Origin of the sequence: Pseudomonas sp. JL3, from assembly GCF_031570575.1 — a bacterium.
Lineage (GTDB): Bacteria > Pseudomonadota > Gammaproteobacteria > Pseudomonadales > Pseudomonadaceae > Aquipseudomonas > Aquipseudomonas cucumis.
This window is the reverse complement of sequence record NZ_JAKWJK010000021.1, coordinates 1-89,179: the sequence shown is the minus strand read 5'-3', so window position 1 is coordinate 89,179 and position 89,179 is coordinate 1. Positions and strand designations below refer to the sequence as shown.

General features: G+C 59.4%; 79 protein-coding genes, 2 tRNA genes, 3 pseudogenes and 1 riboswitch. Of the genes and pseudogenes, 43 read left to right on the top strand and 41 right to left on the bottom strand.

Features of this window, described 5'->3' with window-relative positions:
• Nucleotides 1-123: 123 nt before the first annotated feature.
• From MMG91_RS25695 to MMG91_RS25685, 3 genes are read left to right on the top strand one after another with little or no spacing between them, the layout of a single operon-like run.
• Nucleotides 124-783 (top strand): paraquat-inducible protein A, encoded by a 660-nt coding sequence (locus MMG91_RS25695; protein WP_305446902.1) that lies wholly within the window; start codon nt 124-126, stop codon nt 781-783.
• Nucleotides 770-1,393, top strand: coding sequence for a paraquat-inducible protein A (locus MMG91_RS25690; RefSeq protein ID WP_305446900.1), 624 nt, complete (start codon nt 770-772; stop codon nt 1,391-1,393). Before MMG91_RS25695 ends, MMG91_RS25690 begins: the two co-directional genes overlap by 14 nt.
• Nucleotides 1,386-3,689 carry an MlaD family protein gene (locus tag MMG91_RS25685; RefSeq protein ID WP_310661093.1) on the top strand — a complete coding sequence of 768 codons (2,304 nt, stop codon included), beginning with the start codon at nt 1,386-1,388 and terminating at the stop codon, nt 3,687-3,689. Before MMG91_RS25690 ends, MMG91_RS25685 begins: the two co-directional genes overlap by 8 nt.
• A 116-nt stretch (nt 3,690-3,805) precedes the next feature.
• Here the strand turns inward: MMG91_RS25685 and mksF are convergent, their stop codons facing one another.
• The 3 genes from mksF to mksB are packed head-to-tail and all read right to left on the bottom strand — an operon-like array spanning nt 3,806 to nt 8,611.
• Nucleotides 3,806-6,646: an Mks condensin complex protein MksF gene (gene mksF, locus MMG91_RS25680; RefSeq protein ID WP_192345445.1), complete on the bottom strand. Its 2,841-nt coding sequence runs from the start codon at nt 6,644-6,646 to the stop codon at nt 3,806-3,808.
• Nucleotides 6,643-7,344, bottom strand: a complete 702-nt coding sequence (gene mksE / locus MMG91_RS25675; RefSeq protein WP_310661092.1) for an Mks condensin complex protein MksE — start codon at nt 7,342-7,344, stop codon at nt 6,643-6,645. Before mksE ends, mksF begins: the two co-directional genes overlap by 4 nt.
• Nucleotides 7,334-8,611 carry an Mks condensin complex protein MksB gene (mksB, locus tag MMG91_RS25670; RefSeq protein ID WP_305446896.1) on the bottom strand — a complete coding sequence of 426 codons (1,278 nt, stop codon included), beginning with the start codon at nt 8,609-8,611 and terminating at the stop codon, nt 7,334-7,336. Before mksB ends, mksE begins: the two co-directional genes overlap by 11 nt.
• 206 nt (nt 8,612-8,817) lie before the next feature.
• Here mksB and MMG91_RS25665 point away from each other — a divergent pair, with 206 nt between their 5' ends.
• The 3 genes and pseudogenes from MMG91_RS25665 to MMG91_RS25655 all read left to right on the top strand — a co-directional run.
• Complete coding sequence (locus tag MMG91_RS25665; RefSeq protein ID WP_310661094.1) at nt 8,818-9,558, top strand: energy transducer TonB; 741 nt, start codon at nt 8,818-8,820, stop codon at nt 9,556-9,558.
• Nucleotides 9,551-10,003 carry a ribosomal protein S18-alanine N-acetyltransferase gene (gene rimI, locus MMG91_RS25660; protein WP_305446895.1) on the top strand — a complete coding sequence of 151 codons (453 nt, stop codon included), beginning with the start codon at nt 9,551-9,553 and terminating at the stop codon, nt 10,001-10,003. Before MMG91_RS25665 ends, rimI begins: the two co-directional genes overlap by 8 nt.
• Before the next feature lie 13 nt (nt 10,004-10,016).
• Nucleotides 10,017-10,147 (top strand): annotated as a pseudogene (locus tag MMG91_RS25655) (ribosomal-protein-alanine N-acetyltransferase); the annotation flags it as partial.
• Nucleotides 10,148-10,271: 124 nt separating this feature from the next.
• On the opposite strand, the gene MMG91_RS25650 reads toward MMG91_RS25655, so the two are convergent.
• A complete protein-coding gene (locus MMG91_RS25650) occupies nt 10,272-10,676 on the bottom strand; it encodes a serine kinase/phosphatase (protein WP_310661091.1) in 405 nt (134 codons plus the stop codon).
• A 179-nt stretch (nt 10,677-10,855) separates the two neighbouring features.
• Between MMG91_RS25650 and can the strand changes: the two genes are divergently transcribed.
• Nucleotides 10,856-11,500: a carbonate dehydratase gene (gene can, locus MMG91_RS25645; protein WP_258617122.1), complete on the top strand. Its 645-nt coding sequence runs from the start codon at nt 10,856-10,858 to the stop codon at nt 11,498-11,500.
• 8 nt (nt 11,501-11,508) lie between these two features.
• On the opposite strand, the gene MMG91_RS25640 is transcribed toward can, so the two are convergent.
• Complete coding sequence (locus MMG91_RS25640; RefSeq protein WP_305446893.1) at nt 11,509-12,033, bottom strand: SET domain-containing protein-lysine N-methyltransferase; 525 nt, start codon at nt 12,031-12,033, stop codon at nt 11,509-11,511.
• Between the two features lie 180 nt (nt 12,034-12,213).
• Entirely contained in the window at nt 12,214-13,386 is a 1,173-nt protein-coding gene (locus MMG91_RS25635; protein ID WP_310661090.1) for a hypothetical protein, read from the bottom strand.
• A gap of 362 nt (nt 13,387-13,748) precedes the next feature.
• Here MMG91_RS25635 and MMG91_RS29075 point away from each other — a divergent pair.
• Nucleotides 13,749-14,573: pseudogene (locus MMG91_RS29075) on the top strand (PAS domain-containing protein); the annotation flags it as partial.
• 108 nt (nt 14,574-14,681) lie between these two features.
• The gene (locus tag MMG91_RS29070; protein WP_405046562.1) at nt 14,682-15,113 is read left to right on the top strand and encodes a methyl-accepting chemotaxis protein; all 432 of its coding nucleotides are present in this window, start codon (nt 14,682-14,684) and stop codon (nt 15,111-15,113) included.
• Nucleotides 15,114-15,242: 129 nt separating this feature from the next.
• Here MMG91_RS29070 and ggt read toward each other — a convergent pair whose 3' ends face one another.
• The 4 genes from ggt to MMG91_RS25610 form a co-directional block, all read right to left on the bottom strand.
• Entirely contained in the window at nt 15,243-17,087 is a 1,845-nt protein-coding gene (gene ggt / locus MMG91_RS25625; RefSeq protein ID WP_310661088.1) for a gamma-glutamyltransferase, read from the bottom strand.
• A 166-nt stretch (nt 17,088-17,253) separates the two neighbouring features.
• The gene (locus MMG91_RS25620) at nt 17,254-18,060 is read right to left on the bottom strand and encodes a lipopolysaccharide biosynthesis protein (protein WP_310661087.1); all 807 of its coding nucleotides are present in this window, start codon (nt 18,058-18,060) and stop codon (nt 17,254-17,256) included.
• Between the two features lie 484 nt (nt 18,061-18,544).
• Nucleotides 18,545-18,621 (bottom strand) — tRNA-Met (locus tag MMG91_RS25615).
• Nucleotides 18,622-18,737: 116 nt separating this feature from the next.
• The gene (locus MMG91_RS25610; protein ID WP_310661086.1) at nt 18,738-20,795 is read right to left on the bottom strand and encodes a methyl-accepting chemotaxis protein; all 2,058 of its coding nucleotides are present in this window, start codon (nt 20,793-20,795) and stop codon (nt 18,738-18,740) included.
• 323 nt (nt 20,796-21,118) lie between these two features.
• On the opposite strand from MMG91_RS25610, the gene MMG91_RS25605 reads away from it, so the two are divergent.
• Nucleotides 21,119-22,336, top strand: coding sequence for an MFS transporter (locus MMG91_RS25605; RefSeq protein ID WP_310661085.1), 1,218 nt, complete (start codon nt 21,119-21,121; stop codon nt 22,334-22,336).
• Between the two features lie 50 nt (nt 22,337-22,386).
• Here MMG91_RS25605 and MMG91_RS25600 read toward each other — a convergent pair whose 3' ends face one another.
• From MMG91_RS25600 to MMG91_RS25590, 3 genes are all read right to left on the bottom strand, one after another.
• Nucleotides 22,387-23,724, bottom strand: a complete 1,338-nt coding sequence (locus MMG91_RS25600) for an OprD family outer membrane porin (protein WP_305506923.1) — start codon at nt 23,722-23,724, stop codon at nt 22,387-22,389.
• A 203-nt stretch (nt 23,725-23,927) separates the two neighbouring features.
• Nucleotides 23,928-25,331 carry an amidase gene (locus tag MMG91_RS25595; protein ID WP_310661084.1) on the bottom strand — a complete coding sequence of 468 codons (1,404 nt, stop codon included), beginning with the start codon at nt 25,329-25,331 and terminating at the stop codon, nt 23,928-23,930.
• 64 nt (nt 25,332-25,395) lie between these two features.
• Nucleotides 25,396-26,709: an MFS transporter gene (locus tag MMG91_RS25590; protein WP_310661083.1), complete on the bottom strand. Its 1,314-nt coding sequence runs from the start codon at nt 26,707-26,709 to the stop codon at nt 25,396-25,398.
• Between the two features lie 213 nt (nt 26,710-26,922).
• Between MMG91_RS25590 and MMG91_RS25585 the strand changes: the two genes are divergently transcribed.
• The 9 genes from MMG91_RS25585 (at nt 26,923) to panB (ending at nt 36,786) form a co-directional block, all read left to right on the top strand.
• Complete coding sequence (locus tag MMG91_RS25585) at nt 26,923-27,852, top strand: asparagine synthetase A (RefSeq protein WP_310661082.1); 930 nt, start codon at nt 26,923-26,925, stop codon at nt 27,850-27,852.
• 66 nt (nt 27,853-27,918) lie between these two features.
• Nucleotides 27,919-28,989 carry an LLM class flavin-dependent oxidoreductase gene (locus MMG91_RS25580; RefSeq protein WP_310661081.1) on the top strand — a complete coding sequence of 357 codons (1,071 nt, stop codon included), beginning with the start codon at nt 27,919-27,921 and terminating at the stop codon, nt 28,987-28,989.
• A complete protein-coding gene (locus tag MMG91_RS25575) occupies nt 28,982-30,205 on the top strand; it encodes an MFS transporter (protein ID WP_305503268.1) in 1,224 nt (407 codons plus the stop codon). The genes MMG91_RS25580 and MMG91_RS25575 overlap by 8 nt, the downstream gene beginning before the upstream one ends.
• Nucleotides 30,202-30,657 (top strand): cobalamin B12-binding domain-containing protein, encoded by a 456-nt coding sequence (locus tag MMG91_RS25570; RefSeq protein ID WP_305425193.1) that lies wholly within the window; start codon nt 30,202-30,204, stop codon nt 30,655-30,657. The genes MMG91_RS25575 and MMG91_RS25570 overlap by 4 nt, the downstream gene beginning before the upstream one ends.
• Nucleotides 30,658-30,694: 37 nt before the next feature.
• Nucleotides 30,695-31,933 (top strand): ATP-grasp domain-containing protein, encoded by a 1,239-nt coding sequence (locus MMG91_RS25565; RefSeq protein WP_310661080.1) that lies wholly within the window; start codon nt 30,695-30,697, stop codon nt 31,931-31,933.
• Nucleotides 31,930-33,426 (top strand): hypothetical protein, encoded by a 1,497-nt coding sequence (locus tag MMG91_RS25560; protein ID WP_310661079.1) that lies wholly within the window; start codon nt 31,930-31,932, stop codon nt 33,424-33,426. Before MMG91_RS25565 ends, MMG91_RS25560 begins: the two co-directional genes overlap by 4 nt.
• A gap of 3 nt (nt 33,427-33,429) precedes the next feature.
• The gene (locus tag MMG91_RS25555; protein ID WP_305503265.1) at nt 33,430-34,686 is read left to right on the top strand and encodes a methylaspartate mutase; all 1,257 of its coding nucleotides are present in this window, start codon (nt 33,430-33,432) and stop codon (nt 34,684-34,686) included.
• Complete coding sequence (locus tag MMG91_RS25550; protein WP_310661078.1) at nt 34,667-35,920, top strand: ATP-grasp domain-containing protein; 1,254 nt, start codon at nt 34,667-34,669, stop codon at nt 35,918-35,920. The genes MMG91_RS25555 and MMG91_RS25550 overlap by 20 nt, the downstream gene beginning before the upstream one ends.
• A gap of 50 nt (nt 35,921-35,970) precedes the next feature.
• A complete protein-coding gene (gene panB, locus MMG91_RS25545) occupies nt 35,971-36,786 on the top strand; it encodes a 3-methyl-2-oxobutanoate hydroxymethyltransferase (RefSeq protein ID WP_305503262.1) in 816 nt (271 codons plus the stop codon).
• Between the two features lie 6 nt (nt 36,787-36,792).
• Here the strand turns inward: panB and MMG91_RS25540 are convergent, their stop codons facing one another.
• The 9 genes from MMG91_RS25540 to MMG91_RS25500 form a co-directional block, all read right to left on the bottom strand.
• Nucleotides 36,793-38,193, bottom strand: coding sequence for a PLP-dependent aminotransferase family protein (locus tag MMG91_RS25540; RefSeq protein WP_370694676.1), 1,401 nt, complete (start codon nt 38,191-38,193; stop codon nt 36,793-36,795).
• A 341-nt stretch (nt 38,194-38,534) separates the two neighbouring features.
• Nucleotides 38,535-39,635 (bottom strand): redox-regulated ATPase YchF, encoded by a 1,101-nt coding sequence (gene ychF / locus MMG91_RS25535; RefSeq protein ID WP_305446884.1) that lies wholly within the window; start codon nt 39,633-39,635, stop codon nt 38,535-38,537.
• Nucleotides 39,636-39,657: 22 nt separating this feature from the next.
• Nucleotides 39,658-40,242 (bottom strand): aminoacyl-tRNA hydrolase, encoded by a 585-nt coding sequence (pth, locus tag MMG91_RS25530; RefSeq protein WP_008074178.1) that lies wholly within the window; start codon nt 40,240-40,242, stop codon nt 39,658-39,660.
• Nucleotides 40,243-40,411: 169 nt separating this feature from the next.
• Nucleotides 40,412-41,011 (bottom strand): 50S ribosomal protein L25/general stress protein Ctc, encoded by a 600-nt coding sequence (locus tag MMG91_RS25525; protein WP_310661077.1) that lies wholly within the window; start codon nt 41,009-41,011, stop codon nt 40,412-40,414.
• 143 nt (nt 41,012-41,154) lie between these two features.
• Nucleotides 41,155-42,096, bottom strand: coding sequence for a ribose-phosphate pyrophosphokinase (locus MMG91_RS25520; protein WP_003171603.1), 942 nt, complete (start codon nt 42,094-42,096; stop codon nt 41,155-41,157).
• 46 nt (nt 42,097-42,142) lie between these two features.
• Nucleotides 42,143-42,217 (bottom strand) — tRNA-Gln (locus MMG91_RS25515).
• A 37-nt stretch (nt 42,218-42,254) separates the two neighbouring features.
• Nucleotides 42,255-43,106 carry a 4-(cytidine 5'-diphospho)-2-C-methyl-D-erythritol kinase gene (gene ispE / locus MMG91_RS25510; protein ID WP_007905805.1) on the bottom strand — a complete coding sequence of 284 codons (852 nt, stop codon included), beginning with the start codon at nt 43,104-43,106 and terminating at the stop codon, nt 42,255-42,257.
• Entirely contained in the window at nt 43,103-43,726 is a 624-nt protein-coding gene (gene lolB, locus MMG91_RS25505; protein WP_310661076.1) for a lipoprotein insertase outer membrane protein LolB, read from the bottom strand. The genes ispE and lolB overlap by 4 nt, the downstream gene beginning before the upstream one ends.
• Nucleotides 43,727-43,730: 4 nt before the next feature.
• The gene (locus tag MMG91_RS25500) at nt 43,731-45,455 is read right to left on the bottom strand and encodes a tetratricopeptide repeat protein (protein WP_310661075.1); all 1,725 of its coding nucleotides are present in this window, start codon (nt 45,453-45,455) and stop codon (nt 43,731-43,733) included.
• A 182-nt stretch (nt 45,456-45,637) separates the two neighbouring features.
• Between MMG91_RS25500 and hemA the strand changes: the two genes are divergently transcribed.
• The 6 genes from hemA to MMG91_RS25470 all read left to right on the top strand — a co-directional run bounded on the left by hemA (nt 45,638) and on the right by MMG91_RS25470 (nt 51,009).
• The gene (gene hemA / locus MMG91_RS25495; protein WP_305446881.1) at nt 45,638-46,927 is read left to right on the top strand and encodes a glutamyl-tRNA reductase; all 1,290 of its coding nucleotides are present in this window, start codon (nt 45,638-45,640) and stop codon (nt 46,925-46,927) included.
• Complete coding sequence (prfA, locus tag MMG91_RS25490) at nt 46,924-48,006, top strand: peptide chain release factor 1 (protein ID WP_305446880.1); 1,083 nt, start codon at nt 46,924-46,926, stop codon at nt 48,004-48,006. The genes hemA and prfA overlap by 4 nt, the downstream gene beginning before the upstream one ends.
• The gene (gene prmC / locus MMG91_RS25485) at nt 48,007-48,837 is read left to right on the top strand and encodes a peptide chain release factor N(5)-glutamine methyltransferase (RefSeq protein ID WP_310661074.1); all 831 of its coding nucleotides are present in this window, start codon (nt 48,007-48,009) and stop codon (nt 48,835-48,837) included. It begins immediately after the preceding gene.
• Nucleotides 48,831-49,586: a molybdopterin-synthase adenylyltransferase MoeB gene (locus MMG91_RS25480; RefSeq protein WP_305446878.1), complete on the top strand. Its 756-nt coding sequence runs from the start codon at nt 48,831-48,833 to the stop codon at nt 49,584-49,586. The genes prmC and MMG91_RS25480 overlap by 7 nt, the downstream gene beginning before the upstream one ends.
• Complete coding sequence (gene murI / locus MMG91_RS25475; protein ID WP_310661073.1) at nt 49,579-50,370, top strand: glutamate racemase; 792 nt, start codon at nt 49,579-49,581, stop codon at nt 50,368-50,370. The genes MMG91_RS25480 and murI overlap by 8 nt, the downstream gene beginning before the upstream one ends.
• A 120-nt stretch (nt 50,371-50,490) precedes the next feature.
• A complete protein-coding gene (locus tag MMG91_RS25470) occupies nt 50,491-51,009 on the top strand; it encodes an acyloxyacyl hydrolase (RefSeq protein WP_192345469.1) in 519 nt (172 codons plus the stop codon).
• A gap of 109 nt (nt 51,010-51,118) precedes the next feature.
• On the opposite strand, the gene MMG91_RS25465 is transcribed toward MMG91_RS25470, so the two are convergent.
• From MMG91_RS25465 to MMG91_RS25440, 6 genes are all read right to left on the bottom strand, one after another.
• Nucleotides 51,119-51,424 (bottom strand): YkgJ family cysteine cluster protein, encoded by a 306-nt coding sequence (locus tag MMG91_RS25465; RefSeq protein WP_310661072.1) that lies wholly within the window; start codon nt 51,422-51,424, stop codon nt 51,119-51,121.
• 60 nt (nt 51,425-51,484) lie between these two features.
• A complete protein-coding gene (locus MMG91_RS25460) occupies nt 51,485-52,261 on the bottom strand; it encodes an SDR family oxidoreductase (RefSeq protein ID WP_310661071.1) in 777 nt (258 codons plus the stop codon).
• Nucleotides 52,262-52,334: 73 nt separating this feature from the next.
• Nucleotides 52,335-53,777 carry a deoxyribodipyrimidine photo-lyase gene (gene phrB / locus MMG91_RS25455; RefSeq protein WP_310661070.1) on the bottom strand — a complete coding sequence of 481 codons (1,443 nt, stop codon included), beginning with the start codon at nt 53,775-53,777 and terminating at the stop codon, nt 52,335-52,337.
• A 34-nt stretch (nt 53,778-53,811) separates the two neighbouring features.
• Nucleotides 53,812-54,753: a MerR family transcriptional regulator gene (locus tag MMG91_RS25450; RefSeq protein WP_305446874.1), complete on the bottom strand. Its 942-nt coding sequence runs from the start codon at nt 54,751-54,753 to the stop codon at nt 53,812-53,814.
• Nucleotides 54,753-55,712 carry a DUF523 and DUF1722 domain-containing protein gene (locus MMG91_RS25445; protein WP_310661069.1) on the bottom strand — a complete coding sequence of 320 codons (960 nt, stop codon included), beginning with the start codon at nt 55,710-55,712 and terminating at the stop codon, nt 54,753-54,755. Before MMG91_RS25445 ends, MMG91_RS25450 begins: the two co-directional genes overlap by 1 nt.
• A 151-nt stretch (nt 55,713-55,863) precedes the next feature.
• A complete protein-coding gene (locus MMG91_RS25440) occupies nt 55,864-56,850 on the bottom strand; it encodes an NAD(P)/FAD-dependent oxidoreductase (RefSeq protein WP_310661068.1) in 987 nt (328 codons plus the stop codon).
• A 196-nt stretch (nt 56,851-57,046) separates the two neighbouring features.
• On the opposite strand from MMG91_RS25440, the gene MMG91_RS25435 reads away from it, so the two are divergent.
• Nucleotides 57,047-57,949 (top strand): TIGR01777 family oxidoreductase, encoded by a 903-nt coding sequence (locus tag MMG91_RS25435; protein WP_310661067.1) that lies wholly within the window; start codon nt 57,047-57,049, stop codon nt 57,947-57,949.
• Between the two features lie 13 nt (nt 57,950-57,962).
• The gene (gene hemH / locus MMG91_RS25430; RefSeq protein WP_310661066.1) at nt 57,963-58,988 is read left to right on the top strand and encodes a ferrochelatase; all 1,026 of its coding nucleotides are present in this window, start codon (nt 57,963-57,965) and stop codon (nt 58,986-58,988) included.
• A 111-nt stretch (nt 58,989-59,099) separates the two neighbouring features.
• Here the strand turns inward: hemH and MMG91_RS25425 are convergent, their stop codons facing one another.
• Together MMG91_RS25425 and upp are read right to left on the bottom strand one after the other, a co-directional pair.
• Nucleotides 59,100-60,374, bottom strand: a complete 1,275-nt coding sequence (locus tag MMG91_RS25425) for a uracil-xanthine permease family protein (RefSeq protein ID WP_305503242.1) — start codon at nt 60,372-60,374, stop codon at nt 59,100-59,102.
• A gap of 2 nt (nt 60,375-60,376) precedes the next feature.
• Nucleotides 60,377-61,015, bottom strand: coding sequence for a uracil phosphoribosyltransferase (gene upp, locus MMG91_RS25420; RefSeq protein WP_223488058.1), 639 nt, complete (start codon nt 61,013-61,015; stop codon nt 60,377-60,379).
• 176 nt (nt 61,016-61,191) lie between these two features.
• On the opposite strand from upp, the gene MMG91_RS25415 reads away from it, so the two are divergent.
• Nucleotides 61,192-61,749 (top strand): hypoxanthine-guanine phosphoribosyltransferase, encoded by a 558-nt coding sequence (locus MMG91_RS25415; protein WP_052965782.1) that lies wholly within the window; start codon nt 61,192-61,194, stop codon nt 61,747-61,749.
• Nucleotides 61,750-61,835: 86 nt separating this feature from the next.
• Here MMG91_RS25415 and dauA read toward each other — a convergent pair whose 3' ends face one another.
• Nucleotides 61,836-63,557: a C4-dicarboxylic acid transporter DauA gene (gene dauA, locus MMG91_RS25410; RefSeq protein ID WP_310661065.1), complete on the bottom strand. Its 1,722-nt coding sequence runs from the start codon at nt 63,555-63,557 to the stop codon at nt 61,836-61,838.
• A gap of 151 nt (nt 63,558-63,708) precedes the next feature.
• Between dauA and MMG91_RS25405 the strand changes: the two genes are divergently transcribed.
• Complete coding sequence (locus tag MMG91_RS25405) at nt 63,709-64,194, top strand: hypothetical protein (protein WP_305446867.1); 486 nt, start codon at nt 63,709-63,711, stop codon at nt 64,192-64,194.
• A gap of 63 nt (nt 64,195-64,257) precedes the next feature.
• Nucleotides 64,258-64,545 (top strand): PA4642 family protein, encoded by a 288-nt coding sequence (locus MMG91_RS25400; RefSeq protein ID WP_305503238.1) that lies wholly within the window; start codon nt 64,258-64,260, stop codon nt 64,543-64,545.
• Between the two features lie 89 nt (nt 64,546-64,634).
• Here MMG91_RS25400 and mqo read toward each other — a convergent pair whose 3' ends face one another.
• Nucleotides 64,635-66,143, bottom strand: coding sequence for a malate dehydrogenase (quinone) (mqo, locus tag MMG91_RS25395; protein WP_305446865.1), 1,509 nt, complete (start codon nt 66,141-66,143; stop codon nt 64,635-64,637).
• A 739-nt stretch (nt 66,144-66,882) separates the two neighbouring features.
• Nucleotides 66,883-67,116, bottom strand: a complete 234-nt coding sequence (locus MMG91_RS25390) for a hypothetical protein (RefSeq protein ID WP_305446864.1) — start codon at nt 67,114-67,116, stop codon at nt 66,883-66,885.
• Between the two features lie 206 nt (nt 67,117-67,322).
• On the opposite strand from MMG91_RS25390, the gene MMG91_RS25385 reads away from it, so the two are divergent.
• The gene (locus MMG91_RS25385; protein WP_007905851.1) at nt 67,323-67,907 is read left to right on the top strand and encodes a YajG family lipoprotein; all 585 of its coding nucleotides are present in this window, start codon (nt 67,323-67,325) and stop codon (nt 67,905-67,907) included.
• Between the two features lie 165 nt (nt 67,908-68,072).
• Here the strand turns inward: MMG91_RS25385 and MMG91_RS25380 are convergent, their stop codons facing one another.
• Together MMG91_RS25380 and MMG91_RS25375 are read right to left on the bottom strand one after the other, a co-directional pair.
• Nucleotides 68,073-68,450 (bottom strand): DUF6124 family protein, encoded by a 378-nt coding sequence (locus MMG91_RS25380; protein ID WP_310661064.1) that lies wholly within the window; start codon nt 68,448-68,450, stop codon nt 68,073-68,075.
• 314 nt (nt 68,451-68,764) lie between these two features.
• Entirely contained in the window at nt 68,765-68,971 is a 207-nt protein-coding gene (locus MMG91_RS25375) for a hypothetical protein (protein ID WP_305446863.1), read from the bottom strand.
• Nucleotides 68,972-69,164: 193 nt separating this feature from the next.
• Here MMG91_RS25375 and MMG91_RS25370 point away from each other — a divergent pair, with 193 nt between their 5' ends.
• Nucleotides 69,165-69,443 (top strand): hypothetical protein, encoded by a 279-nt coding sequence (locus MMG91_RS25370; RefSeq protein WP_305446862.1) that lies wholly within the window; start codon nt 69,165-69,167, stop codon nt 69,441-69,443.
• Nucleotides 69,444-69,575: 132 nt separating this feature from the next.
• Here MMG91_RS25370 and MMG91_RS25365 read toward each other — a convergent pair whose 3' ends face one another.
• Nucleotides 69,576-70,742 (bottom strand): 1-acyl-sn-glycerol-3-phosphate acyltransferase, encoded by a 1,167-nt coding sequence (locus MMG91_RS25365; RefSeq protein WP_305446861.1) that lies wholly within the window; start codon nt 70,740-70,742, stop codon nt 69,576-69,578.
• A 139-nt stretch (nt 70,743-70,881) separates the two neighbouring features.
• On the opposite strand from MMG91_RS25365, the gene MMG91_RS25360 reads away from it, so the two are divergent.
• Genes MMG91_RS25360 through MMG91_RS25350 form a run of 3 tightly spaced genes read left to right on the top strand, consistent with a single transcriptional unit; the run spans nt 70,882 to nt 71,996 of the window.
• Complete coding sequence (locus MMG91_RS25360) at nt 70,882-71,064, top strand: CPXCG motif-containing cysteine-rich protein (RefSeq protein WP_018929594.1); 183 nt, start codon at nt 70,882-70,884, stop codon at nt 71,062-71,064.
• Nucleotides 71,065-71,076: 12 nt separating this feature from the next.
• Complete coding sequence (locus MMG91_RS25355) at nt 71,077-71,337, top strand: putative signal transducing protein (RefSeq protein ID WP_310661063.1); 261 nt, start codon at nt 71,077-71,079, stop codon at nt 71,335-71,337.
• 35 nt (nt 71,338-71,372) lie between these two features.
• Nucleotides 71,373-71,996, top strand: coding sequence for an SOS response-associated peptidase (locus MMG91_RS25350; RefSeq protein ID WP_038981601.1), 624 nt, complete (start codon nt 71,373-71,375; stop codon nt 71,994-71,996).
• 121 nt (nt 71,997-72,117) lie between these two features.
• On the opposite strand, the gene MMG91_RS29065 is transcribed toward MMG91_RS25350, so the two are convergent.
• Both MMG91_RS29065 and MMG91_RS29060 read right to left on the bottom strand, forming a co-directional pair.
• Nucleotides 72,118-72,861: a methyl-accepting chemotaxis protein gene (locus MMG91_RS29065; RefSeq protein ID WP_371916308.1), complete on the bottom strand. Its 744-nt coding sequence runs from the start codon at nt 72,859-72,861 to the stop codon at nt 72,118-72,120.
• A 111-nt stretch (nt 72,862-72,972) separates the two neighbouring features.
• Nucleotides 72,973-73,170, bottom strand: a pseudogene (locus MMG91_RS29060) (HAMP domain-containing protein); the annotation flags it as partial.
• 1,364 nt (nt 73,171-74,534) lie between these two features.
• Here MMG91_RS29060 and MMG91_RS25340 point away from each other — a divergent pair.
• A complete protein-coding gene (locus MMG91_RS25340; protein ID WP_310661062.1) occupies nt 74,535-75,353 on the top strand; it encodes a M48 family metallopeptidase in 819 nt (272 codons plus the stop codon).
• 129 nt (nt 75,354-75,482) lie between these two features.
• On the opposite strand, the gene MMG91_RS25335 is transcribed toward MMG91_RS25340, so the two are convergent.
• The 3 genes from MMG91_RS25335 to MMG91_RS25325 form a co-directional block, all read right to left on the bottom strand.
• A complete protein-coding gene (locus tag MMG91_RS25335; protein ID WP_032830419.1) occupies nt 75,483-76,067 on the bottom strand; it encodes a TMEM165/GDT1 family protein in 585 nt (194 codons plus the stop codon).
• Nucleotides 76,068-76,159: 92 nt separating this feature from the next.
• A riboswitch (yybP-ykoY riboswitch) is annotated at nt 76,160-76,282 on the bottom strand.
• Nucleotides 76,283-76,322: 40 nt separating this feature from the next.
• The gene (locus tag MMG91_RS25330) at nt 76,323-77,321 is read right to left on the bottom strand and encodes a class I SAM-dependent methyltransferase (RefSeq protein ID WP_305446856.1); all 999 of its coding nucleotides are present in this window, start codon (nt 77,319-77,321) and stop codon (nt 76,323-76,325) included.
• 34 nt (nt 77,322-77,355) lie between these two features.
• Nucleotides 77,356-78,321, bottom strand: a complete 966-nt coding sequence (locus MMG91_RS25325; protein WP_310661061.1) for a 2-hydroxyacid dehydrogenase — start codon at nt 78,319-78,321, stop codon at nt 77,356-77,358.
• A gap of 91 nt (nt 78,322-78,412) precedes the next feature.
• Between MMG91_RS25325 and MMG91_RS25320 the strand changes: the two genes are divergently transcribed.
• The 7 genes from MMG91_RS25320 to MMG91_RS25290 all read left to right on the top strand — a co-directional run bounded on the left by MMG91_RS25320 (nt 78,413) and on the right by MMG91_RS25290 (nt 89,092).
• Entirely contained in the window at nt 78,413-79,042 is a 630-nt protein-coding gene (locus MMG91_RS25320) for a LysE family transporter (RefSeq protein WP_310661060.1), read from the top strand.
• A gap of 191 nt (nt 79,043-79,233) precedes the next feature.
• Entirely contained in the window at nt 79,234-80,916 is a 1,683-nt protein-coding gene (locus tag MMG91_RS25315; protein ID WP_310661059.1) for a fatty acid--CoA ligase, read from the top strand.
• A 336-nt stretch (nt 80,917-81,252) separates the two neighbouring features.
• Entirely contained in the window at nt 81,253-83,142 is a 1,890-nt protein-coding gene (locus MMG91_RS25310; RefSeq protein ID WP_305446852.1) for a DUF1302 domain-containing protein, read from the top strand.
• A gap of 28 nt (nt 83,143-83,170) precedes the next feature.
• Nucleotides 83,171-84,535 carry a DUF1329 domain-containing protein gene (locus tag MMG91_RS25305; RefSeq protein ID WP_310661058.1) on the top strand — a complete coding sequence of 455 codons (1,365 nt, stop codon included), beginning with the start codon at nt 83,171-83,173 and terminating at the stop codon, nt 84,533-84,535.
• A 244-nt stretch (nt 84,536-84,779) separates the two neighbouring features.
• Nucleotides 84,780-87,518, top strand: coding sequence for a LuxR C-terminal-related transcriptional regulator (locus MMG91_RS25300; RefSeq protein WP_310661057.1), 2,739 nt, complete (start codon nt 84,780-84,782; stop codon nt 87,516-87,518).
• Between the two features lie 84 nt (nt 87,519-87,602).
• Entirely contained in the window at nt 87,603-88,244 is a 642-nt protein-coding gene (locus tag MMG91_RS25295) for an MBL fold metallo-hydrolase (protein ID WP_007905270.1), read from the top strand.
• Between the two features lie 116 nt (nt 88,245-88,360).
• On the top strand, nt 88,361-89,092 hold the full coding sequence (locus MMG91_RS25290; RefSeq protein ID WP_305446847.1) for an OmpA family protein: 732 nt from the start codon (nt 88,361-88,363) through the stop codon (nt 89,090-89,092).
• Nucleotides 89,093-89,179 lie beyond the last annotated feature (87 nt).

The following is an 89,179-nucleotide window of genomic DNA, read 5'->3' as shown; positions in this document are numbered from 1 at the left end:
CGTATGCAGGTAGGGGTTTTGTTTTGCCCGCAGGAAAGTTCCCCGGCGGCAGTACAAAATTGCACAGTTATTTTCGAGGCAGGACACTAGAATAGGTCCAACTTTTTTGGAGCCAGAGCCTTTATGCCAGATCCGGTTGACGCCCCAGGGCTGTCAGATTTACCGCTGGACGACTTGGTAGCGTGTCATGAGTGTGACTTGCTGATGCGCAAGCCTGAGCTTGCTCATGGTGAAAAAGCCATCTGTGTACGCTGCGGTTATGAGCTGTATGCCCATCGACACAACGTCGTGCAGCGCAGTCTCGCCTTGGTCATTGCAGCACTGTTGTTGTACGTCCCTGCGAACTTTTTACCGATCATGCAGCTCCATCTACTCGGACAGTCGTCGCACGATACAGTCTGGAGTGGCGTTGTCGGTCTGTTCGATACCGGTATGCGAGGCGTAGCGGCAGTGGTATTCCTTTGTAGCATGGGGATTCCGCTACTCAAGCTGCTTTGCCAGCTGTTCGTGTTGCTGAGTATTCGCTTCGATATCGGACGCAGCTACGGCTTGCTGCTCTACCGCATTTATCACCATCTACGGGACTGGGGGATGCTCGAGGTTTACCTCATGGGCGTACTAGTTGCGATCGTCAAATTGGCCGATATGGCGGCGGTCACCGTAGGTCTTGGTCTGGCGTGCTTCATCAGTTTGTTGTTGGTTCAGGTCTGGCTGGAAGTAGTGATGTCACCACACCAGATCTGGCAGGCTCTATCAGGAGAAGATGCCCATGCGGGCGATTGATGCAGGCATTCTGATTTGTGCCGAATGCCACGAGTTGAATAAACAGGAAGCCGATACCGACGAGCAGGTTTGCACTCGCTGCGGTGCGCTGGTTCACGCCCGCCGCCCAAACAGTCTGATGCGTACCTGGGCATTGTTGATCACGGGTGCGATTCTCTACATCCCGGCCAATGTGCTACCGATCATGACCGTCAATTCCCTGGGCCAGGGTGATCCGAGCACCATTATGTCCGGTGTGATTCAACTGGTTCAGCACGGCATGATTCCAATCGCCGCCGTGGTTTTTATCGCCAGCATCCTGGTCCCCACGTTCAAGCTGGTGGGCATCGCATTGCTGCTGTTTTCGGTGCAGCGTCACCAGCCGCTCTCGGCACGCCAGCGCATTCTGATGTACCGCTTTATCGAGTTCATTGGCCGCTGGTCGATGCTGGATATCTTTGTAATCGCCATCCTGGTGGCGGTGGTGAATTTTGGACGGCTTGCCAGCATCGAAGCCAATCTTGGCGCCATCGCCTTTGCCAGTGTGGTGATTCTGACGATGCTTGCCGCAGTAACTTTCGATCCCCGACTGATTTGGGATAACACGGAGTCGGACGACGACCATGACTGATTTGCCTAAAGCGAAAACCCGACCGGCCTCGAACTGGTCAGCCATTTGGGTGTTGCCCCTGATCGCCTTGATTATCGGCGGCTGGCTCGGCTGGCGTGCCTACAGCGAGACGGGCATTGAGATTCAGGTGCGCTTCGAAAGCGGTGAAGGCATTCAGGCCAACAAGACCGAAGTCGTCTACAAAGGCATGTCGGTCGGTAAGGTGAAAGCCCTCAAACTCGATGACGAAGGCAGCTCCAAAGGAGTGATCGCTACCATCGAGATGAACAAGGACGTGGAGCAATACCTCAGGACCAGCACGCGTTTCTGGCTGGTTAAACCGAGCGTAAGCCTGGCCGGTATCACGGGCCTGGAGACGTTGGTCTCGGGTAACTATGTGGCCGTCAGCCCAGGTGAAGGCGAGCCGACCCGCAAGTTCAAGGCACTGGCCCAAGAGCCTCCGTTATCGGACGCTCAACCCGGCCTGCACTTGACCATCAAGGCTGATCGCCTTGGCTCGCTGAATCGCGGCAGCCCGGTGTTTTACAAGCAGATTCAGGTCGGTCAGATCAAAAGCTATGTGCTGTCCGCAGACCAGAGCACTGTCGAACTCAAAGTCTTCATCGAGCCGACCTACGCCAACCTGGTGCGTAAACACACGCGTTTCTGGAATGCCAGCGGCATCAGTATCGACGCCAACCTGTCCGGTGTGAAAGTGCGTAGCGAGTCCCTCGCCAGCATCGTCGCCGGCGGTATTGCATTTGCGACTCCGGAAAATCGCAAGGACAGCCCGCCCACCGATCCAAGCCTGCCATTCCGTCTCTATGAGGACTTCGATGCGGCTGCGGCGGGTATTCGGGTCAAGGTCAAACTCAGCGATTTTGAAGGCCTGCAGGCCGGTCGTACGCCGGTGATGTACAAAGGCATCCAGGTCGGCAATTTGAAAGCGCTCAAGGTTGACCCGGACTTGTCCAGTGCGACCGCCGAGTTGACTCTCGACCCACTGGCCGAGGATTACCTGGTCACTGGCACCCAGTTCTGGGTGGTCAAACCGTCGATTTCGCTCGCGGGTATTACGGGCCTGGAAGCGCTGGTTAAAGGTAACTACATCGCCGTGCGCCCTGGCGACAAGGGTGGTGCACCGCAGCGCGAGTTCGAAGCGCGGCCCAAGGCGCCGCCGCTGGATCTGCGTTCGCCAGGTCTGCACTTGGTGTTGTTCACCGACAACCTTGGTTCTCTGGAAGTCGGCAGTCCGATTCTCTACAAACAGGTCAAGGTTGGTTCGGTCCAGAGCTATCAATTCTCCCGCACCAAAAAGCAGCTGGTGATAGGGGTGCACATCGAGAAGGAATACGAAGGGCTGGTCAACGCCTCGACGCGTTTCTGGAATGCCAGCGGCATTACGCTTACCGGTGGGTTGACCGGCGGCATCCAGGTCAAAAGTGAGTCGTTGCAAAGCCTGATGGCCGGTGGCATCGCCTTCGAAACCCCGGAAGCCAAAGCGCCGTTGCAGAAGCGTATTCCACGTTTCCGTCTGCATGCCAACCATGATGAGGCAACGCAGAAAGGTACTATGGTGACGATCAAGGTCGATCGCGCCGACGGCCTGCGCATTGGCACGCCGGTTCGATTCAAAGGCCTGGACGTTGGCAAGATTGAGGACGTCGACCTCAGTGATGACCTGCAATCAGTACTGCTGACCGCGCGGATCACAGAAGTGCCGGAGCGTATTGCTCGGGTTGGTAGTCAGTTCTGGGTGGTCAAACCTGAACTCGGTCTGATTAAAACCTCGAACCTCGAAACCTTGGTCACCGGGCAATACATCGAAGTGCAACCCGCGCCGAAGAACCTCGGCCCGCAGAAGACCTTCGTGGCCTTGACCAATCCTCCGGAAACCGCCAAGGAAGAGGCTGGTTTAAGCCTGGTGTTGAGCGCTGCTCGTCGGGGTTCGCTGAAGACTGGCGTCCCCGTCACCTATCGCGAAATCACGGTAGGCAAGGTGACCGGCTATGAACTGGGCCAGACGGCTGATCGAGTGTTGGTGCACATCCTGATCGAACCGAAATATGCACCGTTGGTGCGCAGTGGTACACGGTTTTGGAACACCAGTGGTTTTGGTTTCGACTACGGCTTGTTCAAAGGCGCGACAATACGTACCGAATCGCTAGAGACGCTGGTTCAGGGCGGCATTGCTTTTGCCACACCGGATGGCGACCGCATGGGTGCCCCGGCGCGGCCTGAGCAAACCTTCCCGTTGTTCGACCAGTTCGAGGATGAGTGGCTGACCTGGGCGCCGAAGATCGCAATCGGCAAGTAGTTTGTCGGCGCCTGTGGTGCTGCCTTCGCGGGCAAGCCTCGCTCCTACAATGAAAAGATAAAAAAGGCCGCGATCCATTGGATCGCGGCCTTTTTATTGGCTTGGATTAAGTCAAATCAGACCGCATCCAGCTCCGGCTCATCGGCTTGTACAACAACGGTAGCCTTCACTTCATCGTGGCGGCGGATGTACTTCCAGTCCGCTTCGTCGATGTAGATGCCGTTCGGGCCGCTACCGCCTTCCAGGTCGATGGCGACACTGGCGCAAACTTGCGGCTTCACGCTCGCCAGAATCGGCACGAAGCCCAGTTGCAGGCTGGTTTCCAGCAGCGCTGCCTGGTTCTTCTCATCGATGTCCGCCGCCTCGTCGAGGTAGTACGGCAGGCGCACGCGACCGGCCTGGTCGCGGTCCATCAAGTGCAGCAACAAGTACATGTTGGTCAGCGCCTTGATGGTCATGGTGGTGCCGTTGGATGCCGCGCCGTCGATGTCGGTATGGATCACCGGCTGGCCGTTAACCTTGGTGATCTCGAACGCCAGCTCGAACAGATCCTTGAGACCCAACTGGTTGTGGTTCGCCGCCACCAGCCGCGCCAGATACTCCTTGGCTTCTTCGTTCTTGTTGTCCTGATCGGCGCTTTGGCTCAGGTCGAAGACGGAAAGGGTTTCGCCTTCTTCGTACTGACCGGCGCTGTGGATGATCTGGTCAATGTGCTTGAGCGCTTCCTTGTTCGGCGCGAGCACAATGCGGAAGCTTTGCAGGTTGGAAACCTGACGTTTGTTGATCTCGCGGTTGAACAGCGCCAGTTGATGTTCGAGGCTGTCATAGTCGCTGCGGATGTTACGCAGGGTCCGGGCAATGTCGGTGACCGCCGCGCGGCGGGCCTTGCCCAGGGTCAGGGCTTCATCGGTGCGGTGTGCGTATGCGTTGATCAGCAGTTGCAGACGACGCTCCATATCGTCTTCGCTGTCGAACTTGGCCACACCTTTCAGGCGAACCTGAGCGTAGAGCGCTTCGATCTGCCCGTCGCTGCGCAGCAAACCTTGCCAGCTGTCCTGATAGTCATTGAGCAACGGCAACAGGTTGTCCATGGAATCGTCGACCGGGTCCATGAACGGCGTGCCGAATGGCAGGTCCGCCGGCAACAGCTGACGGCGGCGCAGCGCGTCGTCGAGGGTGCGTTGCTTGGCTTCCATATCGCCGATCTGCCGGCCGACCAGTTGCAGCTTGGCCGACAGTTGCTGGACGCGCTCGGTGAAGGCATCGCTGGAACGCTTCAATTCGTCCTGAGCGGCTTCCATCTGCGCCAGTTGCTCAAGCTTGTCGCCTTCTTCGGCGCTCAGGGTTTGTGCGCGGCGGAAATCTTCCAGGGCTTTCTGCGCATCCAGCACTTGCTGGTACAGCGCTTCGGTCTGGGTCTTGCTGGCCGCACGGTCGGCTGCCACGGCAGCTTGAGTTTTCAGCTGCTTGAGTTCTTTTTCCAGGCGGTCTTTCTGATCGCGCAGCGCCGCGCGGTCGGCCAGGGCTTGCAGCGCTGGCGGCTCGATGTGCGAGATGTCGATCGACAGGCCCGGCACTTCGAAGCGCTCGCCTTTGAAGCCATCAAGGATCAGTTCCATGGATTTGACCCACTGACCGTCCTCGTCCAGCGTGATGCCGTGTTCGCCCAATGGCAGGCTGAACAACGCGCTGTTGAACAGGCGCATCAGGCGCTCGACGTCCTGTTGCGAGAACTCTTCGCGCAAACGGGCGTAGCTGTTGTTGTCGGCGTGATCGAGTTGTTGCTTGACCGACTTCAGGCGTTTTTCCAGATCCCGCAGACGTTCTTCCAGGTCTTCGGCACTGAACTGTCGCGACTGTGCCAGCGCACCGGCCAGTTCGTCGTGCGCGTCCTTGGCCGCGAGCAGTTGCTGTTCGAGGACTTTGACGTCATCGACCAGCGCGAAGCGATGCTTGAGCACCGACAACTCGCCGAGCCAGCGCTGGATGCCGGTAATTTCCCGTTCCAGACGCATCAGCTCCTGAGTGCCGCCGCGCTGATCGTTTTGCAGCGCATCCTGCTCGTTGCGGTAGTGCTCGGCCTGGATTGTCAGTTCTTCCTTGCGCGCACTGGCGTAATCCGACCAGGTGCCGAGCAGGGAGTCGAGCAGCGGCGACAGGCGATGCAGTTTGCCACGCAGGATATCGCGCTGTTTCACGCCGTTGGCCAAGGCTTCGACCAAGGGACCGGCCGCCACCAGCGAGTTGTAGTCCTGCTCCATGCGGCGTACGTCGCGGAAGGCTTCTTCGCACGCGGCGATGTAATCGACACTGCCGGAGCGCAGGCTGTGTTCAAACGCATCGAGGAACAGTTGCTTGAGCTTGGCCGCGGTGATTTCACGCATGTGCAGCAAGTTGATGAACAAGGCGCGGAAGGTCTTCAGGCTCTGTTCGCTGGTGGAGCGCAACGGGATCAGCGTCAGGTCGAGCGGAATCGAGGTGTGGCCGCCCACCAGCAAACGACGCAGTTCATCCGGCTTGAGTTCGTAGGCTTTCAGGCCTTCGCGCTCAAGATTGGTGAACAGCTCTTTCTGCCGCAGGCAGGTGTCGTCTTTCTGATAATGAGCCAGGTCGAGTTTACCGGCGTAGGCAAAGAACTGGTGACCGAAACCACCACCCGGACCGCGACCGACCACACCGATTACGTGCGGGCCGTGGGGCAGGGAGACTTCGACGAGGATGTAACTGGTGTCCGAGGCGAAGTAGAAACGCCGCGATTGTTCCAGGCTGTACTTGCCGAAACTCATGTCCGACATGCGCGCCAGAATCGGGAACTGCAAGGCGTTGATCGAGGCGGATTTACCGAGGTTGTTCGCGCCGTAAACCGACAGCGGCTCTTCCAGCGGGAACAGGCCGAGGCTGTAGCCGGCGGTGTTCAAAAGGGCAAAGCGGCGAATGCCGTAGCGTTCCTTGCTCATGCGTCGGTCTCCTGTTCTTCGGCAATGGCGCGGGCCAGGGCGTCTTCTTCGCTCTCTTCTTCAAACTCGGTGAGATCGAGCGGGTCGTCGGTCTGCAGCAGTTTTTCGTCGCTGTCTTCGTCAATCAGCACCGGCGCTGGTAACGGCAGCACGCTGTGCAGGCTGGCGGCCAGGTCGCGGTCCTGCTGAACCGACAGGCAGACATCGAGGAAGCGGTGCATCGGCGGCAGGAAACGGTAGATACCGTTTTCTTCGCCGGCGAAACCGAGCTGAGTCATGCGGCGCATGATTTTTTCTTCGAGCTCTTCGACGGTCTGCACTTCAGCCTGGATGAACAGGTCGCGGTACTTCTCCAGCAACGATGGCAATTCATCGCGCCCGAGACTGCCGCCGTCGAGCACGGCGACCGGGTCGCGCCCCTGGTCGGCCAGGTGCTCGACAAGGATGAAGGTGAACAGCGCCAGACGTTGTGCCGTCTTGTTTACCGCAGCAGCAGCCAGGTCCGGCACGAAGTAGTAGAAACCCCGGGTATCGCAGACCAGTTCAAAGCCCAGCGCCTTGAACAGCGTGCGGTACTGGTCCTGGAAGTTCGACAGTTGCGCGTACAGCTCCGGGTCGCGGCGGCTGACGTGGTAACCCTTGAACAGCTCGCGGAAGATCGGCGCCAGCTGGGACAGTTCGGAAAGATCAAGATGCATATGGCGTGCTCGCAGAATCCTCGGCGGCGGTGTCGCGGGCCGAGAGCAGGGCGAAGGAGCGCAGGCTGACCTGGTGCTCGTGAGTGTGGTAATCGCGGCGTTCCAGACGCTCGCGCTTGAAGCGTTTTTCCCGCGACAGGCGCGAGAACCAGTAGAGCAATTCGTCGGTGGCGCCATCCGGCTCCTGCTCCAGCAGCCAGCTCATCAGGTCCGGCATCGGCAGGGCGTCTTCGCAGCGTTCGAGCATTTCCCGAACCGTGCGTGGCGCGCGTGGGGCTTCGCCTTTCTGGGTCTTGTGAGCCTTGGGGAACCGCGCCGGTTTCGGCTCGAAACGGGCCAGGGCGTACACGTAGGCTTCGACCTGACTGGCGCTGCCAAGGAAGGTGCTTTGTGGCCGGGTGAACATCGGCATCGCGGCTTGTGGCACCGCATCGATACCTTTACGACGAATGGCCGACAAGGCCAGCGCCGCGCCACGGGTCACGGCGTTGTGCCGGCGCGCTTCTTCACGCAGCGGCAGCAGCAGTTCACGGGCATGACGCAAGGTAAGCTGGGCGCTGGTCTGCATTTCGAGGATGCGTGCGTGGGTGCGCAGCAGCATGTCGTCGTCAACCAGATGGCCGAGGCGCTGCTGTTCAGTGAGCATCTTCAACAGGACGTTTTCGACCTTGCGCACGCCTTGTTCGAAGGCGCCGTCGGCATTCACCAATTGGATCATCGGCTCGACGTATTCATCCCAGGTCGCCAGTACTTCAGCGTAGCGTTGACGCAACGGGATCTGCCGGTCGCTGGTCTTGGCCCGCTCGGCGACGGCCACCAGGGCCTGTTCGTCGTTGGCGAGTTTCTTCAGCACGTCCCGCACACGCATGTCGAGCAGGCGCAACTGGCGCGCCAGATCGTTGCCGTCGCGAATGTCGAAGGCGTCCTGGATGTAACCGGCCAGGCGTTCGAGATGGCGCAGATAGGCTTCGATTTCCAGGCACAGGCCCAGACGGTGCTCACGGCGCAGGTAAGCGAGGAAGTCGTGAATCTGCGCGTTGAGCTCGAAGCGGTTCGGGCTTTTCGCCACGGGAACCAGAATGTCGAGGCGGATCCACACGTCCAGCAGGCTGGTGATGTCCTGCGGTGTGCTGTCCAGTTGCTGGGCGGCCAACTGTGAACGCAGTTCGTTGAGGCTCAGGGTGCCTTGGTCGAAGTGCTCGCACAGTGGCTCCAGAAGTGCCCAGTGTTCAGCGAGGGCGCGCAAGACGCGCTTGGGTTCGATCATCGGAATGGCCGGCTGGTTGGCGATTAAAAGCCGCGATTGTACTGCATCGCAGCCGTGTCGATTCACTCTCGGGATGGACTGTCGGTTTTCTATCGATCAAGCGCGGGCGATCTTGAGCGAAGGGCGGTAGAATCAACGCACTTTAGTTATTCACAAGTGGCCGACCTTTGCTTATCGAGTCCCGTCGCCGCGCTTATTTGGCCGCCATGCAGGTGGTCAACTGGCTGCCGCGCACCGAATTGCCCTTTGCTGCGCCCTCGCGCCCCGAATTGTTGGAGACGCCCGAGCCATTGGTCGTCGCCCCGGTTGCGCCTGCTCCGGTGGCGCAGGCGCCCGTGGAACCGGTGGTCAAACCGGCCGAACGGGTAAAAATCGAGGTGCCACGGCCATCGCTGGCCAGCACCCGCACGAACGCCAAGGTCGAAGAAGAAGAGGCCCCGGTCGCGGTCAAGGCGCCGGTCGTTCCGCCACCGCGTTTCGCCCTGCAATTGCTGCGTGCAGGTCGTTGCCTGTTGTTGGTGGAGTTACCCACAGGCGAAAGCTTCCAGACCCGCGATCCGGCCTATCTGTTACTCAAAGACATGCTACGCGCCGCCGGCCTGCCAGACAGCCCGCAGATCATCGGCGAGCCGGTGCGCTGGCCGCTGCTGGCTCGCGGCACCATGGATCAAGGGCCGGAAGCGGCTCGGGATTTCGTACAAGGCTTTCTGTCGGCCCGTCTGGAAGACGCTCCATGCGTCTGCCTGTGGCTGATCGGCTTGCCGGCGGTGCGTTTTGCCGGTGAGGCGAGCGCCGAATCCTTCAACCGTGAACTCCAGGTCGAAGGCCTGGGTTCGGTCTGGGCCTTGCCGGGCCTGGAGTTATTAATGGAAGAGCCACAGCGTAAGGCTGATGTCTGGCAAGCCATGCGTCGGCTGATGGCGCGCTGGAAAGAATCGAATGAGTGACGCTGTATCGTTCCGCCCGATGACCGAGGCGGACCTGGACACTGTATTGAAAATTGAATACGCGGCTTACAGCCACCCCTGGACCCGCGGGATTTTTCTCGATGGACTGGGCAAGTACCAGATCTGGCTGATGTTCGAAGGGCAGCAGCAGGTCGGTCATGGCGTGGTGCAGATCATTCTTGACGAGGCGCATCTGCTGAACATCACCGTCAAACCGGAAAACCAGGGCCGCGGTCTGGGCTTGACGCTGCTGGAGCATCTGATGTCCCGGGCTTATGAAGCCAAGGCGCGGGAATGCTTTCTGGAAGTGCGCGACAGCAATCGGGCGGCGTTTCGGTTGTATGAGCGGTATGGATTCAACGAAGTCGGGCGTCGGCGGGATTACTACCCGGCGGTTGGCGGGCGGGAAGATGCGGTGGTGATGGCCTGCACGTTGGTTGATTGATCGTTGCTAAAANACAGCAATCGGGCGGCGTTTCGGTTGTATGAGCGGTATGGATTCAACGAAGTCGGGCGTCGGCGGGATTACTACCCGGCGGTTGGCGGGCGGGAAGATGCGGTGGTGATGGCCTGCACGTTGGTTGATTGATCGTTGCTAAAAGCTTCGCGGGCAAGTCGGACCGCCGCACCGCTCGCTCCTGCCACCAAACACGCAGGAGCGAGCGGTGCGGCGGTCCGACTTGCCCGCGAAGCGTCTTCACTGACGCCAACGATCAACGCTTGCCGTCCAACGGATCGTGCTTGGCCCATTCGGCCTCATCCAGCCCGTCGCCGCCGCCGATATCGTCTTCATCGACAATGCTCAGATCCCAATCCGCCTGGCCACCTTCACCCGCTTCATGGGAATCCCGTGCGCCGTCTTCACGGATCAGGGTGTCCGGGCTCAAGTCATCGTCGGTGGCGTCGTTGTCATTGGGCGAGCCCCCCGTTATGCGGGTTTTACGGACGCGTGTCTCGGGCAGCTGCTGTGCACGCTCTTGTTCGGGTGTCAGGTCGCCGATTCTGGTGCCGGGTTCTTCCTCGTCGAAATCCAGCTCATGCACCGAGCCCATGCGGTCTTCATCGTCGTCGATGGGCTCGGGTTGCTCCTTATCGAACGGACGTCGTGAATCAGTCATGGCAATTCCTCATACTGTAGGCCCTACTACAATTGACCCACTGGGCTGCCGAGAATTCCCGCGGGCATGGAGCGCCGGCTAGCCGTTATAGACAGGGCGTCAGGGGTATCTGCATCTCGCGCGTGACCCCGACAGGCGGTTGTCTGTCAAAGCAGCAAATCATTCTTGAGGCTTCATGCATGAACGAATTACAAGATCTGATTGATAACAACGAACGCTGGGCTGATGCGATCACCAAAGAAGATCCTGACTTCTTCGCCAAACTGGCCCGTCAGCAAACGCCGGAATTCCTGTGGATCGGCTGCTCCGATGCGCGCGTGCCGGCCAATGAAATCGTCGGCATGCTGCCGGGCGATCTGTTCGTGCACCGCAACGTGGCCAACGTTGTGTTGCATACTGACCTCAACTGCCTGTCGGTGATTCAGTACGCGGTCGACGTGCTCAAAGTCAAACACATCCTGGTCACTGGCCACTATGGCTGCGGTGGTGTACGCGCCTCGATGCAGGACCGTCAGTTGGGCCTGATCGACGGTTGGCTGCGCTCGATTCGCGATCTCTATTATGAAAAGCGCGACGAACTGGCCAAGTTGTCCACAGAAGAAGAGCGGGTCGACCGCCTTTGCGAGCTCAACGTGATCCAGCAGGTGGCCAACGTCGGTCATACCAGCATTGTGCAAAACGCCTGGCATCGCGGGCAGAGCCTGTCGATTCATGGCTGCATTTATGGCATCAAGGACGGTCGCTGGAAAAGCCTGAACGCCACCATCAGCGGTTTCGAACAGTTGCCACCGCAGTACCGTTTGCGTCCGGTCGAAACGTTGTAAAACCCTTTTCAGCCGGGACTTCGTCGACGCCACTGTTGAAAAAACTGTTCTCCACTGGCATTCGGCGATTCGTCATAGCCGATGATCCAGCCACGGCAGCCCGGACTACCGCAGCGGCAGGCGAACTGCCGCAGCAGCTTGTCTTCTGTCGCGGCGAAATCCATCGTCAGTCGGTCACCCTTTTTGATGTCCTTGAGCGCCCATAACCACAGCTCACTCATGTCGAGAAAGACGTTGGGGTCGCAGGAGTGGCTCAGCAAACCGCAGAAGCGCGGATCGTAGACATGGATTTCGGGTGCCAGCTGCCGGGTGTGTCGGTTGCGGTAGGGCAGCAGATGCCCGGAAACCCTGCAGATTCGGCTGATGCGGGGGAATTCGCGCAGAGCCATGACAGCTATTGCCGATCCCTCTGCGTTGTTGAGAGTTTCAAAGTCATCCCTGGAGGGGAATCCAAGGCGAAGGGGCAATTCTTCAAAGGGATAGATGCCATTGGATGGCGGTGGGGGGATTTTTTGTTGGTTGTGAGCTCTCATAACAATCCTTGTCAGCGGGGTGCTACAAACTCCGTCAACTGACCTCCGGTCAGCTTTGCAGCACGTGGGTACGCCCCAAGCCTCTCGCAAATGAAACAACTGGTCTACTGTCAGATATGACAGGCGTAAAAGTCTCTTTCCCGCGTCAGCCAAGGCTGACACGAGAAAGGCGTTCATCGTTTACAAGTGTGGCGCAGGAGCAGAGGTCGCAAGAGACGGGGTCTTCAGCTGTTTCAACTGAGATTTGACTGTCGTTGTTGCGCATTTGGCCACGGCCTGTTCGGGCGTCAGGTTGCGGATCGAGGTGTAGAACAGTTCGCAGGTTTTTTCTTTCTGGGTCACTTGCCAGGTCTGAGTGCAGCTTTTCAGCTGAACGGTAGGGTCAGTGCCCGGTTTGCTGCCCATCCCGGCCTGCCAGCACGCGGCACTCAAATCCTGCCCCATGACTTTCAGCCCCGCGGCATCGGCCTTGGCCTGGGCATCGCTGCCGCTATAGGCCTCGGGATCGGCGGCGTACCAGATGTAGCTCGGGTGGTTCGAACCCAGTACGGGTACTTTCACCCCCTCGCTCGGGCTGATGGTTGCCAGGCCCAGCACGTCCACGGTCGGCCCGTATTGTTGCTTGATCCAGTTACGCACCGGTGCGCCGAAGGCAACCATTGGCAATGCAGCGCCGCTGGCGTTCTGGCTGACTTCCTTGACCATGGTGGTCTGGTAATCCTTGAAGTAGTCATAGACGCCTTCCAGGTCCTTGCCGGCGCTGGACGGCGCGGCAATCGGTGCGATGTCGATGATGGTCTGATAGCCCGGTGTCTGGTCGTCAGGGATGCCGTTGGCGGTCAGCAGCGTGGCCCAGCGGTCGGTAGTCTTGGACTCCAGGTAGTCTTGGGCCTGGGTCAGCGAGTAATCCGGCGGGAAGTGCAGCAGTTCGACGCTTTTGCGGTTTTCCAGTGCCATGCCCAGTGGCAGGAACAGGTACCAGTTATAGGTCCATTTACCATCGGCACTCAGCTTGTTGGCGCCGTTGTAAGCCAGATCCCCAGCCTTGAGCAATGCGGTCAATGGCTTGTCATAGCCTTTGGGCACACCGGTGATATTGGCGTAGAGCTGCTCATTGTCGGTTTTGACCACTACTTTTGCGGTTTTGTAACCATCGCGTTGCACGCTTTGGGTCAGGTAGTGCTCGACTGTCTGTTCCAGCGTCCAGTTGCGATAGCAGATGACGTTGCAGTTGTTGGGGTAGGCGAACAGCCGGGTGACTCGTTCGGTACTGCCCAGATTCAGATCGACATCGGCGTGAGCGGCGGCACTCAGGGTGAGGGCTGCGAGGGTGAGTCCTGTGAGTTTTAACATGCTCAGATCCTTTTCAGCGTGGTCCCGATGATGGGGTGCATGCCATATTGGATCAGCGGCGTTACATATAAAAGCGGGTTCTCATGGTTTTTTTCACAGGACTGCCCCGGCCTATTTGGGCCTTTCGACGCGAGAGTCCGGCCCCCAAGTAAATATCCGGAGCACCGGTCGGGCATCGCGGCTATGCTCTCGGTTTCCTGCAGGCGGGGCTGACCTTCGGCTACTTGATCGGAGCCCTGAAGGCGCGCGAGTACCGCGAACTGGGCGCTGTTCGGTAGTCGGCGCGGTATAAAGGTGTTCGTGTTGCCACTATTTTTGTAGGACAAACCCGAAACACTCTTCAGAAAATATCCCCAAAGCCGATGGCTAGGCTGTATGCAGCTTTTTATCCCTGTCCATCGGTGCTTCCCATGTTCAACAAACGCTTGAAGCAGGAGCTGTCGGCTCTTCGCGAAGAACTCTCCAGCCTTCAGCAAGTCAAGGAGAGCCTGGACAGCGAGATGCTGGCCCTGATCCTTGATTCCGATGGCAGGATTCAATCGGCCAACCAGAATTTCAGGGGTGAGATGCTTTACAAGGGCAACGATCTGGTCGGCCGACACATCGAAGACATCGTCCCGGTTCATGTGAAGTCGGACGAATTCCACCGCCGCTTCAAGACTGCATTGACCCGTGGCGAGCACTTTGCCGGCACGGTTCGTTTACTGCGGGGCAACGGTGCCGAAGCCTGGTTGCGGTCAATCATGCAACCGGTGCGGTCCGCGGATGGCCGGATCAAACACTTCTCGATTTACTCCAGCGACCTGACCCGCACCATCGAGGCATCCCGTGAGCACGAGAACCTGATCGGCGCACTGGTGCGCTCGACCGCGGTCATCGAGTTCGACCTCAATGGCAACGTGCTGATGGCCAACGAGCGGTTTCTCAATGGCATGGGCTACAGTCTGGCGCAGGTCCAGGGCAAACATCACCGCACTTTCTGCGCGCCAGAGGAATACAACAGCGCCGAGTATCAGAACTTCTGGCGTCGCCTGAATGCCGGTGAGTTCGTGGCCGATCGTTTCAAGCGTATCGACAGCCACGGTCGCGTGGTCTGGCTGGAGGCCTCCTACAACCCGGTGGTCGACGCCAACAACAAACTCTACAAAGTGGTGAAATTCGCCACGGTAATTACCGATCAGGTCAATCAGGAGCAAGCGGTCGCCGAAGCGGCCAACATCGCCTACAGCACCTCGTTGCAGACCGACAGCAGTGCCCAGCGGGGTACCACTGTGGTGACTCAAGCGGTGGACGTCATGCGTGACCTGGCCAAACACATGCAAACCGCTGGCGAAGGCATCGAAGCGCTAAACGCACAATCATTGGTGATCGGCACCATCGTCAAAACCATCAGTGGCATCGCCGAACAGACCAACCTGCTGGCGCTCAACGCGGCCATCGAAGCGGCTCGCGCCGGTGAACAGGGTCGAGGTTTTGCCGTGGTGGCTGATGAAGTTCGGCAACTGGCCTCGCGCACTAGCCAGGCGACCGATGAAATTGTCGGCGTCGTACGCCAGAACCAGGACATGGCGCGCAACGCCGTGGCCCTGATGACCGATGGCAAACTCCAGGCCGAACAGGGGCTGGCGCTGGCGGCGGAGGCAGGTACGGTGATCGTCGAAATTCAGGACGGGGCGCAGAAAGTGGTGAACGCGGTTGGGCAGTTTGCCAATCAGTTATCCACTTGATGCTATCTGTACGGCATGAATAGCCCTAAAAAGGTCAGGCCTCCTTTTGCAGTTTGATCAGACTTGGATTCTTCGCTAATAAAAAAAGGCCTACCTCCCGGTAAGCCTTTTCACATCTCTGCGTACGACTCAATCCCCTAACGCTTCCCCCTCACGCCGGGGATCGGCTCCGCCGGCCAACGCCGCTTTTCCCTGCACATCCTTGACCCGAACAATCGCCTGAGTCCCGCTGGTCATGTCGATCTCGTTGACGTTGTGCCCTTTGTCCTTCAGTGCCTGAATCAGCTTTGTGCTGAACTGACCCTGTTCCAGTTCGGTCGGGCCGTTGCGGCTGCCGAAATTGGGCAGGCTGATGGCCGCTTGCGGGTCGAGGTTCCAGTCGAGCAGACCGATGGTGGATTTGGCCACGTATTCGATGATTTGCGAGCCGCCGGGGGAGCCGATGGTGGCCAGGAACTCGCCGTTCTGGCGATCGAAGATCAGCGTGGGCGCCATGGATGAGCGCGGGCGTTTACCCGGTTCGACGCGGTTGGCGACTTTTTGCCCGTTCTCTTCGGGAATGAACGAGAAGTCGGTCATCTGGTTGTTGAGTAGAAAACCCTGGACCATCAGGTGCGAGCCAAACGCTGCTTCCACGGTGGTGGTCATGGACACGGCGCCGCCTTCGTCATCGACCGCCACCACTTGCGAGGTGGAGATGCGCAGCGGCGAGCGGTCCGGCGCGTAGGCAACCTGAATCCCTGGAGGGGTGCCGGGTTTGGCCTGACCCATGCTGCGGTCGCCAATCAAGGAGGCGCGGCTGGCCAGATAAGTCGGGTCGATCAGACCTTTTACCGGTACGGGTACGAAGTCGGTGTCGGCGACATACTGCGCTCGGTCGGCGTAAGCCAGGCGCTCGGCTTCAGCGATCAGATGCACGGCTTCAGATGACGGCTCGATGCCCGCCGGCTTGCTGGTCTTGACCGGTTTGAGTGGTGCCAGGGCAAAACGCGGGTCGCGGGATTCCAGCGCCTGCAAGGTGCCGAGAATTTGCGCCACGGCGATCCCGCCCGACGACGGTGGCGGCATGCCGCAGACCTGCCAGCGTTTGTAGTCGGTGCATAGCGGCCCGCGTTCCTTGGCCTTGTAGCGTTGGAGATCGTTCAACGACAGGCTGCCAGGGTTGGCGTGGCCCTGAACCTTGGCGACGATCTCTTTTGCAATCGACCCTTCGTACAGGGCATCGGGGCCTTCCTTGGCGATGCGCTTGAACACCGCGGCGAGTGCCGGGTTTTTCAGCGGTGTACCGATGGCTTTCGGGCTGCCATCGGTATTCAGAAAGTAGGCGGCCATGTCCGGTGAACGCTGTATGAGCGCATCCGCCGCGATCAACTGATGCAGTCGTGGCGAAATGGCGAAGCCTTGTTCCGCCAGTTTGATGGCGGGCTCGAACAACTTCGCCCACGGCAGGCGACCGTGCTTTTGATGGGCCAGCTCCAGTGCCCGCAATACACCTGGCGTCCCCACCGATCGTCCGCCGATCTGTGCCTGGGTGAACGGCATCGGTTTGCCATCGGCTTGCAGGAACAGTTTTTCGGTGGCGCCGGCCGGAGCGGTTTCGCGACCGTCGTAGGTGCGCACTGCCTTGCCATCCCACAGCACGATCAACGCGCCACCGCCGATACCCGATGATTGCGGCTCGACCAGCGTCAATACCGCTTGCATGGCAATGGCGGCATCAATCGCCGAACCCCCTTCACGCAGCATCTCCCGCCCGGCTTCGGCTGCCAGCGGGTTGGCGGCCGCGGCCATGTGTTTCGAGGCGTGCCGGGTCTGCAGGTCGGTGCGATAACCTGAGGCGATTTCTGGCGCGACCGGCAGGGTTGAGACTGACGGCGAAGAGGGCGGGGCATTACACGCGGCGAGGGTTAAAGCGGTGGCGATCAGCGAAAAAGCTGACAGGCGAAAGCGACTCAAGTGGAAGGCTGAGAACACGCGGGGCACTCCGTCCATGGGATAAAATGTCCGGGGACTTTATCGAGCGAGGGCGTGGTGTGCAAATCAGGTTTCCCCTGCCACTTTTCTCGAGGCATAAAAAACGGCCTACCTTTCGGTAAGCCGTTTCAGTACTTGGCGGTACACAGTCATTTGAGCTCGACTGTTAATCAACAGACTTACAAGATTTTTCTTTTTTCGAGCAATCCAAGCCATACACGTGGGCATCGAGATCATCCAAATGTATCTGGGGGATAATGTCGGCGGGAATTCTTGATGAGTTGGAAAGATTGTAGACCTGGAATTGATCACTGATTACTTTTCTCGCCACTATTTTGAATGACGGTAAAATCCTGGTGTGAAAATGTTGATCCAACCCGCAAGGTGAAACTACGGTGTTTTTCTCCTCATAAAATCGACTGACAGCTTGATTGAGGTCAACCCCCACCATTACCACCTTATTGAAACCAGCGTGATAAGCGATTTGTAGAGCCACATAGGCGACAGTGCGTGCGTCGAAAAAACCTCGTTTCAGATTTTTGCTGAAGCCGATGCGCCGATTGCGCCGCTTAAGAAAATTACGATTTCTTATCAGGTCTTTATCTACACCAATAAGTTCGCCCCAAGAAAGCTTCGGCGCTTTGTTCAGCAAAAACACTTCCCCTTTTGGCGCAACCGATAGTTGCTGAACCTGGTCCTCCCACAAGGCAACTCGCTCACTAAGAAGCAAGGCTTGGGAGAACAGTTCCGGCTGCTGCTCGGAAAAATTTTTATCGGTACAGGCATAGAAAAAAGGCTTGACGCCAGTCCCGATAAACTTCGAGATTGCCCCATTCATTGTGATCATGGGGACATCTGCGAATTGTTCAGGATGAAAGTCTTTGGCAGACCCTCCCGAGGCTACAATAAAAACAGCGCCTTTATGAATATTGCGACACTCATCAAAGTCACGAATATTAATACTAGCGCTCATTCTTGATTAGTCCTGTTGTTAGGATCATTTGATGCGATATTGGCACCAAACAATATTTCTGAAGCGTGATTTGTGAAGCGTTAAATTGTATCAAGTTATGTCTTGGGGATTTTGCGGATGAGGTTTCATGCTGCCGGTGCAAGGTTCAGTGTGCCATTACGGCTTTTCAAATGGCAAAAAAACATACTGATATCGTCGAAACTCCGCAGTGAGAGGATGGTGGTGGATGTCCTGAATTTCGCCTGAGAAGAAAAACGATATGTTCGTGACGAATCTCCATGCGTTCGGGGTGGTATCGTCGAGAGTTTTTTACTGAAGTCGAAGATCCCGGGTGTAGGCAAGTCGAGCATCCGGCAGTTCCGCTGAGGCGCGACCCAGTACATGGGCGAGAAGCAAAACGAATGTTCCAGACACAAGAAAGCCCGCACTAGGCGGGCTTCTTGTATGGCTTATAGACTTCAGTAGATGTCTGTAAACCGGTACTTGGTGGCTACACAGGGACTTGAACCCCGGACCCCAGCATTATGAATGCTATGCTCTAACCAACTGAGCTATGTAGCCAAGTGGCGCGCATTATTCACCTGGAACAAAGATGCGTCAAGCGTAAATTTAAAATATTTCTCCACACTTTCAACCGCTTATCCCCCTGGCCCGAAAAATCGTGCCAGGGGAGGGCGTCATTTGAGCTGAAATCTCCCGGTATTTGCACTCAAGGCCTTGCTGCCCTCGCTTAAGGTGTCTGCCGCGAGGTTCACCGCCCGGGCGCCTTCAAGCAAGCGTAGCGCGGCCTGATCGACTTGCTGGATGTTGCCGCTGACTTCATCGGCAGTGCTCGCTTGCTCTTCGACAGCGGTAGCGATCTGCGCCAGGGTGTCGGTGACGCTCTGCACTGCGCTGGCGATTTCCCCCAGGCGCTCGCCGAGACCGGTGACGGCTTGCGCATCCGATTGTGCCTGGCCGCAGGCGGCTTCCATCAGGCTTACCGCTTCGTTGACGGTGCTGCGCAGGCTGTCGACGGTGCCGGCGATTTGTGCGGTGGACGATTGGGTGCGTTGCGACAGGCTGCGCACTTCATCGGCCACCACGGCAAAGCCACGACCTTGCTCGCCGGCCCGTGCGGCCTCGATGGCGGCGTTGAGGGCCAGCAGGTTGGTCTGCTCGGCGACACCGCGAATGGTATCGACCACCAATTGAATCTGCTGCCCTTGCTCGCTGACCCGACCCAGTGCCGCCGCGGTGTCGTTCAAGCGCTGATTGAGCTGCTGAATACTCGCTGTCGTGCGTTGGCTGTCACGACTGCTGTCGGCGGCAATACGCTGGGTGTGCTGAGCGCTGCCTGAGGCCTGTTCGCAACTCTGGGCTACTCCTTGAGAAGTGGCCGCCAGTTGCGTGGCCGCAGCGGCGATCTGACTGATTTGCAATTGCTGAGCCTCGACTTCGCCGAGAGCGCCGCTGGAGTGATCGTTGAGGGTGCGCACCGCGTTGCTCAGTTGTAGGGTTTCGTGATCGACCCCCAGCAGGCTGTTGCGCAGTTGCACTACCGCGACATTCAGGGCAGTGCTGATCGCCGCCAGTTCGTCGCGGCCCTGCACCGGCACTTGCAGGCTCAGGTTGCCGTCACGCAGTGCTTCGGCCAGTAGCGTAATGCCGCTGGCGCTGCGACGGATTGAAGCCTGCAGACAGATGAACAGGTACAGCGCGGCCAGTAGCAGGCAGCCAAAAATCGTCGCCACCAGGATGAACTGGCGGATGGCCGAGCCGTGGTAGTAATCCAGCCGTTGATCCAGAGAAACCAACGATTGCTGACGCAACGAGGCGAGGTCGCCGAGGAGGGCGTCGAGGCTGCGTTCAAAGTCTTCCGGCTTGAGGTTGATGCTGCCGCCGAAGACGCCCTCGTCCAGCACTTTCAAACCGGCGTCCAGGTGCTTGAGACTGTCGTGGTATTGCCCGGCCCAGATTTGCAAGGCACTGGGCAGGCGCGCTTCCAGCAGGCTGGCGGTTTTCACCAGCTGTTCCCGGGCATCGCCGATGCGGCTGCGCAAGTCCCGCAGTTGCAGGCGGCTTTGCAGGGTGAACTGCCCGGACACCACCGATGCCTGACCGACCGCGGCGAGGCGCCCGACCCGTTCAATCAGGTCCGGTGCGTGTTGAGTGGAGATCTGCGTCAGCAGATATGTTTCCAGCCATGGCGCCAGGGTCAGGCGATTGTCCATGGCGATTTGTTCGCGCAGGGCTTGCAGGGCGCTCAAGGCATTAGTGAAGCGATCGTAGCCGTCCGGCCACCAACCGACGCTGCTCAAGCTTTTCGTATCCAGGCCGGTGAGCGCGGTTTGCAGGGCCTGATAGCGGGTGAGAGTTTGGTCCTCGGCACCTTCGGTTTTCAGGGCATTGCCCAGGTCCATTGTGGCTTGAGCCACGGCCGGCTGAACCGCGTCGAACGCTGCCATTGCAGCGATGGTTGCGGGTGTCGGCTGGCGATTGGTTTCGGTGGCGCGCCAACGAGCGGCGCGGTCACGCTGGGCGGCGAGCAGATTGTCGAGCGCATCGAGGGCGAGCAATTGACGAACCCCGGCGCGCTCGCCGGAGATCAGGTTCAACTTGTCACGATAATCCTGACCGATCATCCACAGGCTGCCCGCAAGTGGCAGGATAAACAGCAGAAACAGCAGCTGAAATTTGCGCGCGAAGCCGAAGCGCCCCAGCAGCCCGATCCCCGGTGATAAAAAAGCCTGCATGCCCCATGACTCCTCTGGACACCACGCACCATTGGCGTGCGTCGAGGTCATTGCGACCGCGACTTGTGCCCTGCTAAAAGGCCTCGAAAGTTCACCTTGGTCCGCTCTGTAGGCCGACTCTGTAGCGAAACTTCCCATTCTCGGTTCCCTTTGTAAGGGGCCGCGTTGAAGCGGATAAACAAGGCAAGATTCAGACCATGGCTTTGCGCTATCACCTTCTTTTTTGAAGTCGTTAGCAGGCTAAGGGGATGGCGCACCTGCACCGAAAAATGGCACATTGACCGACCTGCCAGCGCGCACCCATCCGCAGTACGGAAACTCTCATGGCTATCAGCAACACGCAGTCCGCCGCTACGTCGGCGCCCGCCGCTTCACAAAGCAGCCCGCTGGTCATGCGCATCATCGGCGCGGTGGCGCTGGCGCATTTGATCAACGACCTGATTCAGGCGGTATTGCCGTCGATCTATCCGATGCTCAAGGCCAGCTATGGCCTGACGTTCACCCAGATCGGTCTGATCACCCTGACCTTTCAACTGACGGCCTCGCTGTTGCAGCCATGGGTCGGTTATCACACTGATCGTCATCCCAAACCCTGGTTGTTGCCGGCCGGTACCGTCTGCACATTGATCGGCATTCTGATGATGTCTGTGGTCGGTAGCTTCCCGATGATTCTGCTGGCGGCGGGGTTGATCGGTGTCGGCTCATCGACCTTTCACCCGGAAGCTTCTCGGGTGGCGCGATTGGCTTCGGGTGGGCGGTTCGGCTTGGCGCAGTCGACGTTTCAGGTCGGCGGCAATGCGGGGTCGGCTTTCGGGCCGTTGCTGGCGGCGTCGATCATCATTCCCTATGGTCAGGGCCATGTGGCCTGGTTCGGACTGTTCGCGCTGTTTGCGCTGTTCGTGCTGTATCGGATCAGTCGTTGGTACACCAACCATCTGAATCTGTTCAAGCTTAAACAAGGTCAGGCAGCGACTCACGGCTTGTCGAAAGGCCGGGTAACCAGCGCACTGGTGGTGCTCGGGTTGCTGGTGTTCTCCAAGTATTTCTACATGGCCAGCCTCACCAGCTACTTCACGTTCTACCTGATTGAAAAATTTGACCTGTCGGTGGCCAGCTCGCAGCTGCACCTGTTCCTGTTTCTCGGTGCAGTAGCGGCGGGGACCTTCTTCGGCGGGCCGATCGGCGACAAGATCGGGCGCAAGGCGGTGATCTGGTTCTCGATCCTCGGCGTCGCACCGTTCACTCTGATGCTGCCCCACGTTGATCTGTTCTGGACCAGCGTTCTAAGCGTGGTGATCGGTTTCATCCTCGCCTCGGCGTTCTCGGCGATCGTGGTATATGCCCAGGAACTGGTGCCGGGTAACGTCGGGATGATTGCAGGGGTGTTCTTCGGACTGATGTTTGGCTTTGGCGGGATTGGTGCGGCGCTACTCGGGCATCTGGCGGATATTCACGGCATTGAGTACGTGTACTTCCTGTGTTCGTTCTTGCCGTTGCTGGGGGTGTTGGCGATCTTCCTGCCCAGAACCAAAAAAGCCTGAACCAACCGATGTGGGAGCCCCCTGGCCACAGAGGCTCCCACGATGGCAGCTCAAAAAATCCGCAACGGCAAATTCGCCACCAGGCGGAACTCGTCGTAGCTACCATCAATCTGCCCGCCCGTGGCGCGATGGTTGTAGACGATGGTGCGAAACACCGCATTCTTCAGCGCGCCGGATTGCACCACGTACGCCACCATTAAACCGTTTTCATCGTGCTTGGCATTGTCCAGGCCCCGCACGTTGTAACCGGTATTGCGCCCGTTACGGTCGCCGCTGTAATGGGTGCCGTCGATGTCCCAGCCCTTGGCGTGCCACAGGCTGGTAGTCAGGCCTGGGACTCCAAAGGACGCCAGGTCCAGGTCGTAGCGCAGTTGCCAGGACTTCTCGTTCGGGCCGTTGTAGTCCGAGTACAACGAGTTGGCCATGTAATTGCCCGTGGACTCCCAGACGTAATCGAAATACTCGTCGCCGAACACCTGCTGCCAGGCCAGGGTCAGGCTGTGGGCCAGATGCGATGCGGTGAATGCCAGGCTGAAGGCGTCGTTGTCGATATAGCCCAGGCGCTGCTCGCCCTGATCCTCGGTATGGTAGTAATTCAGTGCGGTCTTGAGCGCGATTTGACGCCGATCCCCGATCAACTGGGTCAACCCCAGATAGGTCTGCTGCCACATGTCCTCGAAGCGTGAAGCGTAGAGGCTGACGTCCAGGCCGTATGGGCTCTTGGCCAGCCCGCCGAGGTAGGAAATACGCGACCCCGAATACGCCCGGTTGCCGAAGGTGGTGGTGAGTTTCTCGCTGCCGGTACCGGTGCGTGGAATCGCCCGTTCGAAGCTGCCGGCCTGCAATGACAGCCAATCGAGTTCGTTGCTGAACAGGCCCACGCCCTGAAAGCTCGAGGGCAGGGCGCGATTGTCCTTGTAGCGCAGCATCGGGTTGTCGGTGAGCAAGCGACCAGCCTTGATTTCAGTGCTGGAAAAACGCAGCCGCAGATCACCCACCCCCAAGCGGCTCCAGGTCGGTACAGCATCGCCGTCGCTGTCCACCAGCACCCGATCGCCACCATTGGCGACGCGCCCATGTCCGCGCTCCAGGTTGATCGCGCTGAACAATGAGGCGTCTATCCCGAAGCCGATCGGCCCCTGGGTATACCCGGAGCTGTAGTTGAGCATTGCGGTCTGCACCCAGGTTTCGCGAATGCGGGTCCGCTCCAGGCCATCGGCTTTCTTGATAACCAGATAGGTAGAACGTCGGGTGTGCTGGTTGGCATAGTAATGGCGCAAGTTCAGCCCCAAATGGCTGCCGTCGATAAAACCCGGGGCCTCGGCTTGCGTGGCCAGCGTTTCGGCCGCGGTGGCAATCAAAGGGCTGCCGATGGCGCTGCCGGCCATCAGAAGTACACGAAAATCCATTTCCATAAGTCTCTGGAGGAAAAAAGCAGGCGCACGTCGCTAATGCTGTCGTTGAAGAAATTTGAGCGACAAAAATCCTGTGGGAGCGAGGTTTGCCCGCGAAGAGTGCAGCGCGGCTTTTCAGCGATTACGCGTTATCGTTCTTCGCGGGCAAGCCACGCTCCCACAGGGCGAAAAACACTTCAGCGAGGCGGCGGGCTGGGCCAGTGCCGAATCGTGCCGCGCCAGTTCTCATAGGTTTTGCCGAGCTGAAGCAACCACTGATCAGCGAAACGCGGGGCAATCATCTGCAGGCCGATCGGCATGCCTTGGTCGGTAAAGCCACAGTTGATCGACAGCGCCGGCTGCTCGCCCATGTTCCATGGCACGGTGAAAACAATGTGCTCGAACGGCCGCCGCGGGTCATTGGTGGGCGAAGCCCATTCAGCCGCAAAGGCACTGACCTGGTTGGTCGGCGACAACACCAGGTCGACATCTTGAAAGACTTCGGCTGCCCGGCGGCGGATTTCGAACGTCTGGTTGAACCCCTCGACTGCCTGCACGGCGGTCAGATGTTCGGCGGCCGCCGCCCAGTCGCGTATGTAGGGCAAGACCTGATCCAGCCGCTCGGGGCTCAGGGCCTGCAACTGACTCCACTGTCGCGCCTGCCAGAAATGATCCAGGCCCTGGAGCACGGCGCGATCCATCAGTGGCTGGATATGACGTACCTGAGCGCCTTGGCTTTCAAATAGGCGAGCCGCTTCCCGGACCGCCGAGCACACCTGTTCGTCCGGTTGAATGCCACAGCCGGGGTCGAGCATCAGGCCGATTTTCAGCCCTTGGACCGACAGCCATCCCAGTGCCCAATCGCCTTGTTCCGGTGGCAGGCTGGTGGCATCCCGCGCATCGGGGCGGGACAGGTAGCGCATCATCAGTGCGCAGTCGTCCATGTTGCGGGTCATGGGCCCGGCGCAACGGCCGGTGTAATACGGATCGATGGGAATGCGCCCGAGTGTCGGCTTGAACCCCACCAGCGCGCACCAGGCTGCGGGCAAACGGACAGAACCGCCGATGTCGGTGCCGACATGCAGTGGGCCATAGCCGGCCGCTGCCGCCGCCGCCGCGCCGGCACTGGAGCCACCGGGATTGTTCGCCAGGTTCCAGGGATTGCGTGTCACACCGTGGAAACTCGACAGCCCCGACGACAACATGCCGTAGTCCGGCACCGTAGTCTTGCCCAGGACAATCGCCCCGGCCTCACGCATCCGCGCCGCCGGTGGCGCGTCGACGGTGGCCGGGGTCGATTCGGTAGCGGCGCAACCCAGGGGAATGCAGTCGCCTTGCGTCGCGATCAACTCCTTGAGCGTCACGGGCAAACCATCGAGCATTGCGCGGGGCTGGCCCCGGCTCCAGCGCTCGCTGGCGGCGGCCGCCTGTTCCCGGATCCGTTGCGGGTCAAAGGCGTACAGCGCGTTGATATGGGGTTCCCAGCGCTCGATGTGGGCCAGCAAATGGTCGTAATACTCCAGCGGCGACAGCTCCTTGCTGGCGAACAACACCAACAGTTGAACCGCCGAAAGATCATGCAAATCGTTGACGCAGCTCATGCCGATAACCGTCCTTTGATATTCAGAGGCAAGCGCCGCGAGCGGCGGCGCGAAAGGGCCAGGCTCAAGCGCCTGGCACCACCGAAACGTCAGCCGGGGACGATGAGCGCAAACCGTAGAACCATGCCATGAGCGCCCCGACGGCACCCATGATTACGCAATAGCCTACGCAAACCCAAGGGCTCCACGGCATCAGGCCGATCAGCAGCAGCGGCGTGGTACTGGCCCAGAGTGCGTAGGCAATGTTGTAGGTAAAGGAGATGCCGGACACCCGGATCCGTGCCGGAAACAAACTCACCATCACCGACGGCACCGCGCCCACTACGCCGCAGGTCAGGCCGGCCACGGCATAGGCCACGCTGATCCAGTAGCCGCCACTGATCAGGCTGGTGTAGAGCAGCGCCGTCCCTACCGGCAGCAGCAGGCTATAAACCAGTACCGCGCGCCAGGCGCCGATCCGGTCGACCAGTAACCCCGCCAGCACACAGCCGATATTCAGGAACACAATGCCCAGGCTGCTCAGCGCGAAGGTATGGCTGGCACTCATGCCGAAGCTTTTCTGCATGACGGTCGGGGTGATCACCACCAGCACCACCACCGCCGACGTCAACACACAGGTCAACAGCATCGCCGGCAGGATGGAGGTGCGGTGATCGCGCAACACCGTCCGCAATGGCAGCTCCGCATCCATCTCGCGTCGCGCCTGCAAGGCCATGAACACTGGGGTTTCGCTCAGCCAGCGCCGCAGCCAGACCCCGATCACCCCGAATACACCGCCGAGCAGGAAGGGGTAACGCCAGGCGAAGTCGAGGATCTCGGCGGGGCTGTAGATCCGCGCCAGGAGGGTCGCGGTCAGGGCTCCCAGCAAATAGCCGAACGTCAATCCGGCCTGCAACACTCCCAAGGCATAGCCCCGATGCCCGACCGGGGCATGCTCGGCCACGAACACCCAGGCGCTCGGCACCTCGCCGCCCACCGCGGCACCTTGCAGCACTCGCAACAGCAGCAGGATCAAGGGAGCCCAGTAACCGATCTGTTCATAGGTCGGCATGATCCCGATCAACAGGCAGGGCAGAGCCATCATCAGGATGCTCAGGCTGAACACCCGCTTGCGTCCCACCCGATCCGCAAAGTGCGCCATCAGGATGCCGCCCAGCGGGCGTGCCAGATAGCCGGTGACGAAAATCCCGAAGCTTTGCAGCAAGCGCAGCCACTCCGGCATTTCAGGTGGAAAGAACAGCTGGCTGAGGGTCAGGGCGAAGAACACAAAGATGATGAAATCGTAGATTTCCAGCGCACCACCTAGCGCCGCCAGGCCCAGGGTCTTGTAGTCAGACCGGGAAAAGCGACCGGATTGTGGATAAGTAGGGGCCGTCATAAAGGGACTCTGAACAGGTACTCATGAAAGTTCGCGTCTGAAACAGCATTCGATAATGCCATCAGGTATCTAGCCGGCAATGGTCCATCCAATTACCGGTCGGGACAACCAGACAATGCATCTGGGTTGCTTTTTAGGGCAAATCTGTACATTGAGTTTTCTTGCGTTTAACCAATAATCGGGCACTTCCTCTCCTTGGATATTGAGCGCAACATGGAAGAAATTCAGCGTAATTTCGACGATTTTAATCACCCGGACGTTGAAGCGATTGCGATTATCCGCGGTCGCGTGCTGCAGGCATTGCAACAGTATTTGTTGGAGCGCGACTTCAAACAGTTGATGCCCATCCTCATGTCGCCCATCACCGATCCGTTAAACCATGCGGTGTACCCCGCAGAGCTTCAATACGAAACGCGGCGCCTGAAACTGACCGCCAGCATGATCTTCCATAAACAGCTGGCATTGACCGCCAGGGGGCACGGCAAGATTTTTATCGTGGCGCCGAACATTCGCCTGGAAAAAGCCGAGATCAAGGATTCGGAGAACCACTTGCTGGAATTCTCCCAATTCGACTTCGAAATACGTGACGGCAACATGCACCAGGTCATGGCGCTGATCGAAGGCTTGATCAAGCACACCTTCGCCGAAGTCAGGCAACACTGCTCGGCCCAGTTGGCCCACCTCAACCGCCATCTGCCGCACTACGACACGAATTTTCCGATCTACAGCTCGGACGAGTTGCGCGCCGAGTATGGCGACGACTTCGAGAAGATCATGTCGGCCAAGGCCCACACGCCGTTCTTCGTCACCAACTACCGCCGGGAATTCTATGACCGTGAAACACCCGGCAAGCGCGGCCAGTACAACAACTACGACCTGATCTATCCCGATAGCTATGGCGAAGCGCTGTCTGGTGCCGAACGTGAGTTCGAGTACGAGCAGATCATCTACCGCATGGAAGAGTTGTCGATGGACCTTGCGCCCTTCGCCAATTACCTCGAAGTCGCCAAGCGCGGCTTGCTCCCCCCGAGCGCCGGCGGCGGGCTGGGGATCGAGCGACTGCTGAAATTCATCTGCGGCAAGCGCCGTATCCGCGATGTCGCGCTGTTCGACCGCACTGTCGGCACCAGCTTCCTGTTCTGACCCACCGTCACTTTTTGCGCTGCCCCGCCCTTCAGGCGGCGGCAGGCGCTGCTCTGGAGAAAAACCATGCCCGCGTTGCGTATCCACTGGTGCTCACCGCTCGATAGCGGTCAACAAAAGGCTTCCGAGAAATACAACACCGGCGCCCTGGACTTTGCCGGCATCGTCGACTTCGCCCAGGAAGCCGATGAGTTGGGGATCGACTCGTTGCTGATGGGCATCAGCTACCACATGCCCGACCCACTGCCAATGATCGGCGCCCTGGTGCGCGAGACCAGCCGGGTCAAATTCATCCTGGCGTATCGCCCCGGCCTGCTGCCGCCGACGCTGTTCACGCAGATCGTCAATACCGTGTCGTGGATGTCCGACAAGCGCATCGCATTGAACCTGGTCGCCGGTATTTCCCCTGATGAGCAAGCCTTTTATGGCGACTTCGTGGCCCACGACGGACGTTATGAACGCACCAGCGAATTCCTCGAGATCCTGCATCGTTTCTGGAAAGGCGAAACACCCCTGACCCATCACGGCGCTCATTACCGTATCGAGCAAGCGCAATTGGGGTTGCCGTACAAAGACAACGAACGCCCACACATCTATCTGAGCGGCGCTTCGGAGATCGCCCAGCAGATTGCCGTGAAACACAGCGATTGCTGGTTACGCTACGGTGACACGCCGCAAGGTATTGCCGAGGCCAGCCGGGCAGTGCTCGAGGCCGGTTGCTCGGTGGGGATTCGCATGCACGTGCTGGCTCGCGAAACCCGCGAGGAAGCTCTGTCGGCTGTTGAAAGCATGATGGAAAACCCCGATGAGCAGCATCGCGAATGGGTTCGTCAGTTCGTCGGACGTTGCGACTCCGAAGCCGTCAAGACCTCGTTCCACCTGGCCGATAAGGCCGAGCACGATTGGCTGTCGCCAATGCTTTGGTCCGGTGCTGTGGCCTATCGTGGCGGTCCGGCACTGTGCGTGGTCGGCAGCTATCAGGAAGTTGCCGAGTATTTGCTGGAATACAAAAAAGTAGGAGTCAGCGAGTTCATCTTTTCCGGTTGGCCTACCCGTGACGAAATGCGCGGTTTCTGCCGCCATGTATTGCCACGTCTGCGCAAGCTTGAGGCAGAACTGGAAAGCCAGCATGCATGAAACCGTCCGGCTGCGCCGTTTCGGTGCCGGCCTGCTGTTCGCCTTGCTGGCGGAACAAACGGTGCTGTTCGCAGTACCGTTGTTGATCTTCCAGCTCACCGGCAATGTCCGTTACTCCGGTGTGGCGTTTGCTCTGGAATGGCTACCGGCACTGCTGGCTTATCCGTTCGCCGGATTGCTGGCGGACCGCTTCGGCGGGCGCCTGCTGTTCCGCCACGCCAATACCGCGCGGGCGCTGAGCCTGGGGTTGACCGTCGGGGTCTGCTGGTATGCGCCAGCGCTCACTGTCTGGGCCCTGATCGGCAACGGCATCGTGCTCTCGCTGCTGATGGCTCCGGTGCGCATGGCGGTGGAAAAGAGCGTACCGCTGATCGCCGGCCCCGAACGCCTGGCCCACTGCCAGTCCCTGGTGCAAAACATGGAGCTGCTGGCCATGGCGCTGGGTCCGGCATTGGCGGCACTGCTGGCGATGTACGCCGACAAGCGCCTGCTTCTGGGTCTGGCGGCGCTGGCATTCGCCGTGGCCGGTGTGTGCTGGAAAGGCCTCCCCAATACCCAGTCAGCCAGCCCGCCGAAAAGCATCCGCAAGGACTTGGCTCTGGGCTGGAGTCTGTTGTTGAACAATCCGCCGGTCCTGTCCCTGGCACTGCTCAACTTCACCATCAACCTGGCTTTCGCCTGCGTCCTGAGCGCCAACGCCTTTGTCATCAGTGGTGTATTTGGCGCCGCCGACGGGGTCTTCGGTTTGATGAACGCTGGCGCCGGTGCACTGGGCCTGCTCAATTTCATTTTGGTGCCAAGGCTGCTGGCGCGGATGTCGATCTACCGTCTAGGCACACTGGGTTTTGCCTTGCTTTGCCTGGGCCTGATCTGCATGGGCCTGGCCAGTGGCGTGGTGCTCTATGCCATCAGTTTTCTCCTGGCGATGGCCGGCTGCGCCTTGTTCAACGTGTTTAACCGAACCCAGCGCATCAAGGCGATTGCCGCCGACCATTTGGGCAAGGTGATGGGCCCGTTCTACCTGGTCAACCTGCTGTCCTACCCATTGGGTGGCCTTCTGACCGCCAGCATCGGCCATGAATATGGGGTCCAGACGTTGATTCTGGCTATCGCGCTGCTGCTCACCATCCCGGGTGCCTTGCTGTTCAACCTGACCACCCGGCGGTTTCGCGCCGCCCTGGACTTTCCCCCCTCAGCCATGGAGGCAACGCAATGAAAGGATCACAACACTGCCTGATAGCAACCGTCGAATCGGATTCGCACATGTGGAACCTGGTTTATCTGCAGCTGTGGCTGGCGGAGCACGGTTTCAACGTCAAGAACCTCGGCAGTTGCACCCCGGTGGAGGTGGTTCTCGCCACCCTGGAGCTGCGGCGCACGCAATTGCTGGTGGTCAGTAGCGTCAATGGTCATGGGCATTTCCAGGGGTTAGAGCTGATTCGCCAAGTGCGCCAGCAACATCCGGATCTGCCTTGTGTCATCGGCGGCAAGTTGACCACCTCGGAAGACCAGACGCGGGCGGTTCGCCAAGAGCTGCTGGCCGCCGGTTTCAACGAAGTGTTCATAGGCCCCGACGCCATCGAGCACTTCGAAAACTATCTCAATACTCTCGAGCGCTCGAAACCTGCGCTCGTCCTGGGTACCGGCACGGCGCCGTGCTGGACCTGAGTCCAGCCCTCTTTTTATTTTTCACAGGATCGAATCGATGCACATCGTTATCGTCAATCGCTGGCCGCGCTTCCAGGACCCCAATCGCTGGGACAATGAACTGACCCGCTACGAAGAGTTCTTCGATCATCAGCGGCACCGGATCAGCTATGTGGTCGACGGCCCTGGTGCCGAGGGTGTGCTGGCCCCCCGCGACCATATCGCCCACTTGGTACAGGTCGATGACGTCAATCAGTACCCCCAATTGCTGGCGGGCGTTCAGGAAGTCATCGACCGCGTCGGCCCCGTGGATCAATTGATTGCGCTGTCGGAGTTCACGCTGGAGATCGTGGCGCGGGTACGCCAAGCCCTGCACATTCCTGGCCACGGGCCCGAGCAGGTGGCGGTCTATCGCGACAAAGCGCGAATGAAAGAAGTACTCCAGGAACACGGTTTGCCGGTGCCACCGTTCGTTCGCTGCGATGACGTGCAGCAGGCGCTGGACTTCGCCGATGCGGTCGGCTATCCGGTGATCGTCAAACCGGTGGATGGCGCCGCCAGCATCGGCGTCGTCAAGGTCGAGGGCGCCCAAGCCCTGTGCGCGATACTCAGCGAAGTGGACCTGGGGCGCTATGAGGTCGAGGCCTTCATCCAGGGCCAGACCTATCACATCGACGGTTTCACCGATGACAGCGGCGCGGTGCCGTTCCAGGTGGTGTCGCGCTATATCAACAGTTGCCTGGACTTCGCCAGCGCCAAGCCACTGGGGTCAGTGATCCTGCAATCCTCGGAGCTGCGTACCCGGATCCAGGCTTTCAGCGAGGCTTGCCTGCGGGCATTGAACCTGCGCAGCAGCGCCTTTCACCTGGAAATATTCGTCGAGGCGGATGGCTCGCTGGTGTTCCTCGAAGTGGGAGCCAGGGTGGGCGGCGCCGAGGTGCCACACCTGATCAACAAAGTCTTCGGCGTGAACCTCTATGAGCATTGGCTCAAGGGGCTGGCCGGTGAACAGGTGCCCTTGCCGACGATCCCGGCTGACCCCAGCGGCGGCTGGCTGGTCGTCCCCAAACCGGCGCAATTGCCGTGCCGGGTGATCGAGGCGCAATCGCTGCGCCCACACCTGAACTCGCTCTGGCGAGAATTGCTGCCCCGGCCCGGGCAGATCCTCGAAGCTGGCGGCAGCTATGACGCGCTGCACAGCGGTCGCTTCATTTTTACCGACGCGAGCGAAGCGGATATCGAGTACGACATCCAGCATGCGATCAACAACTTTCACTTCCAGGCTGAACCGGTATGAACATCGCCATTACCCCTGAAATGGCCGACGCCTCCTTGCTCGGCGAGCTCAATAGCTACCTCAGCGCGGTGGACCGGCGTGCCGTCGCCACCCTGGGCGAGCGATTGATCGATGCCGCCAGCGGTCTTGACGGGCTCGCGGACTACAAGCTGATGGTGGCTTACGGCGGCGGCAAGGACAGTTCCTACACCGTGTCGCTGATTCGCGCCGTGCAACTGCACCTGAACGTATTACACGGTCGCACCTTCTTCCTGCGCATTGCCAATATGCGCCACGCCGGAGTCCCGGACGCGGTCATGGCGAACATCGACCGGGTCTACCGGGCCCTGCACTTGTATGACGATCCCCGGGTCGAGATGCTGGTGGTCGATCACCAGCAGATCCGACCGTTCGAACGTCACTTGCCGTTCCCTGAGCAGGTGCGCGCGATGAACCGTTTCGACGTATTGATGAATGGTCATCGTACCGCCGGCGACGGCCGCCCCACGTTCTGCAACAGCTGCAACCTGGCGGTCGCCGACTTCTACGGGCGCGCGGCTTGGTGGCAGGGCGGCGTCGATGCCGTGGTCACCGGTGATTCGCGCAAGGAACAGAAGCATTACTTCACCTGGATCATGCGTCTGGCCCAACGTTTGGGGCTGAACGTCGACGAGTGTCGGCGCCAAGGTTTTCGCGGCCTGCTCCAGGCGCTCGATGGCGTGGCCCAGGTGTATTTCGTCGAACTGTTCGGCGAGGGCTTCGACGAGCAGCGGGCTGAACGTCGGGTGGCCAGCGGCAGCGAAAGCGCCGACCCGGACTTCATCAGCATCTACGACTTGGTGAGCTACCGGGTGGAAGACCACTGGGAACTGATTACCGAGTTTCTCGATTTCCGTTTCGAAGAGCTGGCGTTCAGCTTCACCGAATCGGACTGCGCCAACCCCATGCTGATGGCGCACTTTCGCGGACTCAAGGCGCAATACGTGCAGGGCCGTCATTACCACGACGGTATCAGCGAATACCTGGAACTGGCCCAGGGCCTGATGCGCAAAAAGGAAATGCCCCAGCGCCTGATCGACCTGGCAATGTCGGCCTACGCCGGTGCCGAAGGCAAGGATGCGCGTCGGGCGCTGGCGAACCGCTTCGCCAGCGAGGCGTTCGGGCTCGACGAGACACAGCTGACCTGCCTGCAGTTCGCGCCCTTCGTTGATCGTGGACGCGAGCTGTCGAGCTTCATCACCGCCTGTCACCCTCAGCGCCTGGCAGATCTGGAGGACCTTCACCTGGTGCTGGCCGGTAGTCGCCACGACAGTGCCCTGAGCCTCTGGCTGAATCAGGTCAGCGGCTTGCCATTGCCGGCGCTGCGCAGCCTGTACGCCCATCAGCAGATCGATTTCGACAGCGACAGCAGCCTGATCGCCCGGGTTCGCGCCGGTGATCCGCACAAGGGGCGGATAACACGTTTCGACCCTGCCACGGGTGAAAACGTGGTCGAACTGGTGTCGGGACGCTGAGTGATGAACATGACAGGAGGTCATTTCCAGCGCTTCATCGAGCAGGCCCGGGAACGGCGCGAACTGGTGGTGCAACCGCGCATGGGCTTCGGTGGGTTGGCGCCGATGCGCGCCGGGTTGGCCGCGGTGGCCGGGTTGCCCTGTGCCACGATCGGGACCATCACCCTGGACAGCTACACCCGGGTCGGTGATTACCAGAGCGCGCTGCAGTGCCTGAACAGCGACAGCCTGCTGAACGGTTTCCCGATCATCAGCCATCCGCTGGAAGCGGTGCGGGGTATGCTCGACGGGCTCTATGGCCCGTCGTTCCCGATCCAGGTCCGCCATGGCACGGCTCAACCGCAGAATGTTTTCAAGCGGCTGGCGGCCCTCGGGCTTGATGCCACCGAAGGCGGCCCTGTGTCCTATTGCATGCCCTACAGTCGCTTGCCACTGGCTCGGGCGGTCGAGGCTTGGGCAGAGAGTTGCCAGTTGCTGGCCGATGCCACCCCTCATGGCCACATCGAGAGCTTCGGCGGTTGTTTGCTGGGCCAGTTGTGCCCGCCGTCGATGTTGATCGCCATGACGTTGCTTGAGGCCCTGTTTTTTCGCCAGCAGGGCATCCGCAGTGTCTCGCTGAGCTACGCCCAGGGCACGTCCATGGCTCAGGATTTCGGGGCGTTGCAGGCCCTGCGCGAACTGGCTGCTGACTATCTGGACGGCGCCCACTGGCATGTCGTGGTGTATTCCTACATGGGCGTCTTTCCCACCACCGGTCACGGTGCTCGCCGCCTGATCTATGACAGTGCACGCCTGACACAGGCCGCCGGGTGCGAGCGCCTGATCGTCAAGACCGTTGCCGAATCCCGGCAGATCCCATCGGTGGCGGACAACCTCGAAGCCTTGTCGATGGCGGCCGAAGTCGCCGCTGACAACACGCTGGAGGTCGACCCGGCCAGTGAAGGCTATCGCCAGGAAGTGTTGTTCGAGGCGCGGCAACTGGTGGAAAGCGTGCTGGACCTGCACCCCGATATCGGCGTTGCGTTGCTCCAGGCCTTCGCCCGTGGGCGGCTCGACATTCCTTACTGCCTGCACCCCGACAACCCCGGCCGCGCCACCACCCGAATTGACGAGCACGGCGCCTTGCGCTGGGGCAATGTTGGTGGCCTTCCGTTGCCGCAGAGCTGCGGCCTTTCTTCGATCGGACCGGGTATCAGCTCGTCCGAGTTGTTCCAGATGTTGCATTACACGGTGAGCCGTTATGACCAACCCTTGCATTGACTCCACCTTGGCGCCGCTGATCCTGGTCGACGCCTATTCCACCGGCGCGCTGCTGGCCCAGGCTTTGGCGGAGCATCGCCCGCTGCTGCACGTGCGTTCGCGCAACGACATGCCCCCGGCCTTTGCCGCAAGTTGTCCGCAATCACTGTTCCGCGAGCACTACGGCGTGCATGAGGAAGGTCTTGAACCGCTGCTGGAGAAGCTCGCGGCACAGGCGCCGGCGGCGGTGTTGACCGGCAGTGAATTCGGTGTGGAGTTGGCGGATTTGCTGGCGGCCCGTCTCGGCCTGCCCGGCAATGATCCTGAATACTCCGCCGCCCGTCGTGACAAATCGCTGATGGCCGAACAGGTCGCCGCTGCAGGTTTGCCGGTGGCGGCGCAGCTGCGTACCGCCTCAAGCGCAGAGGCGCTGGCCTGGTTCAACGCGCGGGGCAAATCGACGGTGGTGGCTAAACCACTGGACAGCGCAGGTTCCGATAACGTGTTCATCTGCCACGATGCCGTACAGTTGCAGGCGGCCATCGACTGCATTCTCGGCGCAACCAACCTGATGATGCGCAGCAACCGGGCGCTGCTGCTGCAGGAATACCTGGAAGGCGACGAGTACGTCATCAACAGTGTCAGCCATCAGGGCGAGCACTGGATCACCGATGTCTGGAAATGCACCAAGACGTTGAGCGCCGACGGTCGCAAGATCTACGACCGTGAAGACCTGCTGCCCGCCGATGCGCCGGAGCTTGATGCACTGGTCGACTACGTCGAAGGCGTGCTCGACGCCCTGGCCATCACCCATGGCCCGGCCCATACCGAAGTGATCCTCACGGCTCGAGGCCCGCGCCTGCTGGAAACCGGTGCCCGTCTTTCCGGACTGGCCAATCCGCCCGCGCTGCAAGCGGCCACCGGCAACGATCAGGTGGCGTTGACCTGCACCAGCTACCTCGAACCGGCACGGCTGGCGTCCTTTCCCAAGCGCTATCGCCTGCAGCAGCACGCCCGGGGGATGAACCTGATCGCCCGCCACAGCGGCGCCTTCGCCCAGTTCGATGTACGCAAGCACCTGGAAGCCCTGCCGAGCTTTCACAGCGCGCGCTTTCGTTTCACCGACGGTCGCCAGAAGACACCGACCATCGACCTCAACAGCTCGCCGGGTGCCGTATTCCTGGTGCACCCGAGCGCCGACAGAATCCGCCAGGACCATGAGGCCTGGCGTGAATGGGAGAAAGACTGGTTGTAATGACCGACGCCCCATCCCGTGGGGTTTTCAATCATCACAGGAAGACACTTATGAGCATTCATACCCGTACCAAACGATTGACGGTTCCGCAGTTGGTCGCGATGAAGGGCCAACAGAAAATCGTATCCCTGACGGCGTACTCCAGCTCTATTGCCAGGCTGATCGACCCTATCGTCGACTTCATCCTGGTCGGTGACTCTACTGCAATGGTCGGTTATGGCCGGGCCTCGACGCTGAGCATGCAGCTCGAAGAAATCATCGGCCATACCCGGGCCGTGGTCGACAGCACACGACTGTCTTGTGTCATCGCCGACATGCCTTTTGGCAGCTATCAGGAATCCAACGAGCAGGCCTTTCGCAATTGCGCCCAGGTACTGGCGCGCACCGGTTGCGATGCCGTCAAGCTGGAGGCCAACAAGGCCCTGGCGAGCACCATCGAGTTTTTGGTGGCGCGCGGTATTCCGGTCATGGCCCACGTCGGGCTGATGCCGCAGTTCGTCAATGTCATGGGAGGGTTCAAGGCCCAGGGCCTGACCGCCGAAACCGGCGCAGTCATTGCCGAAGATGCTCGGGCCAACCTCGAGGCCGGAGCCTTCAGCCTGCTGCTTGAAGGTGTGGCCGAAGGCGTGGCCCGGCAAATCACCCTGGACTCGAAAATGCCCACCATCGGTATCGGCGCCTCACCGGCCTGCGACGGCCAGGTGCTGGTGACCGAAGACGTGCTAGGTCTGGGCGGTGAGCAGGTGCCGCGCTTCGTCAAACAGTACGCCGATGTCGGCGCGGTGATTCGCGACGCTTGTGAACGTTTTGCCGAAGAAGTGCGCGATGGCCGATTCCCTGAATCGCGGCATTGCTATGGGCTCTAAACATGGCTAGGACTCTTCGCTGATCGCCTGGGCGAGCTTCTTCAGGGCCTGGGCAATGTCCTTGCTCCAATCGAGGGTGTAGCTCAGGCGCACATGATGCCGCCAGGCCCCCTGCTGGCTGAAGATTTCCCCGGGGGCGATAACGATGCGCTGGGCCAGCAAGCGCTCGAACACCCGGCGCATATCCACCGAGTGCCTGGCCTCGAGCCAGAAGGTCGCGCCGCCTTGCGGGGCGACAACTTGCAACTGGCCATCACCGTGTTCTTCCAGCAAAGCCTGCATCCGTTTCATCCGGTCCTGCAGCATGGCCCGCAGCACCATCAGATGCTGGTCGATGCGCTTGGAGCTGAAGAGTTTGGCGATGGCTTTCTGACGAATCGGCGACAGACGAAATGCCCGCTCCAGGAATAGCCGGTGCAGCTGAGGCCCGTGTCGGCGACACAGTACATAACCATAAGGCGCTTCCGAGCCGATGATCTTGTCGAAGGTCGAGAACACCAGCAGCTTCTCCGGATCGGCAAAGTCGCGGTAGCGGGAGGGGTTGGCGGAAAAATAGAACTCGCCATAGCTGTCATTTTCGAACAGCCAGACATCCCGTTCCGCCAACCAGCGACAGATCTGCTGCTTATCCTGCGCGGGCATCAGGTTGCCTTGGGGAATATTTACGGTCGATGACAGCACCGCCAGCCGGATGGGCTCACGCCTGAGCAGCTCATTGAGTGCGGGCAGGTTGAAACGCCCATCCTCGCCGAGGGGCACTTCGATCACGCGAATCTTTGCCGCCTGCAACTGGCGCAGGATCGCCCACGAGCACGGTGATTCCACCAGCGCCACAGTGCCATCCAGGTTCAGGGCACTGAGCGACAACTCCAGCACACTGCGCAGGTCCGAGCCGATATACACATGTTCGGCCTGCCAGTAGCAGAGCGTGGAACTGGTGTAGCGGTCGGCCAGGGCGCCGCGTAACTCGGGCTCGCCGAACGGCTGATAGAGTGGCGCATGGGAACGCGGGTATTGCCGGGCCAGTTCGCGTTCCATCATCAACAAGGGGTTTTCCAGCGACAACAGCATCGCCGGCGCGTCGCTGCTTAGGGCCAGCATCCCCGGCTGGCGCGCGTTGGAGAATACGTTGTCCAGCAGGTTGGGCGAGCCCTCGTTCAACAAAGGTGCCGGCATCGCCTTGGTGAAATATCCGAACTTGGGTTTGGCGTAGATCCGTCCTTCGTCCTCGAGAAGCGAATAGGCGTACTTGGTCGTCGACACCGACACGTTCAGTCGCCGGGCCAGTTGCCGCAGGGACGGTAGTTTTTGCTCTCGTTCCGAATTGGCGGTCTCAATCAACTCGACGAGATAGCGGTACACCGCCTGATAGGCGAAAGAGGCGTCTTTGGTTGTATCCAGGCTCACGTGCTGAAATTCCTGTGTGCCCACTTCACGACAACGCTGGCGACCTGGAGCGGCATGCCTGAGGTATGCTTTTCCAAGCGTTCATGCCCAGCGACGATCCTGGACCCGATGGCAATGACATCAAGCAAAACCAGATGACGTTCGAAAGGAAATGGCATGCTCTTCATCCCTGTAGTGATTGCCAATAAAACTATTCTTGCATAACCCGGCAGCGTTCCCCGCGTTGCCGGACAGGCTGCGGATGGAGGAGGGTGGTGGTCCCAATATGCAAAATCCCCGTATCATCGAGTGATTACGGGGATTTTGAGATTACCGAGGTCCGTGGAAATCCACGGTTCCTATTACACGTTGAAACGGAAGTGCATCACGTCGCCGTCTTTAACGATGTAATCCTTGCCTTCCAGGCGCCATTTACCCGCTTCTTTGGTACCGGCTTCGCCCTTGTACTGGATGAAGTCGTCGTAGGCGATGACTTCGGCGCGGATGAAGCCTTTTTCGAAGTCGGTGTGGATCACGCCGGCGGCTTGTGGTGCGGTAGCACCGACGCGGACGGTCCAGGCGCGGACTTCTTCGACACCGGCGGTGAAGTAGGTCTGCAGGTGCAGCATCTCGTAGCCGGCGCGGATCACGCGGTTCAGGCCAGGCTCTTCGAGGCCCAGGGCTTCGAGGAACATGTCTTTCTCTTCACCGTCTTCCAGTTCGGCGATTTCGGCTTCGATCTTGTTGCAGACCGGAACCACCATGGCGCCTTCTTCTTCGGCGATGGCTTTGACGATGTCCAGCAGCGGGTTGTTCTCGAAACCGTCTTCAGCGACGTTGGCGATGTACATGACCGGCTTGGTTGTCAGCAAATGGAAGCCACGAATCACCGCTTTGTCATCGGCGCCCATGTTCTTCATCAGCGTGCGCGCTGGCTTGCCGAGGGTGAAGTGAGCGATCAATTGTTCCAGCAGGCCTTTCTGGACCACGGCGTCCTTGTCACCACCCTTGGCGTTGCGGGCGACTTTCTGCAATTGCTTCTCGCAGCTGTCGAGGTCGGCGAAGATCAGTTCCAGGTCGATGATCTCGATATCACGTTTCGGGTCGACGCTGTTGGAAACGTGAATCACGTTCTCGTCTTCGAAGCAGCGGACTACGTGGGCGATGGCATCGGTTTCACGGATGTTGGCCAGGAACTTGTTGCCCAGACCTTCACCTTTCGAGGCGCCGGCCACCAGGCCTGCGATGTCGACGAATTCCATGGTGGTCGGCAGGATGCGCTTGGGATTGACGATGGCCGCCAAGGCTGCCAGGCGCGGATCCGGCATCGGCACGATACCGGTGTTCGGCTCGATGGTGCAGAAGGGGAAGTTCTCGGCCGCGATTCCGGACTTGGTCAGGGCGTTGAACAGGGTGGACTTGCCGACGTTAGGCAGGCCGACGATGCCGCAATTGAATCCCATGGTGTTTCCCCTCGGGTAAAAGTCAGGCCTTCTGGCTGTGCAGGTTTTTCATCGCGCGGTTCCATTCACCGGCGAGGATATCCGGCAGCACGCCGAGGGCAAAGTCGATGCTGGCATCGAGTTTTTCCTGTTCGGCACGTGGCGCACGACCCAGGACGAAATTTGAAACCATACTGGCAACGCCCGGGTGGCCGATGCCAAGCCGCAAGCGGTGAAAGGTATTCTGATTGCCCAGTTGCGCGATGATGTCGCGCAACCCGTTGTGACCGCCGTGGCCGCCGCCCTGTTTGAGCTTGGCAACGCCCGGAGGCAGGTCGAGTTCGTCATGCGCCACCAGAATCTCTTCCGGCTTTATCCGAAAGAAGCCGGCAAGTGCCGCGACGGCCTGGCCGCTGCGGTTCATGTAGGTGGTGGGAATCAGTAGACGAACATCCTGACCCTGATGCGAATAGCGCCCGGTCAGGCCGAAATATTTGCGATCGGCCACAAGGTTGACACCCTGTGCTTGCGCGATGCGCTCAACAAAAAGGGCCCCTGCGTTATGCCGGGTCTGTTCGTATTCAGCGCCTGGATTTCCCAGGCCAACGATCAGTTTGATGGCAGTCACGATAGGGGCCCTTCCTAGGAGTGGTGGATAACATCACCGCAATCAGGGAGTGCGGCGAAAGTGGACGACAAGTGCTCATTTACCATTATGTAAACTCCGCGTTCTCGCCCGCTTTCTCGCTACGCTCTAGTCCGCGATGTTTCCGGTCACTCCGGCGAACAGAGTGAAATTACTCTGCTGCGCCTTCAGTAGCTTCTGGAGCAACACGTGGAGCGTGAACGTTGGCAACAGCCTTGTCATCGCCGTGTGCCAGAGCAACGAACTCAACGCCTTTAGGGGCTTTGAGGTCAGACAGGTGAATGATCGAACCGACTTCGGCGTTAGCCAGGTCGACTTCGATGAATTCAGGCAGGTCTTTCGGCAGGCAGGACACTTCGATTTCCGAAGTCACGTGCGAAATCTCGCCGCCTTTCTTGACCGGCGCTTCTTCGTTGATGAAGTGCACTGGAACGATAGTGGACAGTTTCTGACCGGCAACTACGCGTACGAAGTCAGCGTGCATCACGTGGCCTTTGGCCGGGTGACGTTGCAGAGCTTTGATTACCACGTTTTGCTTGGTGCCACCAACGTTCAGCTCGATGATGTGGCTGTAAGCCGCTTCGTTTTCGAGCAGTTTGGCAACTTCTTTGGCCAGCATGCTGATGGATTCAGGGGCTTTGTCGCCACCGTAAACAACAGCTGGAACCAGGGCGGCGAGACGACGCAGGCGGCGGCTCGCACCTTTCCCCAGGTCGGAACGCACTTCAGCATTCAGAGTAAAATCGTTCATGTTGTATCTCCAAAATAACCACATTCGCCCCAGCGTTTGCGACCAGCGCTTAAAGGCGATATGGGCAAAAAAGCCCCGCCCCGACAGGAATGTCGGGGCGGGGCGCTTTTCGTCAACGAGATGTAATGAGAAGGGCAGGGCCCTTAACGGAACATCGCGCTGATCGATTCTTCATTGCTGATGCGGCGGACCGCCTCGGCAACTACCGGTGCGATATCCAGTTGACGGATACGCGCACAGGCTTGTGCTGCAGCGGACAGCGGGATGGTGTTCGTCACCACCAGCTCGTCCAGCACGGAATTTTCAATGTTTTCGATCGCCCGACCCGACAGCACAGGGTGCGTGCAGTAGGCGAAAACCTTGGCAGCGCCATGCTCTTTCAGGGCCTTGGCCGCGTGGCACAGGGTGCCGGCGGTATCGACCATGTCATCGACCAGAATACAGGTACGCCCTTCGACATCACCGATGATATGCATCACTTCAGAGTGATTGGCTTTCTCACGGCGTTTGTCGATGATCCCGAGATCCACGCCCAGGGATTTGGCAACAGCCCGTGCACGCACGACGCCACCAATGTCCGGAGACACGATCATCAGGTTTTCGAAGCGCTGATCTTCAATGTCATCCACCAGTACCGGGGAGCCGTAGATGTTATCTACCGGAATATCGAAGAAGCCCTGAATCTGGTCAGCATGCAGATCAACCGTGAGAACACGGTCGATGCCGACTACGGTAAGCATGTCAGCAACGACTTTCGCGCTGATAGCCACACGTGCGGAACGCGGACGGCGATCCTGACGGGCATAACCAAAGTAAGGAATAACAGCAGTGATACGAGTAGCCGAGGAGCGGCGGAAGGCATCAGCCATCACTACCAGTTCCATCAGGTTATCGTTGGTCGGAGCGCAAGTCGGCTGAATAATGAAGACATCTTTACCGCGGACGTTTTCATTGATCTCGGCAGTAATTTCGCCATCGGAGAACTTACCGACAGAGATATCACCGAGAGGGATATGCAGCTGACGTACAACACGCCGAGCCAGATCGGGGTTAGCGTTCCCCGTAAAGACCATCATCTTGGACACGCGCAGTACCTGAAGGCTGAGGGTAACCTGGATGAGTATAGGAAAATGGCAGGGGCGGCTGGATTCGAACCAACGCATGGCAGGATCAAAACCTGCTGCCTTACCGCTTGGCGACGCCCCTGTATCTGTTGCAACGAGTACCCAGTACTCGATTCCTTTTAGAGCAGACTTTGCAGCTTGCGATGCAACATCGAAATGTTGCTTCCTTTCGCTACAAACCCTGTAAGGGTCTCTGTCAGAAGGGCCGAGACTTTATCAGCTTCAGCCTTGCTTGGGAAGCCCCCAAACACACAACTTCCAGTTCCGGTGAGTTTTGCTTCGGTAAATTTACCTAGCAAATTCAATGCGTTACGTACATCTGGATAACGCCTTGCTACCACCGGTAAGCAGTCATTTCGACTGTTTCCCTTGGGAACGGGGCGCACTTTAATGGGAGGAGTGTTACGTGTCAACAGTGGATCTGAAAAAATTTCTGCTGTACTTACAGATACTTGCGGCACCAGCACCAGATACCACGGTTCTTCGGGCTCCACAGGGGTGAGTTTCTCCCCCACACCCTCGGCGAAAGCCGCGTGGCCACGCACGAAAACCGGGACGTCGGCGCCAAGCGTAAGGCCCAGCGCGGCCAGCCGATCCTCATCCCAACCCAGTTGCCAGAGATGATTGAGACCCAGCAATGTGGTTGCCGCATTCGAACTGCCGCCACCGATTCCACCGCCCATGGGCAGGATTTTTTCGATCCAGATGTCGACCCCCAGCGAACAACCGGATTGCTCCTGAAGTTTTTTTGCGGCTTTGACGATCAGGTTGCTGTCGTGGGGGACGTCGGCGAATTCGGTGTGCAACCGAATCACGCCATCGTCGCGAACGGCGAAGGTGATTTCATCGCCATAATCGAGGAACTGAAAAATCGTTTGCAACTCGTGGTAACCGTCTTCACGGCGACCGAGGATGTGCAGCATCAGGTTGAGCTTGGCGGGCGAGGGCAGTGTCAGGCGTGGCGCAGTCATGTTCCCTGCCCCAGTTTGCGTGGTTGCCATTCCTTGATCACCAACGTGACGTCAAGGTCGGTGCCATGCAGTTTGATTCGCTCGGGCAGCCAGTAGCCGTTTTGCTCGGCATAACTGAGGTACTCGACCTGCCAGCCATCCTGTTCGAGATTGGCCAGGCGGCTGTCGACGTCGAGGGTCAGGCGACTTTTGCTGTCCGGGGCCGGGAGTCCGCGAACCCACCATGCCAGATGGGATACCGGCAGTTTCCAGCCCAATTGTTCTTCAACCAGGGCTTCCGGGGTCGGCGCGTCATAGCGGCCCTGATTGGCCACTTCCAGCGAGACTTTGCCAGGGCGACCGGTCAGGCGGGCCGCGCCACGACCCAGCGGGCCGGAGAGGCGGATATCGTAGTAATCCTGGCGTTGCAGCCAGAACAATGTGCCGCTACCCGAATCTTTTGGCGCACGAATGCCGATTTTGCCGTTGATCTGCCAGCCGTCGAGACCGGTCAGTTGCTGTTTGTGCTCGCGCCATTGGGCCTTGTTGCCTTGACCCTGGACCGATTCGCGGGCAACGAAGCCCGCGCAGCCGGCGAGCAGGGCGATGAAGCTGAAAATAATGAGATGGCGCAAAAACATAATCTTAAAGAGTCTCTGATCCGGTCAGGCGCTTGATGGTGCCGCGCAAGGTAGGGCTGTCGGGTTGTTCCTTGAGGAACTTGCTCCAGATTTTCTTGGCTTCGCGCTGTTTGCCATTGGCCCACAGGACTTCACCCAGGTGAGCGGCGACCTCCTGATCGGGGAAGCGCTCCAGCGCCTGGCGCAAATACCGCTCGGCTTCATCAAGGTTGCCCAGGCGGAAATTGACCCATCCGAGGCTGTCCAGGACTGCCGGGTCTTCCGGGTTGAGCTGGTGCGCCTGTTCGATCAAGGCCTTGGCTTCGGCGTAGCGTGTAGTGCGGTCGGACAAGGTGTAGCCGAGTGCATTCAATGCCATCGCATTGTCCGGGTCGCGCTTGATGATCAGTCGCAGATCCTTTTCCATCTGCGCCAGGTCATTGCGTTTTTCTGCCAGCATGGCCCGGGTGTACAGCAGATTCAGATCATCGGGGTATTGCTGCAGGGCTTGCTGCAAGACGTTCCAGGCCTTGTCGCCCTGTTTGTTGGCGGACAAGGTTTCGGCTTCGATCAGGTACAGCTGGATCGCGTAATCGGGTTGCTCGCCGCGCTCGGCTGCCAGACGGCTTTGGGCTTCGGCGGTCTTGCCATTGCTCATCAGAATATCGGCCTGACGCAATTGTGCCGGCAGGTAATCGTTGCCCACCCCGACCTGGGCGTATTCGATCAATGCGCCCTGCGGGTCGTTACGCTCTTCAGCAATGCGCCCCAGGTTCAGGTGTGCCGAGTCGACATGGCTTTCCCGAGCGATCAAATCTTCCAGGTAACCTTTGGCCTCGTCCCACGCCTTGGCTTCCAGGCAGACCAGGGCCAGGGAATAACGCAGTTCGTCGTCTTCGGGGTATTGCTGCACCAGGCTAGAGAACTCGACCTTGGCGTCGTCCATGCGGTCCTGCTCAACCAGCATGCGCGCGTAAGTCAGGCGCAGGCGTTTGTCGTCCGGGTATTTCTTGATGCTTTTTTGCAGCAGCGGCAGGGCTTCATCGCCACGGTTGAGCCCTTGCAGCAGGCGCGCGCGCAGCAGGATCGGCGCTATTTCGCCCTCGTCCGGCGGGTTGTCTTCGAGCAGGGTCAAGGCACCTTTGGTATCGCCGTCCTGTTGCAACAGCAAGGCCTTGCCGAAAATCAGCTGGTTGTTGTGCGGATGGCGCTGCAACAGGCGGTCAAAACCTTTCATCAGACCGTTGCGGGTCTCCTGATCGGTATCGGCGGCGGACAGGGCGAGGAAGTCGAAATGCGTGTCGCCTTTGCCTTGCAGGACTTTCTCCATATAGACCATGGAGTCGTCGTAACGCCCGGCGCGGGCGAGTTGCACGGCCGCCGCCCGTTGCGCCTCGAGATCGTCCGGGGCGTTTTTGGCCCAGACCAGTGCGGTGTCGAGGGCAGCCTGATCGGCACCCAGATACTCGGCAATGCGAAATGCCCGCTCGGAGATGCCCGGATCCTGGGTGTTGAGGGCCTGGGTCACGTAGTTGTCCAAGGCAATATCGTAACGATTGCGCTGGCCAGCCAGTTCGGCGCTCAATAGGCTGAAGATGGTTTCTTCACTGAACGAGCTGTAAACCTTGGGCTTTTCAGGAGCTGGAGCGCTGTCTTCGACCGGCGGCGTACCGTCCGACGAAACGGGTGCCAAGGCCTGGCAGCCGCTGAGGAAGACAAAAGCGAGGAGCAACGCGGAAGATCTATTCATATAGGAAGAGGACGACTAACCTGCGGTCGGATCATCATGACACAAGCCTTCGGCCAAACATAACCGAGTGTCGATGGATGCCTTTATAGGGGCAGGTAATTGACGCAATAGTCAGTGGTAGTTGTTCTGGCTCTGTCGAAGTAGGACAATTGTCGGCTTCACGTCACCATCAGCGACCTTGAATGGCCTTCCTTGCACTCGGTATTAACCACAAGACTGCTTCAGTAGACGTCCGCGAGCGCGTGGCCTTTACCCCTGAGCAGCTGGTTGAGGCCTTGCAGCAGCTCTGCCGACTTACCGACAGCCGCGAAGCTGCGATCCTCTCCACCTGCAATCGCAGTGAGTTGTATATAGAACAGGATCACCTTTCGGCTGACATCGTGTTGCGCTGGCTGGCCGATTATCATCATCTGAGTCTCGATGAGCTGCGCGCGAGCGCTTATGTGCATGAAGATGATGCGGCAGTTCGTCACATGATGCGGGTTGCCTCCGGGCTCGATTCGCTGGTGCTGGGTGAACCACAGATTCTCGGTCAAATGAAATCGGCTTACGCTGTCGCTCGCGAGGCCGGCACCATTGGTCCGCTGCTCGGGCGACTGTTCCAGGCCACCTTCAATGCGGCCAAACAGGTGCGTACCGACACCGCCATCGGCGAAAACCCGGTATCCGTAGCGTTTGCCGCGGTCAGCCTGGCGAAACAGATTTTCAGTGATTTGCAACGCAGCCAGGCCTTGCTGATCGGCGCCGGCGAGACCATTACCCTGGTCGCCCGCCATCTGCATGAGCTGGGGGTGAAGCGAATAGTGGTCGCGAACCGCACCCTGGAGCGTGCGAGCATCCTGGCCGAGCAGTTCGGCGCCCACGCAGTGCTGCTCTCGGACATCCCGGCAGAACTGGTGCGCAGTGACATCGTCATCAGTTCCACCGCCAGCCAGTTGCCGATTCTCGGTAAAGGGGCGGTGGAAAGCGCCTTGAAATTGCGTAAGCACAAGCCGATTTTTATGGTGGATATCGCCGTCCCTCGGGATATCGAACCGGAAGTCGGCGAGTTGGACGACGTTTACCTGTATAGCGTCGACGATCTCCACGAAGTGGTCGCCGAAAACCTAAAGAGCCGTCAGGGCGCCGCCCAGGCCGCCGAAGAGATGGTGTCGATTGGTGCTGAAGATTTCATGGTTCGCCTGCGCGAACTGGCGGCGGTGGATGTGCTCAAGGCCTATCGTCAACAAAGCGAGCGCATGCGCGACGAAGAATTGCAGAAAGCCCAGCGCATGCTCGCCAATGGCAGCAGCGCCGAAGACGTGCTGGTGCAACTGGCCCGCGGCCTGACCAACAAACTCTTGCATGCTCCGAGCGTGCAATTGAAAAAGCTCTCTGCCGAAGGCCGCCTCGATGCGCTGGCCATGGCCCAGGAACTCTTTGCCCTCGGTGAGGGCTCATCGGATAGCTTTTCGGATAAAAAACCGCAATGAAAGCGTCACTGCTCAATAAGCTGGACATCCTCCAGGACCGTTTCGAGGAATTGACCGCCCTGCTTGGCGATGGCGAGGTCATTTCCGATCAAAACAAGTTCCGCGCCTATTCCAAGGAATACGCGGAAGTCGAGCCAATCGTAGGCACCTATAAACAGCTGCTTAAAGTGCAGAGTGACCTCGAAGGGGCTCAGGCGCTGCTCAAGGACAGCGACCCGGACATGCGCGAAATGGCCGTGGAAGAAGTCCGCGAAGCCAAAGAGCAACTGATCGAAATCGAAGCCCAACTGCAACGCATGCTGCTGCCCAAAGATCCGAACGACGGGCGCAACGTATTCCTCGAAATCCGTGCCGGCACCGGCGGTGACGAAGCAGCGATTTTCTCCGGCGATCTGTTCCGCATGTATTCGCGCTACGCCGAGCGGCGTGGCTGGCGGGTCGAGATTCTCTCGGAGAACGAAGGCGAACACGGCGGCTATAAAGAAGTCATTGCCCGGGTTGAAGGCGAGAATGTTTACGGCAAGTTGAAGTTCGAATCCGGTGCGCACCGCGTACAACGGGTTCCGGCCACTGAATCCCAGGGCCGCATCCACACCTCGGCTTGCACCGTGGCCGTGTTACCCGAGCCGGACGAGCAGGAAGCGATCGAGATCAACCCGGCGGATCTGCGGGTCGACACCTATCGCTCCTCCGGTGCCGGTGGTCAGCACGTCAACAAGACCGACTCGGCGATTCGTATCACGCACTTGCCGTCCGGTATTGTTGTCGAGTGCCAGGAAGAACGTTCCCAGCACAAGAACCGCGCCCGGGCGATGTCCTGGCTGTCGGCCAAGCTTAACGACCAACAGACCAGCGCAGCAGCCAATGCCATCGCCAGCGAGCGAAAGTTGCTGGTAGGTTCCGGTGACCGTTCCGAGCGTATTCGCACCTATAACTTTGCTCAGGGCCGGGTCACCGACCACCGGGTCAACCTGACGCTGTATTCGCTCGACGAAATTCTCGCCGGTGGCGTGGATGCGGTGATCGAACCGCTGCTGGCCGAGTTCCAGGCCGACCAATTGGCAGCGATAGGTGAGTAAATGACGATCATTGCCAGCTTGTTGCGCGCCGCCGATTTGCCCGACTCGCCCACCGCGCGTCTGGATGCCGAATTGCTGCTGGCGGCTGCCTTGGGCAAGTCTCGCAGTTTTCTGCACACCTGGCCTGAGCGTATCGTCCCGAGCGAAGCGGCCCTGAAGTTTGCCGAGTACCTGCAACGCCGCCGTAGCGGTGAGCCGGTGGCCTACATTCTGGGGCAGCAAGGCTTTTGGAAACTCGACCTGGAAGTCGCGCCCCACACGCTGATTCCGCGTCCCGACACCGAACTGCTGGTGGAAGCCGCGCTGGAACTGTTGCCGGCGACCCCGGCCACGGTTCTCGATTTGGGCACCGGCAGCGGCGCCATCGCCCTGGCCCTGGCCAGCGAACGTCCGGCCTGGAAAGTCACCGCCGTGGATCGGGTGCTGGAAGCCGTGGCCCTGGCCGAGCGCAATCGCCAGCGGCTGCACCTGAACAACGCCACAGTGCTGAGTAGCCATTGGTTCAGCGCTTTGGAAGGCCAACGCTTTCAATTGATCATCAGCAATCCGCCCTACATTGCTTCGACCGATCCGCATCTGGCGGAGGGCGACGTGCGCTTCGAACCCGCCAGTGCCCTGGTGGCCGGCGTCGATGGGCTAGACGATTTGCGTTTGATCGTCGCCCAGGCACCGGATCATCTTGAGGCGGGCGGCTGGTTGATGCTCGAACATGGTTACGATCAAGCCGAGGCCGTGCGCGATTTGCTGCTGACCCGCGGTTTTGAAGAGGTCCACAGCCGCACCGATCTGGGCGGTCACGAACGCATCAGTCTGGGGCGCTTGCCGTGCTGAATGATCAGGAATTACTGCGTTATAGCCGGCAGATTCTGCTGCAACACGTCGACATAGACGGCCAGTTGCGGCTCAAAGAAAGCCGCGTGCTGATTGTCGGCCTCGGCGGTCTCGGCTCGCCGGTTGCGCTGTACCTGGCTGCGGCGGGTATAGGTGAGTTGCATCTGGCGGACTTCGACACGGTTGACCTGACCAATCTGCAACGCCAGATCGTTCACGACAGCGACAGCGTAGGCCTGAGCAAAGTCGATTCGGCGATCCGTCGTCTGACCGCGATCAATCCCGAGATTCAGTTGATTGCCCATCGCACCGCACTGGATGAAGATTCCCTGGCTGCGGCAGTTGCGGCGGTGGATCTGGTGCTGGACTGTTCGGATAATTTTTCCACCCGCGAAGCGGTCAACGCCGCCTGTGTCGCGGCGCGCAAACCGCTGGTCAGCGGTGCGGCGATTCGGCTGGAAGGGCAGTTGTCGGTGTTCGACCCCCGCCGTCCGGAAAGCCCGTGTTACCACTGTTTATACGGGCATGGCAGCGAAGCCGAATTGACGTGCAGCGAAGCCGGCGTACTCGGTCCGCTGGTGGGCCTGGTCGGCAGTCTGCAAGCCCTCGAAGCGCTGAAGTTGCTGGTGGGGTTCGGCGAGCCGCTGGTGGGGCGCCTGTTATTGATCGATGCCTTGGGCACGCGCTTCCGTGAGTTACGGGTCAAGCGTGATCCGGGCTGCAACGTCTGCGGGTCAAGCCATGCGTGAAGCGCCAATTGCTGTATTCGATTCCGGCGTCGGTGGACTCTCCGTGCTGGCCGAGATCCAGCAGTTGCTGCCCAACGAGTCTCTTTTGTACCTCGGCGATTGCGGGAATATTCCCTACGGTGAGAAATCTCCGGCATTCATCAGTCAGCGTTGCAGTGTCATGGCGCAGTTCTTTCAGCAGCAGGGCGCCAAGGCGCTGGTGCTCGCTTGCAACACCGCGACAGTCGCGGGTGTTGCGGACTTGCGGCGCGATTTCCCCGAGTGGCCCATCGTCGGCATGGAGCCTGCGGTCAAACCGGCTGCAGCGGCGACGCGTAGCGGTGTAGTTGGCGTACTCGCCACCACCGGCACTTTACAAAGTGCCAAGTTCGCCGCCTTGCTCGACCGTTTCGCCACTGATGTGCGGGTGATCACTCAGCCGTGCCCCGGGTTGGTGGAGTTGATTGAAAACGGCGATCTGCACAGCGAGGCATTGCGTCAATTACTGCAAGGGTATGTTGATCCGCTGCTGGCTGAAGGTGCAGACACGATCATTCTTGGCTGCACGCATTATCCCTTTCTAAAGCCGCTGCTTAAGCAGATGCTCCCCCAGAGCATCAGCCTGATCGATACCGGTGCCGCTGTGGCCCGGCAGCTTCAACGATTGTTGGCCGAGCGTGAGTTGCTGGCCGAGGGACCTGCTCGCGCTGCCCGGTTCTGGACGAGTGCGGAGCCGGAGCATTTCAGGAATATCTTGCCGATTTTGTGGCATTCGACGGGTGTTGTGCAAAGCTTCGACTTGTAGATAAAAGATGTGATGAAACGAATAATTGGGCTGAACTTCTGATCAAGCGTCAACTTCTATAGCTTTGTCTGTTGGACAGCATAAAAACCATACGAAATTGTTCGGAAAAGGATGTTTCTAATGAAGCGACTATTCTGCTTGGCCGCGATTGCGACCGCATTGATGGGGCACAGTTTTACCGCGCAGGCAGCCGGGGTGGAGTTCGGGGTCGGCCAGACCAGCGATTCGACCATGACTTACCGACTGGGCATGCAATTCGACTGGGACAAGAGCTGGCTTCAGAGTGACATCGGTCGCTTGACCGGTTACTGGAGCGGTGCTTACACCTATTGGGAGGGCGATGAAACGTCGAGCAATCACAGTTTGTCGTTCTCGCCGGTGCTGGTGTATGAGTTTGCCGGTCAGACCATCAAGCCCTACGTTGAAGCGGGTATCGGCATCGCGGTGTTTGCCAACACCGAAGTCGAAGACAACAAACTTGGCGGGGCCTTTCAGTTCGAAGACCGTTTCGGGTTTGGTCTGCGCTTTACCGGCGGACATGAAGTCGGGATTCGCGCCACGCACTATTCCAATGCCGGGATCAGCAGCCCGAACGATGGCGTAGAGAGTTACTCGCTGCATTACACGATGCCGTTGTAACGTCAAAAGCTTCGCGGGCAAGCCTCGCTCCTACAGGGTACGGTGGGTAGGAGCGAGGCTCGCCCGCGAAGGCGTCAGACCTGCTGACATATCTCTAAAATCGACCCTTTCACCGATACGCCGTCGCAATCCCCTGGCGTTCGGTGATGCATTCCGGTGCGCCCATTTCGAACTCCCGGCAGATCAGCGGACGTTTTTCGTAGATGGTGCACATCATGCTGTTGCGATCCAGTGCGGCGCACCAACCGTCATCCAGTCGCAGCATGACTTCCCCGCCCCAATCGTCGGTATCGATAAAACGCTCGGGCACGCCAGTGTCGGTGATCAACATGACTTCAAGCTGGCAGCAACAAGCTGCGCACGTCGAGCAGGTGACTACAGGCTCGGCAATTTGCGTGTGGGGAATGGTTTTCATGGCGCGCAGTGTAAGGCAGTGGACCCGCGCTGTGTGAAAGGCCTGACGGACGCTCAGGCTTCACGGCATATCCTCGATCGGCGGATTTTGTCGCACCATCTGTTTGCCGATTACATGACCCGTCTGGTCGGGCTTTTGCGGCAGAGGCCAAAGGACAGGCAAAAGCAGTTCCGGTAAGGGAAGTTCCCGAGGACGACTCTTGAGCTTGTCGAAGAGGTACCGCGCAGCGTCGTCCACCGACCAGTTGAGGTGGTGTGAAATCTCCTTGCTCAGGGGAGTATTGATTAATCCGGGGCTGACGATGGTCATTTCGATGTTTTCCGGCTCCACGTCGATGCGCAAGGACTCGAAAAGGTGACGCAACCCGGGCTTTGAATCGCCATAGGCTTCGGCCCGTGGCAGGGGCAGATAGGTCACCGAGCTGGCCATGCTTACCAGGTGCGGCGCAGTACCCGCCTGCAGCAGGGGCCGGGCGGCTTCGATGCAATAGCTGCTGGCAAGCAGGTTGGTACGCACGATGTGCTCGATGATTGACGAGTCGAACTGATTGGCGTCGACGTATTCGCAGGTGCCCGCGTTGAGGATCATGGTGTCCAGAGAACCCCAATCCTTGGCAATCTGCTCGCCGATTTCGCGCACCCGTTGGCCGTTGGTCAAATCACCCGCGACCACCAGCACTTGTCCGGGGTAACGCTGAGACAGGGCTTTCAATAGCGCCAATGAGCGGGAGCTGACAGCCAGGTGGGCACCGGTTTTCAGTATTTCTTCGGCCAGCGCGGCACCAATGCCGTTGCTGGCGCCGGTCAACCAGTATCGCCTTGGAGGTATACGACTCATCCCAATTCCCCTTTTTCACCAGATGATTTCCCGGCCCAATACCGTATTTATAATGCAATGCTGCGGCATCAAATCATCCCGGCGGCGATAAATTTTCTCTCGATGGCAGGTTCTTGAACGCGGCCAAGGCCCGGTCGCGGGAAGTGCTCAGGTTGACGATGGGCGATGGATAATCCGCCACGCCGAATAATCCGTCGAGTCTCGCGCGATTGTGCAGGTCTTTTTTGCTCATTCCATTGATCTGCGGCAACCAATATTTGATGAAAACCCCTTCGGCATCGAATTTTTCCGATTGACTCAGTGGGTTGAAAATCCGGAAGTAGGGCGCCGAATCGGTGCCGGTGGACGAACTCCACTGCCAGCCACCGTTGTTCGCCGCCAGATCGCCGTCAATCAGATGTCGCATGAAGAAACGCTCGCCTTCACGCCAGTCGATCAGCAGGTTTTTGGTCAGGAACATTGCCACGACCATGCGCAAGCGATTGTGCATCCAGCCGGTTTCCAGCAATTGGCGCATGGCGGCATCGATGATCGGCAGACCGGTACGGCCTTGTTGCCAGGCCTTGAGGTCTTCCGGAGCGTCACGCCAGGCGAGGGCTTCGGTTTCCGGGCGAAAGGCCCGGTGCCGGGAGACCCGTGGGTAGCCCACCAGAATGTGTTTGTAGAACTCGCGCCACAGCAACTCGTTGATCCAGGTAACGGCGCCGACCTTGCCGCTTTCGAACTCCCCCTGATTACTGCGCAACGCGGCGTGAAAACATTGACGGGGGGAAATGACTCCGGCGGCGAGATAGGGTGAAAGCTGGCTTGTACCGGGTTTTGCCGGGAAATCGCGCTCGCTGTGGTAATAATCGATCTGTGAGCCGGTAAAGGTCTCGAGGCGGTGTTGGGCTTCGGCTTCGCCGGCCGGCCAGAGAGCACGCAAACTATCGCCGGGCGTGTCGAAACCCTCGACATGAGAGGGCGGTTCGTCGCTGGCGATACCCAGCGGAGCCTGGATGGCGGGGGCGGTAACCAATCTCGGCAATGAGGCATGCAAGCGTTCGTAACAGACCTTGCGAAACTGGCTGAAGACCTGGAAGTAGGTCCCGGTTCTCGTCAGTACGGTGCCGGGCTTGAACAACAGTTGATCGAGGTAGCTGTAAAATTCGATGCCTTGAGCTTTCAGCGCATGGGCCACCGCTGCATCACGACGGGTTTCATGAATGCCGTATTCCTCGTTGACGTGCACTGCGTCGATCTTCAGTTGCTGGCACAACTCGAGCAGGACCTTTGGTGCCTCATCCCAGCGGGACGCCTTGCGAATCAGCAGCGGGATGTTCAGGGCGTCCAGCGCATGGCGTAACTCGCTGAGGTTGCGCAGCCAGAAATCCACTTTGCACGGCGCATCGTCATGCGCCAGCCATTGCTGCGGACTCAGCAAATACACCGCCACACTCGGGCCGCGGGCTGTGGCGGCCGAGAGGGCGGTGTTGTCGTGTAGACGCAAGTCGCTGCGCAGCCAGATCAATTGCATGGTGGTATCCGCACGATCCATTAAAAAAGCGTCATTAAATGAGCCCACGCTCAATCAGGCCCTGATGGGCCGACAATGGGTCTTCGGCCAGGGACAAGTCAGCAATGGCAGTGGTTCTTGCGGATAACTCGGCGTGGTGAATGCACACCGTGGGTCCGGCAATTATTTTTGGGCAGCTGACGCCATTCAAAAGTTTCGTCAGCTGCGAAAGATTCATGGCTTTGCTGGAATACAGCAGTACGCCGCGGGCTTGCAGGTGATCGACCGCCAGCGCAAGTTCGCCAGCGGGGAGTGGCCAGTCGAAGACTTCCACCGGGCAATCGACACTGCTGATCAGCCAGGCGGTGAGCCATAGATAAGGCTCCATCGGCAGGTCCGAGTGATTGATCAGCAACAGCGGCGCGGTGCGCAACTGACGGTTGTTATGGTAGATCCTCGCGCCGAATTTGCTGCGTAACCAGGAATAAACAAACACCCGCTCCATCTGTGCACCGAACTGGCCTTGCCAGCGTTGTTCCAGTTCCGCCAGCAACGGCATCAACAATTGTTCACACAAGGTGCGTGGCGGATAGAGCGCCATCGCTTGATTCACTGTGTCATCGAGGGTGCGTTCGGCCAACTGAGTGACTGCTTGCAGCAAGATCTGGCGCAGCACCAGCCAATCGTTCCCGACGGGCTCGGTAAGCCCCTGAGGCGTGTCGAGCAGTTGTTTTACCTGGCTGACAGCCACGCCGCGATTGAGCCAAGTAAGGATCGTCAGAATCCGTTGCACGTGTTCGGCACAGAACAGCCGATGCCCCTTGGGCGTACGCTGAGGCACGATCAGCCCATAGCGGCGTTCCCAGGCGCGCAAGGTGACGGCGTTGACCCCGGTCTGCCGGGCCACCTCACGAATGGGCAGCCAGCCAGCGTCCAGGGCCTTCTTGAAGTCGGTGCCGAGGTCTTCGCTGGCGCTGGTGTCCGGTGGGTTTTTCATTAAATCGCGTTTCGCAGGCTGAGGTTTTCCGGATGCGGTTGCAGGTAAACCTGTTGCGCAATGTACGGATCCGGGTGTTGGCGAAAGTAGTGTTTGAGCAGCGTCAGCGGCACCACCAGCGGCACGATGCCTTGGCGATATTGGCCGATGACGTGCTGCACTTCCTGTTTGTCTTCAGGGCTGATGACTTTTTTGAGATAGCCGCTGAGGTGCTGCAGCACGTTGGTATGGGTGCGGCGTGTGGCGCATTTTTTCAGGGCCGCCATCAGCTCGCTGAAATAGCGCGGGCCGAGCTCTTCGAGATCGAACTGGCCCATGTTGCCCAGCAATTTGCCCAAGGTTTTGTACTGCACCGGGTTATGGGCCATCAGCAGGTATTTGTAGCGCGAGTGGAAGTCAGTGAGAGCGTGCCGGGTCAGGCCTGTTTGCAGCAACTGCTTCCAGGCGCTGTAGGCGAACACGCGGGTGAGGAAATTTTCCCTCAGCACCGGGTCATTGAGGCGGCCATCTTCTTCCACCGGTAGATCAGGATGCAGCGCACAGAAGGCTTGGGCATAGATTCCACGGCCACCGCCGTCCATTGTTGCGCCGTTGGCCTGGTAGACCTTGACCCGTTCCAGCCCGCACGAAGGGGATTTCTGCATGAAGATATAGCCGCAGATGTCGTCCAGCTCTGCCGCCATTTTCCGGGCGTACTCGGCCAGCGGCCGGGTGGCGTTGATCTGCGGGTTGATTGTGCCGACAGCCTCCGGATGTTCTGGGTTGCCGACCAGACGGATTGGTTCGCGAGGGATGCCCAAGCCAATGGCGACTTCCGGGCACACCGTAACGAAATCGAAATAATCAGTGAGGGTCAGGCTGCACAGCCGCGATGCCTTGTGCCCGCCGTTGTAACGCACTTCGGCTCCCATCAGGCAGGCGCTGATGGCGATTTTGGGTTTCATGGCTGTGTGGGGCATCGGCGCACCTCGAATCCAGATCTGTACAGATTGTCAGGTCTGTACGGCATGACTTCATCATAGATTCAAAGGTGTACAAGTCAATTTTTTTGTATAGGTTTTTTGCGCGGCTGCTGCCAAGGCGACAGCAGCGGGTTGGACTTGAATCAATTCACTGCAGATGTTCGTGCAGCCGGCGGGCTGCTTCCTGACCGCTGAGCCACGCGCCCTCGACACGGCCCGAAAGGCACCAGTCGCCGCACACATACAAGCCCAGATCGGCATCGGCCAAGGCACCCCATTCATGACTGCTGGCCGGCCGGGCATACAGCCAGCGGTGAGCGAGACTGAAGGTTGGAGCAGGCATGGCGTCGTGCAGCAGTTCGGCAAAGGCACCGTGCAATTGCTCGATCACCGCTTCCTTGGGCAGGTCGATATGCTGGCGGCTCCAGGTACTGGTGGCGTGCAGTACCCAGGTGTCGAGGGTAGTGTCGCGTCCCGGTTTGCTACGGTTGCGCGCCAGCCAGTCGAGAGGGCTGTCCTGCACGAAGCAGCCTTCGATAGGCGTTTCCAGTGGTGTGTCGAACGCCAGCGCGACGGCCCAGGTGGGTTCCATTTTTACCCCGGCAGCGGCCCCGGCGAGTTTCGGCGCGGTCGCCAGCAGCGCGGTCGCCTGAGGGGCGGGCGTGGCAATGACGACATGGCTGAACGGACCATGGGTGAAGCCTTCGGCGTCTTGCAGATGCCAATGCTCTTCACCGCGATAAACCTCGGTGATGCGGCAGGCGAAATGCACTTCCAGATCCCCAAGCAGGCCGCGCGTGATTGCGCTCATGCGTGGCGTGCCGACCCAGCGTGTCTGTTCGTCCGGCGAAGGTTTGAGCTGGCCGCCGTGGAAGGTATAGAGCTGCGGCGTCCACACGGCGACCCAGCCGTTGGTTTGCCAGCGCTGGACTTCGGTGACAAAGCGGCGATCGCGAGCAGTGAAATACTGCGCGCCCATGTCCAGAGCTCCCGCATCGCTGCGCTTGCTCGACATGCGTCCGCCACTGCCGCGGCTTTTATCGAAAAGTTGAACGACATGCCCGGCCTCCGTAAGGGCCTGGGCGGCTGAGAGTCCGGCGATGCCGGTGCCGATGATTGCGATAGGTACAGTCATAGGGGCCTCGTTTACCTTTCTGTACAGACTACGCCGTGGTTCAAACCTGTACAATATTGTTTTTTGGTATAACTTTTAGCGTTCTCGTTCTGACAGCTTGGCCTATTGTTAAGCACAGAGACTGCCCGATACCAAAGATCCCTGCTTATAAAAATAGACTAGTGATCCGGGTAAAACGCCACGCGAGGAAGATGTCATGCACATATTGCTGACCGGCGGTACTGGTTTGATAGGACGTCAGCTCTGCCAGCACTGGTTGAGCCAGGGGCATCGCCTGACGGTCTGGAGTCGCACGCCTGCAAAAGTCGCCAAAGTCTGTGGCACTCAGGTACGTGGAATCGCACGGCTTGAGGACCTGGGTCAAGAACCGGTAGATGCCATTATCAATCTCGCGGGGGCGCCGATTGCCGATCGGCTCTGGACTCATAAGCGCAAAGCCTTGTTGTGGAGCAGTCGGATCACCTTGACCGAAACCTTGCTGGCCTGGCTCGAAAGCCGCGAGCAGAAACCGCAGGTATTGATTTCCGGCTCCGCGATTGGTTGGTACGGCGATGGTGGTGAGCGAGAGTTGACTGAAGAATCGCCACCGGTCATCGATGATTTCGCCAGCCAGTTGTGCATCGCCTGGGAAGAAACCGCGCAGCGCGCCGAAGCCTTGGGCATACGCGTGATCCTCATTCGTACCGGGTTGGTGCTGTCCGCCGAGGGCGGCTTTTTGTCGCGGCTGTTGTTGCCGTTCAAATTGGGGCTGGGCGGGCCGCTCGGCAATGGTCGGCAGTGGATGCCATGGATTCATATCAAGGATCAAATCGCCCTGATTGATTTTCTTCTGCATCGCAATGAGGCCAGCGGTCCATATAATGCCTGCGCGCCCAAACCGGTGCGCAATCGTGAATTCGCCCAAACGTTGGGTAGCGTGTTGCATCGTCCGGCGTTCATGCCGATGCCGACCCTCGTGTTGAAGGTGTGTCTGGGCGAGTTGTCATTGTTGTTGCTGGGTGGCCAGAAGGCCATGCCGGCTCGCTTGCTGGAAGCGGGTTTCACTTTCCAGTTCACTGATTTGCGTGCGGCGTTGGACGACCTGTCCAGCCGCCTCTGAAATAGGACGTTGCATGACCGATCACGCGTTGCTTCTGGTCAACCTGGGTTCGCCCGCTTCCACCTCGGTGGCGGATGTGCGCAGCTACCTCAATCAATTTCTGATGGACCCATATGTGATCGACCTGCCGTGGCCGGTGCGGCGCTTGCTGGTGTCGTTGATTCTGATCAAACGCCCCGAGCAGTCGGCCCACGCTTATGCGTCGATCTGGTGGGCGGACGGCTCGCCACTGGTGGTGCTCAGCCGTCGTCTGCAACGGGCCATGACCGCGCAATGGACCCACGGGCCGGTAGAACTGGCGATGCGCTACGGCGAGCCATCCATTGAGTCGACGCTGGTTCGCCTGGCGGCTCAGGGTCACAAAAAAGTCACTCTGGCGCCGCTCTATCCGCAGTTCGCCGACAGCACCGTGACCACGGTGATCGAAGAAGCCAAGCGAGTGGTGCGGGAGAAGAAACTCGACGTGCAGTTCTCGATTCTCCAGCCGTTCTACGATCAGCCGGAATACCTCGAAGCTCTGGTGGCCAGCGCCACGCCGTATTTGCAACAGGATTACGATCATCTGCTACTGAGCTTTCATGGTTTGCCGGAACGGCACCTGACCAAGATCGACCCCACCGGTCACCATTGCTTTAAAAGCGAAAATTGCTGTCAGAACGCTTCACCGGAAGTATTAGCCACTTGCTACCGCGCTCAGTGCCTGCGCACTGCGTCAGAGTTTGCCAAGCGCATGGGCCTGCCGGATGGCAAGTGGTCGGTGTCGTTCCAGTCGCGTCTGGGGCGTGCCAAGTGGATTGAACCCTACACCGAAGCGCGCCTCGATGAGTTGGCCAAAAACGGCGTGAAGAAAGTCCTGGTGATGTGCCCGGCATTCGTCGCCGATTGCATCGAAACCCTGGAAGAAATCGGCGATCGTGGGAAGGAGCAGTTCCGCGAAGCGGGAGGGGAGGAGTTGGTGCTGGTGCCGTGCCTCAACGATGATCCGCAATGGGCCGAGGCGTTGAACGCATTATGTGAGCGAGCACCGTTGGCGCTTTAAATCTTCAAAAGCTTCGCGGGCAAGCCTCGCTCCTTGGTTTTATGTCGATCAATGAGACGACGTATTCCTGTAGGAGCGAGGCTTGCCCGCGAAGACATTCTTAAGGCTGGCTTACAACAATGGCTCTTCCGCCTGCTTGTGCTTCCAGCTGTCATGGCCCGGCAGCAACAGGTTCAGCGCAATCGCCACCACCGCGCACAGCGCGATGCCTTTGAGGCCGAAATCATCCGGGCCGGTACCGGTGCCGACCAGCACACCGCCAATCCCGAACACCAGCGTCACCGAGACAATCACCAGATTGCGGGCTTCGCCCAAGTCGATCTTGTGGCGAATCATTGTGTTCATCCCCACTGCTGCAATCGAACCGAACAACAGGCACAGAATCCCGCCCATTACCGGTACCGGGATGCTTTGCAGCAGGGCACCGAACTTGCCGATGAACGCCAGGCTGATCGCAAAGATCGCCGCCCAGGTCATGATCTTCGGGTTGTAGTTTTTGGTCAGCATCACTGCGCCAGTCACTTCGGCGTAGGTGGTGTTGGGTGGGCCGCCAAACAGGCCGGCCGCGGTGGTGGCAATGCCATCGCCGAGCAGGGTGCGGTGCAGGCCGGGCTTTTTCAGGTAATCGCGACCGGTCACGCTACCGACTGCAATCACGCCGCCGATGTGTTCGATCGCTGGCGCGAGGGCCACCGGAACGATGAACAGAATGGCCTGCCAGTTGAATTCCGGCGCCGTGAACTGTGGAATCGCGAACCACGGTGCAGCAGCAATCTTTGCGGTGTCGACCACCCCGAAATAGAACGCCATGGCAAAACCCACCAACACACCGGAGATGATCGGCACCAGGCGGAAAATGCCTTTGCCGAACACTGCGACGATCAGGGTGGTCAGCAGCGCCGGCATCGAGATCAACATCGCCGTCTGGTAAGGAATCAGCTCCGTGCCGTCGCCGGCCTTGCCCATCGCCATGTTGGCGGCGATCGGCGCCATGGCCAGGCCGATGGAGATGATCACCGGGCCAATCACCACCGGTGGCAGCAGGCGGTCGATGAACCCGGTGCCTTTGATCTTCACGGCAAGGCCGAGGAAGGTGTAGACGAAACCGGCCGCCATCACACCGCCCATGGTCGCTGCCAGGCCAAACTGGCCCTTGGCGAGAATGATCGGCGTGATGAAGGCAAAGCTCGAGGCGAGGAACACCGGCACCTGACGCCCGGTGACGATCTGGAACAGAATCGTCCCAAGGCCTGCGGTGAACAGCGCCACGTTAGGGTCGAGGCCGGTAATCAATGGCATCAACACCAGCGCGCCAAAGGCCACGAACAGCATCTGCGCACCCGACAACACTGTGCGCCAGAGCGGATCGTTGAACTCTTGCTGCATGCTCAAGCGTCCTTCTGCTTGGTGCCGAAGATCTTGTCACCGGCATCGCCCAAGCCTGGGATGATGTAGCCGTGTTCGTTCAGTTTCTGGTCAATGGAAGCGGTGTAGATGGTCACGTCCGGGTGAGCCTTTTCCACGGCGGCGATGCCTTCAGGGGCGGCCACCAAAACCATCGCGCGGATGTCTTTGCAGCCAGCCTTTTTCAGCAAGTCGATGGTGGCGACCATCGAGCCGCCGGTAGCGAGCATCGGGTCGATGATCATCGCCAGGCGCTCGTCGATTTCCGGCACCAGTTTTTCCAGGTAGGTGTGGGCTTCGAGGGTTTCCTCGTTGCGGGCCACGCCCACGGCGCTGACTTTGGCGCCCGGGATCAGGCTCAGCACGCCTTCGAGCATGCCGATACCGGCACGCAGGATCGGCACCACGGTAATCTTCTTGCCGGCGATTTTCTCGACTGACACCGTGCCGCACCAGCCTTCGATGTCGTAGCTTTCCAGCGGCAGGTCTTTGGTGGCTTCATAGGTCAGCAGGGCACCGACTTCCTGAGCGAGCTCACGGAAATTCTTCGTGCTAATGTCGGCGCGGCGCATAAGGCCAAGTTTATGACGGATCAGCGGATGGCGGATCTCGAGGATGGGCATGGGAAAGGCTCCGGCGGCGGGCAAAAAAACCGGCCTAGATTAATCTATCCGAGGGTGTTGTCCTATAGACATACAGAACGTTAGTCCACAAACGCTTGATCTGGCCTCGCTTGATGCGTACCTTTGCCCGCTTTTCCGAATCCGTCCCTCCCTTTACCATCCCCCTGGAGAGCGCCATGTCCGCTGATCTCGAGCATATCCGTCAAATCATGCGAGAGGCTGACTGCCTGTACACCGAAGCTGAAGTCGAGGCGGCCATCGCCCGCGTCGGTGCACAAATCAACGATCAGCTGGCTGAACGTAACCCGGTGGTGTTCTGCGTGATGAACGGCGGGCTGATTTTCTCCGGCAAACTGCTGACCCATCTGAACTTCCCGTTGGAAGCGTCCTACCTGCACGCCACCCGCTATCGCAACGAAACCAGCGGCGGCGACCTGTTCTGGAAAGCCAAGCCGGAGGTCTCGTTCATCGACCGTGATGTGCTGATCATCGACGACATCCTCGATGAAGGTCACACCCTGGGCGCGATCATCGATTTCTGCAAACACGCTGGCGCCCGCGCCGTGCACACCGCCGTGCTGATCGACAAGGACCACGACCGCAAGGCTCGCCCGGACCTGAAGGCCGATTTCGTCGGCCTGCCGTGCATCGACCGTTACATCTTCGGTTACGGCATGGATTACAAAGGCTACTGGCGTAACGCTAACGGGATTTTTGCCGTTAAGGGCATGTAAACAGGGTGACTGTCTGGGGGCTATATGTCGCCAGGCACGTTGAGCCTCACATCAGGATGCATGCGCAGTTTGCTTGAACTGCGCATTCAGTCCTGTCCGGCGAGCCAGCGTTCGCTTTTTCGTCGAGCCTGTTCCAGGTTATTCACATAGGCCAACTTGCGCTGTTCCCGATGGATGCCCGCGCGCCTGAGTTTCAGGCGGACCCGTGGAGCGGTTCCGACCAGAATCAGGCCGATGCCGTCGGTGCGGTAATCCCTGAGAATATTGTCGAAGGCCGCCAGCGCCGTCATGTCCAGCATGGGGACGGCACTCATCTCGACGATCACCACTTTGACCTCCGGGCTGAATTTGCGCAGCACGCCCAGGGCTTTTTCCGCCGCGCCGAAAAACAGCGGCCCGCGTATCGCATAGCAACGAACATGCGCCGGCATATTCTGTAAGGCTTGATGGAACTCGCGAGGCAGTTCGGCGGTGTCCGTGAGGTCGCTCATGCGTTTGATGAACAGACCGGCGGCCAGCAGCAGGCCGACGGCGACGGCCAGCACCATGTCGAACAGCACCGTCAGGCTCAGGCAGGTCAGCAAGACCAGCACATCGCTGCGCGGTGCAATGCGCAAGGTGTGGACGACGTGCCGGGCCTCGCTCATGTTCCACGCCACCATTACCAGCAATGCCGCCAGCGCCGCCATCGGCAAGTAGCTGAACAGCGGGGCGAGGGCGAGTATCGCCAGCAACACCACCGCACTGTGGATAATCGCCGCCAATGGCGAAAACGCCCCACTGCGCACGTTGGTGGCGCTGCGGGCGATCGCCGCGGTGGCGGTAATACCGCCGAACAGTGGGGCGACCAGGTTACCGATGCCCTGACCCAGGAGTTCGGCATTGGGGTCATGTTTGCTGCCCGTCATGCCATCGGCTACCACCGCGCACAGCAACGATTCGATGGCGCCGAGCATGGCAATGGCGAACGCTGGCGCCATTAATTGGCGGATCAGGTCGTAAGACAAATGCAGCGGCTGACCATTGGGCCCCGGCAGATTCCATGGCCAGTCGAAGCTCGGCAGAAACGGTGGAATGCCGGGGTGACTGACGCCGTCGACGATATAGCTGAAGCGTTCGCCCAGCGTCGCAATCGGTAACCCGCCGCCTTCCAGCGCCAGCCCCAGCAACGCGCCGACGGCCAGCGCCACCAGATGCCCCGGAATTCGCGGCACGAAGCGCGGCCAGACGATCAGAACCGCCAGGCACATAACGCCGATGATCCCGTCCCCCAGGCGAGCGCTGGGTAGCGCCTGGAGCAGCTCACCTAATTGTTCGATGTAATGTTCAGCATGCCCGGCGGTGCTCAGGCCCAGCAAATCCTTTAATTGAAGGGTGGCGATGACAATGCCGATCCCGGCGGTAAAGCCCAGGGTCACTGGATAAGGGATGTACTGAATCAGCCGCCCGGCCCGAATCAGTCCCAAGGCAATCAGGATTGCCCCGGCAAGCATGGTGCAAAGCAGCAGGCCGCCCAGACCATATTGTTGGGTGATCGGCAGCAATATCACCACAAATGCGGCTGTCGGCCCGCTGACATTGAAGCGCGAGCCTCCCGTCAGAGCGATCAGCGGCGCGGCGATCAGCACCGTATACAAACCTTGCTGGGGCGCTACCCCCACCGCAATCGCCAGGGCCATGGCCAGAGGGATGGCGATAATCCCTACCGTCACCCCGGCGCTGATATCGCCGCGCAAACGTCTGAGGCTATAACCTGCGCGCCAGGTCTGACGCCAGGCGGCGAACAACGGGGGCATGGAGAATGACATGGGTACTCCACAATAGACGGCGCACTGTCGAAATAGGGCTGAAAGCTCTTTCAGTATGCCCAGCCTTGTCTTCCAGAGTATTGACCTGGATCGGTGATTCGCCCGGTGGATCCTCATGCTAGAGTGCTCGACCCCGCCCCCGGAGCCTGTCATGAGCCTTTTGACCCGCAGCTGCGCCGTCCTGTTGCTGACCCTCAGCCTGCCCCTGGCCGCCGCCCCGTCGCCGATGCACTCGCAGTTTTTGCCCCCGGACGACCTGACCCTGCGTGACGTCGAACCAGAGCAGCAGCAACTGTTGCAGGTCACCGATTATTCGGTGGTGATCGGCAGCCAGCGCCAGTCCAACCAACAGCCGATTCCGGTCACCTCGCCATTGCTGATCCGTCTCAAGGGCAAATCCTTGAACAAGGGCGCGACCATCAGCCAGGTGCTGGTCAACTTCGATGGCGAAAGCAAAAGCCTGAAAAAGCCGATCTACGACGAAAAAAGCAAAACCCTGACACTTTATTACCCGTTGGCTCAGTACCGGGTGGTGATCGACTTGTTGCGCAACGACACGGTGTATTGCCAGTTTCTGAGCTACGCCAACGGCCATATCTGGGCCGATTTGCACACAGGCAGCGTTCGTCCGCGTTGAGCCTGGCGCCTGCGCAGGGGTAAACTGCCCGCCCCGTGAAATGTCAGCGAGCTGGAGTCGGCAATGCGTAAAGATAAGAAGCAAGTGATTGGTGACGAGATCGGCGATGAGCAGATCAAGCTGTTCCTCGATTTTGAGCCGGTCGACGCCACTTCCCCGTCGCTGCACAAACTGATCAAGGCGTACCGTGGCCTGCGCATCGATGACTTCGAGCGTTTTCTGACGTTCTTTGTTGAAGCCGGCTACGATCTGGACGGCAAGGACGAGCGCGGCAATGACTTCGTTGCCCTGATTCAGGATCAGCGCAACGCCGCCGAGTACATCGAGCTGATCAACAAGGCTCGCGGTTAAGATCAAAAGATCTTTTTCCAAGGCTGGCGAAGATCAATAAAAAACGCCCCGCCCTCAATGAGGACGGGGCGTTTTTTTAGGCCACCGAATCAAGCGTAGCTTTCGGTCTCGTTACTGGCCTCAACCAGTTCCAGCGCGACGTTGTTGTGCGCATTGATCTTGCGGTACAGCGCAGCGTCGGTTTCCAGAACCTTTTCCCGAGCCGGGAAGATTTCCGCCAGTTTGGCAGCCCATTCACCGGACGCTTTGTTCGGGAAGCATTTTTCGATCAGCTCAAGCATGATCGAAACGGTCACCGATGCGCCTGGCGAAGCGCCGAGCAGGGCAGCAAGGGAACCGTCCTTGGCCGCGACCAGTTCGGTACCGAACTGCAGAACGCCGCCTTTCTTCGGGTCTTTCTTGATGATCTGTACCCGTTGGCCGGCCACTTCCAGGCGCCAATCTTCGGCTTTCGCCTGTGGATAAAAGCGACGCAGGGATTCCAGGCGCTGCTCCATCGACTGCATCACTTCGCTGACCAGGTACTTGGTCAGGTCCATGTTGTTTTTCGCCACGGCCAGCATCGGGCCGATGTTGCCGGCGCGGACCGACATCGGCAGGTCCATGAACGAGCCGTGCTTGAGGAACTTGGTGGTGAAACCGGCGTAAGGTCCGAACAGCAGGGACTTCTTGCCATCGACCACCCGGGTGTCCAGGTGCGGCACGGACATCGGTGGCGAACCTACCGCAGCCTGGCTGTAGACCTTGGCCTGGTGGTGCTTGACCACTTCCGGATTGTCGCAACGCAGCCATTGGCCGCTGATCGGGAAACCGCCGAAGCCTTTGCTTTCTTCGATGCCCGAAGCTTGCAGCAATGGCAATGCCGCACCGCCGGCGCCGAGGAAGACGAACTTGGCGTCGACTTCACGGGTATTGCCGCTGTTGACGTCCTTGATGCTGACAGTCCAGCCACCGTTGTTACGCTTCAGGCCAGTCACACGCTTGCAGTACTTGACCTGGGCATCGGGTGCGCTGGTCAGGTGCTGAAGCAACTGATTGGTCAGGGCGCCGAAGTTGACGTCGGTGCCGTTCATCACGCGGGTAGCGGCGAGGACTTCGTCAGCCGGGCGGCCCGGCATCATCAACGGCATCCACTCGGCCATTTTGGCCTTGTCTTCGGTGTATTCCATGTCGGCGAAGGCGTGGTGCTTGCTCAGCGTCTTGAAGCGCTCCTTGAGGAAGGAGACGCCGTCCTCGCCCTGCACGAAACTCAGGTGCGGCACCGGGCTGATGAACGACTTGCACGAGCCGAATGTGCCTTTCTTGGTCAGGTAGGACCAGAACTGCTTCGACACCTCGAACTGGGTGTTGATGTGCACGGCTTTCTTGATGTCGACGGTGCCGTCCGCGGCCTGCGGCGTGTAGTTCAGCTCACACAGCCCGGCGTGACCGGTACCGGCGTTGTTCCACGGATTGGAACTCTCCGCGGCACCGGAATCCATCAGCTCGACGACTTCCAGCTTGATTGCGGGGTCGAGCTCTTTGAGCAGTACAGCAAGGGTGGCACTCATGATGCCGGCCCCAACCAGTACTACGTCGACTGCTTCGTTATGCGCCATTTAACGCGTCTCCAAAATCTGCAGCACCAAATTGTCGGCATGGCTGCCAGGCGTTCCGGGGCGTGTCAGTGATGCCCCAGGTACCCATGGCCAGGATCGCCATGTCCGAATCTTCGCAATTTTTCGCAACTTCGACGGATGCATGCGGCCTGGCTTCAAGAGTCACATGAACTCATTTCGGCACGCGGCTGGCAATTCGACTTATGGTCGAGACATCCGTTTGTGCAACCAAATCCGTAGCGGACAGGCTTCAGGCTCCGGTGTTCGAGGAGTACTCGGTCCTGTGTCGTTGGGCTGTTGTAGACGCTAATGGTGCATGTTCAGACGCAAAACTATTCATTTGCTCGCCACACTCTTGTGAAGTTGTGAAAACCCGTTTTTTTCACGCTCTTTTGAAGACGTGAACCTCAAAAAAGGGCTGTCCCAGCCTGGCACCGTGCCCGGATGGATTGCCGCCATGAGGTACATGACAAGCAAAACGGGCAAACAGCTCAGTGACCGAGCGTAATGACAGCTCTGCAGATTCGCGAAAAGTGGTGTTTTGCTTGAGGAACAGCAAGCGCGCCAGCTTCACTCGATCTGTGTGGGCGGCTCTCTGTGGGCGGTGCGGGGGTGTCAATACCGAGGCATTGACGATGCTGCGAGGCCCGATCAGGAGACGTCCTTATAATCGGGGGGAGATTGTAACGAAGAAACGCAGGGAAATGGTCGTGTTTAATGACTTTTATTAGGCGTCCGGTCAGGTGCTCAACAGTTGTTGCGCCCGCGCACGTGGCTGGCGCTGGCTGACACGGGCGCTGGCGGGCAGGGGATGGTGCAGCCAGTTGAGTCGGATTTCTTCGATTTCGACCCAGCCATCGCCCATGGGCTGCAGGCTGCACTGTTTGAACGCCTGGCAGCGACCATTGCGGTCGAGCAGGGCAAAGCAGCGATGCAGCGGGCGTGGCGCGAACAGCGAGATGAGAAAACGCATGGCAAAAGTACCTTGTGGGGTGACTGAGATGAAGGTTGCCAGTGAGCGATGACGTGCATGTGTATGGGCGGTGACAGATGTGTGACAGGAACCGCGCTCTGCCGGGTTTGTCAGAGATTTCAGTAATCGTTGTGCGAAGCTAGTTCGCCGCAGTGGCGCACCGCTATACTGCGGGCCTGTTTGTGCCTGATTCTGGAGAGAAGAGCATGTTGCAACGCCTGTTGTTCGGTTTGATCACTGTGACCAGTTTGACCCTCGTCGGCTGCGCCCACAGCCCGCAACAACTGAACCCGGAACCCAAGCTGACAGCTCAGCTGGCGCCGGTCGGCCGTGGTCAGCCGGTGGTGGTGCGTGTGGTGGATGGTCGTCCATCGCCTACCCTGGGGACCCGTGGTGGTCTGTATCCGGAGACCAGTGCGATCACCGTGCAGGGCGCGCAGATTCTGCCGAAGCTGCAGGCTCAGGCTGAGGCGGCCGTACGCTTGCTGGGCTTTACCCCGACGGCCAATGCGCTGAATGCACCGCAATTGACGGTGACCCTGGCCGAGCTGAAGTATCAGTCGCCCAAAGAAGGCCTGTATGTGACTGAGGCAACGATTGGCGCGACGTTCCGTTCGGATGTGCAGAATGCCAACCGTCGTTACAGCGGTCGCTACGGTGCATCGCTGGATCAGCGTTTTGGCATGGCGCCGAATCAGGAAACCAACACCAAGCTGGTCAGTGATGTGTTGAGTGATGCGTTGACCCGCTTGTTCAAGGACCCGACGATTGGTCAGGTGCTTGCCGAGTAACGGTTTGCGGTTTGTTTAAGGAACCCGGTGTCAGTGATGACACCGGGTTTTTTGTGCCCGCAGATTCATTGTGGGAGCGAGGCTTGCCCGCGGTGGCTGAGTGTCAGTCAATATCAATGTTGAATGTTAATCCGTCATCGCGGGCAAGCCCGGCTCCCACAGGGATCAGCTGTGTGGCGCGGGTTTTGGTACGCCCACGTTATCCAGCATTCGGTTCACCGCCAGTTCTGCCAGCATGACGATCTGTTGAATCGCCATCGCCGTGTGCCGGTGCGGCCCTTCCAGATACCCCGCAAAATCACTCGCCATCACACTGGCCTGGGCCAACGATTCACAGGTGTGGGCCAACAGGTCTTCGTCTTTGATATCCGGCGCAACCATATACATCGTGCTCGGTTTGCGGGCTACGGGGGATTTGAGGGCGGCTGGGTTGAGGTAGTGATCGAGCGCGCGGTTAGCGGCGTCGTGGAGTTTTTTTGAATCGAGGGATTCGTAAGGGGAAGTGCTGTCCGCTTCGGGCGGATTTGGTGTCGGCTTGAACATGGCAAAGATCCTTAAAACGAGTGGAGCTGCCATTTTTCGTTTTCCAGACGAGAGGGTGGCAGCTGTACGCGGACTGGAAAAACCGGTAAAGGATCAAACCCGGCAGACCCGAAGGTCTCCCACGTACAGCCGCCATAACTGTGGAGCTACAAAAGCGCCGCATTATGTCATTTGCTGTGACCCTATACTTCGGGTTTTCCAGACCCGGTCGCCGAATTGCCAGCGACCCCCAAAGCCTATCCACCCCATTTCCGAGCGACAACCTTCAAAACCTGTCGGAATCTTCCCTTTCAATCACTGCGTTTGTAGGACGCCTAAGCCGCCTGCGAATAAAAATCCAGAACACTCACCCCCGTCAGCAAATCCGCTTCCGGCAAATCCGCATGTTGATGCCCACCCAGCGCGCAATACACCAGCCAATGCCGGTCCTGAACGTTGAAGGCGAGGCTGCCGACTAAGGTTTGTTGTTCGTCGCTTTGGGCAATGAGGTAGAGGCGGTCCTGGTTTTCGGCGTGGAGCATGACGGAGTCCGTGTCGGTTTCGAGGGGCGACAGACTGGCGGATTCAGATGACGGCGCCGTGACACAGGACAGTAATCGGCTAAATGGTTTCGTTATTTGTCGGAAAGCCGGGGCAGGCCGGAGCACTTTCGGTAGAATCCGCGCCACGGTCGTCGGTTGGCGTCTGCCACACTGGTTTTACCTGAGGTTTGTGATGTCGCTGCAATTGATTTCGCTTCTTACTGCTCATCCCGCCAAATTGATCAATCTGCTGGCCTTGCTGTTCGCCTGCCCGGGCGGCTGGTTGCTGCACGCCACCCGTCGTCGCGAACAGCGCGCCCTGGCCAGTATCGAGGCGCAGCGCCAAAGTCGTCCCAGTGAAGAGCCAACGCTGGATTGGGCGACCCTGCGCATGAACCGGTTTTTCTACCGCTTCGGTTTCGCCTGCCTCGGGATGGCGTTGCTGGTGTCGTGGATCAGCACACGCGTCTGAAGTTCTAACACCAGACCCTGTGGCGAGGGAGCAAGCTCCCTCGCCACAGGTACAGTGCCTGACTGATCTACCGCATCAAGACAAACAAAAACGGCGCCCGAAGGCGCCGTTGTCGTATTCAGCCGAAATCGCTTAAAGCGGCAACCCGGCCTTGACCCGATACTGATTACGCACCGGCGTCGCATATTGCAGCACCAGGAACGGACGATGCTCCTCAGGGCAAGCATCCAGCCGGCGCTGCCATTCTTCCTGGGCCTTGGCCAGTTCGTCAGCTGCAAACACCTCGGCCGCTTTCGGCACCTGCAGTTGCGGGTCGGCGTCTTTCCACTGCGCATACGCCAGGTAATGCGCCGGGAACAACCGGTAACCGCTGAGAATCTGCTTGTCCATTTCGATCGCCAATTGCTTGGTGTCTTCGAACAGCTCGGTGATCGGCGCGGCGAAGTTCACGTGGACCCGGCCTTTGTAACCGGTGATGCCTTTGGCGATGCTCACGTCATCCTCGCCCGGTGCCTTGGTGTAGCTGCCGGTGGTGGCGCGGATGTACAGCTCGCGGGCTTTGGCCTGGTCGCACGGGTCGTATTCGTAGCTGATCGACACCGGGGTGAGGTTCAGCGAACGGATGACTTCGCCGAACGGCTCGTCCTTGCGGCTCATGTGGAACATCTTGAGGATCGCCGACTCGGTGCGGTCGTCGCCGTCCTTGGCCCGGCCTTCAGCCTGGGCGATCCAGATCGAGGCGCAGTCGTTGCGGATCGAGTGGTTGATGTACGCCGACAACAGCTGATACGCCGCCATTTTTTCACGGCGACCGGTGATCGAACGGTGCACGATGAAGCTCTTGTTCAGACGCATCAGATCGCTGACAAAAGGTTTTTGCAGCAGGTTGTCGCCAATGGCAATGCGTGGGGTCGGCAGGCCGGCGTGGTACACGGCGTAGTTGACGAAGGCCGGGTCCATCACGATGTCGCGGTGGTTGGCGATGAACAGGTAGGCGCTGCCGGACTTGAATTGCTCCACGCCGGTGTAGGTCACCCCGTCCGTGGCACGCTCGATGGTGTGGTCGACGTAAAACTCGACTTTGTCCTGCAAGGTGGCCACCGACGTGATGCCGGCGAACTCACGGCGCAGCCGATGCGCTATAAGAGGTTTGAGCGCCCAGCCTAAAGCGCCGGCAAAACGCGGGAAGCGGAAGTGGGTGAGGATATCTAGAAACGCCTTGTCGCCGAGCAGCCGTGCCAGCACCGCTGGGACTTCGCTGTCGTCGTAAGGTCGGATGGCATCGAATTCGCCCATCATGCTCTCTTGTTAGAAACGGCTAGGGTAAGTAAAGGTTTTGATCGAAAACCAACAGGGCACGGTCTGAAAAGGTAGCCAGACGAAAATAGCCCTGCAAATAGACCGGCGATTATACGCACAAGTCACTTGGGAGACCGCGATGCTGGAAACTGCGCAGTATGAATGTCCGTATTGCGGTGAAGAAGTCGAGGCTGTTCTGGATTTGTCTGGCGGTGATCAGACCTATATCGAGGATTGTCCGGTGTGTTGTCGTCCCATTACCTTTGTATTGCAGGTTCACGGTGAGGAATGGCACCTCGACGTCTACAGCGAAAACGAATGAAGGGGTTCACCCATGCAGCGCATCTACGAGCCGGAAAACCTGATGGAAGGCGAATTGTTGCTGAGCATGCTGGCCAGCGAGGGTGTCGAGGCGCATCTGATGGGGCGGGATTTGATCGGCGGCACAGGAGAGTTGCCGATGTCCGGCCTGCTGGGCTTGTCGGTCGATAACGATCAGGCCGAATACGCCCGGGAGCTGATCGCCGCGTACAATGCCGCGCTGCCACTGTCCGGCGATGAACCGGACAGTTTTCCCGGCACGTTGGTCTGTTAGGCTGACGTTCGTTTGATCAAGAGTCGTATTGCCCCATGTGTGGACGTTATGCCCTGTTTCGCTGGAACCCCGCTTTCGCGGCCCTGCCCGGATTCCCCGCCGATCAGCAGGCCCAGTGGAATATCTCCCCCAACGATTCGGTGTTGATGCTGCGTGCCGGCGCAGACGGGCAACGTGAGTTGGCCCGCGCCCGCTGGGGCCTGACGCCGCCGTGGCTGACCGACCTGTCCCGCACCCCGGCCCATGCCCGCGCCGAAACCGTTGCCGAACAGCCGATGTTCCGCGAAGCCTTGCGTCTGCGTCGTTGCCTGCTGCCGGCCAATGGTTTCTATGAGTGGCGCGGCACCACACGCAAACGTCCATATTGGCTCACTCCGGGGGAGGGCTCGGCGCTGTTTTTCGCGGCAATCTGGGAGGCGTATCCGGTGCAGGAGCAGGTGTGGTTGAGTACGGCGGTGATCACCCAGCCGGCTTCGAGTCAGCGTCGACCGTTGATTCTCGATGCGGCGGGACAGGAAGCCTGGCTTAACCCCGAAACGCCGTTGCATGCCTTGCAGGCGTTGCTGGCCAGTGAGCCCGCGGCGTTGCGTGAGCGGGTGCTGGCGAACCTGGTGAATGATCCGAAGCTTAATGGGCCGGAGTGTTTGACGCCGGGTTGAGCGCGTAATGATCGTTCCCACGCTCCGCGTGGGAATGAATCCCGTGACGCTCTGCGTCACAGTGGACGCGGAGCGTCCATGGCTGCATTACTACGCAGAGCGTGGGGAACGATTATAAAACTCAAACCTTGAACTGATTGATCAACCGCCGCTGCTGTTCCGCCAACTTGGTCAAATCCGCACTGGCCGCGCTCGATTCATCCGCTCCACCGGCCACTTCATTGGCCACTTGACCGATGTTGATCACGTTACGGTTGATGTCGTCCGCCACCGCGCTCTGTTCCTCGGCGGCGCTGGCGATCTGGGTGTTCATGTCGTTGATCACCGACACCGCCTGCGTAATGGTCTCCAGCGCTTCGGCCGCTTTCGCCGCGTGTTGCACGCTTTCGTCGGTGCGGTTCTGGCTGTCTTCCATGACCCGCACCACATCGCGGGTGCCTTGCTGCAGTTGCTGGATCATGGTCTGGATTTCTTCCGTGGCCTTCTGGGTTTTCTGCGCCAGGTTGCGCACTTCATCGGCCACCACTGCAAACCCACGACCCTGCTCACCGGCACGGGCGGCTTCGATGGCGGCATTCAAGGCCAGCAGGTTGGTCTGCTCGGCGATGCCGCGAATGGCCGTCAGGATCGCGTTGATGTTTTCGCTGTCCTTGGCCAGGGTCTGCACCACGCCGACGGCTTTGCCGATTTCTACCGCCAAAACGCCAATTGAATTCGACGTATCCCGGACGATTTGCATGCCTTGCGCCGCTGCCTGATCCGCATGGCTGGCGGCTTGCGCGGCCTGGGTCGCATTGCGCGCGACATCCTGGGCGGTGGCGGTCATTTCATGTACGGCGGTCGCGACCTGATCAATCTCGGCCATTTGTTTATGCACGCCGATGTTGGTGCGAATGGCGATGTCGGCGGTGTGTTCCGACGAATCGCTGACGCTCTGCACCGATGTCACCACTTGCGTAATCATCGCCTGCAACTTGGCGAGGAAGGTGTTGAAGCCTTTGGCGATCGAGCCCAATTCGTCGGCGCGGTCGCTGGTCAATCGACGGGTCAAATCGCCTTCGCCTTGAGCGATGTCATCGAGCATCGCGACCATTTGCTTCAGTGGCCGGGCAATTCCGTGGCCTACCAGCCAGATCACCAACAAACCGATACCGGCGATCAACAGGCCGACCATGGCCATGCCAAAGGTGTCGGATTTGCGCTGTGCGTCCAGATCACCCTGAAGTTTTTGCAGATCAGCCATTACCGCGTTCAGCGGCAGTTGCAGCATCAAGGTCCAGCGGGCGTCGGTCTGGCCGATGCCGAAGGGCAGGTACAACTCGATCCGGCCCTGGGCCTTGTCGACGGTGTAAGTCACTTCGCCGCGCTTGAGATTGGCCATGTTGGCAATCTGCTTGCTGTCGAGGATGTCGCTGACCTTTTCGCCGAATTTGCTCGGGTCTTTGGTGTAGGCGACGATCCGGCCATTACCGCCGATCAGGGCCATTTCACCGGCACCGCTGTACAGTTTCTGATTCGCCCCCAGGAGCATTTCCTGGATGAAGTTCACCGACAGGTCGGCGCCGACGATGCCCTGGAACGCGCCATTGAGCATGATCGGTTCAATGAAAGAGGCGAGCATGACGATCTTGTCTCCGACCTTGTAGGGCGCCGGATCGATCACGCAGGATTTTTTGGTTTCTTTGGAGCACAGGTAGTACTCGCTGGCGCGCACGCCGGTGGACAGGGTTTTCTGGTCGTCGACGTCCACCAGTTTGTCCAGGCCCAGGCTGCCGTCTTCGTTGCGGAACCACCACGGCAGGAAGCGCCCGTTGCTGGCGTCGATGCCGACTACTTGAGTGTCGACGTAGGCCGCATCGTTGTGGTCGAGTGCGTTTTTTTCCCAACCAATGTAGGTGCCGAGAATTTTCGGGTTCCGGGCGACGTTTTCCTTGATCAGGCTGATCAGTTGCTCACGGCTCAGGCTCAGTTGCGGCTGGCCGTCGGCGCCTGGTGTGCCGATCAGCGCATTGACCCGCACCAGACCGCCGGCAATCAGCAGCGGCGCTTCGAGTTCGCGCTGGATCTGGCTGACCTGGGTTTGCGCCAGCGACGTCAGGCGTTGTTCGATGACTTGCTCGAACTGCGCCTGAGTCCGTTCCTGAACCATGTCTTGGGTCCGGGCGCCGGAAAACAGCGCATACAGCACCAGGGCTGCCACGACGCTGAGCACAATGGCGCCGGCCAGGGCGGCAACGGAAAACTGGATCGACTTGAATTTCATGGGTGCTCCGCACGCAAGAGGACGTCTGCAGAGCTGTATCGGCACGAGGCCGGAAAGTCATGAGCGCGGTGTGACGAATTGACTGTTTTGGAGTGCTGGATGTCGTAAGTGAAACATTGCTGGCCGTGATCGGCCGGGGGTGGGCGCTGTTGTATGAATTTTTTCCTACGGTGATCGGGACTTTGTCTGAAATGTACGTGTTACACGTCCGTTGTATCTGGCGCCGATACAAATCCCCACCTACGATACGCCGCATGTTTCCAGGGAGCTTTTTGATGAATAAGACATTGGTTGTGTGTGCACTGAGCGCAGGTCTGCTGCTCGCCGGTTGTCAGTCTGTGAACACCACCAGCGGTGGTGCCGTGGGCGTTGAGCGCAAGCAATACATGTTCAGCATGTTGTCGACCGCCGAGGTCAACCAGATGTACGCCCAGTCTTATCAAAAGACCGTCGGGGAGGCGAGCAGCAAAGGCGTGCTGGACAAAACCAGTAATGATGCCAAGCGCGTGCAGGCGATCTCCAGTCGGCTGATTGCCCAGGCGCCGGTGTTCCGTCCGGATTCGGCCCAGTGGCAATGGGAAGTGAACCTGATCAAGAGTGACGAACTGAATGCCTCCTGCGGGCCTGGCGGCAAGATCATTTTCTACTCCGGGCTGATCGACACCCTGCAACTCACCGACGATGAAATCGCCGCCATCATCGGCCATGAAATCGCCCACGCCTTGCGTGAGCACGGTCGCGAAGCCATGTCCAAGGCCTACGGTATCGAAATGGCCAAGCAGGGTGCTGGTGCGTTGTTCGGCCTGGGCGAGGGCGGCCTGGCTCTGGCGGACACCGTGGCGAAATACGGCATGACCTTGCCCAACAGTCGCGGCAATGAAAACGAAGCAGACTTGATCGGCCTCGAATTGGCGGCCCGCGCCGGGTACAACCCGAACGCAGCGATCACCCTGTGGAACAAGATGAGCAAAGCCTCGAATGGCGCGCCGCCAGAATTCTTGAGCACTCACCCGGCGTCGGCCAGTCGGATTGCTGCCTTGCAGGCGGCGATTCCGAAGGTTATGCCGTTGTATGAGAAAGCCAGGAAATCCTGAGTAAGTGATCGTTCCCACGTTCTGCGTGGGAATGCCGCCATGGACGCTCCGCGTCCGCTTTAACGTCGTGACGCGGAGCGTCACCGGATGCATTCCCACGCAGAGCGTGGGAACGATCGGGTTGTCGTGTCAAACCCACCCACTGCTCTGCATCGCCTTGTACACCGCAACAATCGCCAGGATCAGGAATGCCGACGCCGCCAGGCGACGGATCAGGGTCAAGGGCAGTTTGTCCGCCGCAAAGTTACCTGCCAGTACCACCGGCACGTTGGCAATCAACATCCCGGCGGTGGTGCCGATGATCACCAGCCACAGATCCGGGTATTGCGCGGCAAGCATCACCGTTGCGACTTGGGTCTTGTCGCCCATTTCCGCGAGGAAGAACGCAATCAGCGTGGTCAGGAACGGCCCGAACTTGCGGGCGGTGCTGGCTTCGTCTTCGTCCATTTTGTCCGGCACCAGCGTCCACAGGGCCGTGGCGGTGAAGCTCGCGGCGAGGATCCAGTGCAACGTCGCATTCGAGAAGAAACTGCCGAACCAGGCGCCTACCGCACCGGCTGCCGCATGGTTGGCCAGGGTCGCGGCGACGATGCCGGCGATGATTGGCCAGGGTTTGCGAAAGCGGGCAGCGAGAATGAGCGCGAGCAGTTGCGTCTTGTCGCCGATTTCGGCCAAGGCAACGATTGCGGTGGGAACGAGCAGAGAGTCCAGCATCATCAGGGTTTTCCTAAGGGGCGGGTCGACACGGCTATGACACGTACAGCCTTCCCGCCCCGGGTAAGGTGTTCGTGTCATAGGTCTTGTCAAACCCTGCGATCCGTCTGATGCGGACGCTTGGGTCGCATACGCCATGGTCTGAGGACCAAGTATGTTGACGTATGCCGGACGAGCGTGGCGCTCGTGGGAGACTACTCCCCTAGGACGGAGCGGATTCTGCCTAGGCAGAATCCGTTAGGCAAGCACTTATTATCAGCCGCGCTTGGCCCGGTAGATTCGAAAACCCTGTCCTTCAGCCTTGATCGCACACACGCCCAAGTGCTCTTCGATCAGCGGTTGATACTTCAGGAAGCTGTTCGCTACCAGTCGAAGTTCGCCACCGTTTTTCAGATGTTTAGCCGCTTTTCGCAGCAAGTTCTCGGTGGCGAAGTAGTCGGTGTGTACGCCGACATGGAACGGTGGATTGCTCAGAATCGCACTCAAACCCATCGGTGCGGCATCGATGCCGTCCCCGGTCATCACTTCCGCATCCAGGCCGTTGGCGGCCAGGGTCAGGCGACTGCTGGCGGCGGCAAACGCATCCACATCAAGCAGCGTGACCTGGTTGTGCGGATAACGCCGCTTGACCGCCGCCCCCAACACGCCCGCGCCGCAACCGAAGTCCAGCAAGTGGCCGCTGGGCAGTTTGTCCAGATGTTCCAGCAGCAGGGCGCTGCCGCGATCCAATCGACCGTGGCTGAACACGCCCGGCAGGCTGATGACTTTCAATGGGCCTTCGGCCAATGGCAGTTCGTAGGTCTGTGCCAGGCTTTCCAGCGACTTGGCTTCTGGCGCATTGGCCACGGTGACCTGCCAGAGCTGGCAGTGCCGTGCGCTGTCGAGCTTGCGTGGTTTACCGAAGGGGTTGAGCTGCTTGGCGGCGCCTTCGATGCCACTGCGCTTTTCGCCCACCAGGTACAACTCACGGCCTGCCAGACGAGAGGCGAGGGCGTTGAGGATGTAGTCGGTCAGGTCTTTGGACTTGGGCAGAAACACCACGGCGCTGTCGAACCCGCGCTCCGGCGCATTCACGCCGAAATGGCTGCGCTCGGCGAAACGGGCGTCCAGCGCCGCTTGATCGCCGGCATGCCAGCACCAGCCATGGGCGTCGGGCAAGCGGCCCAGCAAATCATCGGCGGGCAAACCGGCCAGCAGCACCGACCCCTGGAATAACTCGGCCTGACGAAGCAGTACTTCACTGCGCGGATCCATACTCTGCTCCTGGAAAAAAAAGTGCCGCAGTTTATCAACTGACGACCCGCAGCGCTTGACCGCTGAAGTAGCCTTGGGCGTTTTCGGTCAACTGGCCAACGATTCTTTGCCGCGCCTCGCGACTGCCCCAAGCGTTGTGCGGGGTGACGATCAACCGTGGAATATCCAGAGCCAGCAGCGGATTGCCCGCGGTGGGTGGTTCGACGCTCAACACGTCGGTGGCCGCGCCGCCCAGGTGACCGTTGCGCAGGGCGTCGGCCAATGCTTGCTCGTCAATCAAGCCACCGCGCGCGGTGTTGACCACGAAAGCACCGGGTTTCATCGAGGCCAGTTCGCGGGCGCCGATGAAGTGGCGAGTGTGTTCGTTGAGCGGGCAGTGCAGGGTCAGGGCGTCGATTTGTGGCAGCAATTCATTCAGTGGCAAGCGATCCGGTCGGGAAGGGCGCCCCGGAATCTGCCCCAGCAACACTCGCATGCCGAACGCCTCGGCCAACCGCGCCACGGCACTGCCCAGTTCACCGTGGCCAAGCAGGCCGAGGGTTTTGCCTTCGAGTTCAACAATCGGGTAATCCAGCAGGCAGAACTGTTTCGCCTGCTGCCAACGACCTTCGGCAACGGCTTTTTGATAGTCGGCCAGGCGCGTCGCGAGATTCAGCAACAACATAATCGTGTGCTGAGCCACCGACGGCGTGCCGTAACCCTGGCAGTTGCAAACGGTAATCCCGTGAGCGCGGGCGGCGGCGAGGTCCACGTTGTTGGTGCCGGTGGCAGTGATCAGGATCAGCTTCAACTCGGGGCTGGCCGCCATGGCCGACGCATCGATCGGGATTTTGTTGCTGATGGCGACAGTGGCGCCTTTGAGGCGTTCGATCACCTGATCAGGCGTGGTTTGCGCGAACAGCTGCAACTCGCTGAAGCACTCGTGTAGGGGGCTGAGGTCGAGATCGCCGAGGTCCAGGGACGGATGGTCGAGGAAAACGGCGCGGCGAAAGTTCGTCATCAACTGTACCTTTTGTGCATTGAACTGAAGGCGTAATCTGCCGAGCCTACCAGATGAAACAAACAGTTACGCTGGCCCAAAAGGAGCCCTCATGTATTGGACAGAGTTCTTGACCGTTGCCCTGATTCACCTGCTGGCCGTCGCCAGCCCCGGTCCGGACTTCGCCGTGGTGGTGCGTGAGAGCGTGACCCACGGTCGTCGTGCCGGGACATGGACGGCGTTGGGCGTCGGCTCGGCGATTTTCCTGCACGTCGGTTATTCGCTGTTGGGTATCGGGCTGATCGTGTCTCAGTCGATCGTGCTGTTCAACGCCTTGAAATGGGCCGCCGCCGCGTACCTGCTGTACATCGGTTACAAGGCTCTGCGTGCACAACCGGCCCCATCTGCGGCTGACGACCTGCATCAGGAAGCGGGCGAACGTACCGCGCGTGGCGCCTTCACTTCGGGATTCGTGACCAATGGCCTGAACCCGAAAGCCACGCTGTTTTTCCTGTCGTTGTTCACCTTGGTGATCAACCCGCACACGCCCCTGGCGGTACAAGCGGGTTACGGGATTTATCTGGCAGCGGCGACGGCAGTCTGGTTCTGCCTGGTGGCGATGCTGTTCAGTCAGCAGCGCGTGCGTGCCGGTTTCGCTCGCATGGGCCACTGGTTCGACCGGACCATGGGCGCGGTGTTGATCGCCATTGGGGTGAAACTCGCGTTCACCGAGATGCACTGATTTCTCGAAATACGCGGTCCCTTGTAGGGTTAAGCTGCACGTTCGTACACATGAATCCCTGCAAATGCTGGCGCAAAGCTAGCATTTATACGGTTGTGCAAATCATCCCTTTGGCTGATTTGGCTGGCGTTCAAGGCCTCTAGAGTGCTTAGCTTTAGCAGCCAAGACTGTGCAGTCAAAAAGGGACTCTTATGTTGCAGACTCGCGTTATCCCCCCAGCCGAGGGCGCTTACCAGTATCCGCTGTTGATCAAACGGCTGCTGATGTCCGGTGCCCGTTATGAAAAAACCCGCGAGATCATCTACCGCGATCAATTGCGCTACAGCTATCCGACCCTGATCGAGCGGGTCGCGCGGCTGGCCAATGTGCTGACGGCTGCCGGCGTGAAGGCCGGGGACACCGTGGCGGTGATGGACTGGGACAGCCATCGCTACCTGGAATGCATGTTTGCCATCCCGATGATCGGTGCGGTAATCCACACCATCAACGTGCGCCTGTCGCCGGAACAGATTCTCTATACCATGAACCACGCCGAGGACCGCTTCGTGCTGGTCAACAGCGAGTTCGTCGGGCTGTACAAGGCGATTGCCGGGCACCTGACCACCGTGGAGAAAACCCTGCTGCTGACCGACTTGCCGGAAAAAACCGCCGACCTGCCGAACCTTATTGGTGAGTACGAGCAATTGCTGGCCGCCGCGAGCCCGCAGTACGACTTTGAAGATTTCGACGAAAACTCGGTGGCCACCACGTTCTACACCACGGGCACCACCGGGAACCCCAAAGGCGTGTATTTCACCCATCGCCAACTGGTGCTGCACACCATGGGGGTGTCGACCATCATGGGGTCCATCGACAGCGTGCGCCTGCTGGGCACCAACGATGTGTACATGCCGATCACCCCGATGTTCCACGTGCATGCCTGGGGCTTGCCGTATGTAGCAACCATGCTCGGGCTCAAGCAGGTCTACCCCGGCCGTTACGACCCCGAGTATCTGGTGGAGTTGTGGCGCAAGGAGAAGGTGACCTTTTCCCACTGCGTGCCGACCATTCTGCAAATGGTCCTCAATGCCAAGGCGGCGCAAAACACCGATTTCGGTGGCTGGAAAATCGTCATCGGCGGCAGTGCGCTCAACCGTGCGCTGTACGAAGCGGCCAAGGCCAAGGGCATTCAGTTGACCGCCGCTTACGGCATGTCGGAAACAGGGCCATTGGTATCGTGCGCGCACCTTAACGATGAGCTGATGGCCGGTACCGAAGACGAACGCACCACTTACCGGATCAAGGCCGGTGTGCCGGGACCATTGGTCGAAGCGGCGATTATCGACACCGACGGCAACTTCCTGCCTGCCGATGGCGAGACCCAGGGCGAACTGGTGTTGCGTGCGCCGTGGCTTACCGAGGGTTATTTCAACGAGCCGCAGAAAGGCGCCGAGCTCTGGGCCGGGGGCTGGCTGCACACCGGCGACGTGGCGACACTGGACAGCATGGGCGTGATCGACATTCGCGACCGGATCAAGGACGTGATCAAGACCGGCGGCGAGTGGATCTCCTCCCTGGACCTGGAAGACCTGATCAGCCGCCACCCTGCGGTACGCGAAGTAGCAGTGGTGGGCATCGCCGATCCGCAGTGGGGCGAACGGCCATTTGCGCTGCTGGTCGTCAGGGAAGGGCATGAGATCGGGGCCAAGGAACTCAAGGAGCACCTCAAGCCGTTCGTTGAACAGGGGCACCTGAGCAAGTGGGCCATCCCGAGCCAGATCGCCATTGTTACTGAAATTCCCAAGACCAGTGTCGGTAAGCTCGACAAGAAGCGCATCCGCGTCGACATCACCGAATGGCAGGCCAACAACAGCACCTTCCTCTCGACGCTTTAAGCGTCATCTGGCGCGCCGAAAACGGCGCGCCAGACCCACCAAGCAAGCGCTTGGCTTGTGAAATCCGAATTTTCAGCCATCCTTGCCGTGCCGACATGTGTCGGACTGGCGAAAGGACTGTTCCAGAGTGGCCGGCAGCTGCAAATCACACTTTAGAGGGATCAAGCACTACTACCTGCTGGCTATAGTCCGCTCAAGGAATTTTTAAGAACGGAGCGCGCGCACAAAACGGGGCGATGCAACTTTGGAGTGACGTCGGAACCGCTTGGCTTCCGGTCACCCACAACGTTTTTAAAAGTACTCAGCCATAACAATAATGCACATGGAGTAGCGTCGATGACATCAGTAAACCAGTTCTGGCGCCGGGCGAAACTGCCCCTGGCGGTCAGTCTCGCCTCTTCGCTCGCCGGGCCTGCATTCGGCGTCAGTTTCAACGTCGGTGAGATCGAAGGTCAATTCGACTCATCCCTGTCGATCGGAGCCAGTTGGTCTACTCAGAGCCCGAACAAGAACCTCATCGGCGTCAATAACGGGGGCCACGGTCTGTCCCAGACGTCCGATGACGGTCACAACAACTTCAAGAGCGGCGAAACCTTCTCGAAAATCTTCAAGGGTATCCACGACCTTGAATTGAAATACGGCGATACCGGTGTCTTCGTCCGGGGTAAATACTGGTACGACTTCGAACTCAAGGATGAAAGCCGCGAGTTCAAGGACATCAGCGACAGCAATCGCAAGGAAGGCGCCAAGTCCGCCGGCGGCCAGATCCTCGACGCCTTCGTCTACCACAACTACGCCATTGCCGATCAGCCGGGTTCCGTGCGTTTGGGCAAGCAGGTCGTGAGCTGGGGTGAAAGTACCTTCATCGGCGGCGGTATCAACTCGATCAACCCGATCGACGTGTCCGCGTTCCGTCGTCCTGGCGCCGAGGTCAAGGAAGGTCTGATCCCGGTCAACATGTTCTACGTGTCCCAGAGCCTGACCGACAATTTGTCGGCCGAAGCCTTCTATCAGCTCGAATGGGACCAGACGGTTGTCGATAACTGCGGCACCTTCTTCTCCCAGCCGGACATCATCGCCGACGGCTGCGACAACAACCTGCGTGTGCTGAACAAGCGTTCGACCATTCCGGCCATCGCATTGGGCCCATTGGCCGCTGCGGGCGTCGACGTCAACGAAGAAGGTGTGCTGGTGCGTCGCGGTCCTGATCGCGATGCGCGGGACAGCGGCCAGTGGGGCGCGTCCTTGAAATACATGTTCGAACCGCTCGATACCGAGTTCGGCGCGTACTTCATGAACTACCACAGCCGGGCGCCGATTTTCAGCGCCACGGGTGCTCCGCAATCGATCTACAACGGCGTGGCAGCTTTGCCAGCGGCGTTCCGCGCGCTGGGGCCGCTGGTGGTCGCCGGTAATTCCGAGTACTTCGTCGAGTACCCGGAAGATATCCGCCTCTACGGCTTGAGCTTCTCCACCACCCTGCCTACCGGTACGGCCTGGAGCGGCGAGATCAGTTACCGTCCGAACGCGCCGGTGCAGCTCAACTCCACCGACATCTTGTTTGCTGGCGTGCGCCCATTGGGCGGTGCCTTGGCCAACGCTTCGCTGCTCCCCGGTGTACCGGGGCAGGATCTGCACGGCTATCGCCGCAAAGAAATCACCCAGTTCCAGACCACTCTGACGCACTTCTTCGATCAGGTCATGGGCGCCAGCCGTCTGACCCTGGTGGGCGAAGTGGGCGTGACCCATGTTGGCGGCCTGGAAAGCAGCTCCGACGTCCGTTACGGCCGTGACCCGGTCTACGGGCCTGGTGAACTGCCGGCTACCGGCGGCCTCAACACCTGCTCGGCGATCCTCAACACCAGCACCATCAACGGTGCCGGTCCGGGCGCTGCTACCAACAACCGCAGCCGCAACTGCGAGGACGAGGGCTTTACCACGTCGATGTCGTGGGGTTATCGCGGTCGCGCCATCTGGGAATACAACGACGTATTCGCCGGTGTGAACCTCAAGCCGAACGTGGCCTGGTCCCACGACGTGAGCGGTTACTCGCCTGGCCCTGGCGGCAACTTCGAGGAAGGTCGTAAAGCGGTGAGCCTGGGTGTCGATGCCGAATACCAGAACACCTACACCGCGAGCCTGGCCTATACCAACTTCTTCGACGGCAAGTACACCACTGTGGATGATCGCGACTTCGTTGCGCTCAGCTTCGGCGTGAACTTCTAAGCACTGTATTTTCAGGACGAACACATTTATGAAAATAACAAAGAGTCTGTTTCACGTTGGCGTTCTGGGGCTTTCGCTGCTGGCAACCGGTGTCATGGCGGCGGTCCCTGCGGCCGAAGCGGACAAGCTGGGCAAGAGCCTGACCCCGATGGGCGCCGAGATGGCGGGCAACGCCGACGGTTCGATCCCGGCCTGGAAACCCATGCCGAAAAACGCCGGTAGTGTGGACAGCAAGGGTTTTCTGTCTGATCCATACGCGAGTGAAAAACCGCTGTTCACCATCACCGCGCAGAACGTCGACCAGTACAAGGACAAGCTCGCACCGGGCCAGTACGCGATGTTCAAGCGCTACCCGGAAACCTTCAAGATGCCGGTCTACCCGTCCCATCGCGGTGCCACCGTGCCGGACGAGGTGTTTGCCTCGATCAAGAAGAACGCCACAAACACTAACCTGGTGTCCGGCGGCAACGGTCTGGAAAACTTCGAAACCGCGATCCCGTTCCCGATTCCGAAAAGCGGCGTTGAAGTCATCTGGAACCATATCACCCGTTATCGCGGCGGCAGTGTGACCCGCCTGATAACCCAGGCGACACCGCAGCCGAACGGCTCGTTCAGCCTCGTGTACTTCGAGGACCAGTTCGTGTTCCGCGACAAGATGAAGGATTACGACCCAAAAAATCCGGGCAACATCCTGTTCTACTTCAAGCAGAAAGTGACCGCGCCGGCACGTCTGGCCGGTGGCGTGCTGCTGGTACACGAAACCCTCGACCAGGTTAAAGAACCGCGTTCGGCGTGGGTCTACAACGCCGGGCAGCGCCGTGTGCGTCGTGCGCCTCAAGTGTCCTATGATGGGCCGGGTACCGCGGCCGATGGCCTGCGTACCTCCGACAACCTGGACATGTACAACGGTGCGCCGGATCGCTATGACTGGAAGCTCGAAGGCAAGAAAGAGATGTACATCGCCTCCGACAGCTACAAGCTCGATTCGCCACAACTGAAGTACGGAGACATCATCAAGGCCGGTCACATCAACCAGGACCTGGCTCGCTATGAACTGCGTCGGGTCTGGCATGTGGTTGCGACCCTGAAGGAAGGTCAGCGTCACATCTACGCCAAACGTGACTTCTACATCGACGAAGACACCTGGCAGGCGGCGGTGGTAGACCACTACGACGGTCGCGGGCAACTGTGGCGCGTCGCCGAGGCTCACTCCCAGAACTACTACGACAAGCAAGTGCCGTGGTACACCCTCGAAACCTTGTACGACCTGCAATCGGGCCGCTATTTGGCCCTGGGCATGAAGAACGAAGAGAAGTCGGCCTATAACTTCGGTTTCACCGCCAGCACCGCCGATTTCACTCCGGCCGCGTTGCGTCAGGAAGGCGTTCGCTAAAAACGTTGTAACCCGAGGCCGCATCCTCGAAAAAACGCCCCGACTGGTTCGGGGCGTTTTTTTGGAAGTTCATTAAGAGCGTCGTAGCAGCTGTCGAGGTCGGTGTGGCTATCCGGTTTACCGACATTTTTGGTTGTAGTCTTTTTGTAGTCATTTGTAGCAATAACCTTCAATAGCTCTTCGTTTACCGCTAGGCTGCGGACATCTGTAACGCCGCCATCAGCCTTTCAAACAAGAGCCGGCCATGACTGATCTGTCCCCACTTCCGGGCCCCGCAAGCGTTGCCGTCGCCACATTGGGCGGGCGCTTTTTCCGGCCACCGCTGCCCGACGGCCATGTGCTGCGGCCGCGTTTGTGCGAGCGCCTGAGCGCCGGCCTTGGTGGCAGGCTGTTGCTGGTCAGTGCGCCGGCGGGGTTCGGCAAGAGTTCATTGGCGGTGGAGTTTTGCCAGGGATTACCGGAGCACTGGCAAAGCCTGTGGCTGGGGTTAAGTCCTCGGGACAGCGATCCCGGCCGCTTTCTTGAACGGCTGCTCGAAGGTCTTCAAGAGTATTTCCCGCAGTTGGGCCGCCAGGCGCTGGGGCTGCTGAAAATGCGCCAGCGTCATCAGCCGTTCGCTTTCGAAGAATGGCTGGACGGTTTGCTCGATGAACTGGCTGTGCACCTTTCACCCGGTAAGCCGCTGCTGTTGGTGCTCGATGACTATCATCTGGCCCAAGGCCCAGTGCTTGATCGCTGTCTGCAGTTTTTTCTCAATCATTTACCCGATGGTCTGCTGGTCATGGTCACCAGCCGGCAACGTCCCGACTGGCACCTGGCACGCCTGCGACTGTCGCGGCAACTGCTCGAGTTGCATGAGCAGGATCTTCGTCTGACCCACGATGAAGCCCTGACCTTGCTCGATCGGCACAGCATTTCATTGCGTGGCGAGGCGCTGGAGAGTTTGATCCAGCGCAGCGAAGGCTGGGTGGCCGGGCTGCGTTTCTGGCTGCTGGCGGCCTCCGAGGCGGGTAGCGAGGGCGCATTGCCCCAATCGCTGTATGGTGGGGAAGGGCTGATTCGCGATTACCTGCTCGAAGAAGTCATCGATTGCCTGCCCGCCGAAGTGCAGTCATTCCTGTACGACACCGCACCTCAAGAGCGCTTTTGCAGCGAGTTGTGTGACGCCGTGCGCGAAGCCCATGACAGTGCAGAGATCTTGCGTTTCCTGCTGGCGCATCAGGTGTTTCTGGTGCCGCTGGACGAACACGGTCACTGGTATCGCTATCATCACCTGTTTTCCGACCTGCTACGCAGCCGACCCACCGCCCAGGCGATGGTGCCGACGGCCAGCCTGCATCTGCGTGCCTGCCGCTGGTTCAATGCCCAAGGGTTACTCGATGAGGCGGTAGAGCAGGCGTTGCGTGCCGGGCATCTGGACGTTGCAGCAAATTTGGTACAAAACCTCTCTGAAGAACAGCTGCTGGCCGAGCAGAACGTCGGCATGTTGCTGCGCTGGAAAATGGACTTGCCCGACAGCCTGCTGATCAGCACGCCACGGCTGATCGTGCTCTACAGCTGGGCGTTGGGTCTGGCCTGCCAACTGGACGCCGCCGAGGAACTGGCCAGCCACTTGAGCCGCTTCCTGCCAGCTCCGTCGGCCACCGCGCAAAAATCCATGCTGGCGCAATGGCTGGCCCTGAGCGGCATCATTGCCCGGGGCCGAGGCAATCGCGAGCTGACATTGCGCTATTGCACCGAAGCGCTGGAGAGCCTGCCGGCCAAACGCTATGGGCAGCGTCTGATGTGCCTCTCGACATTGTCGAATCTGGCCATTGCCGACAGTGACCTCTGGCGTGCCCGGGGGCTGAATCGTGAGTCCCTTGAACTGGCACAACGAGTCGGCAATCCGTTGTTCGAGGCATTGGCCCATTACGACCGCGCCCGCGTACTGCAGGCGCGCGGTGAGATTCTTCGTTCGCTGGACGAAGTCCGCCAGGGATTGCAGCGTCTGCAAGGCTTATCCCCGCAACGGCTTTATGCGGTGCGCGCACGGCTGACCTTATACGAGGGATTTTTGCTGGCGCTGCGCTTGCAACCCCAGGCCGCGCGGGCACGTTTGCTCGCGGGTTTGGCCGAAGCGCGGGCCTGTCGCGACATCAGTGTGCTGATCGGCCACTGCGTGATTGCACGTCTGGAGGGCAGCAGCGGTGAGTTCGCCAAAGCCTTCGCTGAACTCGCCGAGGCAGAGCGGCTGATGCACATCTGGGACGTCCCGCCGATTTATTACCTGGCGATGATCACCCTGGTCAAATGCGAACTCTGGCTGGCCCAGGGCCGCACCGACCTGGCCGATGCCTGGCTCGCGCGATTGGGCCAGACCTACAACGGCGAGCACCCGGCGGCCCCCCCGGAATTCCATCCGCAACTGCCACTGCACATTGAACTGCAACAGGCGGTGCTGGACGTGATGAAAGGCCAGCCCATGCTCGCCGAAGCGCGCTTGAATACGTTGCATGAACACGGTCAACACAGCGGTCGGCAGATGCTCAGCGTGATGGCGCTGAGTCAGAAAATCATGCTGTTGCTGGCGGGCGGGCGCGAAGCCGAGGCCCGCAAGGCATTGACCCAGGCTTTGGAAGCGGCTTCCGGTGGCGTCCTGCAACCGTTTGACCCATTGTTGACCGAACACCCGGACTGGCTGCGCGGGCAACTTCAACTCTGTGCGCCGACGGCCGTTTCGCAGAGTCTCTCGGAAAAGCTTCCGGCTCTGGTCTCCCGCCCGATGCCGGAGGCGTCGCCTGCTGCGGAACAACTCAGTACGCGTGAAATGGCCGTTCTGCGACTGATCGCGCAGGGGTGTTCGAACCAGGAAATCAGTGATCAGTTGTTTATTTCGCTGCACACGGTGAAAACCCATGCCAGTCATATCAACAGTAAGTTGGGGGTTGAGCGCAGGACCCAGGCGGTGGCGAGGGCGAAGGAGTTGGGGGTGTTGGGGTAACGCATTTTACGATGCACATGGAGTAAATGGATCAGGGCAATTCTGTGCCAAAATTGGCCATTCCTGTTTTCCGAGCGTGCCCTGATGTCCCAGCAACCCACCCTCATCCGCGAAACCTTCCCCGTCGGGCCGTTGCAGTGCAACTGCACAATTATTGGCGACCCGATCACCAAAAAAGCCATCGTCGTCGACCCGGGCGGCAATCACGAACTGATCCTCGCGCGCCTCGATGCGTTGGGCCTGAAGGTGGTCAGCATCATTCACACTCACGCGCACCTTGATCACTTTCTGGCTTCCGGGCAGCTCAAGGAAAAAACTGGCGCGACGCTGCACCTGCATAAAGAAGATCAATTCCTCTGGGACAACCTGGAAATGCAGTGCCAGATGTTCGGTGTGCCTTACACCCCCGTGCCATCGCCAGATCGCTGGTTGGCCGACGATGAAGAGCTGGCTTGCGGTTGTGGCGTGGCGTTGCACACGCCGGGTCATACACCGGGTTCCATGAGCTTTTGGTTTTCAGAGGCTAAGCTGCTGATAGCCGGCGATACGCTGTTCAAGCGTGGGGTAGGGCGCACGGATTTATGGGGAGGCGATCAGGCGACTCTCGTGCGTTCGATCAAGCAACGGTTGTATACCCTCGACGAAGAGGCGACGGTGGTGACCGGTCATGGTCCGGATACGTGTCTGGGCGATGAAATGCGCGGTAACCCCTTTGTACGAGCCTGAAGATGCAGTTGTGAAAGGCACGACGGAATTTTTGGCGTTGGCCATGATCCAACGCCCGCAAAGGTTCATTGCTTAAGTCCGCTGCACCACAGAATGCAAAAAAGTAGGAGCTCTCCATGTTCACCTCGCGTCGTTTGATTATTGTCGCTACTGCTGTGGCTTTGTTGTCCGGTTGCGCATCGCAGAACCCTTATGACAATCAGGGTCAGGCTGATGGCGGCTCTACGGGCATGAGCAAAACCGCCAAATACGGTGGCCTCGGCGCCTTGGCCGGTGCACTGGCCGGTGCCGCCATCGGTCACGATAACCGTGGCAAGGGCGCGCTGATTGGCGCCGCCGTAGTGGGGGCTTCCGCCGCCGGTTATGGTTACTACGCCGACCAGCAGGAGAAAAAGCTGCGGGCCAGCATGGCCAACACTGGGGTTGAAGTGCAGCGTCAGGGCGATCAGATCAAGCTGATCATGCCGGGCAACATCACCTTCGCCACCGATTCGGCGAACATCGCGTCGAGTTTCTACCAGCCGCTGAACAACCTGGCGGCCTCGCTCAAGGAGTTCAACCAGAACCAGATCGAGATCGTCGGCTACACCGACAGCACCGGCAGCCGTCAGCACAACATGGACCTGTCCCAGCGTCGTGCCCAGAGTGTGGCGACTTACCTGACCTCCCAGGGTGTCAGCGGCGCCAACCTGTCGGCGCGCGGTGCCGGGCCGGATAACCCGATTGCCAGCAATGGTGATGTGAATGGCCGGGCTCAGAACCGCCGTGTCGAGGTCAACCTGAAGGCGATTCCGGGCCAGCAATATGGCGGTCAGCAACAGCCAGGCACTGTTCAGCAGTACCCATAAGCAGCTGATCTCTCCCTGAAATGAAAATGCCCGATCCTTAAATGATCGGGCATTAATGAGATGGTCACCCCCACACCCTGCGAGGGC

Bases quoted from the DNA above. Each gene is read 5' to 3' on its own strand.
- MMG91_RS25685 (WP_310661093.1), top strand. From the start codon at position 1,386: ATGACTGATTTGCCTAAAGCGAAAACCCGACCGGCCTCGAACTGGTCA.
- MMG91_RS25595 (WP_310661084.1), bottom strand. From the start codon at position 25,331: ATGAGCTGCGTCAACGATTTGCATGATCTTTCGGCGGTTCAACTGTTG.
- panB (WP_305503262.1), top strand. From the start codon at position 35,971: ATGAGCATTCATACCCGTACCAAACGATTGACGGTTCCGCAGTTGGTC.
- MMG91_RS25340 (WP_310661062.1), top strand. From the start codon at position 74,535: ATGAATAAGACATTGGTTGTGTGTGCACTGAGCGCAGGTCTGCTGCTC.
- MMG91_RS25695 (WP_305446902.1), top strand. From the start codon at position 124: ATGCCAGATCCGGTTGACGCCCCAGGGCTGTCAGATTTACCGCTGGAC.
- MMG91_RS25560 (WP_310661079.1), top strand. From the start codon at position 31,930: ATGAACATCGCCATTACCCCTGAAATGGCCGACGCCTCCTTGCTCGGC.
- MMG91_RS25570 (WP_305425193.1), top strand. From the start codon at position 30,202: ATGAAAGGATCACAACACTGCCTGATAGCAACCGTCGAATCGGATTCG.
- prfA (WP_305446880.1), top strand. From the start codon at position 46,924: ATGAAAGCGTCACTGCTCAATAAGCTGGACATCCTCCAGGACCGTTTC.
- MMG91_RS29070 (WP_405046562.1), top strand. From the start codon at position 14,682: ATGCGTGACCTGGCCAAACACATGCAAACCGCTGGCGAAGGCATCGAA.
- MMG91_RS25310 (WP_305446852.1), top strand. From the start codon at position 81,253: ATGACATCAGTAAACCAGTTCTGGCGCCGGGCGAAACTGCCCCTGGCG.
- MMG91_RS25690 (WP_305446900.1), top strand. From the start codon at position 770: ATGCGGGCGATTGATGCAGGCATTCTGATTTGTGCCGAATGCCACGAG.
- MMG91_RS25295 (WP_007905270.1), top strand. From the start codon at position 87,603: ATGTCCCAGCAACCCACCCTCATCCGCGAAACCTTCCCCGTCGGGCCG.
- MMG91_RS25355 (WP_310661063.1), top strand. From the start codon at position 71,077: ATGCAGCGCATCTACGAGCCGGAAAACCTGATGGAAGGCGAATTGTTG.
- MMG91_RS25500 (WP_310661075.1), bottom strand. From the start codon at position 45,455: ATGAATAGATCTTCCGCGTTGCTCCTCGCTTTTGTCTTCCTCAGCGGC.
- MMG91_RS25300 (WP_310661057.1), top strand. From the start codon at position 84,780: ATGACTGATCTGTCCCCACTTCCGGGCCCCGCAAGCGTTGCCGTCGCC.
- upp (WP_223488058.1), bottom strand. From the start codon at position 61,015: ATGCCCATCCTCGAGATCCGCCATCCGCTGATCCGTCATAAACTTGGC.
- MMG91_RS25385 (WP_007905851.1), top strand. From the start codon at position 67,323: ATGTTGCAACGCCTGTTGTTCGGTTTGATCACTGTGACCAGTTTGACC.
- MMG91_RS25360 (WP_018929594.1), top strand. From the start codon at position 70,882: ATGCTGGAAACTGCGCAGTATGAATGTCCGTATTGCGGTGAAGAAGTC.
- ispE (WP_007905805.1), bottom strand. From the start codon at position 43,106: ATGACTGCGCCACGCCTGACACTGCCCTCGCCCGCCAAGCTCAACCTG.
- MMG91_RS25415 (WP_052965782.1), top strand. From the start codon at position 61,192: ATGTCCGCTGATCTCGAGCATATCCGTCAAATCATGCGAGAGGCTGAC.
- MMG91_RS25585 (WP_310661082.1), top strand. From the start codon at position 26,923: ATGGAAGAAATTCAGCGTAATTTCGACGATTTTAATCACCCGGACGTT.
- MMG91_RS25650 (WP_310661091.1), bottom strand. From the start codon at position 10,676: ATGACTGATTCACGACGTCCGTTCGATAAGGAGCAACCCGAGCCCATC.
- MMG91_RS25470 (WP_192345469.1), top strand. From the start codon at position 50,491: ATGAAGCGACTATTCTGCTTGGCCGCGATTGCGACCGCATTGATGGGG.
- MMG91_RS25380 (WP_310661064.1), bottom strand. From the start codon at position 68,450: ATGTTCAAGCCGACACCAAATCCGCCCGAAGCGGACAGCACTTCCCCT.
- MMG91_RS25365 (WP_305446861.1), bottom strand. From the start codon at position 70,742: ATGATGGGCGAATTCGATGCCATCCGACCTTACGACGACAGCGAAGTC.
- MMG91_RS25605 (WP_310661085.1), top strand. From the start codon at position 21,119: ATGGCTATCAGCAACACGCAGTCCGCCGCTACGTCGGCGCCCGCCGCT.
- mksE (WP_310661092.1), bottom strand. From the start codon at position 7,344: ATGCATCTTGATCTTTCCGAACTGTCCCAGCTGGCGCCGATCTTCCGC.
- murI (WP_310661073.1), top strand. From the start codon at position 49,579: ATGCGTGAAGCGCCAATTGCTGTATTCGATTCCGGCGTCGGTGGACTC.
- can (WP_258617122.1), top strand. From the start codon at position 10,856: ATGAACGAATTACAAGATCTGATTGATAACAACGAACGCTGGGCTGAT.
- MMG91_RS25590 (WP_310661083.1), bottom strand. From the start codon at position 26,709: ATGACGGCCCCTACTTATCCACAATCCGGTCGCTTTTCCCGGTCTGAC.
- MMG91_RS25370 (WP_305446862.1), top strand. From the start codon at position 69,165: ATGTCGCTGCAATTGATTTCGCTTCTTACTGCTCATCCCGCCAAATTG.
- MMG91_RS25320 (WP_310661060.1), top strand. From the start codon at position 78,413: ATGTATTGGACAGAGTTCTTGACCGTTGCCCTGATTCACCTGCTGGCC.
- dauA (WP_310661065.1), bottom strand. From the start codon at position 63,557: ATGTCATTCTCCATGCCCCCGTTGTTCGCCGCCTGGCGTCAGACCTGG.
- MMG91_RS25555 (WP_305503265.1), top strand. From the start codon at position 33,430: ATGAACATGACAGGAGGTCATTTCCAGCGCTTCATCGAGCAGGCCCGG.
- MMG91_RS25610 (WP_310661086.1), bottom strand. From the start codon at position 20,795: ATGCAGGCTTTTTTATCACCGGGGATCGGGCTGCTGGGGCGCTTCGGC.
- MMG91_RS25550 (WP_310661078.1), top strand. From the start codon at position 34,667: ATGACCAACCCTTGCATTGACTCCACCTTGGCGCCGCTGATCCTGGTC.
- phrB (WP_310661070.1), bottom strand. From the start codon at position 53,777: ATGCAATTGATCTGGCTGCGCAGCGACTTGCGTCTACACGACAACACC.
- rimI (WP_305446895.1), top strand. From the start codon at position 9,551: ATGAGTGACGCTGTATCGTTCCGCCCGATGACCGAGGCGGACCTGGAC.
- MMG91_RS25335 (WP_032830419.1), bottom strand. From the start codon at position 76,067: ATGCTGGACTCTCTGCTCGTTCCCACCGCAATCGTTGCCTTGGCCGAA.
- lolB (WP_310661076.1), bottom strand. From the start codon at position 43,726: ATGTTTTTGCGCCATCTCATTATTTTCAGCTTCATCGCCCTGCTCGCC.
- MMG91_RS25580 (WP_310661081.1), top strand. From the start codon at position 27,919: ATGCCCGCGTTGCGTATCCACTGGTGCTCACCGCTCGATAGCGGTCAA.
- mksB (WP_305446896.1), bottom strand. From the start codon at position 8,611: ATGATCGAACCCAAGCGCGTCTTGCGCGCCCTCGCTGAACACTGGGCA.
- MMG91_RS25290 (WP_305446847.1), top strand. From the start codon at position 88,361: ATGTTCACCTCGCGTCGTTTGATTATTGTCGCTACTGCTGTGGCTTTG.
- MMG91_RS25445 (WP_310661069.1), bottom strand. From the start codon at position 55,712: ATGCCCCACACAGCCATGAAACCCAAAATCGCCATCAGCGCCTGCCTG.
- MMG91_RS25640 (WP_305446893.1), bottom strand. From the start codon at position 12,033: ATGAGAGCTCACAACCAACAAAAAATCCCCCCACCGCCATCCAATGGC.
- MMG91_RS25665 (WP_310661094.1), top strand. From the start codon at position 8,818: ATGCAGGTGGTCAACTGGCTGCCGCGCACCGAATTGCCCTTTGCTGCG.
- MMG91_RS25620 (WP_310661087.1), bottom strand. From the start codon at position 18,060: ATGAGCGCTAGTATTAATATTCGTGACTTTGATGAGTGTCGCAATATT.
- MMG91_RS25440 (WP_310661068.1), bottom strand. From the start codon at position 56,850: ATGACTGTACCTATCGCAATCATCGGCACCGGCATCGCCGGACTCTCA.
- ychF (WP_305446884.1), bottom strand. From the start codon at position 39,635: ATGGGATTCAATTGCGGCATCGTCGGCCTGCCTAACGTCGGCAAGTCC.
- MMG91_RS25525 (WP_310661077.1), bottom strand. From the start codon at position 41,011: ATGAACGATTTTACTCTGAATGCTGAAGTGCGTTCCGACCTGGGGAAA.
- MMG91_RS25575 (WP_305503268.1), top strand. From the start codon at position 28,982: ATGCATGAAACCGTCCGGCTGCGCCGTTTCGGTGCCGGCCTGCTGTTC.
- prmC (WP_310661074.1), top strand. From the start codon at position 48,007: ATGACGATCATTGCCAGCTTGTTGCGCGCCGCCGATTTGCCCGACTCG.
- MMG91_RS25565 (WP_310661080.1), top strand. From the start codon at position 30,695: ATGCACATCGTTATCGTCAATCGCTGGCCGCGCTTCCAGGACCCCAAT.
- MMG91_RS29065 (WP_371916308.1), bottom strand. From the start codon at position 72,861: ATGGCCGAGATTGATCAGGTCGCGACCGCCGTACATGAAATGACCGCC.
- MMG91_RS25390 (WP_305446864.1), bottom strand. From the start codon at position 67,116: ATGCGTTTTCTCATCTCGCTGTTCGCGCCACGCCCGCTGCATCGCTGC.
- MMG91_RS25305 (WP_310661058.1), top strand. From the start codon at position 83,171: ATGAAAATAACAAAGAGTCTGTTTCACGTTGGCGTTCTGGGGCTTTCG.
- mksF (WP_192345445.1), bottom strand. From the start codon at position 6,646: ATGAGCAAGGAACGCTACGGCATTCGCCGCTTTGCCCTTTTGAACACC.
- MMG91_RS25600 (WP_305506923.1), bottom strand. From the start codon at position 23,724: ATGGCCGGCAGCGCCATCGGCAGCCCTTTGATTGCCACCGCGGCCGAA.
- MMG91_RS25460 (WP_310661071.1), bottom strand. From the start codon at position 52,261: ATGAGTCGTATACCTCCAAGGCGATACTGGTTGACCGGCGCCAGCAAC.
- hemH (WP_310661066.1), top strand. From the start codon at position 57,963: ATGACCGATCACGCGTTGCTTCTGGTCAACCTGGGTTCGCCCGCTTCC.
- MMG91_RS25435 (WP_310661067.1), top strand. From the start codon at position 57,047: ATGCACATATTGCTGACCGGCGGTACTGGTTTGATAGGACGTCAGCTC.
- MMG91_RS25635 (WP_310661090.1), bottom strand. From the start codon at position 13,386: ATGTTAAAACTCACAGGACTCACCCTCGCAGCCCTCACCCTGAGTGCC.
- MMG91_RS25315 (WP_310661059.1), top strand. From the start codon at position 79,234: ATGTTGCAGACTCGCGTTATCCCCCCAGCCGAGGGCGCTTACCAGTAT.
- MMG91_RS25425 (WP_305503242.1), bottom strand. From the start codon at position 60,374: ATGCAGCAAGAGTTCAACGATCCGCTCTGGCGCACAGTGTTGTCGGGT.
- MMG91_RS25400 (WP_305503238.1), top strand. From the start codon at position 64,258: ATGCGTAAAGATAAGAAGCAAGTGATTGGTGACGAGATCGGCGATGAG.
- MMG91_RS25375 (WP_305446863.1), bottom strand. From the start codon at position 68,971: ATGCTCCACGCCGAAAACCAGGACCGCCTCTACCTCATTGCCCAAAGC.
- MMG91_RS25330 (WP_305446856.1), bottom strand. From the start codon at position 77,321: ATGGATCCGCGCAGTGAAGTACTGCTTCGTCAGGCCGAGTTATTCCAG.
- MMG91_RS25350 (WP_038981601.1), top strand. From the start codon at position 71,373: ATGTGTGGACGTTATGCCCTGTTTCGCTGGAACCCCGCTTTCGCGGCC.
- hemA (WP_305446881.1), top strand. From the start codon at position 45,638: ATGGCCTTCCTTGCACTCGGTATTAACCACAAGACTGCTTCAGTAGAC.
- mqo (WP_305446865.1), bottom strand. From the start codon at position 66,143: ATGGCGCATAACGAAGCAGTCGACGTAGTACTGGTTGGGGCCGGCATC.
- MMG91_RS25405 (WP_305446867.1), top strand. From the start codon at position 63,709: ATGAGCCTTTTGACCCGCAGCTGCGCCGTCCTGTTGCTGACCCTCAGC.
- MMG91_RS25465 (WP_310661072.1), bottom strand. From the start codon at position 51,424: ATGAAAACCATTCCCCACACGCAAATTGCCGAGCCTGTAGTCACCTGC.
- MMG91_RS25450 (WP_305446874.1), bottom strand. From the start codon at position 54,753: ATGAAAAACCCACCGGACACCAGCGCCAGCGAAGACCTCGGCACCGAC.
- MMG91_RS25325 (WP_310661061.1), bottom strand. From the start codon at position 78,321: ATGACGAACTTTCGCCGCGCCGTTTTCCTCGACCATCCGTCCCTGGAC.